The sequence below is a fragment of the Flagellimonas iocasae genome, from assembly GCF_042682725.1.
Taxonomy (GTDB): Bacteria; Bacteroidota; Bacteroidia; order Flavobacteriales; family Flavobacteriaceae; genus Flagellimonas; species Flagellimonas iocasae.
On record NZ_JBHUHU010000001.1, the window covers coordinates 461,372 to 576,714 of the forward strand.

Here is a 115,343-nt window from a genome sequence, read left to right on the forward strand (position 1 = left end):
CAACCCCGTGCGTTGCCCGGATACCGAAATGGCGCAAAAAATGGAAGCGTATATCAAATCCATTAAAAAAGAAGGGGATACCATTGGCGGGGTCATCACGTGCGTCGTTCAAAATGTACCTATCGGTTTGGGCGAGCCGGTCTTTGACAAACTTCACGCCACTTTAGGGGCGGCCATGCTCTCCATAAACGCCGTAAAAGGTTTTGAGTACGGCAGCGGATTTGAAGGTATCAAGATGAAGGGCAGTGAGCACAACGATGCTTTTAATCCCGACGGTACCACAAAAACCAATCGAAGCGGGGGAGTGCAAGGGGGTATCAGCAACGGAATGGACATCTATTTCAGAGTGGCGTTTAAACCTGTGGCCACTATTTTGCAGTCGTACGAGACCATCAACAAAGAAGGTGAACCCGTTACCACCCAAGGTAAAGGCAGGCATGACCCATGTGTTGTTCCTAGAGCCGTGCCTATTGTGGAGGCCATGGCAGCATTGGTGTTGGCGGATTTTACCCTGTTGGCCCGCACCAACAAATTCTAGAGCGGCGTTAGGAGGTTTCCCTTCAATAAAGTATCTTACCCACCATAATCTTACGTTATGAAGAAATTGGAATTGCACTGGCAAATCCTTATTGGGATGGCAGTGGGAGTTTTGTTCGCTTTGGTTATGGTCCAATTTGAATGGGGGCCAAAAATTGTTTCGGATTGGGTGAAGCCCTTTGGAAATATTTTCATCAACTCGCTAAAATTGATTGCCGTTCCTTTGATTTTGGCCTCATTGATAAAAGGGGTGTCGGACCTAAAAGACATCTCCAAATTGTCAAAAATGGGGGGTCGCACTATCGGCATCTACATTATAACCACCGTAATTGCAGTATCTATTGGGTTGCTTGTGGTGAATATGGTTAAGCCAGGAGGTTCCATTACGGAGGACACCAGAAATGAACTGGTCGAAAACTACAAAGGGGATGCTGATAACATAAAAACCGCAGCCGATAAGCAAAAGGAGGCCGGACCCCTACAGGCATTGGAGGATTTGGTTCCCAGTAATATCTTTAAGGCAGCCAGCGACAACGGAAATATGCTTCAGGTAATTTTCTTTGCCATCTTTTTTGGAATAGGGCTGATTTTAATACCTGAGAAGACCGCAGAACCTGTGAAAAAGTTTTTCGACGGCTTCAACGAGGTTATCCTCAAACTTATAGATATTATAATGTTGGCGGCGCCTTACGGCGTATTTGCCTTGTTGGCCGCCTTGGTAGTTGAATCCCCAAGTTTGGATTTGTTCCAAGCCTTGGCATGGTATGCATTCTGTGTACTACTTGGATTGGCACTAATGCTGTGTGTCTATCTTTTGATTGCTTGGATTTTTACCAAAACCACTCCTTCCTTCTTTATAAAAGGGATATCACCAGCCCAGCTTTTGGCGTTTTCCACCAGTTCCAGTGCAGCCACTTTGCCTGTTACCATGGAACGAGTAGAGGAGCATTTGGGCGTTGAGGAAGAAGTGACCAGTTTTGTGCTACCTATTGGTGCAACCATTAATATGGACGGGACCAGTTTATATCAAGCTGTAGCCGCTGTTTTTATAGCGCAGGCATTTGGTATGGATTTAAGCCTATCGGCACAATTGGGTATTATTGTGACCGCAACCTTGGCTTCCATTGGCAGTGCTGCCGTTCCTGGTGCGGGAATGGTGATGTTGGTCATTGTTTTGGCGCAAGCTGGGATTCCCGAAGCGGGACTCGCCTTGATTTTTGCGGTGGATAGACCCTTGGATATGTGCAGGACCGTGGTAAATGTCACAGGAGATGCAACGGTATCCATGGTTGTTGCAAAATCGGTGGGAAAGTTGGGTGAGCCAAAAGTAAAGGAGTGGGATGACAATTATAAAGCCAATTAATAACCCACTCCCTTTCATATCTTATTTTTTATAGCGAAATGTATCGCCCTCTAGGATATTTTACCTGAAAGGAAAAATCTTCCTTTTTGGATTCTTGGGGTGCCAAATCCAAATTCCAGGTCAACAATCCTTTTTGATTGTCATAATTGGCATTATTGATGATTACATCATCCACCTTAATTTCCTTGTCTTGTGACATGGGAATCCTATCCATAAGCTTCAGGTTGATGGCTACGTTCTTATTGTTTTTCACCTCCAGATTGTAGGTGCGGTCCAGAATCCGGTTGCTTCCGGTGAACGACTTGCTCTTAAAATTGCGGTCTTGTTGACGCGAAACGGTAATGTTATTGTCAATCCCTAGCGAAAGTACCATCTCTTTTTTGGTGGTATAGGGATCCAACACGGTTTTTCCGGCATAGGTACCTTCAAAATAGATATTGGCCTCACCTGGCAACAACTGATGGCGCTCCCAATCTTTGAAGCTAGCTGTAAGAAACACATTTTCATTGATAACAGGTGCTGCAAAATATTCATAAGTAGCAGGCATTTTAAACGTGTTGATTTCAATAGCAGTAATGTCCCCATCTGATTTGACGGAATAGGCTTTTTTGATTTCAAACGCAGTTTTAGTAGCCCCTTCTTTAATGTGGCTTTTCTTTGTGGTGATCAAGACAACCCCATCATTTCCTCGATTCCCATACATGGCGCTTGCATTGGTACCTTTAAGGATTTCTATATCCTGAATTTCATTTTCATCCAAATCCCCTTCGGAGAAGTCGGCTAAAGGAACTCCATCCACAATGTAGAGCGGGGCAGGGGGTTGGTATTGCACTCTTGAACTTGCGGAAGTGCCAGAAAAACCACGTATGGAAACACCTGCAGCCTTACCCTGCAGTGCTCGTGAAATATCGCGACCATACCCAGTAACAACAACCTCTTGCAATTGCATTACATCCTCTTCCATATCCACATTTATAATGGAAGAATAGATGGGCATTTCTTGCGGAACCATCCCAATAAAAGAGAAAGTCAGTTCTTGGCCATAGGGTATATCTAAGGAGTAGTTGCCATCAAAATCAGTTGTGGTTCCTTGGGATGTGCCCTTTACCAATACGTTGACACCTGGCAGTGGTTCTCCAGATTTATCGGTGATGGTGCCTACCACTTTTTTAACGTTTGGATTAAAAAAGTAGCCCTTTTTTTTGGCCACAGGGGAATAGCGTCTTTGATATGAACTTACAAAGTTCAAGTATTTAGCATCAAGATGTGGCTTGGCGATGTTGAAATTGGGACTTTCGGTGGAGAGCACCATTTTTACATTGTTCCAATCTTGACCTGTTTTTTGATACACATTAGCTTTGTAGGCCAAGCTAAGGGGAGCGTTCAATCCCGTGGATTTAATGTCGTAATTCGGCACCCAGCCTGCATCTTCCACGAAATAGGTAAGGGTAAGGTTCAAGTCGGTGGCAATAGGAGCATTGAATTTGATGGCTATCTCACCCTGTTCTTTCTCAGGAGCACCATTGGCTTCCGCTAGTTGCTCTTGTAATGCATTGATTTCAAGATTGGTTTCATTGATACTGAGATTGGACTGGAAGATTTCATTTTTGATGGCTGTGATACGCTCCCTATAATACTGGCTCACTTGTTTTAAACGCTCCAAATCCAAGGTTTGGCTGTCACTATTGACCAATCTGTTGGCGGTGATTACCTTTTCTTCCTCTTCCAACCCCAAAATGGTGTTTTTGAGCAAAGAAATTCTTTGTTCCAGTTCCTTAACGTCATCTTCCCATTCCTTCACCTTGGGATTGCTCTCCGATTTTTCCAAATAATTGATGTTATAGGCGATGGAAAGAATGGAAACGGCATTAAGTCCGGAAATCTGAATGCTGCTCTCATCAATTTTAGGAGAAAGTCCGGTAAAAATAAGCTCGTTAGCCCCTTCGTTCAAATGACATTCGGCGGTTCGTGTGATTTGCGCTCCACTAAGGTAAACGGTCACTTCCTTTATTTTGGAAGGTTGTTTTTGTTCGTTGGAAAATAGTAAAAAGGGGATGGACAGAAAGAATAGTACGATTGTTTTCATAACGGTCGGATTTAAAAGTTATTCCAAACCTAGTAATGACGCTATTCAATTAAAATAAGGAATGCGCAACGGGCGAATTCGGATTAGCGAAAGCACCGTTTCATTGAGTCAGTCCAAAAATTGGACTTTAAAAGGTGAATAATAGCGGTTAGGGTACAAGCACAATCTGAAAGCCATCTGCTCCCGTTCCTGTTGATGTTTTATTCGCGTCAAGAAGCACCTGTCCGTTTGAACGGACAATACCAAACTGCTCTTGACCATCGATTTCTAAAAATTGCTCGCCTTCAACGGTTAAAATGGAGTAGGAGTAACTTCCCGTAGGGAAACCATCGTAAATCACATCGGCTTCGTTGTTGTTTTCAACAGTCAGAGTGCCGTTTTCCGCACTGAAAGTCCACACAATAACACCAGATTCATAATCATTATCAATGCCCGCAAATCCGCCACCGATGTGCTGCACGTTCCAGGTTCCGGTGAGCGCATCTTTCTTGGTTGTATCATCACCATTATCACAATTGGATAGAACAATACCAAATATGAATATTATCAAGAGGTGCTTCATGTGATGTTTTTTTGGATAAGATGTAGTATTTTCTTGTGCGTTGCGTAATTGCGTCATCCCAAGAATTTGGCCTTTAACTCAGGCGTGGGAATCATACAGGATTCTTGTTTGCCGAACCATTTATAGCGATTTCGGGCCACAAAGTCATAGATGGCATTTCGAAATGAAGTGGGAATCCAACTGAACACTGCGGTCAATTTCCAGAGTCCGCCGAGGTCTTGGGCAATCTCCAAAGCCGCATCCGATTTGGTGTAGTAGGCCACGCCCGGTTCAATCAAAATAATGGAGTCTACTTGGGCGATATCAATTCGACGTTCCGTAACTAGTCGCTGGCCAACCTCACTTTGTAGGGCCGCATAGCGGAACAGGTCTTTTTTATCCCGCTTTATTACAAACTGGACGGAGCTGTTGCATAAGTTGCACACACCATCAAACAAAATGATTTTCTTGCCTTCTTCCATACCGCAAAGATACGATGCTTTTGCATCAAAGATGAAGGGAAAGGAGAGGAGGATTTTTAATTAAATGAATCCTTCCTCCCTTTCGTTTTTTTCAGGATTTTGGCTCGTCCACCAAAAATTGGTTCACATCCAACCAATGGATAAAGGCATTGAACCATTTATTACTGGTACGGTTGGGATTTCCAAGACCGAAACCATGCCCTCCATTTTGATAAAGGTGAAACTCAACAGGAATGCCCGCTTTGTACCAAGAATCAATTACTCCAAATTGACCTCGGAAAAGAAAATCATCCGTAGCAATTACGTTAAACATGGGTGGTGCATCTTTAGGAACTTCTACAGGGCCCATACCTCCATATATGGGACCGATAAAGGCCAACTTCATGGTCTTGGAGTTAAGAGTGGAATGCATAGTAAGGCCTGCGCCGGCCGAAAAGCCTATCATCCCGATTCTGTCCGTATCCACGCCCCATTCGTCGGCGCGGTCCACAATCATGGCGTAGGCGGCCTCAGCGTCCTCCAATTGATTGGATAGGTTTTGCTGTGGAGGTGGTGGAGCCTTCTCTTTGGTTTCTGAGTTTTCAGAGGGTTGCGGTGGTGCAGGACGTGGTCTGTTCATCCATGCGGTAAATTCTTCCAATGACTCAGGGGTAGGGTGCAATCTGTATTTAAGTACAAAAGCCGCAATGCCCTGCTTTGCCAGTGCCTCAGCAACTTCCCAACCCTCATTGCCCATGGAAAGCCATCTAAATCCGCCTCCGGGCGCCACAATTACAGCAGCTCCATTGGCTTTGCCTGGTTCTGGTAAAAAAGGGGTCAGTGTGGCCGTTGTGATATTGCGTGCCATCGGGTCGCCCCATTGACGGAACCAAGACTCGGAAGCTGGTTGATCCTCCACGCCGCCGGTATTTAAAAGAATTGCTTTTGGCTCATCGGGAGCATCAAGCGGATAAATGGTCCCATCCTGGGCCATGAGCTGTACAGTGGCCAGGAGCATAAAGGCCCCAAGGGTCCATTTAATCCAATGTGTTTTTGGAATGTCCATAATAGTTTGTTGATAGTTAAAGCATTAAATATACATATTGTTAGATGTATTTTAAACACGTGAACACCCTTATTTGTTGGAAACTAAAGATTTATATAAAAAGTGAAGGCCACATCACTCCAAGTCTCTTAACTCTATTATAGCTACAGGCGATATGCTTATTTTTAGAAAAGTAAGTCCTAATATGAATCTCTTTTTATTATTTGGTAGTGTCATTTTTTAAAAAACCAAATCAATCATGATTATAAGAGACAAGCTTGCCTTCACTGCTGATAAAAATCAAGGCTTCTTCATCATCGTTCTCCAGTTCTATTTGATAGCCAGTACTTTCGGCTCTCTCCACAAACTCAATTTCATCTATGAGGTAGCCGTTGAATTGCTCGTTCAAAACATTCCAAACTGGAAGTGGCAAATCTTTTTCCGTGATTTCGTGCTCTGTGGCAACCCATGTGCCATCATCTGAAAAAATCGCAGCGTATTCTGAATGGTCCATTTCAAATTCAGCCTCCCATTCGTGTTCAGATTCCTTTCCCCAGCTTACGTGTTCTATTCCTGGGAATTTTTGGGAGAATCCATTTTTGGCCTCTAAGGGCGCATTGGTATATTGAAAATAGGCATAGCCTGCCACACCAACAATTATAGCGGAAGCCAGTACGATCGTAATCTTTTTATTGCTCATTTTTAAGTTTTTTCTTTTGATTTAAATCAGTCCAGCCAAAATAAGCGCTGGAGCGAATATAAAAAGTGACACTAATTTCAACCATTTTGGGCTCAAAACCTAGTGGAGAATAATGTTTAGCTTTCCACTATATTTTTAAGGGTGTTCAACGCTTTTGGCCATGTTCCATTAAAATAGTCAATGTAATCCTCCGCGGTATCCATTTCAACGGTAACGGTGGTGATGCCATTGGTTTCCTGAAACGCGTAGTTTTCCAAACTTCCTGCCCAGAAGTCCACTTGTTCCCCTGTGGTGATTTCAGTTTCACCATCCAGCATTCCAATATGTTTTATGGATACGAATTTAGAAGGAGTATTTTCCACAATTTCGGAAATCATTCCGCCATGCTTTCCGTTTTCATCTGTTCCCACGAAATACATCTTTTCACCCTTGTTCCAATTACCTTTATAGGTGGAAGTGGGGTTGAATTCGGCCGTCCATTGTTCATATGTGCTGATGTCATTTAGTCCAAGCATGGCTTCGTACACTTTTTGGGCTGGAGCTTTTATCTGTGCGCTAAAGGTTACTTTTTTCATGGGTAAAGAATTCAATTTTAGTCATTATATTTTTTTCGGCAAGCGCACTCATTATGCTCATTTAGGTATTTTATGGTTTCTATGCACAGCTCTTTGAGAACGGGGATATTGATGTCAACCAGTTTGTTTACATAAATACAGGCCTTTCCCATTTTATATTTCCCTAGGTTGGACAGCAATGATTTACTCTTTTCCGTATCCGAATAAATGTAGAGCGAAAAAGCTGCCTTTCGTGGGGAGAAACCAAGAACAGGGGCATCACCTTCATGTCCGCTTGCATATTTGTAGTGGTATCTTCCGAAGCCAATGATGGTAGGCCCCCACATTTTGGGTTCTTCGCCAGTAATGTCCTGTAGTATTTTTAGGAGCTCAAAGCTGTCTTTTTTCTTTTGCTCAGAATTGGCAAATGCGTCAATAAATGCGTGAACATCGACCTTGGTTTCTGTTGTTTTTGCCATATTGTTTCTTTTAAGCGGCTCTCTAAATTCAACTATTTCCAGTCTAAAAGCAAGTGAGGATAAGCTATAATCTTGCGGTAGCATATAAACGTATCATCACCAAACTAATTTTCGTTTAATTCGGTTTCGATGATTTGAATCATCCTTTCTATATTGATTTTGAACATTTGCTCATCCAATACATTCTCTTTTTTCCAAGAGACAATATTGGCCAACAAATCTTCCATTTCACGGTTGCCGAAGAACCAAACATAATCGGATTCGTATGATCCTTTTGGAAATTCTTCATACCTACCGGAAGTGGCCAAACCATTTAAACCACTCAGTTTACCATCCGTTGCTGGCCAAAAGCGCTCATTTAACAGCCGTCTTATATACCCATCTTCTTGACTGGCGTCCAATACCATGGATTCAAAAGACGAAATGTACGATTTCAATTCGGCGTTTTTTATATAGTCTATTTTGTTGGAAGAAATCAAGGAGTTGATATACCCATCTTTTGCTTCGAATGAAAATCCGCTCAGGGCATTGAAAATAAGTGAATCCAATTTTGAAACGGAAGTATTCGAAACATCCGTCCCAAAGAGGTTTAACAAGTAAACACCGTCCTTGAGCTCATTTTTGTGACGGTCGTGTATGACGGTAAGGCTTAAAAGATTCACCTTCAGTTCATTTTTTAAATTTTGAAGAATTTCAATTTCGGCCCTATTGATTTTACGTTGTTCATTCCAATTGTTGATTTGAAGCGCAATCAGAATTCCGATGACCACCAACACAATCTCACCCACTGCATATTTGAGGTACTTTGCTGTTCTTCCTTCGGAAAGCAGGTTTTGGCGGATTTTTCTAAAGAATTTCAGCATGGCGTCATGGGTTGGGTATCAAAAAATAAGTCAAATGTCAATAACCATAGCTGTTATGCAGCTATTTTTTAATTTCGGTATTCAGTAATTCCAGAATCTCTTCGTTCAGCGCCAAACACACGCGTAACCGTTCGTTCATTATTTCCAAGAAAACCGCTTGGTTTTCAACCATATTTTCAAACTCAATCTTTTTTAAGAGAAGATTATTGTCAACATCAAACCCCGAAGAAGGAAAACCCAATGTTTCAATGGTGGGATCATCTGTTACTTGGTCAGCCTTTAACCAACTGCCGTTTTCAATGATATAACTGATGGTATGGTTCTGGAATTCCTTATGGGCTTCTTGTCTTAAATCCAAATCCTGCAATCGTGGCGTCCATGAGGTTAGCCGATTCCGTAACTGACTATTTTGTATGATGCCCAAATTCCCGGAATTGATCAAGTCGCTTAGAAAACCATTTTTTGGATAGTAATACACCGAAGAGGCCACATCACTTAAAATAGGGTCAATGTCAAAATCTTCCGAAAAGCGATTTCCGGTGTGGTTCAATACCATTTTGGAAGAGCTTATATTTTTAATGTTGCTTTCCAAAACAGCTTGCAATTCCTGTAGGTTGAATTCAAAATCTTGCTTTAAATTGGTCAAGATCTCTTGTTCTTGCCGCAATTTTTTTGAGTTCTCGTTCCAATTATTGATTTGAAGCGCAATCAGAATTCCGATGACCACCAGTACAATCTCGCCCATGGCATATTTTAGGTACTTTCCTGTTTTTCCTTCCGAAAGTAGATTTTGTCGGATTTTTCTAAAGAATTTGATCATGGACTAGCGATTTGTTATAATGAAGCACAACATTTATCTACTATTCAAAGCTCTCGTTAATTATTGGTTATAATTTTTATTTTTCAATTCTTGCTCGATGTCATGGATTACTTTCCTGCCGCTTTTGATGATGCTCTGACCCCATTCCCGTCGTAAGTAATTTACGCCAAATTGCGCATTGCCATAATAGCGATACAATCCTAGGGTAGTGGGAGCATTAAAATCACCGATCCAAGTGGTGTCAATGGTGTTGATATCAAACCAGGGTTTGTTATAATCTTTGACCAACAGCATGTGTGGAATTAAATCTTGGCTTGAAAAAAAGGTTTGTGAGCTGAGATTGAGACCTGCTATTTGTTGTTGAGTGGCTTCGATAAGTGCATAATAATCCGTTATATCATTGATTAGTTTCTTATTTTTTAAGATGTAAATGCCGCTGGTATTGCGCATTTCATCATACGTTTTTCTGTTTATTTTCAAATTGGTCCACCCCGTCCTAAATAAGGTGTCAACAGCAATAATGTCCCCTACGGTTTTTGCGCTATAAAATAGCTTTAGGGCCCTATTGGAACTGGATTCGTAGGAGGCAAACAAAGAATCGGTTTGGCTTAAATTGGTAATATCTAAATGGATATCATCCTTTAGTTTTGAAAGAAAGGATAATTCCTTCTCATGGTCCTTTCTTTTTTCGTTCAACTCATTAAGCTGAATGGCTAAAAAAATGCCAATGACCACCAGTACAATCTCGCCAACGGCATATTTCAGGTATTTACCCGTTTTTCCTTCGGAAAGTAAACTTTGGCGGATTTTTCTAAAGAATTTTAGCATGGGTCAGTGGTTGGTCATCATAGCGTAAAGCAATTCCCTAATTTCATCTATTTCTGGCTGAAAAACAAGTGTATACATGAAACATGGTGGGGGAGCTGGGCTATGGATTTGAAACGTTTATTCCTCTAAATGTAAAAACCGTACAGCATTGTCGTAAAATATTTTCCTTTTATCCGCATCGGTCAGGAAGTCGTAACTGTTCAATTGGTGTATGCTTTTTTCAATGGCGTGCGGCCACACCATTTGGTCAGAACCAAACATGACCCTGTCAATCAAACCGTATTTTTTAGCGTTCCTTAAAAATTGTTCCGCAAAATCCTTAGGTTGCTCGTCCACCCAAAGTATAACCCCTAAATCCGTATACAGTTGCGAATATTGAAGCATTAATCGCAATGCATGTTCATAAAAGACCTCGCCAGCATGCATCATGTAAATCCGCAATTTCGGGAATTTCGCAAGTACATCTTCTAGGGTATACGGGTCCCCAAAACGTATTCTAAAATTTGGGCAACAACGGTAGGTAATATTTATGGGTCCACCGCCCGTATGGATCGCCACAGGAATATCATACCGTTCGCAAATTTTTAAAAAAGGCTCAAATTCAGGGTCGGAGAGTGTATAGCCATCATAAACGGCTCCTATTTCTCCAAAAACCTTCAATTTTCCAGATTCAATGAGCTCCTTAAACGCAATGGTATCTGTTGGTGGGGAATTGGTATAATAGCCGGGAATTATCATCCCATCATTTTCCCATGTATTTGGCCCACCAATGGTGCTTACCACCGCTTTTTTAATATTGTGCTTCTGGAGGGCTTCCCGTAATTCTTTTTTATAGGTGTTGTAGTCTTTCGGAGATAAGGTTCCATCTGGGGCAGGTGCTGTATAATAGGTTTGCTCGGTATAATCATGCAAGTGCATGTCTATAATGGGCAGATTGTCCTCTTGGGCCTGACTTAAAAAGGAGGCAACAAACAGGGCGTATACTATGCTTTTCATTTTTTCGGGTTTTCGGGTTGGCGTGCTATGGAATGCAGATGCCCACTAATTTCAAGTATTTCTGGCTGAAAAACAAGTAGTTGGCAATATACAATAGTTCATTAGTGAGTAGGTCAACACGCCTGCCTGCCGCAGGCAGGAATTGTACTAATGGACACGAATTGTTGAAATGCAGTCATTTTGAACCGACTGGAAGGAGCATGAGAAATCTCCTTTTTTCGCAATGGTTTTGGTTGATAAATCCCAAGATACAATCTTGCGGGGGTGGGTGGGGGTACAGACTGACACTAATTTCACGAATAAGCACGAATTATTTAGACTCTGTCATTTCGAACCGACTGGAAGGAGCGTGAGAAATCTGGATTTCTCAATCGGCGCTGCCCGCCTCATGTCGAAATGACCTTCTTCATTCTTTTTTAAAATACCTATTTCTGGGGTAAAGGCAAGTGGGGGCAGAAGATGGAATCTTGGGAGAGCGAGGGTATGTTATTTAAAAAATTTTAAAACTGAATCTTTACTTTCATTGAATTGAGGTAAAAACTTTTTTTTCTTTTTGTCATATGAGAATACATAATCAAATGGGAATTTTTTAGATTTATCCAGATTGCTATAATTTCCTTTAAATTGAATAAAAAATTGCTCAACAAATAAATCCTCATTTTTAAAATCTACCAATTTTAGATTGGTTAATTCCCTATTAGCAGGAATTGTAAAATCAGGGGTTAAGAATGGTCGTTCAAAAATTTCCTTATTTCCATCTGACCATAGAACGAAAATTTTGAATTTAGCTTCAAAATTTGCGGCACTAGCGTCTTGGACATATAAACCATAATAAAGGCCATCATCACCAATTTTCAAGGCATTTGATTTGATGTGAAAATATGGTTCGTTTTCAAATATTCTATTATTTGTTATTTGTGATATACTCTTTTGGTTGGATACGTATTCTTGTAAACTGTCTATTTTTATTCCTTGATTTGCAAATGCAATAGACATTGAATTAAAAATTTTGCCAGTTTCTTCCTTAACCTTTCTTTGAATTATTTCAGATCTTTCATCCTGTTCTTTCTTTAGCTCCATATTTTTTAAATCAAGCCAATTAGCATTATTAACTGACTGAAGTATATATATTATAAGAATGAAAAAATTTACTAGGATAACTATCCTGCCTCTGGAGTTTATTTTTTTCCACCATTTCTTTTTGAATCTTTTGTCTGTTAAAGGCCCTCTTGCCGTTAAAAATGTAGTAATCAAAAAAAGAAGAGTAAGAGTTATTGTAAAATAAATATCCTCGATTAATAAATTTTTTAGCATATTTAGAAGTATCGCAATAGAACGTTCTGATTTATTGCTGATGAGATGATTCTTTATTCATCCCTCAGTTCACCTTAAAATCAAATTTCACCCATTCCCTTCTCAAAACCAATAGGTTACACTCAAAAGTTTTCAAGATTTATCAACCACGAATTTTAAAATGTATATTTGCTTCGTCAACACATTTTATAAATCTCGCAATGCGAAAATCTCGAAATCGGTTTAAACAAAAGAAACTGGGAAGGCATACGGGTGCAAGTCCCGAGACCTATCTAAGCATTGCTTGGAATGTGTTGACGGTGACCTTCCCTCTTTGTTTAATTTTTAATCCTCTTATTTATGTCAACACAAGATGGTCAAAAAAACTGCCCCCATTGTCAACAGGGTAGTACCGATGCCGCACCCAGCGCGCCCAAAATTTCCCGAGAACTTACCCCCGCCCAAGTACAACTCTTGGAGTATGTCCATTATTTAGATGCCCCCGATCTGGTAAAATCCCTAAAACTGCTCCGCGACATTACCATTTACCATTCCCATGAACCTTTGGATGAGGAAGAAAAAGATGCCCTCTTTACCGTAAAGGGGCTTTGGGAGTGTATTGAGAAGATTACGGAGTGATCTTAGGGGTTTCGGGTTACGGGTTTCGAGTTGTGGATTTTTGATTTGGTCTGTCATTTCGAACCGAAAGAAGAGAGCGTGAGAAATCTAGATTTCTCAATCGTCGTTTTTCTCCTCATGTCGAAATGACTTTAGAAGCCATCGAAAATCACTGCGCGGTCTGCACCTCACTAAATTGGATTACCGGTTGTATGTTGGTGTAGTTGGGAACATCGGCCCGTAGTTTGTCCCCAATGGGTCCCATGGCATTTTGGAAGGCTTCCATGCTTTCAAAATAAAAATAGCCTACGGCTACATACGGGGAGGGGCTGTCTGGTGCGCCGCCCGAGAGGCCTTTGTCGATCATCATGGCTTTTAGATCGTCGCCCATAAGGTTGGCCGCCATGGCCATGTGGTTGTTGATGTAATAGTCCATGTCAAACGTAACGTCTTCGCCGTTGGGGTAGAAGATGGTCATTTTGATCATGCCTTTTTCAATCTTGGGATACTCGGCAGTTTCGTTTTTGGCAAAGGCAAATACGATGATCAGGGCTAGGGCAAGGAGTGTGCTTTTTGTTGTCATGAGTGTTTGTTTCGTGTGATGATTTTATAAAATTGTGCGAGTGAATATAGTCAAAATACGATTAGGTTTTAGGGGATTGAGTTTTGTAAGATGTTAATTTTCAGGAGACAGGAGACAGGAGACAGGAGACAGGAGACAGGAGACAGGATGCAGAGGTCAGAGGTCAGAGGTCAGAAGTCAGAAGTCAGAGGGCAGAAGTCAGAAGTCTGATATCCGATATCTGAAATCTGATTTAAAGAAAGGGTTTTACGAATATGGCCGCGAGTACATCCATAAAACCAGTGCCAACAGACGATAGCCAGAAATAATCGGCGAAGAAGAAAATGCCCAAAGTCAGGATGGGTGAAATTAAATCGACCCACACCGCTTTTTTGAGTTTTACGAGATCAAAAAGAAACAGCACAACTGCCGGAAAAATTAGTACTCCCTTGTTGAACAACTGGCTTTCCTGAAGGTCAAAATCAAAGGACACCCTAAAAATAGCAGCGCTGGTGAGCATTACCATACAGCCCAACATCAATCGCTTGTGCAAAAAGGCTTTTTTTCGATAGGCATAGGCAAAACCAAATAGCGTATAGGCGAAAGCCAGCCGAAATACATTGTGTTCTGCTGCATCCACTGTGGTGGCGCCCACATACGTCTTGTAAACGACAGGAAAGAAACCCGTTGGAATCATTGCAGCCATGATGACAATTCCAAGGATGCCCAAGGTCATGTGCGTTTTGTGGCTTCGGTATCGGATTAAAAACACTTGCACAGTGTACAACACCACCCAAAGGGTGAACGAAATTCCATGAATCACAAGATGAAGGGGTAGCGGTTCGGGGTTGTCAAAATATTTGGAGAGATAGAAAGATGGCGCAAACCCCCAAAACACGATAAGGATAAACCAAATGGCCGAAAAGATAAAATATCGATTTTCTGACGAGGCTTTCATAACACAAAATAATTGGAACTGGAACTGCTGCGGGGGGAGAGCTCCTAAGGTCGTGTATTTTAGTGAATTACCAACATTAATTTTATGTTCGGTAGGGTATCTTGTGTTTTGGAAAAAGATTATCTATTTCATACCGTATTTTGGAAGGTGGTTAAGCACCCTACTTATCAATTTTAAACCCTTTAAATGAATGCGTGGGCAGTTGTACGGAGTAGCTATATTTTTCCGGGGCAAAGACACGTCCCCAGAATTTAACTTCAGGAATGATTTCCATCTTCAACTTTTCTCCTGTGGAGATATTGGTGATTGATTTCACCTTTTCCGTCATTACTACCTGTATTTCAACCGGCTTGTCATTAAAGGATTCCACCACAAACGTATCATTGTCATACAAAAAGAGGGATACTTTGGACGGCCCATTGATGGTTACGTCAAACGACCTATTGACCAACCCTCGGATTTGATTTAAAACCTCATCTGGATAATTGTAGAGGTCTGCGTAATTTTCAGGAATGGTCAAAACATACAAGGTGGCATCGGCATATTTCCCTTGATGCAAGAGGGGCCAGCCCAAACCATCGTCCAAACCGGAAATCATTTCCCAAGAGTCATTGGTGAAATATTCAATTTGAGGAATGGTGATTGGTGTTTTACCTTCCACCATATTCCTGCCAACTAGGTAATCTGTGATTATGGCCTTGCGGTCTGTGTATTCTAAATCCACAATTTTTCGAATACCTCGGTTTTGCAATGCTTTCAATAAGCCTGAGGTGATAACGACATCCTTTCCGCTCACCAGGCGTTGCTCAATCTTTTTCACAATGTCTTCATCCTTTGAAGCTTGTTCAGTTAGGATGATTATTTCATCCTCAGCAGGAAATTCGGAGACCAAATCCATCGGAATGCCAATCATCCCCAGATAATTTTGCAGAAAGTCCTCTCCGTTGGAATGGAAGGGTTTGTAACTTTTAATACCATACGGAGTTCCCAGTTTTCCTGCAATCTTATCAATGGTCTCCAAGGAATGAAATGCTGTTTTCGCCATGGTTTCATTGGCTTTGAGCGGTAAAAAGCCATTATAGTCAAAACTGACCTGTTCATCTTTCCATTCGGGAATCCAGCTATCCCGTAACGGAATCAGCAATTGCCGGTAATCAAAAAGGGTCATTTCGGGGGCTTTGGCTAAGATGGTCAACCATAGTTGTTCTGCGTAGCGATCATAAAAGCGCATGCCACCAGTGTCTACCCAACCACCGCCATTCTTGCCCGGTTTTAGATTGTTGAAATATCGAAAAATGAGATACCCCAAATAGGGTTGAAGGTGTTGATTGCTTCGCACGGCATCCCGGGTTTCTGTTCCGGTATAAAGGCCATCAAAGAGTTTGGGTTCGGTTTCCAGATTAAATCCGAGTTCGTGAAAGTGGTCATACCAATTGGGATATTTAATGACAATCTTCACATTGGGATTTACCGCTTTTGCCGGGCCCAGTATGACGTTTTTGGCCGCGTCGGTCATCAGTTCCAGTCGGTATTCATCCCAGCTTCTGTCGCCTTTCGCCTCAACACACAAATTGCACTTGCAACTGGTGAAGAAGAAATCATCCAAAATGACTTCGTCAAAATGGGCGGCAGAGTGCTCAATGATTTCTTGGGCCTTCTTCCGATGCTCCGGATTGGTATAGCAGAACGTTTCAAATTGATTGCTTTCATCAATGGTGTAGGTTATGCCCCCAACAACTTCAATACCTTGCTTCTCAAAAAATTTGGTGGCCTTCTTCAGAATTTTGCTATCCACAATGAGTAAATCGCGATGGGTTTCCAGATAAATCTTATCCACTTTCAATTGGGAGGAAATCACCTGCCAAGTAGAGTCCAACCAATGCTGGTCGTCCATTTTTTGGACTTCATAGGCCCGGGTATAGACCGAGGTTTTAAAATTTTGATAGTTTCCTTGTGAATAGAGGGTAAAGCTCACTGATGAAATCAGCAAGAACAATACATGTGTAATCGTTTTCATGTTTGCAGAATGAAAAGGTTTGTTTTTAGTTAACTTTTGAGTAGAAACCATTTTGGTTGAAGGGTGTCTACATCATGGACTAATTTCGTGTAAATTTCCCTAACAATCAATGGGTTGTGTGTTAGGATTACCTTGAATTATCAACAATGGATTCATTTTGGGTGAAATGATACTGCCGTCACTGTGCAATTTCAAAAAGCAAAAAGGCCGCATTTGCGACCTTTTCCATACTTCTTATTTTGTGAATCAGTTATACCTCCCAACCTTTACGGTAGGTTCGGGTAACAAACTGGTTGGCGTCCTCAAAATTGGTGACTTTCATGTTTTCGCCATCCCACAATAGTTTTTTGCGTCCGTAGAATTCCATGTTTCCGTCAGCATTGGGTTTTTGAAGCATGTAACTTCGGATAGCCAAGTTGCCCATCAAAACGGTTTCTGTCATCGGCCCGGCATAATCAAAAGAGGAGGTAAGCTCCAAGTGTTCCGGGCTTCCAAATCCTGCTTTGCAGGCATCGACCCATTTGCGCTGGTGTCCGTACTCTGGCTCTGGCATTTCTTCAATCTCAGGTCCAAATTCGGTGGTGCCATCGTTCAAGTATAATTTAGGGGTCAATGGGGAGCTATCGTTGATGTTAGTGGAAATCACACCGTTTTCACCATGAATCAGCACGCCGTTATAACTTCCAGGACCGCCTATATCGCTATCCGCAGGGATGATTTCTGGATGTGAAGGACGAATACCTCCATCGCTCCAAGTCATGGTCAAAGGCGCGCCTGTTTTTTCGGTAGCCTCATAATTTAAGGTGATGAATGAGGTAGCTGGGCAACCTTCCGGATGGTAATCAGGATTCCACATTTGTGAAAATACGGTCCCCACACTGCATTCGGCAGCCGTTGGGTATTTCAGCTTAAGGGTTCTGTAAGGAATATCGATGAGGTGACAGCCTACATCACCCAAAGCACCTGTTCCATAATCCCACCAGCCTCTCCAATTAAAGGGATGAAGGTTTGGGATATAAGGGCGTTCAGGGGCTGGCCCCAACCATAAATCCCAATACAGCTCTTCCGGTTTCAAGTCTGGGTTAGGTTCTGGCATAGCATATCCTTGAGGCCAAACTGGGCGATTGGTCCAAATTTCAACTTTGGTGATTCTTCCCAGTGCTCCAGAATCCACCCATTTTTGAACCATATCCAAAAGTGGGTTGGAACCCCCTTGATTACCCATTTGTGTTACGACTTGTTTGTCGCGGGCCATTTGGGTCAGAATTCGGGTCTCGCGGATATTATGGGTCAAGGGTTTTTGCACATATACATGCTTGCCACGCTCCATGGCATAGGCCGCAGCTGGTCCGTGCACGTGATCTGGAGTACTGATGGTCACCGCATCGATACCTTTTACTTTATCGAGCATTTCACGATAGTCGTTGAACAATTTGGCTTTTGGAAATTTTTCTACAGTGCTTTTTGCAGACCCAGAGAAATCAGTATCACAAAGGGCTACAACCCGTTCCCGGCCATTGACTGAGGCATTACTGATATCACTGGCGCCTTTTCCACCGGAACCAATTGCAGCCAAATGCAGGCGGTCACTGGGTGCCAAATAGCCCGGTCCGCCTAAAACGTGACGTGGGACGATGAAAATGCCAGAGGCAATAGCTGTATTTTTTATAAATTTTCTTCTGCTGGAGAGGTTGGATTTTTGATTCATGTTCGTAGTGCGTGTCTTAATTTAGAATGGTGCCTACAAGATAGCGGAAATAAGCCTGAAAATTGATTAGTTTTTCGCTAGAGGACAAAGAATCTATGCCGAAGGAGATAAAAAGATGTGGCCAACTTATCAATCAAACATCATTTTGATGATTTTTGGCAACTCTTAGGAATCTGTGCGTTTATTTTACGAAGGTCAGCGATATAAGAACGATTTTTACGTAGAAGTCTATTTTTTCGCCTCCACCAATTCCAACTGATCCACGCTTACATTGGTGGTAAACATCCCATAATTTACAACGGCTTTGCCTTTTTCGAGGGTGTCGATGCTGCCTACGGCCTTTCCGTCCATCAACCGGACGCGGTCTCCAATTTTAAAGACGGGCCTTGGTTTGTTTTTTTCTTTTTGGATGGCCTTTTTCTTTTCCACCTTTTTTTCCTCCCGAACCTTTACGATTTTTTGTTCTAGCTCTTGGGCCACCTGCTTTTGCTGTTGTTGTTTTTCCTTGGCTTTTTTGGCAGTGGTCTTCTTGCGTTTGCTGTTTTCGGTTTCCACAATGCGAAGCAACTCGGAAATCAATGGCCGTTTTTTGTTGTCCAAGAAGTACTTTTCCGAAGCGGTATTCACTTTGTTGCCCAATTGAATCATCCGTTGGTTGTGATCGTACAGTTCTTGGTAGCTCTCCAATTTAGATTTGATTTTGGAATTGAGTTGTTCCAGTTTATCAGCTTCTTCACGGGCCTTGCTTTCCTCTTCCTTCAATTTAGAGCCGGTCTGCACCATTTTATTCCGCTCCTTTTGGAGCTTGGCGATGGTTTCATCAAATCGGACCTTTCCGCGCTCTATCTTTTTCTTGGCCTTATTGATTAATGAGTAGGGGATGCCGTTCTTTTGGGCTACCTCAAACGTAAAGGAGCTTCCCGCTTCACCCAATACCAATTGAAAGGTCGGTTCCAAGGTCTGGGAGTTAAAACGCATGTTGGCATTGGTGACATGCGGCAGTTCGTTGGCCAACGCCTTTAGGTTGGCATAGTGGGTAGTGATGACGCCATAGGCTTCACGTTCGTAGAATACTTCCAAAAATGCTTCAGCCAAAGCACCTCCCAATTCGGGGTCACTGCCGGTTCCAAATTCATCAATCAGGAATAAGGTTTTGTCATTGCACCGTTTTAAAAAGTAGTTCATGTTCTTAAGCCGGTAACTGTATGTACTTAGATGATTTTCAATGGATTGATTATCTCCAATGTCTGTCAGAATTTTATCAAAAAGACAAACTTTGCTACGTTCATGAACAGGAATCAACATGCCGCTTTGCAGCATCACCTGCAAGAGCCCGATGGTCTTTAAAGTGATACTTTTTCCACCTGCATTGGGTCCGGAAATGACAATGATTCGGTTTTCCCGATGTAGTTGAATGGTTTGCGGCCAGGTTTTTTGGTTCTTTCGCTTATTGGTCAAATAGAGCAGTGGGTGGTAGGCATCCCGTAAGAACAATTCACGTTCCTCACTGATTTCAGGCAACAAAGCATCCATATCCGAAGCGTACTTGGCCTTGGCCGCGGTGATATCGATATCAGTGAGATAAGCCTGATATTCCTTGAGCAACGGTGTAAAAGGTCGGATGGTGTCGGTAAGCTGATTGAGAATTCTCTGAATTTCTTCCTTTTCATCGAACTCCAAATTGTTGAGTTCTCTGGTGTAACCCACGGTGGTATCGGGAATGATATAGACAATACTTCCGGTCTTGGAACTGCCCATCACCGTGCCTTTTACTTTTCGGCGATGCATGGCTTTCACAGCCAAAACCCTTCGGTTTTCCACCACGGACTCCCGAATATCGTCCAAAAAATCCGAGGATTGGTATCGGGTCAAAGCGGAGGCAAAACTTTGGTTGATTTTTCCACGAACCTCGTTGATTTGAGAGCGAATATGCTTTAAATCTGCAGAAGCAGAGTCCTTGATCTCTCCAAACTTATCAATCACGTGGTCAATGGCCTCTGGAATCTCGGCATTGGTTTCAATCGCATCTGCTTTTGCATGGAGCAGTGGATAGTATTCCTTGAATTTCCTCAAAAACTTTTGATGGATGCCAACCGTTTTGCAAATACCACCAATTTTTCTAAAGCCTGAAATTTCCAGCGTACTGTTCTCAATCTTCAGAAGGGACAATTCGCTCTTAATAGCATCAAACCCATGATTGGGTAAGCGATTATCATTGGAGAAGGAGGCCAAATATTCTGATGTCTGCCCCAAGACCTCTAACAAAGCCTCTTTTTCGGCGATAGGAGCAATGGTCAATGCCATTTCCTTGCCCATTTCTGTATTGCATCGGCTTGAAACCTGTTGCAACACCGTGGGAAACTCCAAATCTTGAAGTGTTTTGGGGTGAATCTTTTGCATTGATATCTACTATGGCCGCAAAGATATAATAATGACTCGGGAAGAAAAGCTGCTTTTTGTTACGAGTTATAATTCAAAAACACATTCAATTCCTAAATTTGAAGCCAAACTTGATTTTATTTGAACTATGGGAAGTAGCCATACATTCATATACGTGATTGCCGGAATTATTCTGCTCCACTTTGTGGTGGGAATCGGCTATTTAATTTACAAATTAACCAAAAAGAAGTAAGCAAAGTATGGATGTTTCCATTGAACCGAGCTGGAAAGCGCATTTAAAATCTGAATTCGATAAACCGTATTTTCAACAACTCACCCAGTTCGTGAAGCAAGAGTATCAAAACCATACCTGCTACCCCAAGGGCAAGGATATTTTTGCGGCGTTTGACCACTGTCCATTTCAGGAAACAAAAGTGGTCATCATTGGGCAAGACCCGTACCATGGGCCCAACCAGGCCAATGGCTTGTGCTTTTCGGTAAAGGATGGTATTCCGCACCCACCGTCATTGGTCAATATTTTTAAGGAAATCAAGGTTGATATGGAAAAACCGTACCCTCAAAGTGGTAATTTGGAACGATGGGCGGACCAAGGTGTTTTGCTGCTCAACGCCACCCTTACAGTTAGAGCGCATAATGCGGGGAGCCATCAGAACAAAGGATGGGAACAGTTCACTGACGCTGTTATCAAGACCGTTTCCAATGAATTGGAAGGGGTTATTTTTTTACTTTGGGGTGGTTTTGCAAAGAAGAAATCCAACTTGATTGACAAAACCAAACATCATATTCTTACCTCTGGGCATCCTTCCCCCTTAAGTGCCAATAGAGGGCTTTGGTTTGGCAACCAACATTTTAGCAAAACCAACAGTTTGTTGTCCAAAATGGGAAGGACGTCTATAGATTGGTGATGTTCAGCTAAATACATTTTGTAATTATTGAGAATTTAGTATGTTTAACCTCTTAGGCTGAAACCTACGATTTGGAGCGACTGAAATCAATTTTATTGGTAGACGACGACGATACGACCAATTTGGTGAACAGCTTTTTCATTAGACAACTGGATAGTACTTTAAAAGTGCATATGGTCCGCAATGGCAGGGAAGCCATTGAATTTTTACAGAGTGCTTCCCGCAAAGAAGATATGCCATGCCTAATGATGTTGGATTTAAACATGTCCATCATGAGTGGCTGGGAGTTCTTGGATGTCTATTCGGAAAAGTTTTACGACCAATTAAAGGAGGATGTTGTTATTGTAATGCTTACGGGAATGGACTTGGATGATAATACCATGGCCATGTCCCATCCCAGCGTTGTAGATATGATACAGAAACCCCTTTCGGATATCAAGTTTAGGGCATTGGTGACCAAACACTTTTTCAGTGACTAGGGTATAAGAATTGACCTGTCTCTTTAATTTCTTCAATTAAATTTAAGCTGAAAAGTTTCTGTTGAACACCATTCAGTGTTTCTTCGGATAATTGTCGCTGTCCCCATGTAGTTTTGGATAGCCATTCTTGAATGTCATCCAGTTTTTGGTTGTATCGATTGGACAAGGTGCGGTCAATGCTAGGGATTTGTTTAAATTCCTCTGTGTAGGTGTTGATGACTTCCAAAACATGTTTCAATACCCCTGAATTGGACTCCAAAAACGCATCCGTGGCCGCGACCACAAAGCAGGGCCATGGGGTAGGGCAGTCACCCAACCATTTAAAGGTGCCGTTATCCACTAGAGGCTTGGTGGTGAAATGTTCCCACATGAAATAGGCCCCTGAACCTCCATTTAAGCTTTTGATGGCTCCATCCAGATTGTTGATGATTTCAAACTCTAGATTTTCGGGGTTCCATCCTTGATTTTGGGCATTTACATAAGCCATTAAATGACTTCCACTTCCAAGGCGGCTAATCGCCACTTTATCATCTTTCAAATCTTGAATGGACTCCCTAGGACTGTTGACATCCACATGAATGCCCCAAAGCAGGGGAGAAGAGATGAATTCCTGGACAATTTTACTTGGGTTTCCTTGCGAAATGCTTTTAATGATACCTTCGGTGAGGATAATGGCCAAGTCGGCTTCCTGGTTTTCCAATAGTTGACACATTTTCCCGGTCCCTTCAGGGACATCGGTCCATTCCAATTGAATACCACGATCCTCAAAAGCCCCATCTTCCATGGCAAGATGCCAAGGGAGGTTAAAATGTTCAGGTACCCCAATAATTTTTACGGTCTTCACTGGAAATGATTTAAAAGTTGCACAAAAATATGGATTCCACTCGGTATCTTTTTTAAAACTTAAAAGAGACGCTAGTATCCCAAATCAAAATCGCTTGCCGTTATCTTTCCCAAGGTAAACTGGATAAGCTCTTCAATTGCTTTTTTTCCATTATTGGAAAACTCACCTGTAGCCCTGTTGGCTAAAATGGCATTTAGCGAAACAGCCCTGTGTCCATGTAGTTTGGCCAATCCATAGATGCCTGCGGTTTCCATTTCAAGGTTGGTGATTCGCTGATTTTGATAGGTAAAAGCTGCAAGGCGTTCATTGAAGTCAGGTATTCTGGGGGCGGCCCGAAGACTTCTTCCTTGCGGTCCATAAAATCCTGAATTTGTGACTGTTATTCCAAATCGTATACGATTTGACTCGAATTTTAGCCCTAATCTTTCATCACAATCTGCAGCGTACGCGGTAATATTATGGCTTTGCCAGCCCAAGTAACCGTTAAGCTCAGCCTCCAACTCTTGATTTCTGGCCTGTCCACTATCATAAAACTGCAATAATCCATCAAATCCAATCCCCGACGAACTTAACACAAATGAATCAATTGGAATGTTGGCCTGGATACTTCCCGATGTACCAATCCGTATAAAACTGAGCTGTCTTTTTTCTGTTTTGACCCTTCTCGAAGAAAAATCAATGTTGGCCAACGCGTCCAGTTCGTTCAAAACAATGTCAATATTGTCCGTTCCTATGCCTGTGGAAATGACTGTAATCCGTTTTCCGGATAGTATGCCAGTATGGGTGGTGAATTCCCGTTTACTTTTCTTGACTTCAATGGAATCAAAATAATTGGAAACTTGGGATACGCGACCAGGATCACCTACAGTGAGAATGGTATCTGCAATATCTTCTGGAAGAAGGTTGAGATGGTAGATGCTGCCATCAGGGTTCAGAATCAATTCTGAGCGACCTAAAGACATCGGTACTTAGAGTTTTAAGATACGGTTTGTATCAGTATTATACAGGAAGTTATACTTTAAAGAACCACCTAGATATAATTGATTGTCACGTATTTGAGAGTAGTAGTTGTTCTTGTTTTCTAAAACTTCCATACCCTTTTTTGTCAGTTTGACAGGGTTGAAAGAGCTGAACAATGGTTTCAAAGAAGTGATGATACGCTCGTACTGGGAATCACCAAAACCGTAAAAACCTTGATTGGTCAATAAGTTGCCCAAAAGCTCCTTTCTTGATTTTGGTTTTTCTGTGGCCGCTACATCCAATACATGATTTTCCAACTCGTTTAAACCATTTTTAATGGTTGGGAAACGTCTTAGGTGTGTTTTCAGGGCATCAGATAGGTACTCAAACTGAAAATCATCATTGTTGATCAGGTTCTCCAATCGAATGGGGTTGTCGCTGCAGTACAATTGCCAAACGTAGTCGGCGTATTCAATATCGTCCTGTGTGAGAAGTGTTCTATTTTCGTATAGATCTATGAGTTTTTCATCACTCAATTCGCTAATACCGTAGAATTTATCGCTGTCATCTTCTTTCCCGCTGCATACCAAAGAGATTTCGGCATGCCTTCTATGGGTTTTGAGCCAACTTAGTACAGCTAGCATATTAATTTGACAGAAAAGGTCGTATTCAAACCAAAGAACAATGTGGTCTTGCTGTTTGTGATTACATAGCGAGCGGTACTCTTTCAATGTTTTTTCAACAAACCAAGACTTTGAGACCTTGTAGTTCTTGCTCAAAAATTCAAATCGTGTTTTCCAGAAAGATTCACTACCAACCGTACATAAAGTTTTGCCTTCGCAAAGCATCTCCCTCCATGTAATAATATCCCCCTGTAGTTGTAACGATTGTAATTTAGACGTGAAACTGTCCCCGTTGGTTATGTGCAACAGTGATTTCATTTTCAGTTCAGTTTTCGTTGGTTAGGAAGAATAAAAGTAAGACACTCGATCAAGAACACAAAAAAATTTTCTTAAAACATTGGTTTTCAATGTTCAAATTTAACAGGATTAAATCGTCAAATCCCTATCCGCCAACTCTTTTTACCGAGAATCCATGATCTTTTAAGAACTCCATTATTTTATCCCGATAGTCCCCTTGAATAATGATGGATTCGTTCTTGAAGCTGCCGCCTACGCCTAAAAACGTCTTAAGGTCTTTGGCCAATTTTTTAAAATCGGAGTCCGCACCATTGTACCCTTCCAAGATAGTGATGGGTTTGCCTTTCCGTTTTTCGTATTTGCAGATAATGGGGTCGTCCTGGAGCCAATAATCCGGCTTTTTACTTTCCTTTTCTGTATTTTCCTCAGGAACATGGTCTGGGAACAGGTTCTTGAGTTGGTCCTTAAGGTCCATATCTTATTTTTTTATCAATCCTAGTTCTATCAATCGCTCATGAAGGTATTCGCCGGCAGTGATGTCCTCAAAAGCCTTGGGATGCTCATCGTCCACGCAATCTTCTAAACAGTTCAGCGGCATTTCGCTGATGGGGTGCATAAAAAACGGAATGGAATATCGCGAAGTGCCCCAAAGTTCCCTTGGTGGGTTCACCACCTGATGTATCGTGGATTTCAATTTATTGTTGGTCAGGCGTGAAAGCATATCCCCAACATTGATCATCAATTCGTCAGGTTGGGCAATGGCGTCCACCCATTCTCCTTCGTGATTTTGAACCTGCAATCCTTTGCCGTGGGCGCCCATCAGCAATGTAATCAGGTTAATGTCGCCGTGCGCCGCCGCCCTCACCGCATTTTTGGGCTCAGTGGTGATGGGAGGGTAGTGAATAGGTCGTAGAATGGAGTTCCCATTTTTAATGTATTCATCAAAATAGGTTTCTTCCAATCCTAAGTGCAGTGCTAGGGCCCGAAGCACATATTGTGCTGTCTTTTCCAGCATTTTATAGGTCTCCTTTCCTACGACATTGAACTCAGGGAGTTCTTTTACAGTGACGTTATCCGGATATTCTTCCTCCAATTTTGGGTTGTCTTCCACATATTGGCCAAAATGCCAGAACTCCTTCAAATCACCTTCCTTTTTGCCTTTGGCATGCTCTTTTCCGAAGGAAGTATAGCCCCGTTGTCCACCAATACCTTCAATCTCATAGCTGTCCTTGACTTCTTGCGGGAGTTGGAAGAACTTTTTTATTTCCGAATACAGGTCTTCCACCAGCTTATCCGATAAGAAATGACCACTTAGGGCCACGAATCCTATATCTTCAAAGGCGGCACCGATTTCTTTGACAAACTTCTCTTTTCTGGCGGGGTCCCCAGAGACAAAATCTGCTAGATTCACACTTGGAATTGCACTCATGCCATCAATTTTTGATTACGGTCAAAAGTAATGAATAATGCCGAACGTACAGAAATTTGAAGGTGGATGGATGGCTTTTTTACTACATTTATCCCGTTGAATTTTCAAGATATGCGATATCACATTGGGGATTTGGACCACCAAAAATTACGGGACCTCTACACAGGAATGCTTAAGCCTAGAATGATTGAGGAAAAGATGCTGATTTTACTCAGACAGGGTAAAATTTCCAAATGGTTCAGCGGAATAGGACAGGAAGCCATCTCTGTTGGCGTTACTCAGGCGTTGAAAGCGGATGAGTATATACTTCCCATGCATCGGAATTTAGGGGTGTTCACTTCCCGAAATATTCCGTTGTATCGACTCTTTGCTCAATGGCAGGGAAAGCAAAGTGGTTTTACCCAAGGGCGCGACCGAAGCTTTCATTTTGGCACCCAGGAATATAAAATTGTGGGGATGATTTCCCATTTAGGTCCTCAATTAGGAGTGGCGGATGGTATTGCCTTGGCCGATTTATTGGGAAGAAAGAAACGTGTCACAGCGGTCTTCACTGGTGAAGGTGCTACTAGCGAAGGTGATTTCCACGAAGCCCTGAACATTGCTTCAGTATGGAATCTTCCCGTTTTATTCTGTATTGAAAACAACGGCTATGGTTTGTCCACCCCGACGAACGAACAATATAATTGCGAGCATTTGGCGGATAGGGCCAAGGGCTATGGTATGGAATCCCGAATCATTGATGGGAACAACATTTTGGAGGTGTTTACTAAAGTGGACGAACTCTGCAAGGCCATGCGAAAGCGACCTCGTCCCATGTTGTTGGAATTCAAGACCTTTCGGATGAGGGGCCATGAGGAAGCCAGTGGCACCAAATATGTTCCGGATAAATTGATGAGCAAATGGGCCAAAAAAGACCCTATTTCCAATTTCGAGACGTTTCTTTTGGAAGAAAACATCATATCCCAAGAAGAGATCGACAAGCTTAAAGAAGAAATTTCGGAGGAAATCAATGAAAATTTAAAGATGGCCTTTGATGAATCTCCAGTCTCATTTAATGAAGCCAAAGAGTTAAATGATGTTTACCAAGAATTTGATTATCAACATTTTGAACCTAAAGAAGATGTAGAGAATATTCGTTTTGTAGATGCCATTTCACAAGGTCTGGAGCAATCCATGTATCGCCATAACGAATTGATTGTCATGGGTCAGGATATCGCGGATTACGGAGGGGTCTTTAAAATTACGGAAGGCTTTACTTCCAAGTTTGGGAAGAGCAGGGTACGTAACACACCCATTTGTGAATCGGGGATTGTTTCCGCTGCCATGGGATTGTCCATCAACGGAATGAAATCAGTGGTTGAAATGCAATTTGCGGATTTTGTCAGTTCTGGATTCAATCCTATTGTAAATTATCTGGCCAAGGTCCATTACCGGTGGAATGAAAAAGCCGATGTGGTCATACGGATGCCTTGCGGTGGCGGAGTAGGGGCTGGCCCTTTCCATTCCCAGACCAATGAAGCATGGTTTACCAAAACCCCGGGGCTCAAAGTGGTATATCCCGCTTTTCCTGCGGATGCAAAAGGATTGTTGAATACGGCCATAAATGACCCCAATCCAGTCTTGTTCTTTGAACACAAAGGACTTTACCGAAGTATTTATGGTGATGTTCCTAAAGATTATTACACTTTGCCTTTTGGTAAAGCCAATTTGCTGCGAACCGGAAACGCCATTACAGTGGTTAGTTATGGAGCGGCTGTGCATTGGGCTATCGAAGTGCTGGAAAAACATCCAAATATTCAAGCAGATCTCGTAGATTTACGAACATTACAACCTCTCGATATAGATACTGTCTACACCTCGGTAAAAAAGACAGGGAAGCTACTGATTTTACAAGAAGATACATTGTTTGGCGGAATTGCCAGTGACATTTCCGCAATGGTCATGGAAGAATGTTTTCAATATTTGGATGCTCCCATAAAAAGGGTGGGAAGTTTGGAAACCCCTGTACCGTTCGCTAAGGAGTTGGAAGAAAACTACCTGCCCAAACAGCGCTTCGAATCTGCGTTGGTTGAGCTGATTCAATATTAATCTGGACTCTATCGATGTGAAGGTAAGAGAAATGGCGATTTTTTAATAATTTAACAACTGTTAACATAACCCAAATCGTATATTATTTTAAACAAAAACTAAGAACTTATCATGAAACAATCACTCTTATTGATTACTGTGGTGGGACTTTTACTCTCATCATGTTCAGTTTCCAAAAGCGCTAGGGGTCAACGAGACCTTTTTAGTGGAACGTGGTCCTTGGACAACATTTCGTATGAAAACAATTCGGGTAATTTTAAATCCGTCATCTTCAATGATGCTGAAGATATTTGCTTTGAAGGCAGCGAATGGTTTTTTCGGGACAACAACAGTACCGGAAGATATACCATAGCGCAAAGCACCCTTTGTAATGGGGGCGACCGTTTCTTTAGATGGTCAGTGGTAGAACCTTCCCAAAATTACAGCAGTCAGCTGCAGTTTAAATTCATTGATGAAAACCGAAAGGACATTTCCGGTGGCTATGGCTATCGTTTGAACATTGTTAGCTTGACCGAGCAGGCTATGACCCTAAAATCCAATGTATCAGTAGACGGACAACCTGTAACTATTGTTTATGAATTCTCAAAAAAATAATCAGATGAAAAATATACTATTAAAAAGTACAACAGCTTTCTTGGCATTGACACTTATTTTTAGCTGCGACGCCGTAAAAAATGCCAACAACACCCAAAAAGGTGCCGCCATCGGTGCCGGTGGTGGAGCCGTTATCGGTGGAGTCATTGGTAATAATGTTGGTAAAGGTAACACGGCCCTTGGCGCTATCATTGGTGCAGTTGTGGGTGGTGCTGCCGGTGGATATATCGGTAACCGAATGGACCGTCAAGCCGAACGTATTGAAGAAGAAATTCCTGGTGCCGAAGTAAAACGTGTTGGTGAGGGAATCAATGTAACCTTCAACGAAGATGCTGGGGTTTATTTTGATACCAATAAATCTGATATCAAAGGAACTTCTGCCAATACTTTGGATAGGTTGGCTGGAATCTTTAAGGAATATCCAAAATCCAATATTTTGGTGGAAGGCCACACCGACAGTGCAGGTAGCGATGAATACAACTGGAAGCTTTCACAACAACGTGCGGAGTCAGTTACCAATTATTTGATTTCCAAAGGAATTTCAAGCAGCAGGTTCACCACAAAATGGTATGGGGAGACCCAACCTCGTGAAAGTAATGATACTGCAGAAGGTAAAGCAGCTAACCGTCGTGTGGAATTGGCCATTGTTGCCAGCGATGAATTGAAACAAGAAGCCTACGAAGAAACGAAAGGTTAATAACCAATTCGCAAAAGAACCAAGGAGCCCGATGTTTTTTGCATCGGGCTTTTTTTAGCGTAAAGGTTCTGTTAATTAACAAAAATTTGAAATTGGCTTTACTGCCCGCATGTAAGATTATCACTACCTTAAAGGTGAATTTAGGACATCCCAAAAATTAAATTGTCAATATGACCCATGTCGTTGAAAATAGCACCTATGAAGTTCAAGAACTGCTGGTTCGTTTGGAGCGGAACAACAAGGTCATTCAGCGACTTTCCAAAAAATTATGTTCCTATACCTGCGAACCCAACAATCCTTCCTGTTTTGAGAAATTCTATGAATTAAAGAACAAGTTCAAGGTTTTTGCAAAGTATCAAAAGCAGATTGTAGAGGCGTTAAAGGCCAGAGAATTTGAATCCCCGGAGTTGGACAGGGATATAGAACTTCATTTGGAGCGGTATAAGCAGTTGGAAAAGGATATAGCAGGTTATCTTCTGGACACCCAAAAACATCATTGAACCACCATCGCTTTTCTTTCCTATAACAGATTTGATTTTTATTGGAAAAGTTACGCTACAATCTGTTTTGTACTTTTTTAAACATACGTAATATTGCAAGGCAAACCCTAATGTCTTGCCATGGGAAAATCCTCAAACTCAGCACTGGTATATCTTGCCTTTTTTGCCATTTATGTCTTTTGGGGTTCCACATATCTCCTGAACAAGATAGCCGTAACCGAGCTACCACCCTTTATGTTGGCGGCATGTCGATTCATTACAGCAGGACTCCTCATCTTCATTTTGGCCAAGATTTTAGGGATTTCCCTGACCATCACCAAAAAGCAATTCATTAATTCCGTAATGGCCGGAATCTTTTTTCTAAGTTTTGGAAACGGGGTGGTCGTTTGGGCGCTTCGCTATGTGGATAGTGGTTTTGCAGCTTTGGAAATATCCGCTCAGCCGTTAATCATCCTTGTGATGATGCGAATCCTTCAAGGTAAAAAAATTAAGCCGATGTCTGTTGTTGGAGTGGTGTTGGGGGTAATTGGAATTTATCTTCTTGTAAGTCAAAAGCAGGTCATTGCCAAAGAAGACTCGATTACGGGAATGATCATGATTTTCTTTTGTTTGCTGAGTTGGGCCTATGGAAGTCTTTTTGTGGCGAAGGCCGATTTACCTCACAATTACTTTGTAAATACCGGATACCAAATGTTCACAGCTGGAATCATTCTGGTTCTGATGAGCCTAAGTTTTGGGGAAGATTGGACCTCTCCATTGGACTGGAGTGTGGAAGTGCAATGGTCCATGGTCCTTTTGGTTATTTTCGGAAGTATTTTGGCATTCACCTCATTCAACTATCTCTTAAAAGCGGTCTCTCCGGAAAAAGTGGCGACCTCAACCTATGTAAATCCCATTGTGGCGCTTTTGCTGGGCTGGTACTTTTTGGATGAGCAGATTACGCTACAATCCATCGTGGCTGCAGTGGTATTGCTCACAGGCGTATATTTCATCAACACCAAAAAGACCTTGGCTATTTTTGAGCGGTTTAAGCGATAATTTGTAAAAAGTCTGTCTTTCTAATTCAGGATATCAAATCGGTGGGTGTATTTAATGGTAAACGTCTGATTATCCAGTGCATCGATTAAATCATCATCTTTCACCACATTGAACACCACAAACAGTCCCGTATTTGCGTTCTGCAACCATCCGAAGCGTGCATTTACCGAGGTGATGTTGGAAACATTGTTCCGCTGAATCAAGCTTTGCACAAAAATTCGAGGTGTGAAAGAATAGGAAAGCCGAAGTCCTCCCACAAGAGCGGTCAGATTTCCAGTATCCAATTGAATATCGCTATGACTCATGGTCAATGAGCTGTTAAACCTATCCCCAATGCGATATTTGGCCGTACCGCTATTAGTTATCTGATGTCCATTGAAATAACCACCAATAATGGTTCGGGTATCAAAAGAAAGGGCGGTATTGGGATTGGTGGTGATGACCAACTGCAACTCTTCATTGTTGTAATACCCTACCGGCACTGTTACATCAGAAATGGTGAAATCTTCAAACACCTGCTCTGCAGTAAAGTTGATACCCGTATGGATTTCTAGACCACTTTTAAAGACCCAATGGTTATCCACATGCAAAAAACTGGTGATCAATTGATCATCAAAATTCCAGTAGCCTCGATAAGATACGTGTGGCCGTATTTCCAACAACTTGCCAGCATCTTTGAATCGATGTGTTTTGAAGACCAAAAACTCTGGCTTTCGAAACGCTGTTCGTTGTAAAAAGCCCACTTCGGGATTAAACCCTTCGCCAACTTCGGTGTAGCCCGCATTTAAACGCCAACCGTTCCAGTCGTAATTTCCCAAAATTTTAAAGGCATGGTCGTTGTCTTCGATTCCAGGGGTGACACTTTTGGCCACAAACCCGGTGATTTCTGCCTTGTTTCCAATACCCCATTTGCCATCCATGGCATAAACGCGGTTGTAGTCGTCATCCATTTCACCCAATCCTTCCCTGCTGATAAAAATTCCACCCAAAGAGGAACGTGTGCCACCAAAATTGTGGTTGACCCGTCCTACGGTGAAATTGTTTTTTTCAATGGAAGCTTCCGCCACATCATCCGTGAACATGCTTAAAAAGCCTACATTGGTCTGTCCCACTTTTCCGGATAAACGGGCTCCCCCGATAATGGGAACAAGACTTCCATCCTCACCAATCCCGATACGTCTACTAAAGAACAAATCCACTTCACCAGGGCTTCCCACGCCGAACTGACCAGCATTTTCCAAGAAAAATGCCCTTTTCTCAGGGAAAAAGAGGTTGAAGCGGTCCAGATTTACCTGCTGGTCATCCACTTCTACTTGGGCAAAGTCCGTATTATACGTAAGGTCGAGGGTGAGGCTGGGGGTGATACTGTATTTGACATCCGCTCCGGCATCAAAATTGGTCTCGGTCTCGTCCATGGCCTTGTCGTTCACATATTGACCAAGCACATAAGGGATAAGTTTTAAGTTCCCTGGATTTCTGAGATTCATTCCGGTTAAACTTCCGGCCAATGACAGTCGCTTCATATCAAAACCCAATGGGAGTGAGGTCCAATAAGCCGTTTCTGTGTTTTTGCTGATGTTCCTTTGAAAATTCAACCCCCAGGTTTTGTTCTCTCCAGGTGCATAGCGAAGGGAACGGAACGGAATGGCAAACTCGGCACTCCAACCGTAATCACCCAATTGCGAGCGTACCTTCCAAGTAGCATCCCAATTGATATTGGTGCCACCGATAACACCACCCTGCTGTCTGTTGGCGTTGTTGTTGCCCTTACCCTCATTGTCAATTTGGGCATCATATTCCATTCCTTGGGCATTGGTGCCAAACAAGAAGCCATTCTGGCGATCGTGGTAGGTATCGATAATAAACAGAAAGCTGTCCTCATCATTCAAATCGGCATCGCGCCGCGAATCGGAAACCACAATACCACTGGCATCAGAATCATAACACACCACCGAAACATAAAAGGTAGTGCTACTGTAAGCGATTCGGACCTCCGTTTTTTCAGAAACGGGCTGTCCATAATTGGGCCGTATTTGGATTAAATCGGAAATGGCAGGAATCATTTGCCATACTGGATCATTGATGATTTCGCCATCAACAACCGGGTCTTCTGCCAACGAAGTAGCGAAGTATTCTGGGCTATTGGTTTGCTGGGATTGCAGTTCGCCAAAGGTTACTATGGCGACAATGAAAAACAGTTTTCCAAAGAAATTTTTCATACGTTGAGGTCTGGTCGGTCGTTAAATATACTCTTAAAATCGGAAATGTTGGATAGATTCAGTATTTTGTAATAAGCTTTTGATTTTGAAATACATGAAGAAGATTTTAAGTTGCATAATTGCAGGTTTTGCACTGGTTTTGATGGGGTGCGCTTCAGGGGCAAAAGTGAGTTCATCCCCTGCGGAAATTGAGGCGATGGACAATTTGGTTTCCAGCAGATCATTTGAAATTACCGCCCAATGGGCCAGACCTATGCCCAGTCAGGCACTCAACAGTATCTCCAACGCAGGAATGCTTCCCAATGGTAGCAATGCCAGCCGTGTTGATATTAATGGAAATGGAAGTTATTTACGAGTAATAGGGGATGTGGTAAAAGCCGATTTGCCCTTTTTTGGGGAGCGACAAATGTCTGGCGGTTATGACCAGCAACGGACAGGCATACAGTTTGACGGTGTTCCGGAAGACCTTCAAATCGAAGCCAATTCCAAAACCAAAGGCTATACCATGCGGTTCTCCATAAATAATGGTACCGAGACGTTTCAAGTGGTGGCCCAGTTGTTTCCATCCCGCTCCAGCACCTTCAGTATCGTAAGTTCCCATAGGGCGCAAATTCGGTATGAGGGCAGGCTATCCGAATACGTGGAGGAGGAAGAGTAGTTTTTTTTGTGAAACATGGAATTACGATTATCCTTTTCCATGATTTTGTTTTAGTTTTATGGAATAGAAACCATATCAAAAGCATTCCATAATGAAGATGGCCCAATTGCCCCTAAAAACTGCGTTCGTAGTTCTATTCTCTTTTCTGATTATTTCCTGTAAAGGTAAAAAGGAAGAATCCAAGGAAAATCAAGATGAAACCACACAAAATGATACCCTGGCAAAATCTAGCTTGCCTTTGGATCGCCTAAACATCCCTGAAGGATTCAAGATTGAAACCTATGCCGAAGGTGTTGAGGGAGCGCGATCTATGGCCATGGGCGCCGATGGAACGCTGTTTGTAGGTACCCGTAATGAAAACAAGGTTTACGCACTTAAGGACACCGACGGGGATTTTAAAGTGGATGAAATATACACCATCGATGAAGATTTGGAACAGCCCAACGGGGTGGCGTTTAAGGATGGCTCTCTTTACGTGGCCGCCGTAAGCAGATTGTATAGGTATGACAATATTGAACAATCATTGTCCAATCCCCCTGAACCCACCTTGATTTATGACGACTATCCAACGGAGTTTCACCATGGGTGGAAATATATCGCTTTTGGACCTGATGATAAATTATACATTCCCGTAGGGGCTCCTTGTAATATTTGCGACAGAACGGATGAAGACGAGCGTTTTGGCACCATCACCCGAATGGATGCAGATGGTTCCAATCGGGAGATTGTGGCCCATGGTGTAAGGAATACAGTTGGGTTTACATGGCATCCTGATACCAACGAACTTTGGTTTACCGACAACAACCGTGATATGATGGGAGATGACCTCCCTCCGGGAGAGTTGAACCGTTTGGCCGAGGCCGGACAACATTTTGGATACCCATTCTGTCATGCCGGCACTATTGCCGATCCCGAATTTGGGAGCCAGCACCCTTGTTCCGATTTTGTGCCTCCGGTACAACAATTGGGCCCTCACGTAGCCGCATTGGGGGTGAAGTTTGATACAGGTTCCATGTTCCCCGATGAATATAAAGGACATGCCTTTCTTGCCGAGCACGGGTCTTGGAACCGTTCCAAAAAAATAGGATACCGCATCACCTTGGTGAAATTGAACGGCAACGAAGCCGTGAGCTACGAACCTTTTATTGATGGTTGGTTAAACGACGAAACCCAAGAAGCCTTCGGACGTCCCGTGGATTTATTGTTCATGAAGGACGGTTCCCTTTTAATTTCCGATGATGAAGGGAACGCCATTTACAGGGTCACCTACGAAAATTAAGTAGAGCTTTATAAATGGTTTAGGTATTTGGGAGGTGTCAAGTCTTCCATTTTCCAAGTACTTCGTTGGTTATCCGCATTGGAGACCTCCAAAAAAATATGGGTAGAGGCAAATTTACCTTGGGACACAATCCGTTCCACGGTATAGGTCCATTCGCCATATGGAAACACAAACTCGGTTTTGTCCTTTTTATCGGTTTGCCGAATCAAACCGTTGATCAAGACCAAATTTGGAGGTTCCAAAAAAGTTTTGGGCTTATGCCAACACTGATATCGAATCTGCCCATTACAAAGTTGATCCACACGTACCGTATAATTGGCATTGTGGCATAGAATAAGGATGTGCTGTAGGTCTGGTTCGTTTTGGGGAATGGCTATGGCGGTCGTCGGTTTTGATTGATTTGGGATTACTTGAACGGATTTTATGGCCTTGTATTGTCTAAACCCTATTTCTCTTTTCCCAATGCGCTCCGTGCAAAAAGCCCAAGAGGTAGAGAATGAAGCCCACAATCACCAAGCAAATTATTTGTAAGAGGTTTACAGTTTCTAGTGTAGTCATTTTCTTGTTTTTAAGCAATCTAGATTGACCTTGCCGCAAATTGTATTGTAAATTGACGAATGATTCATTTCAATTGATGGATGATATGTTTCAATTGACGTGTGAAATATTTGTCCTACAAAAATCTATTGTAGTCCATCCCTGATAATTCTGAGGTGTTTCTTCAAAAACACTCATTTTTTTCACCCCTTTTCCTTATTTTCATGGCAAATGCACAAGGATGTTCCCAAATCCCTGCATTTTATCACAATAACTAACTCTAAAAACCAATCTCATGAAAAAAATCATTCTCCTTTGGTGTGTTGGCCTGGGGATGGTCTTTTATGGCTTCGGACAGCGAAAAGCATCCGGACCTACCATCAACAAAACCCTTTACGAATCCATGAAATACCGCAATATTGGGCCTACCCGTGGAGGTAGGGTTACAACCATTGAAGGTATCCCAGACGACATTTTCACCTATTATATGGGTGCTACTGGAGGCGGGGTGTGGAAGACCACCGATGGCGGCCAAACCTGGAACAATATTTCCGATGACTACTTCAATACCACAGGTATTGGGGACATTACTGTCGCGCCATCAGACCATAATGTGGTGTATGTGGGTACGGGCGAGTCCTGCATCCGTGGGGTAAAGACCTCGCATGGCGACGGCATGTACAAATCCACCGACGCCGGAAAAACATGGAAACATATCGGTTTGGAGCCCACCCGACACATCGGAGAGGTGTTTGTGCACCCCAAAGACCCAAATAAAGTGTATGTGGCCGCGCAAGGCAACCCTTGGGGCACCGATGAAAACCGTGGACTCTACCTGTCCAATGATGGGGGTGAGAGCTGGGAGAAAATTTTATATGTAAACGACCATTCCGGGATTGTGGACATGACCGTAAGTGCCGAGGACCCCAATTTTATGATGGTCACTTCGTGGGACTTCCAACGGAAACCTTGGGTAGTACAGAGTGGCGGACCCGGAAGCAAGGTCTTCAAGACCACCAATGGAGGTAAAACTTGGAAAGAGATTACCAAAGGCCTACCCGAACTCAAAGGAAAAATGGGCATCGATATTTCCCCTGCCAATCCCAATGTGGTGTACATGGCCATTGAGGCTTTTGAACGCGAAGGTGGGGTCTACCGTTCCGATGATGCCGGGGAAACGTTTAGACAAACCACCAATGATGCCACCACCTATGCCCGTGCTTGGTACTACATGCACATTATTGCCGACCCCAATGACGAGGACGAATGTTGGGTGATGAACAGCTGGGCCATGAAATCCATTGACGGCGGCAAAACCTTTGTGGGGAACCAAGGCAGCCATGTGGACCATCACGATATGTGGATCAATCCCAACAACAGCAACATCATGGCCAACGCCAACGATGGGGGAGCTTCCATCACCTACAACGGTGGTGAAACCTGGTCCGATATTTACAACCAGCCTACGGGACAGTTCTATCGCGCTTTGACGGACAACGGCTATCCGTATCGGGTCTACTCGGGGCAGCAAGACAACAGCACCATCGTTATCGACAGCCGGGTGATGGACAATGGTATTGGTCGCATGCACTGGGACATTGTCCGTGCTGGGGAATCGTCCACCGTGGCGGTAGACCCCAACAATCCGCGCTATGTGTACTCCACCTATTTTGCCAGCAATTTTATGGAGTGGGACAGCAAAATCGATAATACCCGCATGGTGCGACCCTATCCGGAGCGCATCAGTGGGGAGCAGCCCAAAAATCTAAAGCTTCGGGCCAACTGGAACGGTCCGGTGATGGTTTCACCCCATAACCCCAACACCATTTACTACGGTTCCCAATATGTGATGAAATCCACCGATCGTGGGGTCACTTGGGAAACTATGAGTGAAGACCTCACCCGAAACAACAAGGACCACCAAGGCAAGGGCGGGTATCCCATCAGCAATGAACAGATTACGGCGGAAAGCTACAACAACCTCTTCAATATTGAGGAATCGCCCATCCGCGAAGGGGTCATTTGGGTAGGTTCTGACTGTGGTTTGGTGCATGTGACACAAGACGGCGGACAGACCTGGACTAACGTTACCCCCAAAGGCATGCAAGAAGGCATCATCAACGTGGTGGAACCTTCGCCCCACGATGCCGGCACCGCCTATTTTGCCATGGCGGGTTATAAAATGAACAACTTTACCCCCGAGGTCTACAAGACCACCGATTATGGTGCTTCGTGGACCAAGATTGTGAACGGATTGCCCGGCGATACCTTCGCCCGTACCATTCGCGAGGACCCGGATAGAAAGGATTTATTGTACGTGGGCACGGAGACAGGGCCTTTTGTGTCTTTCAACGGGGGGCAACTGTGGCTGCCATTACAGAATAATCTACCCGAAGTGCCCATAACCGACATGCGGGTACAGCGCAAGGATTTGGTGGTTACCACCCAAGGGCGTGCCATTTGGATATTGGACGATTTGACCCCGTTGCACCAAATTTCGGATGCGGTGGCCAAGGCCGATTACTACCTGTACCAACCCCGCGATACCGATGCCGAGTTGTCCATTGCCTATTCCACGCGCGATGTACCCGGGGAGAACCCGCCCCAAGGATTGCAGGTGCACTACGTGCTCAACAAAGAAGTGCCTGCCGATACCCCAATGGCCTTGGAGATTTTGGACAGCAGTGGCGACGTGATCCACTCCGAATACAGCGACCGCCCCAGGACGGGCTGCGATACCCTCGTAAAACCCCAATTGAAAAAGAAAATGGGCGCACACCGCTATAGCTGGAACATGAAAGTGGGGCAGTTTGACTGCTTTACCGAGTTCTACACCACCAACCGCGACCTTACCGCCTACGATGCCACCCCCGGCAACTACAAGGTACGGTTGACCATTGGCGATTTTACCCAGACCCAGAACTTTGCCATTACCATTGATCCCCGTATACAAATGAGCGCGGACAATGTGGAGGCCGCCTATGCGGAGCGCGATGCCCTGAACAAATCTCTCTACAAGGCCGCCACCGAAATGAGCCAAGGCGTGCGCGACCTGCGAAAGATACAGCAGCAACTGCACTTTGTACTGGGCGAGACCAGCTCCGCCGAACTGCAGGAACAAGGTAGTGCCTTGAACCAAAAAATAGATAACTGGATAGCGGAAATTTTACAAAAAGAGATGCGTACCTACCAGAGCAACTATATGTTTGAGGCGCGGCTCTTGATCAAGTTCAAGGATTTCTTGGACGAGATCGGCAAGGGCAACCTGCCCGTGACGCAGGGCGTACGCGACGTGACCCGAGACTACCTACAAAAGTGGAGCACGGTAAAAGCGGACCTACAGAAAATAAAGACCCAAGACGTGGCCGCGGTAAACGCCCTGATCAAGAGCGCCGGCCTACCGGAATTGTATTTACCGTAGGTAACGAATAATATAAGAATAGAAAGAAGGGAAGGCCGAAAGGTCTTCCTTTTTTTATTACCCGTAGGGTAAAACCCCATAACTATTTAATTTTTAATGACTTTGCAGTTTTCCGTAATGGATTACTTGTTAAAATAGATATATTTGGGTGTAAACCGGTTAAATACATATTATGGGTGAATTTAGTCATGATCCGTCTGAATATATTCGTGGAATACAACAAATTCTAATTTCAGATAAGAAGAAGATTGGTTTTTTATTTGGTGCTGGAAGCTCTCTGGCTAAAAAGAACGAAAAATCTCTTACTGTTCCAGCAATAGGTCAATTAACCCAAGCTATTGTTGCGGAAATAGGGGGCGAGGATGCAAAGTATGAAAAAGCTTTTAAGGAAATTGAAGAAGAACTAGGTTCAGGTAATTTTAATATAGAAACTATTTTGTCTAATCTTGAACAAAAGTTTTTATTTATTGGTAAGGCAACTTTGAATTCCTTGAACAAACAGGAATTCGAAGAATTAATATGCAAAATTAAGAAAGGAGTTCGGGATAAAGTAAGTGTGCATCTTAAGGATGGGAAAATAGTTGATAAGGATACAGTTGTTGAATTGGTTCAGACTGATTTTGCAAACTGGATTGGGCAAGCAGAAAGAAAGTTTCCAATTGAAATATTTACAACAAACTATGACTTTCTATTTGAACTTGGGTTAGAGCACAAAGAAATTGCATATTATGATGGGTTTTGTGGTAGTTTAAGAGCTTTTTTCAACCCTGAATCCGTAGAGGATTTTACTTTTTTAACCAACCAAACAAAATTATGGAAAATACATGGCTCATTAGGATGGCATTTTGATAAGGATACTGAAAAAATTTTAAGGGTAAATCCAGATGACAAGGATATTTTGATATACCCTTCTACTTTAAAATATAAAGATTCTAAAAAACAGCCATATGAGAGTCTTTTAGATAGACTTTCTAATTTTTTAAAACAAGATGATTCTATATTAATAACTTGTGGTTATTCATGGGGTGATGAACATATTAATTCAAGAATTATTTCTGCTTTAAAAACAAATACTACTTCACATGTAATAGGTCTTTTTCATGATAAGAGCAATCCAATAGATGAGGGTTCACCACTAGCAAAAATTGCAAAGGACAACCCGAAAATATCTATATATGGGTCTCGTTGTGCCATTATTGGATGCAAGTTTGGGGAATGGGTATTGAAATCAGAACCTTCCATTGATGACACAGTAAATTTGAACTTGTATTTTGATGAGGATGCTCATTTTGATTCTAAAGAAAAAATTGCCGAAGAAAAAACAGGAAAAGAGATTTGGACAGGGAAAGGAGCTTTTATATTATCAGATTTTGGTATGCTCGTTAAGTTTTTGAATTCCATGGTTAATGAAAACGAAATAAAAAAGCTTGGAGAAAATGTCAAAAAATAGAATCACGGAAATAGGTGAAATTGATAGTATAAGTGGCAATAATATTTCTGTCAAGCTTTTTGATAACATTAAATCAAATATGCCTATAATTGATGGTATAGTTTACCGTGTTGGTCAGGTAGGTTCGTTTGTTAGAATACCGTTAGGGTATGCTAATTTATTTGGAATTGTTACACAAATAGGTTCAGCCGCAATTCCTGAAAGTTTACGGGATGCTGTAGCCAAGGATTATGATTACCTGAAAAATACTAGGTGGATAAATATTGTACTGGCTGGGGAGCAAGTCGGCAGAAAATTTGAAAGAGGTGTGACTCAATATCCCACGACTGGAGATAGTGTTCATTTAGTTACAATTAATGATTTAGATATAATTTATGGGGGATATGAGGATTCAAATTCCATAAAGGTTGGTAATATTAGTGTTTCCGAAACTTTAGATGCTAAAATAGACTTAGATAAATTAATTTCAAGACATTGTGCAATCGTTGGTTCTACGGGAAGTGGTAAATCCAATTCAGTTTCAGTACTGCTTCAAGCTATTGCAAATAGAAAATTTCCAAGTTCACGTATTTTGGTTATTGATCCTCATGGAGAATACAACGATGCACTGTCTAAATATTCAAAAGTGATTGAAGTTAACTCTAATGAGGATGAAAATAAATTACAAATTCCTTTTTGGGCTTTACCATTTAATGAATTGATGAAGGTTTTTTCAGGAAATTTATCAGACCAAAATAAAGAATATATTAGGGAAAAATTAGTAGAGGCTAAGATAAAAAGTGTTAAGGAAAATGGTATTGATGTAAGAAAAGAGTCAATTACGGCAGATTCACCAATTCCTTTTAGTATTAAAAATCTTTGGTTTAACCTAATAGACTTTGAAAAACAAACATTTAACGATGCTGGAAGGACGGTTTTAAGTAATTTGGTGGTTGTTGGAAATGCAGATGATCTAACCTCTAATGAGTATACTCCTGCAGGCATAGGGAATTCGCCTCCTTTTCTAAACAACAAAGCGAAAGGCTTATTAAGTTTTTTGGATAGTGTGAGGAATAAATTAAATGACAGCAGTTATAGTTTTCTGTTTTCTCCAGGAAAATTAACTCCTAATTTAAAAGGAAAAATTGAAGAAGATTTAGACGATATGTTTTATAAGTGGTTAGGAGATGAAGCTCCAATCACCATTTTAGATTTATCAGGCATACCAAGTGAAGTAATGTCTTCAATATCGGGTACTCTATTAAAGATAATTTATGATGGATTATTTTGGGGAGTCAATACAAAAGTTGGAGGTAAAAACCAGCCTTTGATGATTGTATTGGAAGAAGCACACAGCTATCTAAAAGCAGGAGAACATTCAATTTCATCTCGAACAGTACAAATGATTGCAAAAGAAGGTAGGAAATATGGAGTTGGTTTGTTGTTGGTAACACAAAGACCATCGGAATTAGATGAAACTGTGTTAAGTCAATGTGGAACAATGGTGGCATTACGCATGAATAACTCAAAAGATAGAAGTCATATTCGTTCCGCAGTTCAGGATGAATTACAAAGCATGGTTGATTTGCTGCCCAGTTTAAGAACTGGAGAAGCATTGGTTTCGGGTGAAGCTGTTAAAATACCTTCAAGAGTTAAGTTCTTCAAGATTTCTAATGCTCCGAAAAGTTCTGATCCAAAGCCTTCAGAAAGATGGTTAAAGAAAATTGAAAATCCAAAAGACGAATACAAAATTTTATTGAAATCTTGGCGAAATAAAAATTATAAAGAATGAGTGAACCGGAAATGACCCCAGTAGTTTCATCTAATGTCGAAAGTATCGGATATGATGAGCAGAGTCAACAAGTATATGTTAGATTTCTAAATGGAGGAGTTTATATTTATAAGGGTGTGCCTGAACAAGAATATCAAAATCTGTTATTGGCACCTTCAGTTGGCTCTTATCTACATAGAAATTTCAAAAATGTGTATCCCTACGAAAGAATTGAATAATAATGCTAAACCTAAACCAAAAATTAAGGAGAGTTGAAATAAAGAATTTTGAAATCCGAAATGAAATTGTCTTCAATTTTTTCAATAATCTTCCGGTTTCTGAAAGAGACGAAAAACTTTTCAAAGCCCTGTATATTGGTGTTTTAGCTTTAATGGAAGACCGCCTTTCTGCTTTTCTTTCGAAAACTAGCAATGAATTGGGCACTGAGCTGGAAAGTTTGAAGATGATCTTCGAAATGAAAAAGGAGCTTTTTTATAAAACTACTATAAAGGGTTCTTTGGCTGAAGATGACATTGCTGAATTTTTAAATGAATATTTTAAAGAGAAAAAATTAAAAGATGTTGCCTTTTTGACGGGTAATGAAGCAGGAAATCTGCCAAGGAACAAGACGGGAGATATCATTTGTAGAATCAATGGCGACTCAGATTTAAAAATAGCCATTGAATGTAAGTTCGATAAAAGCGTAAAACTTGGCGATATTGAAAGTAAGGACGTTTTTACCCGAAAATATGATACAGCTTGGAGCCAACTTATCGAATCTGATGCAAACAGAGCTTCAAAAGTCAGCATTATTGTTTTCGATATATCATTGGTAGACAATAGTATTCTCAGAATTTTTGAAAATGTGGGCTATATCAATTCCATAGGTTTTATAGCCATCATTGATTCCCAAAAAGGCGATTATTCAAATCTCGCAATTGCTTATATGCTTGCCAGAGATATTGCAGTCAATGCGAAAAGTGTTGATTTGGATAAAGATGTATTGGCAATGATTGTAAATCGCATCATTAAGGATATCAATGAGATTACCAATATCAAACGATTGGTTGAGGGGAACATTGAGAATAACAAGGCGATACTAAAACAACTGGAAAAAAGTATTTTGCTGATGGAGTTTAATCAAGATTACCTTTCCAAATTCTTAAATGATGGTACGTTGACCAAAAAAGATTTGCTTGATTTTTATATGGGAGAAGATGTAAAGGACAAATATAAAGTGATTGAAAAAGAAATCAACGAATTTTAATCCTACAACCCCCCAAGCACCTTTAAACTCAACCCTGTATGCTTTTTAATGTCAGCATCAGACATGCCGCTTGCCTTTAAAGATTTAGCAACCTCTTTAAGTCCCTCTTTTTTACCCCTCTTCCGTTCCGTTTCCAACTTAAAAGCTTCCAATTCCTGCTTTTCGGGCCCCACAATTTCAAACAGGCCACTTTTGCGTAGTTCGTCCATGACACCTTCGTTCTCAAAACTGGTGTAGTCGGTCTCGGTGATCACCAAATGGTCCAGTACATCAATCCGTAAAAATTTCCCGGCTTTCAGCATATGGTCGGTAAAGAGAATATCGGCATCCGTCACTTTAACGGAGCCGCTGGGGTGGTTGTGCACCAAGATCAGCTTGCTGGCCAGTTTGTAGATGGCCATTCTAAAGACATCGGGCGGGTCTGCATTTACCCGGTTGTGCGCTCCAAGTCCAAGGAGTTCCACAAACAAGATCTTGTTGGCATTGTTGAGCCCCACCACCCAAAAATGCTCTTGGTTGCGGCCAATCTTGTTTTCGCGCAGCAGGATCTGCTGCATAATGGTATAAATGTCCCTGGCGTTGAGCACTTTTATCTTTTGTTCTTGGGTAAGCCGTACGTTCATAGGTAGGTGATTTGGGTCTGGGAAAGGTAAACCATGCCCGTGAAAAATCCAAAAACCACCTTATTTTGAGCGCAATAGCGGAGTGGGCGTCGCAGTATGGTGCCATTTCACTATTTTAGGGACGTAGAACCAACCTCATTCATGGGCATACAACGTAAATTGACCGCCATAATGTTTACCGATGTGCAGGGATACACCGCCATCATGCACGAGGACGAACAGCGGGCCCTTACCCTTCGGAGCAGGCACAGAAAGCTTTTCAACGAACTTACCGAAAAACACCGAGGCACCGTGGTGCAATATTTTGGTGATGGTACCCTCACGGTTTTTGATAGTGCTTTGGATGCGGTGGAGTGTGCATTGGAGTTGCAAAAGGCGTTCCGCCAAGCTCCGGTGATTCCCGTACGCATTGGCATCCACATGGGCGATATTGTGCTTTCCGAAGATGACATTATGGGCGATGCGGTGAACGTGGCCTCTAGGATAGAATCCGTGGGCGTGCCGGGCAGTGTTTTCTTTTCAGACCATGTGAACGACCAGTTGCGGAGCCATAAAAAATTCGAGACCCGATTCTTGGACGTGTTCCATTTCAAAAACGTTAAGGAACCCGTTCCTGTCTATGCACTGGTGGATGACCAGTTGGTGGTCCCAGACCGAAAAGCTTACGTAAAGACCAAATCACATTCCAATGGTAAGGGCATTGGAAACCGATTTTCCAATAATCGGAAGATGCTGCAATGGGGTGGTTTGGTGTTGCTACTCTGCATCTTGGCCGGACTTTATTTTACATTGGCCAAAAAAGAGTTGCCCATCGCGGATGATGCGCTTCTCCGTAGCATTGCCGTTCTGCCCGTTCAGAACCTTACCGGGATTTCAGAAAACGATGTACTGTGCGAAACCATTACCGACGATCTCATTGGGCAATTGTCCGATGGGGTCGGGATGATAAAGGTGGTGCCCAAATCCTTGATCAAGGATTATCTGGATCAGGGCGAACCGATGCAAAAAATGGCCGCTGCTTTGAATGTGGGCTATATTTTGGAGGGCGCTTTGCACCATTCGGACAGTCTCTACAATTTGGACCTTCGCTTGGCGGATGCCCTCGAACGCATGTACCTCTGGTCGGAACGCTATGATCATGTTTCTGGGGAAAATATAGCAACCACGTTGCAGTCTCAAGCTAGTGGTGCCATTGCCTCTGAATTGAATGCCCATTACCGCAACCAGGAAAAAAACAATGCCCAAAACCTGGCCATGGACAACAAGAATGTAAATGAGTTGTTGGCCCGTGCCGATGCCCTCACCGATAAAATGGACAAGAAATCCATGTACCAAGCCATGCCGTTGTATCAAAAAGTGATCCAGTTGGAGCCCAACAGGGCCGAAGGCTATATGGGGTTGGCCCGCATTTACACCATTGGCAGAATGATCTGGGGCTTTTTTAAGCAAGAGGAATCCAGAACTAGGGCCGCAGATTACCTGGGAAAATCCATAGCGCTGAAACCAACCTTGGAGGCTTCGCAATATCTGTTGGTCAGCAAGTTTTTCTTTGAGCACGATTTTGAGTATTCGGAGGAACATTTGTCACTAGTGGCCATATTGCCACCCTTTCCCGATGGGGCTTTCTACTCGGTTTATAACAATATGTTGGGCCGTTTTGACGAAAGCATCCATTATGCGGAAAACTACATTGACCGTTTCCCGGATGCGGGTAATGGATTTGCACAGATGATACGCGCCTATTTTCTTGTTGGTGATTGGGCCAAAGCGGACAGTTTGATGAATCGTTGCGATAGTAGGTTCAAGCATGATCTGTTCTATACACGCGATGTGGCCATGGTGCACCTGAACATGGGCAATTTGGATTCTTTCCGAGAAATGAACGATATCCTGAAAACCAATTTTCTGGACAATGCCGCTGTCCATCTCTATTATGATGCCATTGAAATGCACCTCGATGGGACAGACCCCAACAAAATCAAGGAAAAGCTGGGCCTTTTAGAAGATCAATACAACATGGGCATGTCAGGGTCCCCTGCATGGTTTTTGGCGATGTACCATTTCTATATTAAGGATGATGAAACCGGTTTTCAGTGGTTACAAAAATCGTTCGACCGTAAAGATGTGGAAATGCTCTGGCTAAAGACTGAATACATCTTACAGCGTTTCAAAAAAGCCCAAGATCCAAGGTATATGGCGCTTTTCAATCAGATGCATTGGCCTGAATAAGCCAACCCAACACGCTTCACCTTTTACCCAAGACCCCTTTACCCTTTAACCAAAACCTTTTCAACCCCGCAAGGAAAATCGTCCATTTAGTGGCGAGGTTCGTCCATTTTATCCCGTTGTAGATCGCTTCAACTTTGTACCATAAAATTTAAGTATAACATTTTTAAGTACAACACCATGAAAAATTTATTCAGCACATTCGTAATTTTTACAACAGGAATTATGGGCGCTTTTGCCCAATTACCAGAACCGGGTTTTACCATAGATGAGCATACCGCCATTGTGATCACAGACCCACAAAACGACTTTCTCAGCCCCGATGGCGTTGCTTGGGGAGCTGTAGGCCAGAGCGTACAGGAGAACAACACCATTGAGAACCTGGAAACCATCTTTAAACTGGGCGAGGAACACAACATCCCTGTTTTTGTATCCCCACACTACTACTACGAGCACGACCACGTTTGGAAGTTTGAGGGAACCTTGGAGAAACTCATGCACAACATTACCATGTTTGATCGTGGCGACCAATTGAACGTTGAGGGGTTTGAGGGTTCTGGCGCCGACTGGTTGCCCCGCTACAAAAAGTACATCAACAAAGATAGGGTAGTGGTGACCAGTCCACACAAGGTCTTTGGTTCAGAAAGTAACGACTTGGCCCTACAACTGCGCAAGCAAAAAATTGACAAGGTCATCTTGGCAGGGATGTCCGGTAACCTTTGTGCCGAATCTCACATGAGGGAACTCGTGGAGAACGGTTTTGAGGTTGCCGTGGTAGGCGATGCTACTGCTTCGGCCAAACTTCCCGGATTGGATGGCGACCAAGCTGCCCAGACCAACTACAAAATGATTTCCAGCAAAGTGTTTACCACCCAAGAATTGGTAAGCGAGCTAAAAATGCACAAGAAATAAAAAGACAGTGTTTAACGAGAAGTGTGATGGTGCGGTTGAAGGACAAGGGGTCAAACGAAAGTTTGGCCCTTTGTTTTTTATGGGATGATGTACTTCGGGAAAAATGTCCAAGAGGATGTGAAGTTTGTCCATTTTATCCCAGCCGCTCGCACTGCAACTTTGTACCATCATTAATTCATAACAAAAAAGACAAGACTATGACACGTTTACAAGCATTAGATCCAAAGGAAGCCACCGGGCAATCAAAGGAATTGTTCAACGGCATCCAGAGCAAATTGGGAATGGTTCCCAACATGATGCGCACCATGGGGAATTCCCCAGCCGTATTGCAAGGGTACCTAAACCTAAGCGACGCACTGGGCAAAGGTTCCTTGGGTGGTCGATTGGGCGAACTGATCGCCTTGGCCGTAGCCGAAGCCAACAGCTGCAATTACTGTTTGTCCGCCCATTCCTTTATCGGAGAGAAATTGGTGCTGATTGATACCGACACCCTTCACATGGCCCGCGAAGGGAGAAATAAAGATTCAAAAGTGGCCGCAGCGCTGTTTTTTGCCCAAACCTTGGTGGAAAAACGCGGAAGGGTAAGTTCAGATGATGTTGAGACCGTAAAAGCCGCTGGTTATTCTGATGGCGAAGTGGGGGAAATCGTGGCTCATGTAGCCTTGAACGTATTCACCAATTATTTCAACAACACTGCCAACACCGATATCGATTTTCCGGTGGTGGAAGCAGAAACTGTGTAATCCATAATCACATTTATATAATCCAAAATCATGAAAACAATGAAACAAGTAGTTCTTTTGGCAATGGCCCTAGTTTGGGGAATTGCCGCGCAAGCCCAAGTTGACCCCGTGAACAAAGATGGCGTAGCCATTGGCGGGTATGATGTAGTATCCTATTTCTCTGGCGAAGCAAAACAGGGCAACAAAACCTATGCCGCCAAGCACGATGGGGTGACCTATTACTTTGCCAGCAAGGCCAACAAAGCCACTTTTACCCAATCACCCAGTACCTATGTACCCCAATTTGGCGGATATTGCGCTTGGGGTGTTGGTGAAAAACAGGCCAAGTTTCCCATCAACCCAGAAACATTTGATGTGATTGACGGTAAACTCTATCTGTTTTTCAACGGCGATTTTAACGGGGAGCCTTTTAACAGTTTCCCAGATTGGAGTGCCCGTACTTCCGAGTTGAAGAAAGCGGCGCACGACAGTTGGCCAAAGGTTAAGAACAGTAAATAATTCACTTAGGGCAGGTTGACGTTTCAGCTTGCCCTTTTTTCATTTTAAAAACACATACAATGGCAATAGAAAAAAAGTTTCCGTTACCTCCCTTTACTGAGGAAACCGCTAGAGAAAAAGTACAGTTGGCCGAGGATGCCTGGAACAGCCAAGATCCTGAAAAAGTGTCAAAGGCCTATACGGTGGACACCGAATGGCGCAACCGCTCCCAATTTGTGAATGGGCGCGAAGAAGTGGTCGCTTTTTTGAGTGACAAATGGAAAAAAGAAAAAAATTACAAGTTGAAGAAAGAACTTTGGGCTTTCACCGACAATAGAATAGCAGTTCGTTTTGAATACGAATACCAAAATGCCGAAGGAGCGTGGTTTCGCGCGTATGGAAACGAGAATTGGGAGTTCAACGAACATGGGCTAATGCAGAAACGCTACGCCAGTATCAACGACCTGCCGATCACCGAAACCGAACGACGCTTGTAAACAACCTTCACCATGGACATTTTCAACACCAACACACTCATCAACGAACAAACCGGGAACCTTGCCTTTAAACTCTCCAATTTTGAGGACGATTGCCAGTTTTGTTCGTTACAACGACTCAATTACTATTCCTTGATTTGGATAAAAAAGGGGAATGGCACTGCCAAAATCGATTTTGCAGAGTTTGATTTTACAGCGGATACCCTATTTGCCCTAACGCCTTATCAACCTTTTAGCCTTATCGAGAAGGAAAAAATAGAGGGTGTGGTGTTGAATTTCCATCCTGATTTTTTCTGTATCCATAAACACCAAGAACAGGTGGCCTGCAACGGAGTGCTGTTCAACAACATTTACAGTCCGCCTTATTTTTGTGTGGACGATACCATCCGAAGCAATTTTGAAATGGTGCTGGAGCAGATGCGCACCGAAGTGCAAAAAGCGGAGATGGCACAGTACGATTTATTGCTTTCCTATCTGAAAATATTCTTGATTACGGCATCACGGGCCAAGGCCAAGCAACAACCGGAATCCTTAAAAGACACTCCAGATGAAAAGGAACCGTTCATCATTCAGAATTTAAAGGACCTCATCGAAATGCATTTTAAAAGCAAACATTCGGCAGGGGAGTATGCCGATTTGTTGAACATCAGCCCAAAGGCGTTGGCCAAGATCACCAAGAACCATTTCAACAAAACCATGACCAACCTCATCTCGGAGCGCATCATTATTGAAGCCAAGCGGGAACTTTACCTCACCAACAAATCCGTAAAGGAAATCGCTTTTGACTTGGGATATGATGATGAGCACTACTTCAGTCGTTTTTTCAAAAACAATGCGGATATATCACCCAAGGTCTACCGAGACACCGTTGGTTTTGCAAGGGCAGCCATGGCCTAATCGTGAAGCATAAAAAAAAGGAGGCCATGGGCCTCCCTTGTTTTTTGTGTAAATCAAAAACTACTGTGCGATGCTGTTCAGTTTTTGAATGTGTGCATCAAAGTTTTTAAGCGTGCCGGTGAGGACTCCAATCTGTTCTTGGGCCTCTTGCCATTCTTTCTGCTCGATGGCCTCGCGCACGCCTGGAAGCGTTTTTACCCCATAGCCCGTGTAAAATCCGGGGGCGTAGATCTGGTGTTTGAACCAATCCCTTCGGGGCAATCCTTTTTCTGAGGTCAAGGCTTGCTCCATGTGCATCAACGCTTGGTTGAGTTCCGCTTTTTTGGAGGCAGAGAGTTGATTCTTGTCAACTTTGGAAAAGGTATCAATATCATTTTTCAAGTCCGCCAGTACATTTTGAATCGGTGAAAAATCCAAATAAGGAATTTCAGCTTCCTTCTCGGCAGCTTTTACAGGTTTCTTCGGGTCGTTGGCCAATCCATACTGATTTTTGGCCACTTTGGCATTGTGTTTTTCCACCTCGGAACGCATGGTTTCCAAAGTTTTCATCACTTCACCCAAATAGCCATCAACGGTGCTGTACCACTGTTGCAATTCAAACGGAAGCACTTCGGCATTCGCCAAACGAAGCACAATACGGCCTGCGGTGTTTGCCAAAGTTGTTCCGTATTCAAAACCAGGGTCTTTAAAACGGGTATAATGGGAATAGGTATCGTATATGGTGTGGTATTCCCCACCGGAACCTTCACCGCCAAATCCAAGATTCAGGGCAGCAATCCCACTATGCTGGATAAAAGGCGTATAATCGGAACCGGAACCCAGCGCGGACAGTGCAAATTTATCAGAGCCACCATGCACCACATTTCTAGCGGCCTGTCGTTCCGCAATGGAAACCTTGGTTTGTGGGTCAGTTACCTTGTTGGCCACTTCAGACACCATCGCTTGAAGGGTGTGGGAACCTCCGGCACCCAAAAACCCACGACTGTTTCCATCGGTGTTGATGTAGGCCACTGTTTTTTGTTGCAATTCGGCTCTGTGGTCTTCCACCCATTCCGTGGAACCGATGAGTCCGGTTTCTTCGGCATCCCATGCACAGTACACCAAGGTACGTTTTGGTTTTTTACCCGCTTTGGCCAGTTTTCCAACCACACGGGCTTCTTCCATCAGGGCCACGAGTCCACTAATGGGGTCGCTGGCGCCGTGTACCCAAGCATCGTGATGATTTCCACGAACCACCCACTGATCGGGAAGCTCCGCACCCTTTAGAGTGGCGATTACGTTATGGGCCGGTTTCAATTGCCAATCGAACTCCAATTTCAAATGCACTTTAGCAGGACCGGGGCCAATATGATAGGTAATGGGCAATCCACCGCGCCACGAAGCTGGGGCCACGGGACCTTCCAATGCTTCAAGTAGCGGTTGTGCATCCTCATACGAAATCGGCAACACGGGAATTTTGGTAATGGTAGGAGCATCTTCGCGCTTTAAACGTTTGGCATCTTTGGTGGCGGCGTAGCCCGGCGTCAATACATCCCCAGGGTAGAGGGGCATGTCCATCACGGAACCACGCTGCACTCCAGTTTTATTTTTAAAAGCACCTTTTGGGTATACATCGCCTTGCGCATAACCATCATCCTCAGGGTCAGAATAAATGATACAACCAATGGCCCCTTTTTCCGCGGCCAATTTTGGCTTGATACCGCGCCATGAACCATAGTATTTCGCTATCACGATTTTACCCTTCACATCGATGCCTAATTTTTCCAGTTCCTCATAATCGCTGGGGATGCCATAGTTCACATAGACCAATTCTGCTTCTACATCACCATCGGTGGAATACGCATTGTAACTGGGCAATAGATTTTCTTGACTGGTATATGGGTCACCTTCCACAGGAACAGCCTCCAATTTGGCTTTATAAGTGGTAGGGCCAGTCAATTCCAGTACCCGAACTTTAGGGTAAGGAAAAAGCACATGATAAGTTTCCACCTTGGTGTTATACCCCCAAGATTTGAATTGCTTTTCCATCCATTTCACATTCTTTTCACCATATTCGGTGCCCACCCAATGGGGTTCACCGGCCAGGAGTAGCATCCATTGGTCCAGATTTTCGGTGGATAGTTGTTTTTCGAATTCAGATTCGAGTTGAAGTTGTTTTACGGAAGCATCTTTGCTGAACCCGATAATGTTTTCTTGGGCCCATGTGGTAGCCATTGCCACCATGAAGAGTAGGGGGAGTACGGTTTTTTTCATTTTTGTTTGAATTAGCACTTAAATGTAAGGGATTCATTGAGTTTTTTAAAGCAATTCGTAAATAACCATGTTTAGTTTTCAAAGAATAGGTGAATTTCATGATTATATTTTTTTCAAAATACTTGCGCAGTTAAATGGCTGCACATATATTTGCAGTCAAATAGCTGCATAATGGAATTGAGAAGAGATGTATTTCAAGCAATTGCGGACCCTACTCGACGGGCCATCATAGCCTTGGTGGCAGCCAATGCTATGACTCCTGGGGCCATAGCCGGGAATTTTGATTCGTCACGACAGACCATATCAAAACACATTCAAATTTTGACGGAATGTGAACTGTTGCGTCAAGAACAACAGGGCAGGGAAATCTATTATCATTTCATTCCGACCAACCTCAAAATGATTGCCGATTTTATTGAGCCGTTCCGGGAGTTGTGGGATGATCGGTTCAATAAACTGGAAGCAGTTATGAAAAATCAAGAAAACCTATAATTGATATGGAACGAAAGACCCAAGTGCATGCAGAGGATGGCAAGCAGGAAATTTTTATTACCCGAGAGTTTGAACTGCCTTTGGATTTGCTGTTCAAAGCCTACGTGCAACCGGAAATTGTGGAACAATGGATGGGAACTAAAGTCCTTAAGTTGGAAAACCATAAACACGGGAGCTATCAATTTGAGACCACCGACCCCAAGGGCAACAAGCATCGTTTCAATGGCACCATCCATGAATTTGAGCCCGAATTGAAAATCACCCGCACCTTTGAAATGGAAAATTCGGGTTTTCCGGTACAACTGGAGTTTTTGGAGTTTGAATCCATTTCCGAAGGAAAAAGCCGATTACGAATGCAAATGGTTTTCAAATCTGTAGGGGATAGGGACCGCATGCTGCAATTGCCATTTAGACAGGGCATCAACATGGCCCATGACCGATTACAGAAGGTAACACAAAATTTAAATTCGTAAAACAAGCACATCATGACAGAACAAAATCAGTCTAGAACGAAGGCGGGTAAAATTACCTATTGGATAGCCACAGTATGGCTGGCCTTAGGAATGACTTCCACAGGAATTGTTCAATTGATGCGCATGGAGGAAGAGGTGCAGATGATGGACCATTTAGGATATCCCATTTATTTTCTAACCATCATTGGTGTCTGGAAACTTTTGGGAGCGATCACTATTTTAATTCCTAAATTTCTTTTACTAAAGGAGTGGGCCTATGCGGGTTTTGTCTTTGCCATGACAGGGGCCATCATTTCCCATATAGCCATTAGTGATGGCTTGATGGACCTTTTTGGACCAACGTTGCTTTTGGTATTAACCGGTATTTCCTGGTATTTTAGACCAACAAATAGAAGACTCATCCCAATCAATACAAAATGAACACAAACCCCGAAGTTGACGAATATTTAGCCGAAGGCTGTGGCCGATGTGATTTGGTGGGCACACCAGAGTGTAAGGTGCAAAGCTGGCAAGATGAAATTAAGGCATTACGCAGGATAATTTTGGAATGTGGGCTTACCGAGGAACGAAAATGGGGTTCTCCCTGCTATACACACAACAGTAAGAACGTGTTAATGATAGCGGCTTTTAAGGATAACTGTTCCCTTAGCTTTTTAAAAGGAGTACTGTTGAAAGATGATCAGGGCATTTTGGAAAAGCCGGGAGAAAATTCCCAATCGGTTCGATTTGTTCGGTTTACGGATGTGAAACAGGTCACAGACCTTTGGGATGTTTTGAAGCAGTATGTTTTCGAAGCCATTGAGGTTGAAAAAGCCGGATTGGAGGTGAAAAAGAAAGACATCTCCGACTATGAGGTGCCCGAAGAATTTCAGGATAGGCTGGACGCTGACCCTGAACTAAAAGCTGCTTTTGAAAGTCTCACCCCGGGGCGGCAAAAAGGATATTTACTCTATTTTTCAGCAGCTAAACAGTCCAAAACCCGGGAAGCCCGAATTGAAAAGTACATCCCGAAAATATTGCAGGGCATTGGGTTTCATGATCGGTAGGCTTTCATTCTATTTTTTTACTTTTAGTCCCTTATCTGCATCGTTATGGAAAACAAGAAGCCTACTACCGTTGAGGAATACATCGAGCAACTTCCTGAGCCAGCGCAATCAATACACAAAAAAGTCCGCTCGATTTTAAAAAGTGTTGTTCCCAGCGCAACGGAAGGGTTAAAATGGGGGCAACCCGTTTTTGAATCAGAAACCATACTTTTTGCGTATGCTGCGCACAAATCGCATTTAACTTTTGTTCCTACTGGGCCAGCATTAAAACCTTTTGAAAAAGAGCTGGAAGCATACACTACCAAAAAGGATTCCGTTCAATTTCCCTACAATAAACCACTACCAGAATCCTTGATTCAAAAAATCGCTGAATTCAGAAAAGAAGATGTTGAAGAAAGGGGAGCTAAATGGAAATATTAAAAAAGAGTTTACCTAATATGTGTTTTAGAAGTCTGACTTTATTGGCATGTTTGTTATTCAGTTGCTACACCTTTGCCCAAGAACTTCATAGTGAACAGAACAATCCCATTTTTGAGGGATGGTACGCCGACCCGGAAGGTGTCGTTTTTGGAGATACGTATTGGGTGTACCCCACATTTTCGGATGATTATGATATGCAACTGCATTTTGATGCTTTTTCATCCAAGGACCTGGTGAACTGGGAAAAGCACGAACGCATTTTGGATACTACCCAAATAAAGTGGCTTCGGCAAGCACTGTGGGCCCCTTCCATCATTAAAAAGGACAGCAAATACTATCTCTTTTTTGGTGCGAATGATATCCAAAGGCCAGGTCGCAATTCGTATGACCCGAATAACGATATCAACCATTATGGTGGAATAGGGGTCGCCGTGGCCGATAGTCCGGGTGGACCCTTTCAGGATTATTTGGGCAAGCCACTCATTTCTGATTTTTATAATGATGCCCAACCCATTGACCAATTCGCTTTTAAGGATACAGATGGCACCTATTATTTTTTCTATGGAGGTTGGAGTCATTGTAATTTGGGTAGACTTCATTCTGATTTTACGGGATTCGTACCGTGGGAAGATGGCAATCTTTTCAAGGAAATTACCCCAGAAGGATATGTGGAAGGGCCGTTTATGTTTCTGCGTAATGACATCTATTATTTTATGTGGTCTGAAGGGAACTGGACCGACGGAAGCTATAAAGTAGCCTACTCCATGTCCGATAAACCCACGGGACCCTACAAACGCATCGGTACGGTTTTGGAATCCCAGGAGGGCGACATAGCCACAGGGGCAGGGCATCACTCGGTAATCAATAAACCGGGAACGGATGAATGGATCATGGTCTATCACCGAAGGCCCATCCCCAATATGGACCGTGACCATCGGGTCACCTGTATGGACAAGATGGAATTCAATGCGGATGGCACTATAAAACCTGTAAAAATGACTTTTGAAGGGGTGGGAACCCACTAAAAGTTGCTACATATAGTTCTATTACCCTTCGACTTGTAGTGAACATTTTAAAAACAGTTTCTTTTCAAAATGGTAACACTTTGAAAAGCAATTGTCCATGCATTCGTTGAACTATTTTATAGCCCATATATTTGCAATGTTTTGATTCTAAAAATTATAAAACAACATTATGAGTAAAGTAAAAGAGAATGACACGGTAAAGGTCCATTATACCGGTAAACTGACCAATGGGCAAATTTTTGACAGCTCATTGCAACGGGAGCCTTTGGAAGTGGCCCTAGGTCAAGGTCAGCTTATCCCAGGATTTGAAAAAGGACTTATTGATATGGCCGTAAATGAAAAGAAAACCATTACCATAGACAAGAAAGACGCTTATGGCGAGGTGAATGAATCGCTTTTTCAAAAAATATCCAAAACCCAATTGCCTGAAGATTTGAAACCTGAAGTGGGTATGGGCTTGGTGGGTTCCAATGCTGAAGGACAGCAACAGCAATTCCGCGTGGCCAAAATCGAAGAAAACGATATTATCTTGGATGCCAACCATCCTTTGGCGGGCCAAGATTTGGTGTTTGACCTAGAGGTAGTTGAGATACTATAATATCTTATTGAAAGAAATTAAGAACCTGTCTTGAAAAAGGCGGGTTTTTTTGTGGTGAATACATTTGGCAGCAATAATCCTCATAAAAGTATTTGTAAGGAAAATTATTATTAAAACGACACTTCCTAAGCAATTTTACATAACGTCAAATTATGGCTTTATTAATTGAACCATAATTTACATTATGTAAAATAGAACAAATCTAATCTAAGGAAATACTTGTCTTCCCCGTCCTAATTTCACTTCATGATAAATACCGGAACTGTAGCCCTTCGCCATAATTGTTCGGCCGGACTGCTTTGAAACGAAAATACTTTCTTTTGACTCTTTGGAACACACAACAACTGTGTATTGGTCCGTGACACATAGCTCACCAAACCATCTAGTGCATTGGCACCTTCAGTAAACACATAAGAAACTGATTTCTGAAGCGGATTCAATTCTTGCTCGCTTGGCTGAACTTTTCCTTTAATATTAAATACACGCACAGGTTTGTCACTATCGCGTTTTAAATCTTTTATAATTTCAAGACCGTTTTCTCGAAGTCCATTGGTAAAAACCCCTAAATTAAGGTCCTTGAACGTGTGAAATTTATCATCTTTTCCCGTAATCAATACATGGGTTTCGGTTTCATTGATGACAAAATCGGTGATACTATCGCCTAAAAAACCAGGTCTGCGCTTGCCCAAAACCAAAATATCCGGTCTTTGAAGGGCCAAATAGTCTCTTACCCGGTTTTTAACATTACCATATTCCAATCTATAGGAAATGGTCATCCGTTCTTCCCTTTCAATAGTGCCTATCAATTTTTGCATTTGGGAACGGGTATCCCTGTCATCCTTGTAAATGGTTCGGATGGCCGATAATTGACTTTCGCGCTGCACAACATCTGCGGCAGGCTTCACATGAAAGACCTCCACTGCTCCGTCAAGTGTTTTGGCCAATTGTACAGCATTGGTCAGTACTTGCTCCGAACTTTTGGTCAAATCCAATAAAACAGAAATTCGATATTTGGCGGAAGTGGTTTTAGGTTCCATGGCGTCAACGTTTTGGCGTGTCTCTTAAAGATAGCATCAAACTTGGGCGTGCAGCCAGAGTTTAACTTTTGATTAATAAATATATGTTTGGTCTTCAATAGGATGCCCCTAAAATTGTGGATTTAGCAAAAAAGAGTCGCTTAAAATAGATGCTTAAATCGTTTTACCCAGCGAATCGGAAGTTTGTAAGGTGCATAACGCAAGGGAACATCCACCCAATTGGCCCGTTTTACCATGGATTTTTTGTGTGAAAACAGGTCGAAGGAATGCTTCCCGTGGTACCCCCCTATCCCCGATGCACCTACACCTCCAAATGGAAGTCGTTTGTTGCTGATATGTACCACGGTATCATTTATGGTGCCACCTCCAAAGGAATATTGGGATAATAATTTATTTTGGAATTTTTTACGTGTTGAAAAAAGATAAAACGCCAACGGTTTTCCATAGTTTGAAATATACTGATGCAGCTCCTCCTCTTTTTCATAGGCAATGATGGGTAAAATGGGGCCGAAAATCTCCCCCTTCATTAAAGCACTGTTCAATTTTGGCTCATCCACCAAAGTTGGTTCCACATAATTGTCCTGATCTACGCAAGTACCGCCAAAAAGAAGAGTTTCCCCTTCAAGCATCTCTTTAAGTTCCTGATAGTGTTTCTTTGTGGTGATTCGCGCAAAATCCGGTGATTTCTGAATATCCGTACCATAAAATTCAGTGATATACCGTTTAAGCTCTTCCGCTAATTTTCCCTTTACGGAGAAATGGACCAAAATATAATCCGGAGCCAAACAGGTCTGCCCTGCATTAATGAATTTTCCCCAAACAATACGTTTAGCAGCCAATTTCAGGGCTGCTGTTTCATCCACCACACAAGGATTTTTGCCGCCAAGCTCCAAGGTAACGGGAGTCAAGTGTTCTGCAGCGCTTTTGTACACTATTTGTCCCACCCGTGTACTTCCGGTAAAGAAGATGTATTCCCATTTTTCAGCCAAAAGTGCTTGGGAAACCTCCACTCCACCTTCCACCACGGTTACATATTCCGGGGGAAATACCTTTTGGATGATTTCAGCAATAATTCTCGAGGTATTCGGGCTTAGTTCCGAAGGTTTAAGCACCACCGTGTTTCCAGCTGCCAATGCCCCAACCATGGGCGCCAAAGTCAGCATGAAGGGATAATTCCAAGGCGATATGATCAAAACTTTTCCGTAAGGTTCAGACTGAATCCAATCTTTTGACGGAAAGTTTGTCCAAGAAGACTCTACCGGTTCCGGTTGACTCCATCGCCCAACATTTTTGATGGTATGGTTCAATTCTGCTAGCACCAACTGGGTTTCCGTGGCCAATGATTCAAACTTTGGCTTTTTAAAATCAGCGTACAGCGCATCACAAATGGCGTCTTCTCGGGACGTGATTTCTTGTTTCAATCGCTTTAGGTATTCCTTTCTAAAAGCGACATCCTTGGTCTTTTGGGTTGAAAAAAACGCATTTTGGGCAGTAACAATATCCTTTACCATGGTCAAGTTCCAATCATTTCCATAAATATAGTCAAACCCAAATTAGATTACAGCGGAAACCGGAAAACAAAAAAGCACCGACTTTCGCCGATGCTTTTTCATTATGTTTTATTTTGAAAACTTATAGGCTGATTTCCTCAGAAGCTCCATTAGGATAAATAATTGTGGCTTGGTCATCGCATTCGCCATCTCCAAAATCCACCACAATGTCAAGTCCATTTTTGGTGACGATCATACTACCTGAAGTGATATTTTCGCAGCTAAGGCTACCTTCCAGTTCATCAATGATTTCCACTGCGTAGGTGTTTCCATCCGCTTCAATGGTCCAGTTACCGGCAAGACTAAAGGTGCTGCTCTGAAGGTCTTCACCAAAGGTAAAACCAAAGGTTTTGGTCCCAGATTCAGAAATAACACTCTCATCCTCAAACTCAACACTCATATCACTGGTTACCGTAAATGAGAAAGAATTGCTGTCCATATTGCCGTTCATCACAAAGCTTCGGGTTCCGTTTATTTTAATCGTGCCCACATAAAAGTCAACATAGGTAGCCGTAAAAGAGGCTGACTGCTCCCCTACTTCGTAGGTTACGGTGACAGTACCATTAACGTTATCAGTTCCGTTCAACACACAATTGTTGAAGGTGGCCACAAATCCGGTTTCAGAATATTCCGCGGTGTAGCAATCGTTGGTTTTGGCTGAAGAACCTGCTTTGGCAGCTGTATCATCAGCAAAAAGTTCTGCAAGTGCATTATCGGCAATGCTGGAGATATCATCAGTCTCCATAATGGTCTGAAGATCTGTCTGGGTCAGTTCTTGCTCGGCGTTTGGTTTGCCATCCTCACTACAAGATTGGGCCAAAAACAAAGAAACACTCGTTAGGGCAATTGTATAGATTTTTTTTGTAAGTCCGTTCATGTTACTTTAGTGATTTGTTATGCTCCACTAACGAAAAGCAATCTTCTTTAGTGTTTTACCGCCCTTTTTATCGATAAAATGCCGCCCTGTTTAAAATAATAAGCTCTTAAATGTGTTATTTTACAGTAAGAAAACAGCAACTTAAGCATTGCACTATGAAAAAATTTAAAGCGATTTCCTCTTTTCTAGTATTGATTTTTCTATTGGTTTCCTGTGGAAGTGATGATGGTGGCGGTGAAATTGCGACTGACCTTCAGGTTATAGGGATTTGGGATTTGGCTGAAGTGAACATTAGCTCATCCCAAGATGTAGATATGGATGGCACCTCCTCTACCAACTTGATGGACGAAGTGGAATGCATTTCAGGGACCATTTTGATTGATGGTGACGGCGTATGGACTTTTGAGCAGACAGGAATCTCCATAACGGCCATTACAGGAGGGCAGTATTTTGCCCAATGTTCTGGAAATGATGTTACCGGAACTGGTGCTTGGTCCGTCAATGGGAGTCAAATCACATTTCAAGGTAGTACCCTGTTAGGTACACTTTCTTTTAGTGGGGACCGACTAACCAATAACGTAGGTGACGATTTGCCCGGTGTTAGAAGTTATGTTTACATCCGAAGAGAATAAGATTTATCTTTAGTCTGATTTTTCCGCGAGAATAATCCACATTTGCTTATCCGTTTCGCGTTCCCAGTCTCCATGGTCTTCTATTTCAGAAATAATGGTAAAGCCTGCTTGTTTTAATTCTTCTCGCACATATTCCGGACCCAAAGAATGGGATGACACTTGCTGTTCCCTGGATTTCCCACGGACCCAATCCTTGAGCTTTTCCATAATCATGAGTTGACCTCCTGGTTTCAGGGCTCTTTTTACATGTTGAAGGATTTCTTCATGAGCGTCCATCTCGTGGTACGTATCAAAAATGAAAACGGCATCCAAATCTCCTTCTGGCAGCTTCGGATTATCGGTTTCTCCAAGAATGGTGATGATGTTGCCCAGATTTCTGTCGTGGGCATTGGCACGAAGCTTTTGCAGTCGGTCTTCACGAATATCAACCGCAAAAACCCTTCCGCTTTCCGAAACTTTTCGCGCCAAATGTATACTCAAATAGCCTTCATGACAACCGATATCGGCCACCTTGTCCCCTGATCCAACTGCGGTCATGGAGAGTACAGCGTTAGTTTTCATCCATTGGTCCCGTTCCTCCCAATCCGATTCGGTGTATTGTGCTTGGAGCCCAAACACAGAACCCATGAATAGAATTAGAAAGGAACGGACGGATGTCATATTGATTTAGTTTTCTATCAGTCCTTGACTTTCAATCCAAGGTGCTCCCGCAGCCTTCAATTCAGACTCCAACCCAGGTAGCGTGCTGTTGACCAAGGTTGATAATTCCTTTTTGATTTCCTGTAGCTGCCCGTCAGCCCTATCCAAGGCCGCTTTTTGGTTTCCAGTGGGGCCATAGGTGTTTATCAGCGCAACGGTACCAATCAAGACGCCATCTACAGGAGAAGGAACGTTCTTTTCGCCCACTTCATTCTTGGCTGGATTTCCTTGCATTTTAATGGTAAGGGCTGCCAATTTTGTTTTTGCATCAAAGATTTTGTCCGAAAGTGCTTTGCTTGGCCGTTCCGCCTCATCCAAGGCCCTTTTCATGGCGTCCACTTTCTTTACACTTTTTTGCAACACAGTGGTTGTAGCCGTAAGGTCTTGTTGGAAATCTTGGAACTTCTCCCGGAACGCATTGATTTCAGTGACCGGTTTCGCTGGAAGAGCGCCTTTACCCAGTGGTTTTACCTCAAAGTTTTGGGCGCTTGAAAGCTGTTTGAGCTCGCCATTGATTCTCTGGTACAATTCTACCGAATAGGTACCCGGAGTTGCTCGGTATGGAGCAGGCAAAAACTCTTCGTCTCCCCCTCCTCCTGTTGGTTCGTCCAATGGAATACCAGTACGCTCCGCATAGGACAAATCCCAAGCCACACGATTGAATCCTTTTTTATTGGTTCCATCAACCGTATTGACCACATTTCCGTCGCTGTCTTTTACCAAAAGTAGTAAAGTTGGTTTTTCCTGAAGGGTCTCATCTTCCAATGCATCCCAGCCCGGGAAAGGAATATTTGCCTTTTGTTTGGTCAATTCCTTTTCCTTTTCGGTACGGATTTCTTTGAGTGATTTTAGTTTTTCAGGCAAATAGTAGGTAAAAGTAGCTCCATACGGTGGATTTTTGGCAGCGTACTCTGAATGCCCTTGTCCATAAACAGCTTCCCTTTCCATATACCAATAGGCAGGTTGCACGGCAAATAATTTTGGCTCTTTGGTAGATGGGTCAAACTCCCGAAGCGGGGAAATATCATCCAAAATATAAATTCCACGGCCAAAAGAGCCTCCTACTAAATCGTCCTCTCTTCGCTGTATGGTAACATCCCTGAAAGAAATGGTGGGTACTCCCCCATCCAATTTTGTCCATGTGTTTCCTCCATTGGTGGTGAAATAAATGCCATATTCCGTGGCAGCGAACAGCATATCTTTCTTTTTGTGGTCTTGCACGATGCGCCATGTGATCAATCGCTTGGGCAAATTGCCGTTGATAAAGGTCCACGTGGTTCCTTTATCCGTACTCTTGAGTAGATACGGTTTAAAATCTCCTTCTTTGTGGTTGTCCAAGACCAAGTACACGGTATTTGCATCGTAAAGATCTGCCCTAACATCGTTAACAAATGCTCTGCTGGGCACCCCCTTAATCGTTCCCAACATGATTTTTCGCCACGTGGCACCTCCATCCTCTGTAACTTGAACGATACCATCATCAGTTCCGGCATAGAGTAATCCTTCTTGGACTGGGGATTCGGCCAAAGAGGTAATGGTATTGTAATTGGACATGGCATTCACATCCCAAGGATTGTCCCAACTTTGTTGGCCTCCCATGATAGGTTGGTCGAAACGTTCTTCATGACGGGTTAAATCTGATGAAATAGGAGTCCAATCATCTCCGCGATTTTCAGATTTCCAAACCCTGTATGAAGCATAGTAAATTCGTGATGGTTTATGTGGGCTTACCAAAATGGGTGCATCCCAATTGAAGCGCTCATTCGGCTCGCCTGCTCTTGGTTGTGGTTGAACAAAAACAGATTCGCCTGTTGTTTGGTCAATACGCCACAACCACCCTTCTTGAAATTCACCATAGGTGATGTCAGGATTTCCAGGCTCCGTTGCGGATTGGTGCCCATCAGCCCCCAGGGTAATCCACCAATCTGAATTTAAGATACCAGCTTGATTTTTGGTTTGGGAAGGTCCTCCATGCGAACCGTTGTCCTGTGTGCCACCATAAATTTTATAGAAAGGGGTTGAATCATCAACCGCTATTTTGTAGTATTGGGTCACGGGAAGGTTGTCAAAAAACCGCCATGTTTCGGTATGGTCATAGGACTCATAAAGGCCACCATCGGTTCCGAAAATCACATAATCCGGGTCCGACTTCTTAAAGGCCATGGCATGACTATCCACATGCTTTTTATCTTCATTCATTTCTGTAAATGTTTTTCCATTGTCATTGGAAATGAATACAATGTAGCTCATAAGGTAAAGTGTTCCTTCATGGTGCGGAGAGGCGTATAATTCCTGATAATAATGTGGTCCAGTTCCGCCGGAAACGGCATCGGACTGTTTGGTCCAAGACGCACCACCATTTTCAGTTATGTAAAGCCCACCCTTTTTTCGGTCCAATTCAATAGCGGCATAAACCGTATTGGAATCAAATGGGGAAATGGCCAGTCCAATCTTGCCTAAATTTGATGTCGGGATTCCGTTGGTCAATTCTGTCCAGGTATCACCACCATCAGTGCTCTTATGAATTCCAGACCCGGGTCCCCCACCCATATAGGAAGCTACCGTTCTATGTCGGTCCCAAGTAGCGGCGTAAAGTATGTCTGGGTTCATGGGATCAATAACAATATCAGTGGCCCCCGTCCATTCACTGTTTCCAAGGGTTCTGTTCCAGGTTTTTCCGCCATCGGTGGTTTTGTAAAGTCCACGCTCGCCACCTTTGCTCCAAAGAGGTCCTTGTGCAGCCACCCAAACAACATTCGAATTTTCAGGATGGACCACAATCTTGGAAATGTGTTCGGAGGTTTTTAGCCCTGTGTTTTCCCACGTTTTTCCTTCATCATGGCTTACGTAGACTCCATCACCAAAGCCAACGTGCCTACCTCCTACGTTCTCACCGGTCCCTACCCAAATTGTGCTTGGATTGTTCGGATCGATGGTAACGCATCCGATGGAATAACTGGATTCTTTATCGAAAATAGGCGTCCAAGTGACACCTGCATTGGTGGTTTTCCATACCCCACCAGAACCTACAGCCACATACCAAATACTTTCGTTGGTGGGATGAATGGCAATATCCGCAATACGGCCAGAGGTCAAAGCTGGACCAATGCTCCTGAATTCCAAACCGGAGTACGGCGATGGTTCAGGGTCTTGGGCAATTGATGAAAGTGAAAAAACAATGGAAAGAAGAAGTGCAGAACAGAATTTGTAACAGTGTCCCATATATAACAGTTTAAGTTGAATTAGCACTGTAATATAACCAAAACCCGAATGTTTTGGCCTATAGAAAGGCGAAAAGATGCGAATACCCTTAATTTAGAATTCAGACCCTATCTTTTAGTCGATAAACAAATTTAAGCCCACTCCAATCCTCATCAATGGCAGCTACTTTGGTGTCCACTAATCCGATAGAAAGTAAATGCTCGCGTACAGGTTCCCTTTTCAAATCTGTTTGGATTTGTGATGTTCCTTTTGGCCAGCTTACCCAAAGGATACCGTTCATTTTAAGGGCCATTTTATATGTTGACGTGACACTAGTCAATTCATCCACCGTTTTGCAGAAGATATGGATAAAGTCTGCTGACTCTGGTTTCTCTTTGTTCAGAATTTGTAATTCTGGGGGTAAATCCGAAAACAAATCCCAATAATGCTTTGGAAGATTGTGCAACAAGATGGAGAAACCTTCTTTTAGGCCCAATTTTTTTGCTAAGGGTGTTCCAGAATAACCTGCCATTGAAATAGCTTTTATGGTTTTTCGATTTTTTGGTCCATTTCTTCCAGAATCTTCTTGAACCCTAAGGCAACCCCATTTGTCCAGCCAAAACCGTCCTGCGTAGGGTACTCTCCTCCTCCGGACAGTAACGAAAGGTCCTCTACGTTGTATTTTTCCATCATTTTGCCGGTATTGGCATAAACCCGCTCATTAAGGTCTAACCATCTTCGGATGATCTCCTTGGCTTCTTGATCATAACCATAGTTCAGCAATCCTTTTACCGCAAGCCATTGTAATGGAGCCCAACCATTCGGAGCATCCCATTGTTGACCGGAATGCTCCAAGGTGGTCATAAGTCCTCCTTCCTGGAGAAAGGAATCCATGATGACATTTTTTACTTTTTCTGCTTGACCTCTGTCAGCAATGTGAAAGAATAAAGGAGTTACTCCGGCAAGCGTCAAGGAAGGGGTGATAACACCTTTTTCAAAATTATAGTCGTGGTAAAAACCGGTTTCCTCATCCCAGAAATATTGCTGAATTGCCAATTTTCTCAGTTGGGCTCTTTTATCAAATTCAGCCATAGCCCTCTGGTCATTCTTAAGCTTGGCCGCTTTGGAGAGGTTACGCTCCATGAAGTACAGCAGGCAATTAAGGTCTATGGGCAGTATGGAATTGGTTTGTGTTGAGGCCAATCCGCCTTCTTCTCCAAACCATCTTGAGCTAAAGTCCCAACCCGATTCTGCAGCGGATCTTAAATTTTTATAGAGCCGTTGCTTTAATGAATCGGATTCCAACCCGCTGGCTAGTTTGTAATCTTCCTTATAGGCCTCTGGTCTTGGGGTATTTCCTTTGTCCCAGTAGCGATTCAAATAAACATTTCCTGTCATGTCCACCACATGTTGTGCTGGTTTTCCCGGCAACGACTCTTTTTCGCCTTGCATCCAAAATTCATATTCCCGGGAGAGCTCCGGCAGATAATACAAAAGATAATTTTCATCCTTTCTTGACAAGGCATCCACCATCAATGCGTAATATGGAGGTTGTGACCGGGTTCGATAATAATCGCGTGTACCATTCGGTATAAAACCAATGGAATCTATTAAGAATGTGAACGTGTCCACCATACTTTTGGCAATGGAATCCTGTCCATCGGCCAGAAGTCCCTCCATAGTAAAATAGCTGTCCCAGTAATAAATTTCCTGAAAGCGCCCACCCGGAACTACATAATTATGAGGTATGGCTATTCGAGATGAGTATGGGATGACTGAATCCGGGGAGCGGGTAAGTTTATTCCACATCAAGGAAATGTGGTCATACATGCTTTGTGAGGTGTCCGACTCAAACACCAAGGTTTTCATGGATTTATCCTCGAAATTCTGCTGGACAAATGCCTTCAGATTAAAACCTAAACTGTCCTTTTGATTTAGATACTCCTTTTCCAGTTGGGCAACATCTTTTTTAGGCACCAAATCCACAAAAGTTTTGGAATCCTGAAAAATGGAGGACAGCTGCACATCCTTGAAAAGTTGGGTTTCGTAAAAACTGATTTCTTGAGTGGGTTGCACCTCTTCTTTGCATGCAAGAGCCCAAAAAATCAAAACCATTCCTAAAAACCATTTCTTCATGTTGTTGAAAATTTGACTTAAATATATGATAATAAGCGAAATGGTTTGTCATTAAATCGTATACGATTTGTAATTTAGTAGTATGAGCCAGAGCACCATCTTGAGGGACAAAGTGAAAGACCATTTATTGAGTCAAATAGAAAATGGGGAGCTAAAAGTGGGAAGAACCATTAATCTTGCGGCATTGTCACGCACTATTGGGATTAGTGTCACCCCAATTCGTGAAGCGTTGAGCCAATTGGAACAAGCGCGTGTTATCAATGCGGTTCCCAACCGCGGTTTTGTTGTCACAAATTTGTCACGAACGGAGGCCGGAAACCTTTACGAGACCATCGCACAATTGGAAGTAATGGCTTTGGAGAGTTCGACTTTTGAAACAAATGATGTTGCTGCCTTGCGAGCTCAAGAAAAGGTGTTACAGGATGAAAAAAGTCTCAACGCCCGATTTGATTTCCACAACCTTTTGGTGAGAAATTGCCCCAACACAGTGCTATTGCAGACTTTGGAAAACTTAAAAGTACGATTACGATTTTATGAGCAGCGTCTGGCTGCTGACGCAACGTTTTTCGATTCGGCCAACCGTCAAAATGAATCCATAATCCAGGCTATTGAACAGGATAATATTCCAACGGCGGCCCTGATTTTGAAAATGAACTGGATGACGGTTTTGGACCACGTTCAACGAAAAATAGGTTAAAATAATGGGCAACCCACTGATTATCAAAAATAAATCAAGGTAGAATTCGTTTCATTTAAAAAGATTTTCCCATGCAATTCTTAAACAAGGAAATTGAATCAAAGATTAAAAGGAAAAAATCACCTTCCTTAATGAAAAAGCAAATCTCCTGCGGTATCTTTCAGGATTTGGACACTGTTGATTTTGATTCCAAAAAACCTGAATCGAAAAGTGCCTCCTTGGACTAATCCTCAAATAGGGATTTATCCAAACTAGGAATCAACCGAAGCGCATTTTTGTAATATACTTTCTTTAATACCTCGTCAGGAAGGTCCAATCCATACATGGCCCAAAATGCATGGTATTTTTTGTAGTAGGGAAAATACTCATCAGCTGTTTCCAATACTCTAAAATAGGTGGGAAACTCACTGGGTTGCCAACTATCCTTTCCAAAGACAATACGGTCTTGATATTTAATGAAAAAATCTCGTGCCTGTCTCGGTTGTCGCCCTAATTCAGCAATTACCGCCCCGATGCCCACATTCATATTGGGAATCTCATCCATCAATTCCCCTAGCCTATCCAAATTATTGGCATACCAGCCCATATGTGCATTGATAAACTGTGTTTTTGGGTGTTTTTTGAACATGCGATGCTGCTCGTCAATGATTTGCTGCCAAGGCGCAGGGTCGGTAGCGGAACGCTTTCTCCTCGGGTGTGTCTTTAGTTCCAACCATCGCTCGTTGTCTTTGTCCATGGGGTCCCAAAATGATTTCGGGTCAGCGGAGTGAATCAGCACAGGGATGCCCAACTCGCCACATTTGGCCCAAATAGGGTCCAATCTTGGGTCATCCACAGGAATTCGTTTTCCATTGATATCACTATCTCGCAATCCCAAACCCTTAAACACTTTTAGCCCTTTAGCGCCATTTTTTACATCTTCCTCTAACTGGGCTGCCGCTTCCTTTCCCCAATTAGGGCGGCCGACACCGCTATAATCCACGTTGGCAAAGACGGCAAATCTGTTTGGGTAATGATCATTGATATTCTTTATTTTGGCTTTGAGGTCATCTCCAGAACCACCACTTAGGTTCACCATGATGCCCTCATTGATATTGTCCATATCTTTTATTAGCCCAGATAAATCTTGTGTGGCCATTCTATACTGATGGCTATGTACGTCAATAAAGGTGAACTTTGCTTTTTCTACAGGATGTTCAGGAACCACCAATGTTGACGGCGGATTATACTCTTCAAACCCCATTTCTTGCCCGTGAATGAGAGTTGCACCGAAAATTAAAGCTAAAGTAAAAGTATAGATTTTCATGTATAATTTATTTAATATCAATATATTGGTTGTAGTCATTTAGGGTGTCGATATCAACTTCATTCCCTTCGGGAAATAGGGTGATGGTTTCTTCTTTGTATTTTTCAATAATGTGTTTTGCGCCAAAATCCTCATGTAATTTGGAAAGCTCTGGAAATAGGGATGGATGGAAAATTGCCGGTACTCCCAACTTCCTTCCATAATCCGTTGCAGCTATTTTACAGGCTTCATTCTCATAACTTCCTCGGATTTTCTTCAAGTAGGAAATGTCTAAAAATGGTTGGTCGGCCAACATGATTAAAAGTCCCGAGAGTTGGTTTTCCTTCTTTTGAATCCCTTCAATACCAATTGAAATGGAACTCCCCATTCCTTTTTTCCAGTCTGAATTAACAATAATTTCCACATTATTCGGGATAGTTTGGGCTATTTCTTTGGAATAGGCACCTAAAATCACAAAAACGGAAGTAGTCAACTTTTTGGCCTGTTCAATAGCATGTCCTAACAGCGTAGTGTCTTTCCAGGGTAATAGTTGCTTAGGTCCGCCCTCCATTCTTGTGGAAGCGCCGGCAGCTAATATCAGAACAGCAATGTTTGTCATGTGCTAACTGTGGATTTTCCCCATTTTATCCTTGAGCAATTGCGGCTCTTTGTTGTTGACCACCGATAGAATTTCCGATAGAATGGAAATGGCAATCTCCTGAGGGGTTTCCGCCCCAATATCGATTCCGGCTGGGCCATGAATTTGTTCCAAAAAATCTTCAGAGATATCAGGAAAGCGTTCCAAAAGTTCATCAAAAAGCTTTTCCCGTCGTTTGAAAGGTCCCAACAGTCCAATATAGGCGCCCTTCTCCTCTTTCAACGCCATTACAAATTGTAGGTCTTTCACAAAACTATGTGTCATGATGACCACCGCGGTTTGGTTGTCCAACGTATATGCAAACATTTCAGGTTCAACCAAGATAAGTTTGTGGATTCCTGGAAAATCCTTTTTGGTCTTCTCTTCGCGTGGATTCGCCACTACGCTTACCTCCCACCCGGTCAAAGCAGCATATTTACAAAGCTGAACCGCATCATGTTCCGCGCCAATGATCACCAACTGAAAGCAGGGATACATTTCTTGTTCAAAAATGGAAAGCTCTTTGCTGGATTCCACCTGTTGGGAAACGGGAAACACAGACTCGTCAAATTGAAAAACCGAATGGTATGCCGAATTATCGCTTTGCTCTTTTTGAAAGAAGGAACGAATATGAAATGGCTTCCTTTGTTCAATGGTTTTCCAAAATTCCGTCAAAAAAGAATGGTCCGGTTGAAAGGGTTCCAACAATATATAGAGAATACCTTCGCAGCCTAATCGGTAACGACCATCATACACCATTACCCTTGACACACCTGTTGTAAAAACCGACTGTGCTTGACGAAGCACTTCTTTTTCCACACAACCACCACTTACGGCACCAATCATATCGCCGTTCTCAAAAATGAGCATACGAACACCGGGTCTACGGTAGGAAGAACCATCCAAAGCAACCACTGTGGCCAGTACGGATTTTTCCTGTCTTGCCTCAAAATGTTGGATTATGGTTTTTAGCTCGTGTGTCATACTACACCATTGTTTCTTGTTGGGATAAAGGGAACAAGACTGCCTTTGGATACTTCTTCCTTTGGAAGTAGCTGCACAAAACCATCAGCTTTGGCCAAGGCGAGCAAATCCCCAGAACCTGTTGACGATATGGTTTTCGCCAGCAGGTTACCCGCTTTCAATTTGAGTTCTACCCCAACAAACAGCGTTAAATCGGTATCGTTGCTATAGGAGTCATCTAAAAATACAGCAAATTGCGATGTGTCCGTTCCCAAAGTTTTGTTAAGCCATGGTTTGAAATACAAATGATAATTGACAAAGGTTGATACAGGATTTCCAGGGAATGAGAATACGGTGGTGTTGTGTTTGGGATGTTTCCCGAACCAAAATGGTTTCCCAGGGCGTTGCAATACCTTGTGAAAGACTTTTTCCACTCCCAAACTATCAAAAGCTTCGGGCAGGAAGTCATATTTTCCTTTGGAAACGCCTCCGCTTAGTAAGAGTACATCATATTCTTGAATGAGAAGCTCCAATCGTTGTTTTATGGCTGAGGGTTCATCCACCAAATGATGAATATCCCCTTGTATGTTTTCATTTTCCAAAAGGGAAACCAAGGAATGGGAGTTGGACTTCCGAATTTGAAATGGTAATGGGGTTTTGTCCACATCCACCAATTCATTTCCAGTGGATATAACAGCGACTTTGGGCAATTTTTTTACCGAAACTATGGCTTTGCCGACCGTTGCCAACACCCCAATTTCAGCGGCGGTGATTTTAATTCCTGGTTCAAGCAAAACCTCGCCTTTTGAAACATCACTGGCTTGATAGTGGATATTTTGCCCCTTTTTGACGCTTTCATTTATAGTGAATGCCTCCCCATTTGATGAAGTATGCTCATACATGATCACCGTATCCGCATTTTGGGGCACAATGGCACCTGTCATCACCTCAATGCAAGAGGTTTCATCATCCAAAATTAATTGAGGGCTACCCGCTTGGGCCACTCCAGCGATGCTGAAACTTTGATTTTGACCATTGATGTCATCAAACCGAATTGCGATTCCATCTTTTGTGGACCTATCAAACGGTGGGAAATCCCGGTCTGCCATAATTGTTTCCGCCAATATTCTGCCATGGGATTTTGTAAGTTCCACGGATTCGTTTCCAAAGTCTTGCGAATGGTTCAGAACATTTTGTAAAGCATCTTTAAATGAAATCATGAAAACAGGGCAATTTCAAATCCATTTTTCAACAACACGCGGATTCCCACAAACAATACTAAGATACCGGTCAGCATTCGAATCCGTTTGGCGGATAATTTACCAATACTAAGGCGTACTCCCAACTGCCCTCCCAAGAGCACCGCGAATAGAAGCCCTATTATTTCGGGCCAAAATATTTCAAAGGAGTTGCTTGTGAACAACCCACCAAGCCCGGAAATGGAATTGACCAAGATGAAAAAGCTGGCCAAAGATGCAATGACGATGGGTTTGTCCCATTTCATGTGATTGAGAACCGGCGCCAAGAAGATTCCTCCTCCGATACCGACGAGTCCGGATAAAAATCCGATGCCGGCCCCTAACAAATAGGACATGTAGGGAGGATATTTTTTCACATCGAAATTGGAATTAAGAGCCATGGTCTGATAAATAAGTGCAATCGCAGAAACAATAAGGGCCAACGCCAACAGAATAAAAAACACCTGCTCTTTCAACCGGAACGAAGCCCCCAAAAATGCCATTGGAATACTGGTAATGACAAAGGGCAAGAATTTTTTAAGGGGTAAATGCCCACTTTTATAGTACAAGTAACAGCTTCCGGAAACCACGGTTAAATTGCAAAGTAATGCTGTTGTCCGTATGGTGAAAAAGCTGGTAATGACCAAGGTCAAAATAGCCAAATAACTGGACCCGCCACCAAAACCGACAGCAGAGTACAGGGTGGCAATGACAAAAAAGGACAGGGTTAATAATATAAAATCGGTTGCGTCTAAGGACATAAGGCTGTAATTTGGTTCATTCCCCCCAAAACGTTGAAAAACTCAATGTTAGGATACTGAATCTGAAGTTGTTTTACAGCTACTTCACTGCGTTTTCCAGACTGACAAAGGACATACACCTTGTCTGCAGCATTGATATGCTTTGAGGCGAGTTCCAAACGATCTAAGGGAACATTGATGGCTTCTTTCAAATTTCTATCATTGAACTCTGCTTCGGTTCTAACATCCAGTAAAGTGATATCTGTTTTAGAATCCAATACCAATTGAAAATCTGCCGCAGAGATGGCTGGAACCACTTCGCAATCCAAAGGTTCGTAAAAATCTTGCAGCCTCGTCAATTTAAGGTTTTCAGGGTTCAGTTTGAAACCGATTTTTGTGGAACTTTGACTGAGTCCATCAAACAAAAGCAATTTTCCAGAGAGCACCTCTCCTATTCCGGTGAGTATCTTAATGGCTTCCAGTGCCTGAAAAGTTCCAATAATGCCGGGAATAACTCCCAGGACTCCATTTTCGCTGCAATTGGGTACTTCTTCTACGCTGGGCATATTGGGATACAAACAACGATAGGTAGGTCCATTTTGATAATTGAAAACGCTCACATGGCCTTCAAAACTGTGCAATGCGCCATAAACGAAGGGTTTTTTCAGTAAAACACAAGCATCGTTGATTAAATATCGTGTTGGGAAATTGTCTGTAGCATCAATCACAAGGTCATATTCATTAATGATCTCCAGAGCATTGTCCTTGGTCAAAAAAGTATCGTACAGTTTAAAATGGGTATTGGAATTCTGGGCCGTTAATTTTTCATGAACCACCTCTAACTTTTGTCGACCTAAATCCTGTTCAGTGTAAAGTACTTGTCGTTGCAGATTATGCAGTTCAATCACATCTTGGTCCATCAAGCCTAAAGTACCTACGCCCATAGCATTCAGATATTGTAGTGCAGGAAGTCCCAATCCACCCAACCCCACTACCAAAATCTTGCCTTCGGATAGCCTTTGCTGTCCTTCAGGGCCAAAATCCTTTAGTTGGGTCTGTCGGGAGTACCTACTCATGACTCAATGTGAGTTTGGATTTCACATATTCATAATCCTCAATATTATTGGCATTGTAGAGCAATTCGTCCTGTTTGGGAAATACCAATTTCGTATCTGAATTAATCAAAAATTTGCGGGGACATGAACTTTCAGCGGTTTTTAGATAAGTTATTGCCCCTCTTAACCCTTTTGGCTCCCAGATGGTGATTAAGGGTTCGGGAAGTTCGGTCTCTTTGGTGGCAAACGAGGTCGCCCATTGGTCTGGGTTTCTACTTTCCACTAGTTGTTTCAAGGTTTCTTGGTCAATCAACGGAAGGTCGCAGGCCAAAACTAGCCACGCAACATCCGGAAATGCTTTGTGTGCCGTTAAAATACCATTGAATGGCCCCCGGTATTCATTTTGGTCAATAATCGCTTTGAATCCATCAGGAATTGCAGCGCTTTGTTCATCACGGATACTGAGATAAACATCATCGCAGAGCTTTTTCAAAAGGTTGTATAAATATTCTTGCTGTGGAACACCATGATAGGTCAACAGCCCTTTATCCGAACCCATTCGGGTACTTTTCCCTCCTGCAAGGACCAATCCGTAAAGTTGGGGTGTTTTGCTGGACATATTACTTGGTTTAATCTGGATTATTAACCTCCAATTGAGGTCATGGAATTCTCAAATACCGTTTTCGAATGTTTTTCCTGAGCCTCAAAGCCCGTTTTTGCACGGTTGCCAATGGCATCAAGAATAGTTTCCTTGATTTTCTCCGTGTTGGTTTCACCGCGCACTAAATCCCGAAGATTGGCTTTGGGTTTACCATATAGACAAGTGATTACATCCCCGGTTGCGGTTACCCGAAGGCGATTGCAACTACCGCAAAACGTTCGACTAAACGAAGGGATGATTCCAAAAGTGCCGGCATGTCCTTCAATTTTGTAATTGATGGAGGTTGATTCCTTTGGAGATTCCAGTTTCTGGTAATTGGGATACGCTTCTGCTATGTGCTCCAAAATGGCTTTATAATTCCATTTGATGGTATTGAAATTTTTAGAGCCGCCATTGAATGGCATTTCCTCCAAAAAGCGAACAGAAACATTGTGGTGCTTCATCACATCCAAAATAGGAATGATGTCTTGCTCATTCTGTCCATCCAAAACAATGAAATTGATTCGGACGTTAAATCCTTCCGTGATTAAACGGATTAGATTATTGTGGACGGTATCAAATTGTTTTCTGCGGGTAATGCGTTCAAACGTTTCCCGGTTGATGGAATCCAAACTCACATTGATGTTGGTGATGCCCAATTCTTTGAGCTCGTCAATATGGGGATCTATCAATGTGGCATTTGTGGTCACTGAAATATCGTTGAGGCCTTTCAATGTGGAAAGATGGCGCAACAATTTCATCAAATCTTTGCGAACAAAAGGTTCCCCTCCGGTAATCCGTATTTTGTCAATCCCTTGGGAAACCAATATTTCACTGACTCGCTTTAGTTCCGAAATAGAGAGCAATCTATCGTTTTTCACAAAGTCGATGCCTTCCGAAGGCATGCAATAATTGCAACGCAGATTACATCGGTCGGTGACCGCCAGTCGTAAATAATTGATTTTTCTTCCGTGATTGTCTATCAGCATATAAGAATCAATTCTTTTAATAATCTAATTTAACCATTTTGCACAGATTATCCCCCACTTACTGGGGGTATAAGCGCAATTTCGTCATAGGAATTGATGATTTGGTCATCTTCGGCGTAGTTATTGTTCACCGCTACTGCCAAAGAGGATAGTTTATTGAGTTCTGGGTAGGTATTACCCAAAAAGGTTCTCAGTTCCTTGACTGTTTTTGGTATTTTCTTTCCTGTTATGCTAGATGTGGGAACGGACAACGTGGGTGCACCCACGATGTCCTTTGTAATTCCAAACAAGAGTATTGTCATATAATCAACCTATAATTTCTTTTTCTGGTACTTTTAATAGTTCTGGTGTTTTGGTGAATGGTTGCTTATAAAGTCGGTTGCCCGTAGCGGCTTTCATGGCATTGGCCACGGCACCTCCGGCAGGAGGCAGTGTAGGTTCGCCCAATCCCGTGGGTGAAAGTCCGTTTTCTATGAAATAGGTTTCCACTTGGGGGGCTTCTTTCATTCGAATCAAGCGGTACCGATCAAAATTAGTGGCAATTGGCTTTCCGTTTTCGAAAGCAAGTTCACCATACATCGAGTGACCAACGCCATCAATGACCCCGCCTTCCACTAAATTTGTGGCCGCGAGTGGATTTACCACAATACCGCAGTCCACAACACAAGTGATTTTCTTGACCACTGGCTCTCCATTTTCAATTTCAACATCGGCTACTTCAGCCACATGGGTGTTATGGCAGTAATAGTTCACAAAACCTTGGTAAACATGGCTGGGTTTGGTTCCCCATCCAGATTTTTCCACCGCTGTTTTGATGACCTCTTTCATTCGTTCTGGAGAATATTGGATGCGTTCATCCTCTTCCGGTTTTACATTATCCAACAAATCCAAACGTAGTTGAATTTTATCTACTTCCATCAATTCCGCCAGTTCGTCAAAGAAGCTTTGCTCTGCGGAGGCCAAGAAATTGGTATATGGTGCTCTCCAAGCTCCCGTGGTGATATTGCTGGAATATGCAGCAGTGTCCACTTGATAGTTTGCGATAGCTCCCGCTGGGAAAAAATTGGGAACCAATCCGTACATGTTGGAATTGACCGCGGCTTCTTTTAAATGATAAGCCGTTACTTTTCCATCTTTCACTCCAGCTTTTATGCGATATTTAATGGACATTCTGTAAATGCCGTCTTCCATATCGTCCTCTCGGGAATAGACCAATTTCACGGGTTTTTTGGCTTTATCTGAAATTTCAGCGGCTTCAATGGCAAAGTTTCCATAGAGACGTCTTCCAAAACCCCCTCCAATTCGGGTCATTTCCAAATGGATTTCTTCTGCATCACGACCTAAAAGCCCTGATACAAAGCCAGCTGTTCCTTCCGGAGTTTGAATGGGACCAACCAAGTGCACCTTTTCATCGGTAACATTGGCAAAAAAGTTCATGGGTTCCATACAGCTATGGGGCAAAAAAGGTGATTCATAGGTGCGTTCCAAAATTTGGTCAGCCTCAGCAAATGCCTTCTTCACATCGCCATCAGAACGTTGGGTCGTGAATTTATTGCCATCCAAAAGATTGTTCAAAATTTTATCGTGTTCTTCTGTACTTTCAGGTTTTGTGACTTCTTCCCACTCTGCTTTTATGGCTTTTTTGGCCTTCATGGCCTCCCAAGTTGAATTGGCCAGAACCACTACCTTATCGCTATCGCTGATGATACTTGTGATTCTTGGGTTGGTCTCAGCGAAGGCCCTAAGTTTGTCCCCAATGGTGAAAATATCCACCACGCCAGACATTGCCCTTGCTTCGGAATCGTCATAGGAAATCAGCTTTTGTCCAAAAGCAGGCGGACGCAAAACGGAAGCGTATACCATACCCTCGGCTTTGTAGTCCATTCCATAAAGTGGTTTTCCGGTAACAATTTTATTGATATCCACATTCGAGGTGGGTTTGCCCATAATTTTGTACTCACTGGGCTTTTTTAACGGCACATTTTCCGGAACTTCCAATTGGGCCGCTTCTTTTACCACGTCACCATATCCCAGGGTTTCTCCGGCGGCATTGGTAATGACACCTTCGCTCACAGTACATTCAGATGGGTCAACGCCCCAACGGGCTGCTGCTGCGCTTACCAACATTTGCTTGGCGGCCGCTCCTGTTTGGCGGAGGGCATCCCAACCAAATCTGATGGATTGACTACCTCCGGCCACCTGACGGGTATAATTATTGGTGTCCAAAATACCTTGCTCTACGTAAACATCCTTCCAAGCCACATCCAGCTCTTCAGCTATAATCATGGGCATGGAAGTCTTTACGTTCTGACCCACTTCGGGGTTGGGTGAAAAAATGGTGACCGCGCCGTTGTCGGCGATTTTAATGAAGGCATTAAAGTCGTTATAATCCAAGCTGGCCAAATCAATGGCAGGTTCTTGGATGACTTTAGGTTTGCACGCCTGGAAAAGGTTAAAGCCAATCAGCAAACCGCCTCCAGCAAGGGAAGAGTTACGCAGAAATGACCTTCTACTAAGTGAATTATTTAGAGTGTTTGTTGACATTTTTGTGTTTTTTGAAATGAAAAGCTTTTTACTCCATATTATCCGCAGCAATTTTTACTGCTTTACGGATTCTGGTATAGGTCCCGCATCGACAGATGTTGCCGTGCATGGCATTCTCAATATCCTCTTCTGAGGGACTGGGATTGCTCGCCAAGAAAGCGGAAGCGGTCATAATCTGACCGGCTTGGCAATACCCACATTGGGGAACATCCACTTCTTTCCAAGCTTCTTGTACAGGATGGGTACCATCTTCCGAGAGTCCTTCAATGGTTGTAATTGATTTTCCTTCCACTTGTGAAATTGTTAGGGAACAGCTTCTCATGGCAGTGCCATCAACATGGATGGTACAGGCACCACATTGTCCTATTCCACATCCATACTTTGTGCCCACAAGATCTAAGTGATCTCGTAGCACCCATAATACCGGGGTGTCCTCGACAACATCCACGGTTTTGGATGCGCCATTGACAGTGATTTGATACGTTGGCATAGTTTTTTGAATTGATTGTTTGTTGTTATTGTTGGATTTGAAGTTACCAAAAAATGGATGGAATGCCCTTTTTTTAACAAGAGCCCTTTCTTTTTAACTTTTCTTTAAATCTATTATGCTTTTCCAAGATAATTTTCAGGCTAATTGTGCGTTGTGCATGTTGAACCTTAACTTTTTTGAAAATGAAAAATGTATTTCGCTATTGCTTTCTCCTATCTATAACTTTTCTAATTTTTTCATGTGGTAATGCTGATGATGATGTCAATTTTGATATCAACAATGAAGAATTGGGACAAGGAAAGGACCCTGATGATTGCCTAGGTTTTGACGATAATGAATTGTTACTTTCCATACAAGATCAGTTTACCACCCTGCCTGGTAAAGTCTCCATTCTCTTTAAAGTGTCTGATGTGCAGGGAAATCCAATTTCAGGACTAAATGCGAATCAATTTACCATATATGAACAGGGACGAAATGACGATTGCTTCAATGTGATATCTTCTTCGGAATCCCAAGCCCGAATTTCACCGAATTCGCAGGTTTTCAATAACAATACGGTATTGGTGCTGGATTTGAGTAACAGTGTTCTTCAAAGTAGTTTGGCCGAATTGAAATCGGCGTCAACCAGTTTTGTCAACAATGTGATTCCAACCCCAGAAACCGAATCTTTCAAAATGTCTATTTACTGGTTTGATGGTGAGGATGAACTACACCTTTTGAATCAACCCTCATCTTCTGCTGCTGAGTTGACCGCTGCTATTGATGGCATCACAGCGGATATCAGCAATGACCCTTCCACAGATTTGTACGGAGCCGTCATCAAATCCACGGATATTGCGGAGGACTTACTTAGGGACAGCCAGCAAGAATCTGTCATTGGAGCCGCATCCATTGTGATTTTCACCGATGGTACGGACCAAGCTTCCCGCTATACCGAGGAAAATGCCCTGCGCGCTGTTGAAAATGCCAGTAGAAACATATCCTACTTTACCATTGGTTTGGGAGCCGAGATTGATACTGACATTCTTACGGAAATCGGAAAGACTGCAAGTGTTTTTGCAGGAAATAAGGAAGAGTTGGAAACTACCTTCAATCAAATTTCACAACGGGTTTCCGAACAGGCCAACAGTTTTTATCTTTTCGAATATTGTACCCCAAAGCGAGATGGTAGTGGAGACAACAATCTTGTCATTCAATTGACCAATGGAAGCCTTCAAGGTGCTGTGCAGACAAAATTCAATGCCAAAGGCTTTACCGGCGGATGTGAGTAGCAGTATTTTTGGGGGATGATACAAGGTGCATTTGCAAGAATGTGTATCTTGGGCGCCATCTAAACATCAAACTATGATCTTTAAAGTAAGACTGCTGCAACTTTTTCTTTTTGCATGCATTTTGGGAGGCACGTTAAAGTCGTATTCCCAACACATTAACCCATTGGAAGGTCGATGGGACTTAGAAATGGAGTTCAATGGCCGAACCCTTCCATCTTGGTTGGAAATACGGCACTCCGGGGGTTCCACCCTTATTGGCCGATTTGTATACGCCTTTGGAAGTGCTCGTCCCATTGCCGAAGTGGAAACCTATGGCGAAAACAAGTTTACCTTCAGTATTCCCAATCAATGGGAGCCCAAGGGAAGTGATATGATTTTCCACGGAGCATTAACCGATGGTAAACTCAAAGGAACCATGATCTATACGGATGGCTCCATTGCGGAATGGACCGGAGTAAAAGCACCCGACTTGGCCTATACCGAAAACCCAAAATGGGACAAGCCCATTAATGTTTTTAATGGAAAGGACGTAACGGGTTGGCATGTTGATGGAGAAAAGAACCAATGGGTGGTAAAAGATGGTATTTTGAGCAGCCCAGAATCTGGTTCCAACTTAATTACGGATGAAAAGTTTCAGGATTTTAAATTGCATACAGAGTTCAGATATCCTAAAGGAAGCAATAGTGGTATTTATTTAAGAGGTCGCTACGAGGTGCAAATTGTGGACAGTGAAGGCTTGGAACCATTGGACATTTATTTGGGCGGTATCTACGGATTTTTGGAACCCAACGAAAATGCATCCAAACCTGCGGGTGAGTGGCAAACCTATGATATTACCTTGATTGGACGTCGGGTTACGGTTGTACTCAATGGAAAGACAGTTATCAACGACGCTACTATTCCTGGTATTACGGGTGGTGCCTTGGATAGTAAAGAAGGTGAACCTGGCCCATTCATGATTCAAGGAGACCATGGACCAATAGAATACAAAAGCTTTGTTGTGACTCCCTTGAAAAAATAAAAAGCAATCAAAACATAAAAAAAAAGCCCGACGTATTGTTGGGCTTTTTTGTTTAGTCTACATTCAATCGTGTCAACTTGATGTTCCGCCATTTTACGCGAATTCCACCACCATCATGAATCTGAAGGGCGATGGCGCCTTTCCCCTCACCTATTTTTTCATCCTCCAGATGCACCATCTGTATGCCATTCAGCCAAGAGGTAATGTTAGAGCCTTCAGCACGAATCTTTAGGGTGTTCCATTCCCCCATTTTAAGGTTTTTGTCCTTTTCTGGGGCGGGTTTTATCAACCAACCACGTCCGTAGGATTCATAAATACCTCCGGTATCCTTTCCTGGAGGCGCAACTTCCACTTGCCATCCGCTTACTTTGGTGCCTTCAAAAGTGGAACGGATAAAGACCCCGCTGTTGCCATCGGCTTCTTGCTTGAATTCCAATGTCAATTCAAAATCATCATAAAAATCAACGGTGGACAAGTAGCCATATTCTGCCTTAGGGCCGCTTTCGCAAATCAGCTCGCCATTTTCAACGAACCATTTCTCTTCGCCATGGTTGACCCATCCGTCTAGATTTTCACCGTTGAACAAGTTAATAGTTGTTTCCTGTGCCCAAGTGCATTGTAAGGCAATCAGGAGCAAAGTTGTAAAAGTTAGTTTTCTCATAATTGTTTAAATCTGGGCAAGAAATTACTGGAAATCTTTGTGAAAGTAGCCAAAACGTAGGGTTTTTAGACCGATAGTTGTTTATAGTATATAGACGACAACTATGAACATCCTAATGACCCAAGGAAAAGTTTAACTTAAAATGACATGTGATGGATGTAGTAAAAGAAATTATCGACAATAGTGCCATAGGTCCATTTTCCAATGGATTTAAAAGTGTAGTGCTTTCCTTATTCGCTTCAATTGTTTGTGCATTGCTCGTAATGTTAACCATTTTGATTCTTAATGGCTCAAGCATTACGTTCCATTACGGATACTAACGAAAGATTAGCGCGTTGCCAAACTTCTGCTCTCCGAGAGGTTTGGATAAATCCAATAAGAAACCATTGATGACCGCGTGGGTTATTTTCCCTTCCTTTTCCAGAAAAAAGGTAGGATTCACCCCTGGTTGCAGGTTGAAGTTATTCAATTTAAAAGTCAAACTGGTTTTATGAACCGGTTGATTCACAGAAAATCCGGTTTCTGGAAGCATCGTCTTTGCAAAAGCAATGCCCTGTAGCAATAGGTCTTTTGTGCTTTGATTATTACCCATGTTAGCCGCCTTTGGAGGCACAATTGTATATCCCGAGGCATCAAATGTTTCATACCCATAAAATGTGGAAAGGTCACCTTGATCATCAACCACACTTTTGTAATAAAAATCGTTGTGCCCTTTTAGATCGACCTCATTTCTTAGGATTCCCAAATCCAAAATATAATCGTTTCCTAAAAGTTCATAGGTGACATTTTCAATTTTCAGGTCGAAAAGTTTACGGTCGTTATGCGGGATTTTCTCGTAATCTTCCACTGGAATATTTTTATAGCTGCCATTGGCAATGGTATACAACGCTGAAAGAATGGAGACATAGTTGAGTTTCCGAATTTCCTGCTTTTCTGGGTCATTGGTATATCCTCCAGACTCAATTAGAATAAGGCTGGTTCCCCATTTGGCTATATTGTCACCAAAAGCGCGGGGTTCAAAATCGTCACTGTATCGTCCCACTTGGCCTGGTGCATAGTTTTGGATGATTTTGTTCATGTACACTATCACCTTCATGGCATTCGCCCGAACGTCATTGATGTCCTTTTCATAGTTAAAAGCAGTGGCCAAATAGGAAATGGTGGCCGGTTTATCCGTCAATTCCGCATTATAATAGGTGCTTTGGTCGTGAAGGTTGAACCCAAAATCAGCATCCAAACTATCCCGGATACGCTTTAAAGCCCGCCCTTCGGGTGATTGTAACCGCAATGCATCACGGTTGATATCGATGCCTAATGCATTTCTGCGTTGAAACACTTCTGCTCCATCTGGGTTTACCATGGGTAAAAAGTGCAATTTCAATTTGGAAAGGATTTCGCTCTTCTCTTCCTCAAAATCGGAAGAATCCAAAAAATGGAGAATATCAAAAATGGCCTGGGTGGCAGTGGGCTCGTTCCCGTGCATCTGTGACCATAAAAACACATTGATGTCCCCCGTTCCAATGCTAATGAGGCTCAAATCGCGACCTTCAATAGACTCCCCTACTTTTTGCACCTCAAACTTGGGATTGGCCCTGAACTGCTGAATCAAAGGTTGAATTTCACGGTGTTTTATGCGGCGTTCCGCTAAGGATGGCTCCTTATACTTTTCATACGTTTCATAGAGTTTGGAAGTAATCGGGTCCTGACCTTGCATTGAAAATGTCAACAATGTCATTACAATAGGAAACAGTCTTTTAAGCATAGTTTTATTTTGTTGGAACAGGTTTAAAGTTAAATTTTTTCGTCGCTTTTCGAACTTTTTTCATGAAATCCATGCCGGGGTCGGTTTTTGTGGTGCGGTAGCCATCATCAACTTCGAGCCAAAGCGGGTGCCCCTCAAACTGGGTGTATTCTTGGTGGCCTATAACATATTCTATATTGTATTTGGACCCTAAATACTTTACCAAAAAGATGTTCGATTTCAATTGGTGTTTGGTCAAGGGTAGTCCTTCTCCTCCCCCTACGTTCTCAATCCCAATGGCGCAGTGGTTCAGACCAATCGTGTGCCGTGCCATCACTGTTTCGGGCATCAATCGATAAATGGTGCCGTCACGGTCTACTAAAAAATGGGAAGACACATTCAATCCGCTTACATTTTCCAAATCGGGTCGCCAGTTGGGCAAGGTAGACCTATTAAAAGCGGCAAAGGATTTTTTTAACGTTGGAATGGCCGTCCAATGCAGCACAATCATTTTGGGAACAATGGTCGTGCTGTCTTGCTCCAATCCATAGCGTTGGGCCAAATATTCTTTGGTGAGTTCAATCCGTTGCTCATCAAAAATAATAGGAATATCCACTATTTCTTTTTGAACGGTACATGAAATAAAAAGAATTCCTGAAATGACCAGTAGGCCTATTTTTTTCAAGGAAAATTGAAATGAAACCATGCCCAAATGTAACCCAAAATCGAAAATTCGGTCCATTATTATTTAATATCTTTAGAAGCATCAACAACCTTTATCCATGAACTATTTTCTTCCGCTTGTCGCAATCACATTCATTTTGATGACATCCTGTAGCAAGAATCCGTATGCATCCCGAAAGGAGTCTGGAAGTCTGGTCTTATCCATTTCAGACAACGATATCCTCTCCTATCAATATGCAACCATGCCACCACCAGAAGGGGTTGATTCCGTCTTTCATCGGAGTGGATTTATTCATCCGCTCAAAACTTTGGGAGGTCATACCATAACGGCCATACATCCGGAGGACCATTATCATCATTTTGGGGTATGGAATCCTTGGACGCGCGTGGTTTATGAGGGAGACACCATCGATTTTTGGAATATTGGGGATAAAAAAGGGACGGTACGGTTCAAAGAGTTCAAAAAAATTGGGGACAATACCTTTAGCACCCATCATGAGCATGTGGTATTGAAAAGCAAACCTGAAAAAGTGGCACTCAATGAAATCCAAACGGTCACCGTTAACGAATTGGATGACAAAGCCTATATTTTGGATATTAACATTGAGTATCAGACCACGGACAGTGATTTTAAGCTCATTGAATACCGATATGGAGGTTTTTCTATCCGCGCCACAAAAGAATGGACAGATGCCAATAGTGAGATTTTGACATCAGAAGGCATATCCCGTGAAAATGTGGATGGGTCCTTGGCCCAATGGTGTTTGGTACAAGGTGACTTAGGAAATGAACATGGCGGTTTTTTATTGATGTCCAACCCCAACAACTACAACCATCCGGAACCATTGCGGATTTGGCCAAAGGAAATGCACGATGGCTATATTTTTGTGAATGTTTGCCCCATCAAAACCAAAGACTGGGTGATGAAAGCCAACAATACCTATCACTTGCAATACCGTATCGTGGTTTTTGATGGCGAAATGGATGCGCTTCAAGCAAAAGGTTTATGGGATTCTTATAATCAACAAGAACATGAAAACTAATATCAGTTTAGTCGCAGGCATATTGTCCTGCTTTTTTCTGAATGCCCAAAGTGAGTATCAGTTGGGGGCCAATTCCCAAGTACAGGAGAATGTTCCTAAAGGAACGGTGGTTAAAAAAGTTTGGGAGAGTACAGTTTTTCAGAATACTATTCGAGATTATTACGTTTATGTTCCAGCTCAGTATGATGGCACCACAGAAGCTGCCCTAATGGTTTTCCAAGATGGACATGCCTATGTGAATTTGGAGGGAGATTACCGGGTCCCCACGGTTTTTGATAACCTGATTGCACAGCAAAAAATGCCGATTACCATTGGATTGTTCATCAACCCCGGTCATGATAAAGATGCACCGGAGGCTGAGAGTCCGTGGCGGGTGACGAATAGAAGCGTGGAATATGACGAAGTATCCGGCACATATGGTGATTTTTTACTTCAAGAAATGATTCCAGAACTCAAAAAGAGCTACAACATTTCCGATGACCCCAAAATGAACGCTGTTTGTGGTCTTTCTTCGGGTGGGATTTGTGCATTTACCGTTGCTTGGTTTCATACAGACCGCTTTCAAAAAGTCATGAGTCATATTGGAAGTTTTACCGATATCCGGGGAGGACATAATTATCCACCTATGATTCGCAAAAATGAGCCCAAAGACATTAAAGTTTTTCTGCAAGATGGCTCTGGTGACCTCAACAATCAATATGGAAATTGGTGGTTGGCCAATCTTCAGATGGAATCTGCCTTAAAGTTTAAAGGGTATAATTACAAGTTTGTGTCGGGTACCGGCGGTCACGATGGGGTTCATGCGGGCTCCATATTACCAGAATCTTTGGAGTGGCTATGGAGTGATGTAGCACCTAACCATCAGTAAAATTGAATCATTCAAGAGGAAGCGCATAGCAAATCATAAGTTTTTTGCGGCCCCATTCACGAGCTTTTTTTACATCCTTGCCCATATAGATGTCAATTCGGTTTCGCCAGCGATAGTGCATTTTATCCTTCACATAAAAGGTATCGGGAAATGTGTCAATTTTCACCATGGTGTTGTGCTTCAATCCCATTTTGATGAGGTCCCGGGAAACGGCAATACATTTCATGCCCGGTTTTAAGGTATCACCCCAAGCAGCGACAGAGGGATTAATACTATCCGTTTGCCAAAAGACAGAATTATAGGCAGAAGCCGTGACCTCATGCCCTATCCATTCATGGGTGGGTTTTTTAACCGGTTTTTGTCTGGCACAGGAAACCACCACAATTATGCAAAAGAGTAATTTCTTCAATAGGCGTTAGGAATGGTTGATTCCTAAAGATACATATTTCTTGGATTTACTCGGGCAACGGAACGTAGGTGTCATCGTTTTCCATCATAGGAAAGGTTTTGTTCCGCCACGCTTCTTTGGCGGCTTCAATTTTAGCCTTGCTGGAAGACACAAAATTCCAATAGATATGCCGTTCCTCCGGAAAAGGCTCCCCACCAAACAGTAATAAGTGGGTATTTGGCTGTAAAGTGATGTTGCAAGTGTCTTCTACTTTGGAAACCAAAATATTCCCTTTTTCCACCACTTCTCCGCAGGCTTCAATACTACCTTCCACAATACAAATCCCGATTTCACCTTTCAGTTTTCCATTCACATTTAAGGAATAGCTTTCCTCGTTTTTCACTTCCACCATAAATAATTCGGAATGTACGGGAACGGGTGATTCTTTTCCATATCCTTTTCCGGCTACCAACGTAAATTCAGCGGTCCCATCCATCCACTTTGGTAAATCAGCACCATCAATATGATGAAATTGGGGCTCCATTTCTTCCAATTCCTTTGGGAGAGCCACCCAAATCTGATAGCCATGTGCCGTGAAAATCGTTCCATCCCGCATATCTTCCGGAGTTCGTTCGGTATGGGTGACGCCTTTTCCAGCGGTCATCCAGTTCACGGAACCCGGCTTAATACGTTGTTCGGTACCCAAACTATCTTCATGCATAATCTCCCCTTCCAACATAAAGGTCAAGGTGGAGAGTCCCAAATGTGGATGCTGGTTTACATCCATATATCGTGCGGGTCCCAATTCGGTGGGTCCCATGTGGTCAATAAAAATGAAGGGGCCTATCATTCGTTTTTTCCGAAATGGGATAAGTCGACCCACCAAAAAATCGCCAATATCCCTGCTGCGTTCTTCTATGATTAATCCAATGTTGGACATGTCTTTTATGTTTATATTTAAAAGCAGAAAGTTACGACAAATCCAAAACCATGAAACTACTTAAGCGCATTTTACTGCTCCTATTGATTGTAATTGGAGTGGTTGTTTATTTGAATTATCCCAAATTGAACATAATCTCTGGATATGCGGCCAAGAATGTGGCCTCCGGAGTCTATGTGGCCGGCCGTTCCGAAGCATCAATGAACCTGAATGACAACAATGTTCCCTTGGTGGAATTGGCAACCACTGAGGTAAATGAGGCTGAAAAATCAGCTTCTTCCACGGTGTACGGTCTTATGAAACGCACCGCTGTTTATCGAGACGGATTAGGTTCCGTTCTCATTAATGATGAATACGACCCCAGCAAACTTACCATTCGACCTCAACGGAATTTTGCCAAAGACACCATTCCTTATCCATTTGGGCAAGCTGCCCCGTTGGATTCTATTTTGCCCGAAGTTGATATGGACCAAATCAATCAAGCTTTGGCAGTGGCTTTTGCCAATCCCGAAATTCAAAAAACACGGACCTTTCTAATTCTATACAAAGGTCATTTGATTGCTGAAAAATATATTGATGGATTTGATAAAGACACTCCTATTTTGGGGTGGTCCATGACCAAAAGTGTTTTGGCAACTTGCTTCGGGATTTTGGAACATCAAGGAAAATTGGAAATGGATTGGCCAGCTCCTATTGCTGAATGGAAGGATGATGACCGCAAAGACATCACCCTAAACCATTTGCTGCGTATGCAAAGCGGATTGAAATGGGACGAAGACTACACGGGAATATCAGACGTTACTAAAATGCTGTTTTTGGATAGCGACATGACCCAAATGCAGAAAGAGAAAGAAGCTATTGCGAAACCCACCGAGATTTGGAACTATTCCTCGGGATCCACCAATTTACTTTCAGGGATTCTCCGGCAGCAGTTTCGAAGCCATCAAGAATATTTGGATTTCCCGTATGATGCCTTGATTGACAAAATTGGAATGTATTCCATGGTGTTGGAGGCTGATATTGCTGGAAATTATGTGGGTTCTTCCTATTCATGGGCCAGCACCCGCGACTGGGCCCGTTTTGGACAATTGTATTTGGATAGAGGCATCTGGAACGGGGAGCAAATCTTTGATTCAGAGTGGGTGGATTACATCACTACCCCTACTCTACACTCTGATGGCACTTACGGTGCACACTTTTGGTTGAATGCTGAGGGAAAATATCCCAATGTTCCCAAAGACTTGTTTTCCTGCAATGGTTATCAAGGACAATATGTGTTCGTGATTCCATCCAAGGATTTGGTGGTGGTGCGCACTGGACTTGCCGAGGAACCCGAATTTGATGTAAATCGAGTTTTGAAAGCTGTAGTTGATGCGATTCACTAAAGCAGGTAATTCAATCTATGGCTGTTTTTCGGTGAAAATTAGGCTATAAAGCTGATTTTCATTGCATTGAAACACTCGATGAACTCTTCGAAAAATGGGATGACTTACAAAAACGCTTCCCAACGCCACAACAATAGGGTATTTCACAACAATAATTTCATTTGTGGAGGGTCTGGTGCTACTTTTACAATGTAATTAAAAACGAAAGTAATTTTTTCATTTTCATATAGTGTTCTCGTAAAAGAGTCTTGACCTAACGGCAAGGCTCTTTTTGGTTTATAGCCTTTCCTATCTCAGTCCGACACTAATTTCACAAATCGAACGAATACTAGTTGACTTCCAGCATTGTTTATTGTCCAATGAAAATTGTCCATTGGATTACGGAATCCATTTATTCTTCCCAAAGTTGGGTTTTCGTTTTTCCAGAAAGGCATTTCTACCTTCAATGGCCTCATCCGTCATATAGGCCAATCGTGTGGCCTCTCCTGCAAAAACCTGTTGTCCCACCATGCCATCATCTGTAAGATTCATGGCAAACTTGAGCATTTTTATGGACGTTGGTGATTTGGCCAACACTTCTTGCGCCCACTGATAGGCGGTATCTTCCAATTCATCATGGGGAATTACGGCATTTACCATACCCATTTCAAAAGCTTCTTGTGCGGAATAGTTTCGGCCTAAAAAGAAAATCTCACGCGCTTTTTTCTGTCCCACCATTTTGGCCAAGTAAGCAGAACCATAGCCCCCATCAAAACTCGTGACATCGGCATCGGTTTGTTTAAAAATGGCATGTTCCTTACTGGCCAAGGTCATATCGCAGACCACATGAAGGCTATGTCCACCACCAACGGCCCACCCTGGAACCACAGCGATGACGACTTTAGGCATAAAACGGATAAGTCGCTGTACTTCCAAAATGTTCAAACGATGGTAGCCGTCATCTCCCACATATCCTTTATGCCCCCTAGCCTTTTGGTCACCTCCACTGCAAAAAGCCCATTTGCCATCCTTGCTCGATGGTCCTTCTGCAGAAAGCAAGACCACGCCAATGGAGGTGTCCTCTTGTGCATCGTAAAACGCTTTGTATAATTCACTGGTGGTTTTTGGTCGAAACGCATTACGTACATCGGGTCGGTTAAAGGCGATACGGGCAACGCCGTCACATTTTTTATAGGTAATATCCTCAAATTCCATGGCGGTCTGCCAGTTGGGTGATTTCATGTTATAATTATTTGATGTAACCACAAAATAACGGTTTTTCATTGAAGACAGCCTTACATTTGGAGGCAACCAATTCAAAAAACTGCATCATACGGTAAACCATTAGCGCATGAGAACTATTCTAATTCTATTCTGTGTCATTCTACTAACGGGCTGTTCCAATGATGATGAAGTCAATGAAGTGAATATACGTCTGTCCAATGTAAGTGACTTCAACTTTGAAAACATTGTCATAAATACATCCACGGGAATGGTGAACTTTGAGGATATTATTTCAGGAGAACAAACCGATTACAAGACCTTTGAGAAAGCGTATCGGTATGCCTTTGTTGAATTGGAAATTGATGGTGAAACGTACACGTTGCAGCCCTTTGATTATGTTGGTGAAGAGCCGTTGAAAAATGGAAATTACACCTATCAAATTGATGCCGATGTAACCCAAGAACAATATGGAAGCTTAAGTTTGACTTTGGTCGAGGACTGATTTTTAAATTGTAAGTAAAAAATCAACTAAAACTCGGTATCTTACTTATTCATAAAAGTAGGAAACCTGATGAAAGCATTTTTTACTCTTCTCACCCTTTGTGTTTCGTTCACAGCCTTTTCCCAAAACACAACTATTACTGGGGTAGTTTTTGAGGACTCTAACGGCAACGGAATCAAAGATTCCATGGAAAAGGGAATCGAAGGTGTGGTGGTTTCGGACCAATTGAATACTATCACAACGAATGGTGATGGCGTTTATGAGCTTATATCAACCTCAGAACTCCCTTATGTTTTTGTTTCCCAGCCAACTGGATTTTCGGGGACATTATATCAGCCAAAAGCTAGCAAAGTCATTTTTCCGCTTTCAAGAACAAAAGACCAGAAGAATTTTCGATTTATTCATGCATCGGACACCCATGTAGATTCCCTCAATCTACCACGTATGGCACGTTTTCGGGAATTGGTGGATTCTATTGGAGTGGATTTTGTGATTGTTACCGGCGATTTGATTCGGGATGCCCTTCGCGTAAATGAGGAGACCGCCAGCAATTATTACAAAATGTTTCTTCAGGAAATTGGAAAACTAAAAGTTCCAGTGTACAGTGTGGTTGGGAACCATGAATTGTTTGGAATTGAGCGAGATAAATCTTTGGTAAGTTCTGAGCATCCGTTGTATGCCAAAAAGATGTATCGTCACTTCTTGGGGCCAGATTACTATTCCTTCAACTATGGAGGCATTCATTTTGTGGCGATTGATGGAGTTGATTATCAAAACCTTTATTATTATGGTGGTGTGGATTCGCTTCAGTTGAAATGGTTGGAGAATGATTTAAAATCCCTACCAAAGGAAACTCCCGTTGTAACCTTCAATCACATTCCCTTTGTTTCTCCAGGATTTTCTTTTCAAGATTATGACAATCATATTTTCTATGGCCCACAATTGCTGGAACAGGATGGGAAATTGGAACACCGCCACATTGTCTATAATTTTGAGGAAGTCAAAAAACGCATTGGAAGCCACCCCTACCCTTTGGCGCTTTCAGGGCATTATCATTCCGCACAGGAAGGAAAAATTATGGGAACGGACACAAAATTTGTGCAGACCTCTGCCATAACCCGCCCTGATGAATATGAATACAATGGTTTTAAAATGAAATCGGGTTTTACGGTGTATGAAGTTAAGGATGGACAGATATTTTCCAGCAAATTTATACCATTGAACCTACCGGACTGACCGCTTGTTTCAGTTATTTGAGCGTTTATAATCAATATGTTGAATACTTTTTCATTGGCATTTAGGTTGTAACAGCCAAACATTTTTTCGCTACAATGCGTATTTTGCGCAATCGATTGCGTATATTCGAACTAACAAACTAAATCTATTGCCAAATAGGTTCTTATCAGTCACATAAAAATGAAAAAACTATTTCTCGGGCTTTTTCTATTGCCTCTATTGTCCTACGCACAGTTAACTGTCAGCACTGCCAAGGATAACAAACATCCATTCCCTATTGTAAGTAAAAATGCTATGGCTACCCTTGTTTATGATGGCGCAGATGAAAAATTGATTGAAATCGCGGCCCTACTTCTGGCCAATGATATTGAAAAAGTAACCGGAAAAAGACCAAGCACAACAACATCTAACACTTCTTTGGACAAAAACCTTGTTGTTATTGGCTCGATTGGGCATAGTTCCTTTATTGACGGATTGATTGCATCCAAAAAAATTGATGTCAGTTCCATTGAAGGTCAATGGGAGCGATTCCTGATGCAAACGGTTAAAAATCCATTTCCCGGTGTATCCCAAGCCTTGGTTATTGCCGGAAGTGACAAGCGCGGTGCCGCCTTTGGCGTTTTTTCGCTTTCTAAAGAAATTGGGGTGTCTCCGTGGCATTTTTGGGCAGATGTTCCCGCAAAACAGCGGGATGCCATTTATGTGGAAAAAGGAAAGTATGTTTCCACTGCCCCTTCTGTGAAATATCGGGGTATTTTCTTGAACGATGAAGCTCCTGCCCTACGCGGATGGGCTGAGGAAACTTTTGGAGGCTTCAACCATAAATTCTATGAAAAGGTGTTCGAGCTTTTACTACGTAACAAAGCCAACTATTTGTGGCCAGCCATGTGGCAGCCTAGTGCTTTTGCAGACGATGACCCAGAAAATGCCCGTCTTGCAGATGAATATGGCATCGTTATTTCCACAAGTCACCATGAACCCCTGATGCGCGCCCATGATGAGTGGGACCGTTTTAAGGGAGGCGCTTGGAACTACGAAACCAATAAGGAAAAGCTTCAGGAATTTTGGCGCGGTGGAATCGAACGAATGGGAGATTATGAAAGTGTGGTGACCATGGGTATGCGTGGCGATGGCGATGAAGCCATGTCCGAAGAGACCGCCGTGGACCTCCTCAAAACGATCATTGAAGATCAACGGAAAATCATAGCCGATGTCACTGGCAAGCCTGCGCAAGAAACTCCACAGGTTTGGGCGATATACAAAGAGGTACAGGATTACTATGATAAAGGGTTACGGGTAGATGATGATATTTTGGTGCTGTATTGCGATGATAACTGGGGCAATGTGCGCATTCTTCCCAAAAAAGAAGATTTAAACCACTCGGGGGGCTACGGTATGTACTATCATTTTGATTTTGTGGGGGGACCCGTATCCTACAGATGGCTCAATGTCACCCAGTTGGAACGCACCTGGGAGCAGATGAATTTATCGTATGAATGGGGTGTTCAGGATTTATGGATTGTGAATGTGGGTGATTTAAAACCCATGGAGCTTCCTATCAGTTTTTTCTTGGATTTCGCTTGGAATACGGATGCCATCAGGGCAAAAGACCTTCCCAACTATTATGTGGATTGGGCCAAACAGCAATTTGGAGAAGAACATGCTGCTGAAATAGCTGAGATTTTATCACTCTATACCAAATACAACGCACGAAGAACCCCAGAAATGTTGAAACCTGACACCTACAGTCTTTTCAATTATCGGGAAGCGGAAACGATTGTGGACGACTATAAAAATTTGGTTGAGAAAAGTCAAGCCATTTACGATAAGCTTCCAGAGCAGTATAAATCTGCATTCTACCAATTGGTGCTTTCTCCGGTGGAATTGTGTAGCAATTTAAATGAAATGTATGTCGCTGCCGGAAAGAATGCTTTGTACGGCCAGCAAGGAAGGGCATCCACAAACAGCTATGGTGATAAAACAAAAGAGTTGTTCTTTAAAGATGAAGCCCTTACTAAGGAATTTCACGAAGAGTTGGAAGATGGAAAATGGAACCACATCATGGCACAGACCCATATTGGCTATACGAGTTGGAACAACCCGCAGTTCAATAAAATGCCGACGGTGTCCTATTTGCAAAATAGCCCAAGAGCCTCTCTTGGATATGTTGTGGAGCAAGGAAGCATAAGCCGATGGAACACTACTGGATTGTTCAGCCAGAGTTTTTCCACCTTCGACCCAATCAATGACCAACACTATTATTTGGAGGTTTTTAATCAAGGTGAAGAAGCACTGAACTATACGTTCACACCCAAGGATGACTGGGTAAAATTGTCAAAATCATCTGGTACAGTTCAGTTTGAGGAAAAGGTAATCGTTAGTATTGATTGGGATAAAGCGCCTCAAGAAAATACGACCAGTGAAATTAAAATTTCAGGATCAGGAAGAGAATTTACGGTCAAAGTCCCCTTCCGAAGAGATATTCCGGAAGCCATTGGTTTTGTAGAGAATAATGGTGTGATTTCTATCGATGCAGCCCATTTTTCTGAAAAGAAGGACACCAAGAATATCCATTGGACTATTGTGCCCAATTTGGGAAGGACTGATTCTTCGATTATGGTAGAACCGGCCAATGCAGAGCGTCAATCACCAAAGAACGCACCTTCGGTATCCTATGAGTTCACTGTTTTTGATGAAGCCAAGTTGGCTGTGGAGACGTACCTCTCCCCTACGCTGAATTACAAGAAAAATGAAGGGCTCAAATATGCCATTGCCATTGACGATGAAGAACCCCAAATTGTCAACATGCATGAGGGCGAAACCCAACCCGATTGGGAATATCCGGATTGGTGGAATAATTCGGTCACAGACCACATCAAAAAGAAACGTACCGAACACGAATCCATAAAACCTGGAAAACACACCTTGAAAATCTGGATGATAGACCCTGGCGTAGTATTCCAAAAATTCGTACTTGATTTAGGCGGATTGCGTCCCAGTTATCTAGGACCACCAGAAAGCAAAATCGTAGACAACAATAAGTAGGTAAAATTTCATAACTTGGTTATCTACCAACAAATAGCCAGTTATGAGACCATTTCAGCCGTTGCTTCTTTTCGCGTTTTTGATTGCTATCTCAAGTTGCAAGCAATCCCAAAACTTTGATGTTCTCATCAAGAACGGCACCATTGTGGACGGTTCGGGCGGGTTATCCTATGTTGGCGACATCGGAATCAATGCGGATACCATTGCCGCTATCGGGACACTGGAGAACGCCACAGGAAGTAAAGAAATTGATGCATCGGATTTGATTGTGGCGCCGGGATTCATCAATATGCTCAGCTGGGCTGTGGAGTCCCTTATTGAGGATGGTCGCTCTATGGGCGACATCAAACAGGGTGTCACTTTGGAAGTTTTTGGAGAAGGTTGGTCCATGGGGCCCCTTAATGAAACTATGAAGAAAGAGGAAAAGGAAAGCCAGGGAGACATCAAATTTGATATTGAATGGACCACGCTCAATGACTATTTAGAATACTTGACAACCAAAGGTATCTCACCCAATGTCGCTTCCTTTGTGGGTGCCACTACCCTTCGGGTACATGAGGTAGGTTATGAGAACAGGGCTCCAACCGCTGAAGAATTGGATGCCATGAAATTAATGGTACAACAGGCCATGGAAGATGGTGCGCTCGGCGTGGGTTCATCCTTGATTTACGCCCCAGCTTTTTATTCCAGCACGGAAGAACTTATTGAACTTTGCAAGGTTGCCGCTGAATATGATGGCATGTACATCAGCCATATCCGAAGTGAAGGTTCTCAATTATTAGAAAGTCTGGACGAGCTGATTAAAATCGCACATGATGCGGGGATTCGGGCTGAGATTTACCACCTCAAGCAAAGTGGCAAGGACAATTGGGATAAGTTTGATGCCGTGGTTCAAAAAGTGGATTCTGCCAGAGCTGCAGGATTGAGCATCACCGCCGACATGTACAATTACGTGGCCGGTGCCACGGGTTTGGATGCCTCCATGCCCCCATGGGTCCAAGAAGGGGGGTATGAAAAATGGGCAGAACGTTTGCAAGACCCGGCAATCCGAAAGAAAGTTATGGAAGAGATGCGAACTCCAACAGACGAATGGGAAAGCTTGATGCAGGCCGCAGGCGACCCCAGCAAAATCCTTTTGGCAGGTTTTAGGAACGACTCTTTAAAATATCTTACAGGAAAGACACTGAAAGAGGTGGCAGAAATGCGAGGACTATCCCCGGAGGAAACGGCTATGGATTTGGTCATTCAAGATGGTAGTCGTGTGGGAACCATTTATTTTTTAATGTCCGAGGAAAATGTAAAAAAGCAGATTGCTTTGCCTTGGATGAGCTTTGGTTCCGATGCAGGTTCGTTGGCCACTGAAGGTGTTTTTCTAAAATCAAGTACGCATCCGAGGGCCTATGGCAATGTAGCTCGATTACTCGGTAAATATGTCCGGGACGAAAAAGTCATTCCCATGGAAGAAGCCATTTACAAGTTGACCACTTTGCCCGCCACCAATTTAAAAATCAAGAAACGTGGAGCCCTTACCGAAGGTTATTTTGCAGATTTGGTGCTATTCGACCCAAACACCATTCAGGATAATGCCACTTTTGAGGAGCCACACCAATATGCCACGGGGATGCGGCACGTTTTTGTAAATGGCACACAGGTGTTGGAAAACGGAGAGCATACCGGAGCGTTTCCAGGCCAGGTAGTCCATGGGCCAGGGTATAAAAACGATTAATCACATCTAGGTATGAAGAAAACGATTCTAATCTTACTATTTCTCTTTCCAATGGTCTTTTGGAGTCAGTCAGAAAACAAGCAATTTGTTCTTTTTGATGTGGAATTCACTTATACCAAGGCAGATGCGGACAATTCCACGCCGAGTAAATCACATTACTACGTCACTGGAGATAAATTGAATCCTAATATTCCTAACGATTGGACCAGTCCAATTGATTACAGAAACGGTACGGTACATATTCGATTGGAAGTTTTAGAAAAGCCAGAAGGAAAGGAACCTACTAAATGGACGCTTTGTTATATCCCCAACAAAGGGCAAGGAAATGGGTATGGCTGCACGTCCACGGAATTATTTTTGGACGAGGGAATCTATGAGAAAGATGTTCCCATGACCGAGTTTTGGGAAAATGAGTCCATCATTTGGTCCGAAGGTATCAAACAGATGGATTTGGTCATCAAAGATGACAGTGGCGGCCAAGGTCATGCCCACAAACGCCCTGACCATGAAAAATTCTTTCCAACCAAAGTCCGGATTACCATGATTCAAGTGGCCAATGGAACTACGTATGACCCATCTCTACTCCCAAACCAACCTTCCGGGAAATGATGAAGGAGACAGTGGATATTTTAGCGAGGTAAATCCAGCAAAGTGGTAAAAAATATATCTTTATCCCTATTTTTAAGGCGTTCAAAATAAAACGCAAGACGAAACCCGATAGCATGAAAAAGAACACGTATACCATTGCGGTGGTACAGCTCAATCTTAATGATACTCCAGAAAATAATCTAAAAAAATGCACACAATGGGTGCGCGAAGCTGCCAAAAAAGGAGCTGAGGTCATCTCATTGCCCGAATTATACAGTAGCCACTATTTCTGTCAAAGTGAGGATACTGACAATTTTGCCCTGGCAGAGCCGCTTTACAGTACTTCTTTTGAAGCATTTAGTGCGCTGGCCAAGGAATTGGGAGTGGTAATCATTGTGCCGTTCTTTGAAAAGCGAATGGCCGGAGTTTATCACAATAGTGCCTATATTATCGATACAGATGGTTCTGAGGCCGGACTGTATCGCAAAATGCACATTCCAGATGATCCCCATTATTATGAAAAGTTTTATTTCACCCCGGGAGATTTAGGCTTTAAGACCATTCCTACCCAGAAAGGAAATATTGGAACCCTGATTTGTTGGGACCAGTGGTATCCAGAAGCAGCGCGGTTGACCGCTTTGCAAGGGGCTGAGGTACTCTTTTACCCTACCGCGATTGGCTGGCATCCCAAGGAGAAAGAAGAATTTGGAGCGAACCAACAAGGCGCTTGGATGAACGTGATGCGAGGTCATGCCGTAGCGAACGGTGTTTATGTTGCCGCTGCGAACCGAATCGGTTTGGAAAAATATTTGCCAGATACGGACGGCATCCAATTTTGGGGCTCCTCTTTTATTTGCGGACCTCAGGGTGAAATTCTAGCGCAAGCCTCTCAGGATAAAGAAGAAATTTTAATGGCTGAAGTAGATTTGGCCCTACAGGAAAATGTGCGTCAAAATTGGCCATTTTTGCGAGACCGCAGAATTGACATGTACGGCGGAATCACCAAACGAGCCATTGATTAACATGGGTGCTTCATGGCGATTTCCCGCAGAATGGGAAAAACAACAGGGTATTTTATTGTGTTTCCCGCACAACGGAAACGATTGGCCCGGCAAGTATGCTGCCATCCAATGGGCGTTCGTGGAATACATTAAAAAAATAGCTACTCATGAGGAAGTGGTCTTGGTGGTTGCTTCTGAAGATTTGAAAGAAAAAGTCATTGGCATGCTGGAAACGGCCCATGTGAACCTAAAACAAGTTTCCTTCATTATCCACAAAACCAATCGCAGTTGGATGCGTGATTCTGGACCCATCATTGTCACGGATGGAAAGCAGCGCAAAGCATTGAACTTCAATTTTAATGGATGGGCCAAGTATAAAAATCATCAATTGGATCAGCATGTGCCTCAAAAAGTGTCGGATTTTCTAAAAATTCCATTGGAACAAGTTCGCTACAAAGGAAAACCAGTGATTTTGGAAGGTGGCGCTATCGATGTCAATGGAAAAGGGACTTTAATCACTTCCGAGGAATGCCTTCTGGACCCAAAAATCCAGGTACGTAATCCCGGTTTTACCAAGACGGATTATGAGGCCATTTTTGAACAATATCTGGGCGTCACAAATACTATTTGGCTGGGTGACGGCGTCCAAGGCGATGACACTCATGGGCACATCGATGATTTGGCCCGCTTTGTCAATGCCGATACCATTGTCACCGTAGTGGAATCCGATAAAAAAGACGAAAACTACAAGGCGCTTCAAGAAAACCTTCGCAGACTGGAAAACGCGGTTTTGGAAAATGGCAAGAAACCCAATATTGTGACATTGCCTATGCCCCATCGCATTGATTTTGATGGAATTTCACTTCCTGCGAGTTATGCCAATTTTTTGATTACCAATAAAATGGTATTGGTGCCAACGTTCAATGATTCAAGAGACCGCGAAGCGTTGAACATTCTGGCCAGCCTGTTTCCAAAACATGAAGTGATTGGTATCAGTTGTATTGATTTTATATGGGGATTTGGAACCTTGCACTGTCTGAGCCAACAAATTCCAGTATAACATGAAAAAGCAAGGAGCCTCTGTTGTCATCAATCATCAAATTATTGAAGGAAAACAGGATGAATACGAAACTTGGCTCAATGAAATAGGACCTTTGTGCCGGAACTACGAAGGGCATATGGATTGGCAGATTATTCGCCCCATTCCGAATGTAACCTTTACCTATACGGTTATTCTTCGCTTTGATACCATTGAAAATCTTAAAAATTGGATGCATTCCGAGGACCGGAAAAACCTGATAGCCAAAGTTCGCCCCCTCTTGGCCAAGGACGATGATTACTATATCAACAGCGGATTGGATTTTTTGTTTTCCCCAAAGAATGAATCTTCCAAGGCTCCCGTAAAATGGAAGCAATTTTTGGTTACCTGGTCCGCCATTTTTCCTTTGGTGCTGTTCACCCCGTTGGCGGTTCTGCCCCTTTTGGGCCTATTTCATATTTCCGGGAACCGATATGTGGACACCTTTTTTATTACAGGGACCATTGTTTTTTTGATGGTTTATATCATCATGCCACGGTACACCAAATGGATTAAAAAGTGGCTGTATAGCTAATTTAATTGCTGCAAATTGCTGTATTGACGGACCCCTTTTGCATTTACCTAAAATTTACCCGACCTTAGATAGCTGTGTTACACCTCTTAAAAAATGAGGTATCAATGCACGACCAGTCCTTTTCCAGATGAACTAAAATTAATTGGATGAAAATCAGCGAAATTGATACAATTGAATTGCAATACCTTCAGTTTGAAGATTACTTGGAGATAAAAGATGTAATGGTGTCGGCCTATGCCTCAATGCCCGAAGCGTTTTGGAAAGAACACCACATCAAAGCATTACTCAATAAATTTCAAGAAGGGCAAGTGGTTATCAAAGTCAATGGCCAGATAGCGGGTTGTGCCCTCTCTATCATCATTGATTATGACAACTTCGATGATAATCACACCTACCGACAAATTACAGCGGACTACACGTTTGATTCCCATGACCCGGAAGGCGATATGTTGTATGGCGTGGATATTTTCATAAAACCAGAGTTTAGGGGGTTGCGATTGGGAAGAAGACTATATGATTACAGAAAGGAGCTTTGTGAAAAATTGAATTTGAAAGGAATCGCTTTTGGGGGACGGATTCCGAACTACCATAAATATTCCCACGAAATCAGTCCAAAAGAATACATTGAAAAAGTTCGCAGAAAGGAAATCCATGACCCAGTTTTGAATTTTCAAATATCCAACGATTTTCATCCTGCCAGAATTTTGAAAGGGTATTTGGAAGGCGACGAAGCATCAAAGGAGTTTGCGGTGCTTTTGGAGTGGGACAACATCTACTATGAAAAACCGGTCAAAAAAGCGGCTACCAAGAAAAAGGTGGTTCGATTGGGGCTTATTCAATGGCAAATGCGGCCTTATGAGGATATTGATTCATTGCTTCAACAGGCCGAATATTTTATTGATGCGGTTTCGGGATATCGCTCAGATTTTGCCCTTTTCCCAGAGTTTTTCAATGCGCCATTAATGGCCAAGAACAACCATTTGAGTGAAGCGGAAGCCATTCGGGAATTGGCAAAACATACCGAAGAAATTGTACAGAAATTCTCCAATTTTTCCATCTCCTACAACATCAACATAATTGCTGGCAGCATGCCGGAAATTAAGGACGGAAAACTATACAATGTTGGTTATTTGTGCAAAAGGAATGGTACTGTTGAGCGCTATGAAAAATTACACGTCACCCCAGATGAGGCAAAAGTATGGGGATTGCAAGGCGGAAATGAACTGAAGGTTTTTGACACCGATTGTGGCAAAATAGGTATCCTGATATGTTATGATTCTGAATTCCCAGAGTTAAGCAGGTTATTGGCGGACGAGGGAATGGATATTCTATTTATTCCATTTTTAACCGATACTCAAAATGGCTATTCCAGGGTTCGGAATTGCGCCCAAGCAAGGGCCATCGAGAATGAATGTTATGTAGCCATTGCCGGAAGTGTTGGAAATCTACCCAATGTACACAACATGGACATTCAGTTTGCCCAATCCATGGTTTTTACGCCCTGTGATTTTTCATTTCCCACCAATGGAATCAAGGCGGAGGCCACTCCTAACACGGAGATGATACTTATTGCGGATTTAGACATTGATTTATTGCGGGAGCTGCATCAATTTGGTGCCGTACGGAATTTAAAGGACAGAAGAAAAGATATTTTTGATTTGAGAAAGCGGTAGCATCCTTCATTGATTTTGAACGGAATTTCACCGAACTTCGGCACTGTCGGCGAATCCATTTCAGGTTTTATGAATGATAGCAATAATTAATCCCCCTTCAATTACAATAGACATGATGACAAATTATTTTAAAATTTTAGCAGTAGCAGTGCTCTTTATCAGTTGTGAAAACAGCGACAAGGCAAAAGAAAATGCGGTTGAAGTTGACCAAACCACGATAGGCAATCATATTGAGCGCTTGGCATCGGATGAATTTCTGGGAAGAAAGCCATTCACCGAAGGTGAGGTGATTACCGTAAACTATCTAAAAGATGAATTTGAAAAATTAGGGCTGCTACCCGGGAATGGGGATAGTTTTTTTCAAGATGTTCCCATGGTGGAAATCACAGGAACTCCATCCGAAAGCATGAAGATTTCTGGCAAAAATGGAAGTTTTGCTTTGGAGCGCTTAAAGGATTTTGTGGCCACCACCAATAAACCCGACACTTTAGTAAGTCTTGAAAATTCGGAACTTGTTTTTGCAGGGTATGGAATTGTTGCTCCCGAATATGATTGGAATGATTATAAGGGAATAGACTGGAAAGGTAAAACAGCTGTGGTTCTCATCAATGACCCTGGTTTTCAATCTGGTGATTCAACCTTGTTTAAGGGGAATGAAATGACTTATTATGGTCGTTGGACCTACAAATATGAGGAAGCCGCTAGACAAGGTGCCGACGGACTTATTATTATTCACGATACCGAACCGGCCGCTTATGGGTGGAATGTGGTTGAAGCTGGCTGGAGTGGTGCCCGTTTGACCATAGAAAGTGATTTACCTCTTTTAAATGTGGAATCATGGATTAGTGGGGAAAGTGCTGACAAAATGTTCGAGGTTTCCTCCATGAAGGCACAAGATTATAAAACCTTGGCCCGAAACAAAGACTTTGAACCCATTCCGTTGGACTTAAATGTGTCTGTGAGTATTTCCAATGCCATTAAAAGGGACGTCTCAAAAAATGTGGTGGCATTGTTGCCGGGCACAGAGCGAAAGGATGAATATATCATTTACTCGGCACACTGGGATCATTTCGGAGTGGGCAAACCCATTGATGGCGATTCAATTTATAATGGAGCCGTTGACAATGCCTCTGGCACAGCCTCTTTATTGGCCATTGCCGAAGCCTTCAAGAAAAGTGGCCCTACAAAACGTTCAATCGTCTTTATTGAAGTAACGGGAGAAGAACAAGGGCTTCTGGGTTCTGCCTATTATTCAGAAAATCCCATTTACGACCCCAAAAAAACAGTAGCCAATATTAATATTGATGCGCTGGACAGTCCAGGAAAAATGAAAGATTTGACCATTACCGGTTATGGGCATTCTGAAATGGACGAATATGCCAAAGAAGCTGCCGAAAAACAAGGGAGGTACGTTATTCCAGACCCGGAAGCGGAAAAAGGATACTTCTTTAGGTCCGACCATTTTAATTTTGCCAAAATCGGGATTCCTGCCTTGTATGCGGGTGGAGCTTATGAAGGATTTGACATGAGCATTGATGACATTGAAAAATACAATGATGATTACCGAATGCACAGATACCACCAACCTTCGGATGAGTATAATCCTGAAACCACGGAATTAAGCGGGATACAGTTGGATGTGCAGTTGCTTTTTAATGTAGGATTGAAATTGGCCAACGAGGATTATTTCCCAAAATGGTATGAGGGCAGCGAGTTTAAAGCTGCACGAGAATAAAGTTCAACTATTTCTGAAAACTCAAACGGTTAAGGATACTGCCTAACGCTTATTTTTAGCCTCTATCCATTTGGCCATATATTTGGTACTGGCCTGAGTATGGTGTTGCAACATGCGCCCGATAAAATTTTGAGAGCGATGGACGGCCAATTCCTGTTGGGTTGAATCAATTTTTTGATTTAGGACTTTTCTTAAAGTTTCCTTTTCAAACAGCGAGTTGATGAGTGCTATCCCGTTTTCCTGTGCGGTGTGCCATTTTTCTGAGTTTTGATACAGTTCCACGGCGTCATTGGCAACAGCATCCCAATCATTGCAAACGCAACCATTCCAAGGCAAATCATCATGCATTCCTTCTGCACCTATCGAAGTTGTTATGCTTGGCGTTCCAGAGCGCATGGCATCCAATAATTTTCCTTTGATTCCTGCCCCAAACCGCAACGGAGCCAACATTACACGTTCATTTTTAAGGACAGATTCAATATTTTCCGCCCATCCCATGATTTGAAAACCTTCATTGGGATGGTGCATTTCTTCAATCTGTTGAGGCAAATAGGCACCGTATACTAAAAGATTGGCTTCTGGGAGTTGTTTTCGAATTTTGGGCCAAATCTCTTTTTTCAACAGTTGAATGGAATCCACATTTGGGGCATGCTTGCCATTTCCGATGCAAACAAAATCTTTGCGCTCCTCAAACTTGGGCCATTTGGCAGTAATGGAATCATCTAGGCTATCAAATAACAACGGCAGATGCAGCAGCAGGTTATTGGGAACACTAAGTTCTTTCTCAAGGATTTCCATTTCATAGGAAGAAACCAGTAGCGTAATATCGGAACGATAGATACTGGCCACCTCTCGCAAGGTCATGGGATGACTTTTCCAAAGTTCAAGTGAAAAGGGAAGGTTCTTTTTATGGGCCTCTTCCCTAGCCTTTCGCAGCGCATGAAGGTCTTCGGTATTTAAAATCCGAAGGGCATCTGGAGCAAACTCCGCTACACGCCATCCAAATTGTTCTTCCACCATAAAACGGTCAAAGACCACCACATCGGGTTTCAGCGTTTCAATAAAGTCGTCAAAACTGGAATCATTCAATGCAATGGAAACGCATTCTATGCCCAATGCATCCAAATCCAAACTGTACTCGGTTTTCACCGCAGTGGAACCAAATGTGATGTGATATCCAAAACATTGAAAGGCTTCCAACAATTGCTGCATTCGGTGTCCTGCTGCCGTGGTACTGGGCTCAGGCCAAACATAACCGATGAAGAAGGCCTTTTTCATGGCTAAAGCATTGCTGCAAATTTCTTGGAGATGCTGGAGCGTAGTTTGCGCTCATAATCCTCCTCCAACCACTCTTTGTAGTTTTTGGTGTTGTTCATAATGCAATACGAATATTGACGGACTCGATAGGCAATCTCATCCTTGAGTTCCTTGGCCAGAATCCGGGCATCGAACACATCTTCACTGTTTTCTACGCAAATTTGGGCATGCTGCTCAATACTGCGTTCTAAGACCTCCTTGGATTTTCTTCCTTCAGCAAACACCTTTTTGTATTCCTCTTTGATATCGAAGGTGATGTCTTCTGACTTACTAAATTTGGCTCGGAGTTCATCAGGCATTTCGTAGACAAAATCACGCTCAATTTCCTCATCATTTTTGATGTTTTCCAAGTAGAAATCAGGAAAATGGAAGATTTCTTGCCAATCAACCGGAACATCCCACGGTCCAAAACGGGCAATATTGTTCCCCATGTCCACCACATTGAACTCGTCCTTATCCGGCAAAATCCGTGAACCACGGCCAATCATCTGAAAATATAAAGTGAGGGAGCGTGTAGCTCGGTTCAAAATGATGGATTGTACGGTGGGTTCATCAAAACCGGTGGTAAGAATACTCACCGAAGTAAGAATGGCATCTGGGGTTTCCGCGAACCAATCCAGAATTTCGCGCCGCTCCGTTGCCGTATTTTTATTGTCCAAATGGCGAATGTTGTAGCCAGCCTTTTTGAAGGTTTCGTACACATATAACGAGGTGTTGATACCGTTATTGAAAATTAAGGTTTTGGTACCCTTCGCGATTTCCTCATAGGCCGTCAACAATTTACCGAGCATGCTATGGTTCCCGTAGAATTCATCCGAAGATTTTACGGTATAGTCCCCATGAATGCCGAGTTTCAACGTTTTAAGGCTCACATCGTAATTGTAGAGCTTGGCCTTGGCCAAAAATCCTTTATCAATGAGCGATTTTATGGATTCCCCAATGATCAAATGCTTGTAATTGTCCTTCATGGGGAGTTTTATGTTGGAACTCAACGGTGTGGCCGTTACCCCAAGAATGGTGGCCTTATCAAAATATTTGAACAGCTTTCGGAAGGAGTTGTAGTGGGCTTCATCAATAATCACAAGACCAATATTATTGATGGTCACCTTCTCTTCTTGAAGCCTATTGTTCAAGGTTTCCACCATGGCCACAAAGCACATGTAATCATCTTGATCGTACAGTTCCTTTACTTCACTGTTGATGACCTTATTGGCCACCCCAAACCCATGAAGCATTTGAGAGGTCTGTTTGCTCAGCTCTATTCTGTGAGTGAGCACCATGACCTTTTTACCCGTATTTTGGATGTATTTTCGGGTAATTTCAGAGAAAACCACAGTTTTTCCCCCACCCGTAGGAAGCTGGTACAACAAATTTGTACCCTCGGGCATTTCCTCTAAATGCTTAAAGATTTTACGCAAATCTTCCTGCTGGTAATCGTATAAAGTTTTTTTGTTGACTCCTTTTTTTACTTCCAAGGGAAAAATGGCTTTTTATGTTCCGAACTAACAAACCCTACAAAATTAGGAGTTTTTTGCAGTACCGTCGAACACTTGGGTCGCATTTCTATTAAGATACTATCAACAATCGTAAAAAAGCTGGATTTTGCAGTTTATCCCAGTTTTGCGCATAACATTTTGATAACAATAACATTTGAGGCTTGGAAAATAGGCTTTTATAATGTATAATGTAAGCTTATAACACGTACAAACCATAAAGTAAGAATGAGGCAGTTAAAAATCATCAAGCAGGTCACCAACCGAGAATCCAAATCCCTTGACAAATACCTACAGGACATCAGTAAAATTGATTTGATTACTGCTCAGGAAGAAGTGGAATTGGCACAACGGATTAGAGCTGGGGACCAATTGGCACTGGAAAAATTGACCAATGCCAACTTGAGATTTGTGGTCTCCGTGGCAAAACAATATCAAAACCAAGGGCTAAAACTCCCTGATTTGATCAATGAAGGGAATGTAGGTCTCGTAAAGGCAGCAAAACGATTTGATGAGACCCGCGGGTTTAAATTCATCTCCTATGCCGTTTGGTGGATTCGTCAATCCATTCTACAGGCGTTGGCCGAACAATCCCGTGTAGTGCGTTTACCGTTGAATAAAATCGGTTCCATCAATAAAATCAAAAAGACTTTTTCCTATTTGGAGCAGGCGCATGAGCGCCCACCATCCGCGGAAGAAATTGCGAAGGAACTGGACATGACAGTTTCTGAAGTAAAACAGTCCCTTAAGAATACAGGGAGACATGTTTCCATGGATGCACCCTTGAAGGAAGGAGAAACTTCCAATCTATATGATGTTCTCAATGCTGGGGATTCGCCCAAACCGGACAAAGGCTTGATGCATCAATCTTTAAACACAGAAATCAATAGGGCGTTGGATACCCTCTCCCCTCGTGAAGCGGACGTAGTCCGACTCTATTATGGCATTGGCGATCAACCGTCCATGACCTTGGAAGAAATAGGAAGTACTTTTGATCTCACCCGGGAACGTGTGCGTCAGATACGGGAAAAAGCCATCCGCAAGTTGCGACACACATCAAAGAGTAAAATTTTAAAATCATATTTGGGGTAAAGCCCAAAAAATAGAAATAAAAAAGGGGATGTTTTTGACATCCCCTTTTTCATGATATTCACTTAAACTATCAAGGTCTGCTTAACTGAGTAATATCAAAATCAGTAAGCATTTCGTTCAAATTGTGAATAAAATTCAAATAAGCGGAATTTTCTTGATTATGATTTTTCATGGTAAAGCGTTTGGGGTGCTGTTTATAAATAATCGAGTTCGGCCAGTTGGTTAATGCTCAAGATTTCGTTGAGTTCTTGTAAAAAGGCCAAATATTCTTCTCCGTAGGTATCGTATAACATGGTAATCGCGTGGTTTAAATGTTTGGGTCTTTGTTATAACGTGAATCTATTCCAAAGATTATGGTGAAACAATAAATTGTGGTGAAAACTTAGATTCTGGTTGTGAAACTAAATTCATCTTATTTTTCCATTTCCATAAGGTCCAACTCCACTTCAAAATCCAATTCAGCATCTGTTCTGTTGGGCCTAATATTAAACTCATCATAGATGAAACACAGGTTCATGGGGAGTCTTCTTTTTTCCCTATCCGCCATTATTCCCAATTTTTCCTGCAATGCACATTTGATCTCAAAAGCCTTATTACTGATTTTGGCCTCATCCGAGGTTTCCAATTCTTCCAAAAACGGAATCTCTTTTTTGTCACCTACCTCCAACATTTCATCCAATAACATGAGCCTACATTCCAAATCTGTGGTGTGCTGAAACAGTTGGTAAAAGATACTTTGCAGATATTTGGGGAGCTCATTGTTTACCATGGCAGTTGATTTTATTTCATAGTCCGAAGCATTTCCATTTCAAAATCCACCTGCTCCTCTACTTTTGGGAATTCTTCCACAAATTGATCGTAAAGAAAGGTGTGGTGCTTCTGGTCGTTATCGGTCCTACATAAGGTTATGATTTCTTGGGTGATTTCCAGTAGCCCTTCCGTTTTCATCATTCTAAGGCACGACTGTACTTTCTGGCAAGACAAATCCAACTCTTTATAATTTTCATTTTGCAGATGAATTTTGGCACTGCCCACAAATTCAAAAATGTTTTGTTTGAAAAGTTTGATTAATTCTTCCAATAGCTCCATTTGCCCCATGCAATCTTCCAAAACTGGTTTTAGATTGATGTTGTTGGAAGAAAAACTGGATTCCAAACTCTTTTCAAAGGTGTTGCTTTTGATACTCATTGGTTCAGGCACTTTGTCTTGGTCATTCATGCTTTGGGCAACTTGCTTCAAAGCCGATACAATTTCTTTTTGTTCTTGGGACAACCGGGTCTTCTCCAAGGAATCTATGAGGGTAAGCAGGTTGTGATCGTGAAGGTCAATTCGGCTTCTTTCCGAACCTTGGATGCCTATCCGTTCATAAATCACTTCCAACTGTTTCATTTCAGGTATCCCAAAAACCTTGTTTTCCAATCCATTCTTGAATACTTCAAAAGATTTTTTGAGTTCTCCTGCCTCAACAGTACCCAATTCCTCATACGAAAAGCTGCTTAATCCTATTTCCAACTTTTCCAAATATGTGAGTAGTTCCCGTGTTCCCAATTTTTATGCTTTAGTTAATTCGTACTCCTAAAAATCAGGAATAGGCTGAGGGATACCAATTTATTGTTCTGTAGGCAGTGGTTTTTGTTGTCAAATTGCTTTATTTGTAGGTGTAAATAACCAACCATGAAATATTTCCTCATTCTTAGTAGTATCGCCCTCTTTGCGGCATGCGCGGAAAAGCAACCCAACAAACCAGAAACCTTGGAAGAAAAAGCCCAGCGAATCCATGATTCGGTCATTACGATTGACACCCATGACGACATCAATGTGAGCAATTTCACGGATAGCATCAACTATACCCAAAACCTGGACACCCAGGTAAATCTTCCCAAAATGAAAGAAGGTGGTTTGGATGTGGCATGGTTCATTGTCTATACCGGTCAAGATACATTGACTACGGAAGGGTATGCTGCCGCTTCTGAAAATGCCATTTCCAAGTTTGAGGCCATCCATAAACTTTGCGAGGAAATTGCCCCATCCCAGATTGAATTGGCATTGACCTCTGATGATGTTCGAAGAATTGTGGCTTCCGGTAAAAAAGTGGCCATGATCGGAGTGGAAAATGCCTATCCAATAGGTGAAGATTTATCCAAAATTGAGGAGTATCAAAAACGTGGAGCCCGCTACATGTCGTTGGCTCACAATGGGCACAGCCAGTTTTCCGATTCCAATACAGGTGAAAGAGATAGTGTTTGGCTACACAATGGCTTAAGCGATTTAGGTAAACAAGCCATCGCCGAAATGAACCGAGTGGGTATTATGATAGATATTTCGCATCCTTCCAAAGAAGCGATGCTACAAATGGTTGAATTGTCCAAAGCTCCCATTATTGCTTCGCATTCCTCTGCTAGGGCATTATGTGGGCATAGCAGAAACTTGGATGACGAGCAATTGTTGTTGCTTAAAGAAAACGGCGGAGTGGTTCAGACCGTTGCCTTCAGTTCGTACTTGAACACCGAAAAGGACGAAGCGCGTTCAGCCTATATGAAAAATATTTATGAAGAAGCCGCAGATTCATTGGGTATCAATTGGTATGAACGCTCCCAATTCGGGTCTTTGACCAAGGAGCAACAAGATGAGTTCATGGAAAACTACCCCAAAGTCACCCAGTTGGGCGATGAAATAGCTGCAACAAAAACCAATGCTCCACCCGCGGTCAATGTGTCCGATTTTGTAGATCATATTGATTATATGGTGAAACTCATAGGCATAGACCATGTGGGTATCAGTTCCGATTTTGATGGCGGTGGTGGTATTGAGGGTTGGTCCGATGCTTCGGAAACCTTCAATGTGACCTTGGAACTTGTAAAACGCGGCTATACCGAAGAAGAAATCGCCAAATTGTGGGGTGGCAACCTATTGCGGGTCCTTGATGAAGTGCAGGCGTATGCCGTTTCTCTCAACTAGGATTTAGTCTCTTCCTCTTTTTCTTTTTTGGCCAATCGGTCCTTGACGAATTCTATTTTGGTCTTCCCGTGAGGTTTTGGGTTGCCCTTATCGTCTAGGTTCACCATAATAATGTTGTCCACGGTAACAATGCTCTCGTGGGTCATTTTGTTCCGCACTTCGCAGTTCAACGAAATGGAGGTGACTCCAAATTTAATGACATCGATACCAATTTCGATCACATCCCCTTCTCTGGCGGTGCTCATAAAGTTAATCTCGGACATATATTTGGTGACCACTTTTTTGTTTTCTAGCTGTATAATGCTATAAAGTGCAGCTTCTTCGTCAATCCAGGCGAGGACTTTGCCTCCAAACAGCGTTCCATTGGCGTTCAAATCCCCTGGCTTTACCCATTTTCTTGTATGAAATCGCATTTTTGAAACTTTTAAAATTCAGGTACAAAGTTAGTCCAATCGCTTTAAGTTGTTCTTAATTAACGATTTGTTTTATGTTATTTATGAATTTGAAATTTTCTTCTCTTGAGAAGTGTATAGATAACAATTTTTGACCTTAGGATTTTTCAATCCATAAATTATTTGAACAAATCTTTCTGCGGGCTCAATGTAGATTTTGGAATGGTCAAATCAGTGCCCAATTCCGGATTCAGGCGTTCAATTAAATGGGCAGAAAGTAAGGGAGATTCCAACTCAAGGTTCTGGTGCACAAAGAAATGGATATTTTTCAATCCCATTCTTTTCCAATTGACCAATCGTTTCACCCAATCTTCCAAACGAGGATAATCGGACTCATGGTTGGCCCCAACATAGCGAATAAACGCTTCATTGTTGGTCAAACGCATGTGCATAAGGTCGCGTCTACCAGCCGTATCCACCAAGACATTGGCAATATTGTTCTCCTCCAAAAGGTGATAGAGTTCTTGGGAAACCTTTTCGTCCGTGAACCAATCTGTATGTCGAAATTCCATCGCCAACGGAAACTCTTTTGGCCAATATTCTACAAAGCGAACTACCCTATCCCAGTTTTTAGGACCAAAGTTATTGTGCATCTGCAAAAAGATGGTGCCTAACTTTTCCTGAAGCAGCGAAGTAACTTCCAAATAACGGTCCACTACAGGATATACCTGCTCATTAAGGCGACGCAAGTGACTCACCTCATTGGTCATTTTTGGAAAAAATTTGAATCCTTCTGGAGTCTTGTCGTACCATTTTTCATAGGTATCTGGCGGAAAGATGCGGTAAAAAGTAGCGTTCAACTCAATAGAATTGAATTGGGAGGAATAGTAGGTCAACTCATCTTTGGTGCCCCGAGGATAAAAGTTTTTTAAATCCTGTCTGTTCCATTTGGCACAGCCCACAAAAACATTGGTTTCTCCGTCCTGTGGGTATTTAGTTAACACCACAGGGGTATCTGGATGGTCTTGCGGAATGGTAAAATCTATTAGCTCTGGATGGTCTACTTTTCCGAATTTCATGAATAGGAATTTAGAAGCTTAAAAGTATTAAAAAGAGATCAAAGCCTTTGACTCTGGAATCTTTTGGAAATTATTACTTTGACAAATATGAAGGTGAACACTTATTTCTAAGGTAATGGACAAGGATTATGGGCATTTCTCTTGCAATTTGTTGGAAAAGTTGAAAATGGGTTTCGAATTCGGGAAAATGTGTGAATTTAGACCATGCTAAAGAATAACCGACTACAACCCCTCCTGGAATTAAATTTTGCAATGCTGTTTGTTAGTACGTCCGGGGCGCTGGGGCGTTATATTGATATGCCTGTTCCTATAATTATTTGCTCTAGGGCAATAATAGCCGCTGTTATTATTTTTCTTTTTTGCAGGTACAACGGATTTGAGCTTAAAATTCACAATAGGGATAGAAAAATAATAGCGCTAAGTGGATTGCTGCTGGGACTACATTGGCTCACCTATTTTTATGCATTAAAATTATCCAACGTTGCCATTGGAATGATCTCATTATTTACCTATCCAGTGATTACAACATTTTTGGAACCGTTGCTGTTAAAAACAAAATTACGATGGATACATTTAGTGTTAGGGGTCATTGTGATCGTTGGCATTTTGTTTCTTGTTCCAGATTTCAGTTTTCAAAATGATTATTTAATTGCAATCATCTTCGGAATAGTATCAGCCTTGTTCTATTCATTGCGGAACATACTTACAAAATCAAAAATGAAGGAATACGACTCTTCAGTCTTAATGCTGTATCAATTGATTATCACCTCTATATTTCTGGCTCCAAGTTATTTTCTATTCGACACGAACAATTTTTCGGACCAGATTTCTTGGATAATACTACTGGCATTATTAACAACGGCAATTGGTCATACGTGGTTCGTCCATAGCTTTAAAAACTTTACCGTAACATCAGCAAGTATCATCAGTAGCTTGCAACCCGTATATGGTATTATCATTGGAGTTATTTTTTTAAAGGAGTATCCAAATGTAAGTACCATTATTGGAGGGTCACTTATTTTGTGCTCTGTACTTATTGAAAGCATAGTTTCGTATAAAGAATCCGTTGTTGAAAGATAGAACAAGGAGATACCAAAAAAGGTATTTTGGCAACTGCTCTAAAAACAACCGCACGAAACAAAAAATAAAGTAACCCCATATACTCGGCTTACAACCCTAAATAAAGTGTATCGTTTCTCAAAGTATGTAAACTCCAATCAAATCCATATTGTTTCCACAAACAGAATCCCCAGTTTTTTTGAGGATTATCTGCAATCGAGTTTTACAGAGTTTACTTAACTTACCATCACTTCCCCCCGTAATGTATTAAAACATAGCATATGGTTATTTTCCTAATCGTGGTGGCGGTCCTCTTCTTGTATCTTGTTTATAAAAATGTAAAAGCTGGACTTGACAAAGACTGGCTGATATGGACCTTGGCCACTATTGGTATTTTGGTTGGGGTACTTTATCTATCCAACTATATTGACTGTAGAATGAACAACAGTGGATATTGCGGCATGATTCCTACCATGATTTGGATTTACGCAGCACCTGTAACGTTGTGTCTGATGCAGTTAGTGTACTTAAAAAGGAGTCGAGTTTAATATAGGGAGGTTTACAGCTCCCTAATTTTGATGTCCCTAAACCAAACCTCAAAATACCAATCCTGCAAGGCTATTTTTCCACTAGTGGCTTTTCCAAATTCGGGGTAATTCTTGAAGTTGGTGCCCTTTATTTTTTCTTGCCAATCCGATGCGGTAAAATCTTGGGCGGCGGTAAGTACGCCGTTTAAATAAAACTCCACTTTTCCATCCACTTGTTTAATGCGGGTATGGTTCCACTCCCCTTCTTTGGTGATGACTTCATTTTGCTGTGGGGAAAATCCATATAAACAACCTGATTTTTTAACGGGAACATCATAATCCATATGGCTGGGGTCCAAAATTTGGTATTCCGGTCCGGTTTGGTATGCTGTGGCTACTTCAGGTTTTTCCTGAACATTGATGAACACACCGCTATTTCCACGTTCACCAATTTTCCAATCCAATACCAGTTCGTAATTTTTATAAACCTTTTCCGCAAGCAAATCCTCATTGTTCTGGTTTTCAATTTGTGGATTTCGATGTAACGCGCCATTTTTTACTTCCCAGACCGATGGAGCACCAGAATTATATACATGCCAACCGTTTAAGGTTTTGCCATCAAACAACAATTCCCAACCTTGCTCTTTCTCAATATCATATAATATATTGTGACTTTCGGCGGCAGTTGCCACTTTTTTAGTGTTCCAAACCGGGGTTGACTCTTCCTTATTTTGATTTTTACAGGAAACGATGGAAAGGACAAGACAAAACAGTCCTATGAATTTTACGTGCATGATGTTTGTTCAATTAGTGGTTCTAAAAATAGGCAAATAAACCATTTTAGAAGGTTGGATTTTGGAATCAGCCTGTTTATAACATCGTTAAAAACTATTGCAGTCTTTAAAAGTGTACGGTTTTTGATTATGTAATTTTAATAAAACTTACAGCCATGGATTCACGATCCAAGAGTCTTTTAGAGATTCGTCCGGATATTCCACAGTCACATTTTAACAGCGAAATGGGTTTTGATGAGCGTTTTCAGAACCAAACCCTGCGTCCCGTAATTAAGCTACAGAACTTTTTGTTGGTCGAAGTTTTCAGGAACTACGTCAACAAGCACAAGGGCTATTTTTATGGGCTCACGCTGGAAAAACGCTTGGATTATATTGAGAGGGCCATCCAAAAAGACATCAAATTCCGGAACTCATTGAAAGGAATTGTCATTGGCCAGTTTACTGTGGAGGAATATCAGGATTACATCCAAAATTCCTCTGCTCTGAACAAGCGTATGATGAATATGGTCATCGAGCGGTTAAAGGACCAGGTGCAATTGCTGGATAAGGAAGAAGTCCTTTTATAGAACTGATTCCCCATTCAGGTTGGTGGTCAAGATATCACTCATAAGGTCAAAATACGGCCGAATGGCGCGGTAGGATTTGTCCACTTCTTCTAGGAAGGATTCCGAAAGGACCTCTTTGTCCGAAAATTTACGGATAAAAACAAACTGCTTTTTCTGAATCAAATCAATATCAGGGTGCTCCCTATCAAATCCTTTTGGTGCGGTTTTAACAGCATCACCCGATAAATCGCCCCAAATCTTTTTAAACGAAGGCTCCCCTATCACATCACGAAATTCCGAAGCGTCCATTTCAAGCTCCTTACGAATCCGGAAAAGGTCCTCCTTATTTGGGTTCCAAAAACCGGTGGCCAATAAAGAACCGCCCGGTGTAAGATGAATGTAGTACCCACCTCGCAAGTGCGCTCCGAGTCGAGAAAATGAACCTGCCAAATGGGTTTTGTAAGGTGTTTTATCCTTGGAGAAACGAACATCCCTATAAATCCGGAACATTTTCATTTTTTCAATTTCGTCGTGGTGACTCATGTTATTCTTTACACTTTCAAAAAATGATTTTACCGCCTTCTCGTGCGCTTTGAAAGTGGGCTTATGCTGTTCAAACCAATCTTTGTTATTATTTTTGGAGAGTTCTTTTAAGAAGTCAAACGCATCTTTGGAAATCGTGGAATTGCTCACAGGCTATTTTGATAAAATGTTATTTTTTAACTAAAGTTAGCCTTTTATCGGGGTGCATGGTAAGGATTTGTCTAATTTTAAGACAATAAAAGTAATATGGACAAGGAAAAGATAATTTCTGAGTTGAATAGGCATAAGAAGCTGCCTTATCTTGACTTCAGATTGAAACAGGAAACGGAGGATTTTACCGACACCCTTTTTTATACACTTTTTGATGCCAACACTCCGGTAGCCGTAAACTTGGAGATGCTGGAGAAGAAATTCAACGCCCTGTTGGATATGGCTTGTTGGGAACTGGAAAGGCCCAGCAGCGAACTGTGGGACAATTACGTGACCACCTTACCGGAAATTTTGGAAAAACTCAATTTGGATGCAGAGGCAATTCTAAATTGCGACCCAGCCTCATTGTCAATCCAAGAGATTTATATGGCCTATCCAGGATTTTATGCCATCGCCATATATCGATTGGCACATGAACTTTATGTTCAAAGTGTTCCATTGATTCCGCGTCTGATGACTGAGTATGCCCACAGACAGACTGGTGTGGACATCAATCCCGGAGCCACCATTGGAAAATCATTTTTTATAGATCACGCCACTGGTGTGGTCATTGGTGAAACTGCAGTCATACATGATAATGTAAAATTATATCAGGGAGTTACCTTGGGAGCGCTTTATGTAACCAAAAACCTCCAGAAGACGAAAAGGCATCCTACTATTATGTCCAACGTCACCATTTATGCCAACGCCACCATTTTGGGAGGTCAAACTGTGATTGGGGAAAATTCCATCATTGGAGGAAATGCATGGCTTACCTCTTCAGTTCCGGCAAACTCAACCGTTTATCACACCCCAGAAATTAAAATTAAGACAGCACCCAATGTCTAAAAGCATTCTAGACCTCATTGGAAACACCCCTATGGTGGAATCCAAAGTTTTAAATACCAATCCCAACGTAAAACTTTTCTTCAAACTCGAAGGAAACAATCCAGGAGGCAGTGTTAAAGACCGCCCGGCCTTCAATATGATCAAAAGTGGCTTGGAGCGTGGCGATTTTACCAAAGAATCCAAATTGATAGAGGCCACTAGTGGCAACACTGGAATTGCACTGGCC

Annotated in this window: 113 protein-coding genes and 1 pseudogene (2 of these 114 running past the window's edge); 56 read left to right on the plus strand and 58 right to left on the minus strand. The window is 42.5% G+C overall.

Going from position 1 to position 115,343, the window contains the following annotated elements:
- Both aroC and ACFSJE_RS02020 read left to right on the plus strand, forming a co-directional pair.
- Positions 1–538, plus strand: partial view of a chorismate synthase gene (gene aroC, locus ACFSJE_RS02015; protein ID WP_379829307.1) — the 3' portion only. The gene continues 527 nt to the left of window position 1, outside the view; 538 of the gene's 1,065 nt are visible here — the last part of the coding sequence; the start codon falls outside the window, past its left edge; its stop codon occupies positions 536–538.
- A gap of 57 nt (positions 539–595) precedes the next feature.
- Positions 596–1,900 (plus strand): dicarboxylate/amino acid:cation symporter, encoded by a 1,305-nt coding sequence (locus tag ACFSJE_RS02020; protein WP_379829308.1) that lies wholly within the window; start codon positions 596–598, stop codon positions 1,898–1,900.
- A 28-nt stretch (positions 1,901–1,928) separates the two neighbouring features.
- Here the strand turns inward: ACFSJE_RS02020 and ACFSJE_RS02025 are convergent, their stop codons facing one another.
- The 12 genes from ACFSJE_RS02025 to ACFSJE_RS02080 all read right to left on the minus strand — a co-directional run bounded on the left by ACFSJE_RS02025 (position 1,929) and on the right by ACFSJE_RS02080 (position 12,587).
- A complete protein-coding gene (locus tag ACFSJE_RS02025; RefSeq protein WP_379829309.1) occupies positions 1,929–3,986 on the minus strand; it encodes a DUF4139 domain-containing protein in 2,058 nt (685 codons plus the stop codon).
- A 148-nt stretch (positions 3,987–4,134) separates the two neighbouring features.
- On the minus strand, positions 4,135–4,548 hold the full coding sequence (locus tag ACFSJE_RS02030) for a hypothetical protein (protein WP_379829310.1): 414 nt from the start codon (positions 4,546–4,548) through the stop codon (positions 4,135–4,137).
- 53 nt (positions 4,549–4,601) lie between these two features.
- The gene (locus ACFSJE_RS02035; RefSeq protein ID WP_379829311.1) at positions 4,602–5,009 is read right to left on the minus strand and encodes a thiol-disulfide oxidoreductase DCC family protein; all 408 of its coding nucleotides are present in this window, start codon (positions 5,007–5,009) and stop codon (positions 4,602–4,604) included.
- A 91-nt stretch (positions 5,010–5,100) separates the two neighbouring features.
- Positions 5,101–6,054 (minus strand): alpha/beta hydrolase, encoded by a 954-nt coding sequence (locus ACFSJE_RS02040; protein ID WP_379829312.1) that lies wholly within the window; start codon positions 6,052–6,054, stop codon positions 5,101–5,103.
- A gap of 232 nt (positions 6,055–6,286) precedes the next feature.
- The gene (locus tag ACFSJE_RS02045; protein ID WP_379829313.1) at positions 6,287–6,733 is read right to left on the minus strand and encodes a PepSY-like domain-containing protein; all 447 of its coding nucleotides are present in this window, start codon (positions 6,731–6,733) and stop codon (positions 6,287–6,289) included.
- 116 nt (positions 6,734–6,849) lie between these two features.
- A complete protein-coding gene (locus ACFSJE_RS02050; protein ID WP_379829314.1) occupies positions 6,850–7,308 on the minus strand; it encodes an SRPBCC family protein in 459 nt (152 codons plus the stop codon).
- 17 nt (positions 7,309–7,325) lie between these two features.
- The gene (locus ACFSJE_RS02055) at positions 7,326–7,766 is read right to left on the minus strand and encodes a DUF1801 domain-containing protein (protein ID WP_379829315.1); all 441 of its coding nucleotides are present in this window, start codon (positions 7,764–7,766) and stop codon (positions 7,326–7,328) included.
- Positions 7,767–7,870: 104 nt separating this feature from the next.
- The gene (locus ACFSJE_RS02060; RefSeq protein WP_379829316.1) at positions 7,871–8,629 is read right to left on the minus strand and encodes a DUF6090 family protein; all 759 of its coding nucleotides are present in this window, start codon (positions 8,627–8,629) and stop codon (positions 7,871–7,873) included.
- A 61-nt stretch (positions 8,630–8,690) separates the two neighbouring features.
- A complete protein-coding gene (locus tag ACFSJE_RS02065; RefSeq protein WP_379829317.1) occupies positions 8,691–9,449 on the minus strand; it encodes a DUF6090 family protein in 759 nt (252 codons plus the stop codon).
- A gap of 60 nt (positions 9,450–9,509) precedes the next feature.
- On the minus strand, positions 9,510–10,277 hold the full coding sequence (locus ACFSJE_RS02070; RefSeq protein ID WP_379829318.1) for a DUF6090 family protein: 768 nt from the start codon (positions 10,275–10,277) through the stop codon (positions 9,510–9,512).
- 117 nt (positions 10,278–10,394) lie between these two features.
- Positions 10,395–11,273: an amidohydrolase family protein gene (locus ACFSJE_RS02075; RefSeq protein WP_379829319.1), complete on the minus strand. Its 879-nt coding sequence runs from the start codon at positions 11,271–11,273 to the stop codon at positions 10,395–10,397.
- A gap of 486 nt (positions 11,274–11,759) precedes the next feature.
- Positions 11,760–12,587: a hypothetical protein gene (locus tag ACFSJE_RS02080; protein ID WP_379829320.1), complete on the minus strand. Its 828-nt coding sequence runs from the start codon at positions 12,585–12,587 to the stop codon at positions 11,760–11,762.
- 339 nt (positions 12,588–12,926) lie between these two features.
- Between ACFSJE_RS02080 and ACFSJE_RS02085 the strand changes: the two genes are divergently transcribed.
- Positions 12,927–13,205, plus strand: coding sequence for a hypothetical protein (locus ACFSJE_RS02085; RefSeq protein WP_379829321.1), 279 nt, complete (start codon positions 12,927–12,929; stop codon positions 13,203–13,205).
- Between the two features lie 148 nt (positions 13,206–13,353).
- Here ACFSJE_RS02085 and ACFSJE_RS02090 read toward each other — a convergent pair whose 3' ends face one another.
- The 5 genes from ACFSJE_RS02090 to ACFSJE_RS02110 all read right to left on the minus strand — a co-directional run bounded on the left by ACFSJE_RS02090 (position 13,354) and on the right by ACFSJE_RS02110 (position 20,829).
- A complete protein-coding gene (locus ACFSJE_RS02090; RefSeq protein WP_379829322.1) occupies positions 13,354–13,767 on the minus strand; it encodes an EthD family reductase in 414 nt (137 codons plus the stop codon).
- Positions 13,768–13,999: 232 nt separating this feature from the next.
- Entirely contained in the window at positions 14,000–14,704 is a 705-nt protein-coding gene (locus ACFSJE_RS02095) for a hypothetical protein (RefSeq protein WP_379829323.1), read from the minus strand.
- Between the two features lie 160 nt (positions 14,705–14,864).
- Positions 14,865–16,721 (minus strand): hypothetical protein, encoded by a 1,857-nt coding sequence (locus ACFSJE_RS02100; protein ID WP_379829324.1) that lies wholly within the window; start codon positions 16,719–16,721, stop codon positions 14,865–14,867.
- A gap of 250 nt (positions 16,722–16,971) precedes the next feature.
- Positions 16,972–18,429 carry a Gfo/Idh/MocA family protein gene (locus tag ACFSJE_RS02105; RefSeq protein ID WP_379829325.1) on the minus strand — a complete coding sequence of 486 codons (1,458 nt, stop codon included), beginning with the start codon at positions 18,427–18,429 and terminating at the stop codon, positions 16,972–16,974.
- A gap of 228 nt (positions 18,430–18,657) precedes the next feature.
- Positions 18,658–20,829 carry an endonuclease MutS2 gene (locus tag ACFSJE_RS02110; RefSeq protein ID WP_379829326.1) on the minus strand — a complete coding sequence of 724 codons (2,172 nt, stop codon included), beginning with the start codon at positions 20,827–20,829 and terminating at the stop codon, positions 18,658–18,660.
- Positions 20,830–21,068: 239 nt separating this feature from the next.
- On the opposite strand from ACFSJE_RS02110, the gene ACFSJE_RS02115 reads away from it, so the two are divergent.
- Positions 21,069–21,734 (plus strand): uracil-DNA glycosylase, encoded by a 666-nt coding sequence (locus ACFSJE_RS02115; RefSeq protein WP_379829327.1) that lies wholly within the window; start codon positions 21,069–21,071, stop codon positions 21,732–21,734.
- A gap of 71 nt (positions 21,735–21,805) precedes the next feature.
- Positions 21,806–22,213, plus strand: a complete 408-nt coding sequence (locus ACFSJE_RS02120; protein ID WP_379829328.1) for a response regulator — start codon at positions 21,806–21,808, stop codon at positions 22,211–22,213.
- On the opposite strand, the gene ACFSJE_RS02125 is transcribed toward ACFSJE_RS02120, so the two are convergent.
- From ACFSJE_RS02125 to ACFSJE_RS02145, 5 genes are all read right to left on the minus strand, one after another.
- Positions 22,203–23,057, minus strand: coding sequence for a substrate-binding domain-containing protein (locus ACFSJE_RS02125; protein ID WP_379829329.1), 855 nt, complete (start codon positions 23,055–23,057; stop codon positions 22,203–22,205). The genes ACFSJE_RS02120 and ACFSJE_RS02125 overlap by 11 nt on opposite strands.
- 71 nt (positions 23,058–23,128) lie before the next feature.
- The gene (locus tag ACFSJE_RS02130; RefSeq protein ID WP_379829330.1) at positions 23,129–24,019 is read right to left on the minus strand and encodes a nucleoside phosphorylase; all 891 of its coding nucleotides are present in this window, start codon (positions 24,017–24,019) and stop codon (positions 23,129–23,131) included.
- A 6-nt stretch (positions 24,020–24,025) separates the two neighbouring features.
- Complete coding sequence (locus ACFSJE_RS02135) at positions 24,026–24,958, minus strand: DUF1835 domain-containing protein (protein WP_379829331.1); 933 nt, start codon at positions 24,956–24,958, stop codon at positions 24,026–24,028.
- A 124-nt stretch (positions 24,959–25,082) separates the two neighbouring features.
- Positions 25,083–25,412 carry a translation initiation factor gene (locus ACFSJE_RS02140; protein ID WP_379829332.1) on the minus strand — a complete coding sequence of 110 codons (330 nt, stop codon included), beginning with the start codon at positions 25,410–25,412 and terminating at the stop codon, positions 25,083–25,085.
- Positions 25,413–25,415: 3 nt separating this feature from the next.
- Positions 25,416–26,366, minus strand: coding sequence for an isopenicillin N synthase family dioxygenase (locus tag ACFSJE_RS02145; RefSeq protein ID WP_379829333.1), 951 nt, complete (start codon positions 26,364–26,366; stop codon positions 25,416–25,418).
- Between the two features lie 198 nt (positions 26,367–26,564).
- Here ACFSJE_RS02145 and ACFSJE_RS02150 point away from each other — a divergent pair.
- From ACFSJE_RS02150 to ACFSJE_RS02175, 6 genes and pseudogenes are all read left to right on the plus strand, one after another.
- Positions 26,565–28,004: pseudogene (locus tag ACFSJE_RS02150) on the plus strand (alpha-ketoacid dehydrogenase subunit alpha/beta); the annotation flags it as partial.
- Positions 28,005–28,073: 69 nt separating this feature from the next.
- Positions 28,074–28,454: a transketolase C-terminal domain-containing protein gene (locus tag ACFSJE_RS02155; RefSeq protein WP_379830033.1), complete on the plus strand. Its 381-nt coding sequence runs from the start codon at positions 28,074–28,076 to the stop codon at positions 28,452–28,454.
- Between the two features lie 111 nt (positions 28,455–28,565).
- Entirely contained in the window at positions 28,566–29,048 is a 483-nt protein-coding gene (locus ACFSJE_RS02160; protein ID WP_379829334.1) for a lipocalin-like domain-containing protein, read from the plus strand.
- 4 nt (positions 29,049–29,052) lie between these two features.
- Positions 29,053–29,745, plus strand: coding sequence for a YiaD family glycine zipper/OmpA-like lipoprotein (locus ACFSJE_RS02165; protein WP_379829335.1), 693 nt, complete (start codon positions 29,053–29,055; stop codon positions 29,743–29,745).
- 170 nt (positions 29,746–29,915) lie between these two features.
- Positions 29,916–30,245, plus strand: coding sequence for a hypothetical protein (locus ACFSJE_RS02170; protein ID WP_379829336.1), 330 nt, complete (start codon positions 29,916–29,918; stop codon positions 30,243–30,245).
- Positions 30,246–30,365: 120 nt separating this feature from the next.
- Positions 30,366–31,283: an EamA family transporter gene (locus tag ACFSJE_RS02175; protein ID WP_379829337.1), complete on the plus strand. Its 918-nt coding sequence runs from the start codon at positions 30,366–30,368 to the stop codon at positions 31,281–31,283.
- 20 nt (positions 31,284–31,303) lie between these two features.
- On the opposite strand, the gene ACFSJE_RS02180 is transcribed toward ACFSJE_RS02175, so the two are convergent.
- A complete protein-coding gene (locus tag ACFSJE_RS02180) occupies positions 31,304–33,502 on the minus strand; it encodes a carbohydrate binding family 9 domain-containing protein (protein WP_379829338.1) in 2,199 nt (732 codons plus the stop codon).
- Positions 33,503–33,596: 94 nt separating this feature from the next.
- Here ACFSJE_RS02180 and ACFSJE_RS02185 point away from each other — a divergent pair, with 94 nt between their 5' ends.
- Positions 33,597–34,160 (plus strand): DUF4251 domain-containing protein, encoded by a 564-nt coding sequence (locus ACFSJE_RS02185; protein WP_379829339.1) that lies wholly within the window; start codon positions 33,597–33,599, stop codon positions 34,158–34,160.
- 91 nt (positions 34,161–34,251) lie between these two features.
- Positions 34,252–35,439: a PQQ-dependent sugar dehydrogenase gene (locus tag ACFSJE_RS02190; RefSeq protein WP_379829340.1), complete on the plus strand. Its 1,188-nt coding sequence runs from the start codon at positions 34,252–34,254 to the stop codon at positions 35,437–35,439.
- Positions 35,440–35,447: 8 nt separating this feature from the next.
- Here ACFSJE_RS02190 and ACFSJE_RS02195 read toward each other — a convergent pair whose 3' ends face one another.
- Positions 35,448–35,948, minus strand: a complete 501-nt coding sequence (locus ACFSJE_RS02195) for a hypothetical protein (protein ID WP_379829341.1) — start codon at positions 35,946–35,948, stop codon at positions 35,448–35,450.
- 323 nt (positions 35,949–36,271) lie between these two features.
- Between ACFSJE_RS02195 and ACFSJE_RS02200 the strand changes: the two genes are divergently transcribed.
- From ACFSJE_RS02200 to ACFSJE_RS02220, 5 genes are all read left to right on the plus strand, one after another.
- The gene (locus ACFSJE_RS02200) at positions 36,272–39,397 is read left to right on the plus strand and encodes a WD40/YVTN/BNR-like repeat-containing protein (protein ID WP_379829342.1); all 3,126 of its coding nucleotides are present in this window, start codon (positions 36,272–36,274) and stop codon (positions 39,395–39,397) included.
- Positions 39,398–39,569: 172 nt separating this feature from the next.
- On the plus strand, positions 39,570–40,847 hold the full coding sequence (locus tag ACFSJE_RS02205; RefSeq protein WP_379829343.1) for an SIR2 family protein: 1,278 nt from the start codon (positions 39,570–39,572) through the stop codon (positions 40,845–40,847).
- Complete coding sequence (locus ACFSJE_RS02210; protein ID WP_379829344.1) at positions 40,834–42,618, plus strand: ATP-binding protein; 1,785 nt, start codon at positions 40,834–40,836, stop codon at positions 42,616–42,618. Before ACFSJE_RS02205 ends, ACFSJE_RS02210 begins: the two co-directional genes overlap by 14 nt.
- Positions 42,615–42,836 carry a KTSC domain-containing protein gene (locus tag ACFSJE_RS02215; protein WP_379829345.1) on the plus strand — a complete coding sequence of 74 codons (222 nt, stop codon included), beginning with the start codon at positions 42,615–42,617 and terminating at the stop codon, positions 42,834–42,836. Before ACFSJE_RS02210 ends, ACFSJE_RS02215 begins: the two co-directional genes overlap by 4 nt.
- A gap of 236 nt (positions 42,837–43,072) precedes the next feature.
- Positions 43,073–43,864: a hypothetical protein gene (locus ACFSJE_RS02220; protein WP_379829346.1), complete on the plus strand. Its 792-nt coding sequence runs from the start codon at positions 43,073–43,075 to the stop codon at positions 43,862–43,864.
- A gap of 2 nt (positions 43,865–43,866) precedes the next feature.
- Here the strand turns inward: ACFSJE_RS02220 and ACFSJE_RS02225 are convergent, their stop codons facing one another.
- Positions 43,867–44,487: a JAB domain-containing protein gene (locus ACFSJE_RS02225; protein WP_379829347.1), complete on the minus strand. Its 621-nt coding sequence runs from the start codon at positions 44,485–44,487 to the stop codon at positions 43,867–43,869.
- A gap of 141 nt (positions 44,488–44,628) precedes the next feature.
- On the opposite strand from ACFSJE_RS02225, the gene ACFSJE_RS02230 reads away from it, so the two are divergent.
- From ACFSJE_RS02230 to ACFSJE_RS02255, 6 genes are all read left to right on the plus strand, one after another.
- Positions 44,629–46,716, plus strand: coding sequence for an adenylate/guanylate cyclase domain-containing protein (locus ACFSJE_RS02230; protein WP_379829348.1), 2,088 nt, complete (start codon positions 44,629–44,631; stop codon positions 46,714–46,716).
- Between the two features lie 177 nt (positions 46,717–46,893).
- The gene (locus ACFSJE_RS02235) at positions 46,894–47,625 is read left to right on the plus strand and encodes a cysteine hydrolase family protein (RefSeq protein WP_379829349.1); all 732 of its coding nucleotides are present in this window, start codon (positions 46,894–46,896) and stop codon (positions 47,623–47,625) included.
- A gap of 197 nt (positions 47,626–47,822) precedes the next feature.
- Entirely contained in the window at positions 47,823–48,368 is a 546-nt protein-coding gene (locus ACFSJE_RS02240; protein ID WP_379829350.1) for a carboxymuconolactone decarboxylase family protein, read from the plus strand.
- Positions 48,369–48,407: 39 nt separating this feature from the next.
- Positions 48,408–48,866, plus strand: coding sequence for a YHS domain-containing (seleno)protein (locus tag ACFSJE_RS02245; protein WP_379829351.1), 459 nt, complete (start codon positions 48,408–48,410; stop codon positions 48,864–48,866).
- Between the two features lie 59 nt (positions 48,867–48,925).
- Positions 48,926–49,342, plus strand: coding sequence for a DUF1348 family protein (locus tag ACFSJE_RS02250; RefSeq protein ID WP_379829352.1), 417 nt, complete (start codon positions 48,926–48,928; stop codon positions 49,340–49,342).
- Between the two features lie 12 nt (positions 49,343–49,354).
- Positions 49,355–50,239 (plus strand): helix-turn-helix domain-containing protein, encoded by an 885-nt coding sequence (locus tag ACFSJE_RS02255; RefSeq protein WP_379829353.1) that lies wholly within the window; start codon positions 49,355–49,357, stop codon positions 50,237–50,239.
- A 60-nt stretch (positions 50,240–50,299) separates the two neighbouring features.
- On the opposite strand, the gene ACFSJE_RS02260 is transcribed toward ACFSJE_RS02255, so the two are convergent.
- Positions 50,300–52,492, minus strand: a complete 2,193-nt coding sequence (locus ACFSJE_RS02260) for a transferrin receptor-like dimerization domain-containing protein (RefSeq protein ID WP_379829354.1) — start codon at positions 52,490–52,492, stop codon at positions 50,300–50,302.
- 171 nt (positions 52,493–52,663) lie between these two features.
- Here ACFSJE_RS02260 and ACFSJE_RS02265 point away from each other — a divergent pair, with 171 nt between their 5' ends.
- The 7 genes from ACFSJE_RS02265 (at position 52,664) to ACFSJE_RS02295 (ending at position 56,546) form a co-directional block, all read left to right on the plus strand.
- Positions 52,664–52,984 (plus strand): ArsR/SmtB family transcription factor, encoded by a 321-nt coding sequence (locus ACFSJE_RS02265; RefSeq protein WP_379829355.1) that lies wholly within the window; start codon positions 52,664–52,666, stop codon positions 52,982–52,984.
- 5 nt (positions 52,985–52,989) lie between these two features.
- Positions 52,990–53,457: an SRPBCC family protein gene (locus ACFSJE_RS02270; protein WP_379829356.1), complete on the plus strand. Its 468-nt coding sequence runs from the start codon at positions 52,990–52,992 to the stop codon at positions 53,455–53,457.
- A gap of 12 nt (positions 53,458–53,469) precedes the next feature.
- Positions 53,470–53,877, plus strand: coding sequence for a DoxX family protein (locus ACFSJE_RS02275; protein WP_379829357.1), 408 nt, complete (start codon positions 53,470–53,472; stop codon positions 53,875–53,877).
- Positions 53,874–54,503 carry a YdeI/OmpD-associated family protein gene (locus ACFSJE_RS02280; protein ID WP_379829358.1) on the plus strand — a complete coding sequence of 210 codons (630 nt, stop codon included), beginning with the start codon at positions 53,874–53,876 and terminating at the stop codon, positions 54,501–54,503. The genes ACFSJE_RS02275 and ACFSJE_RS02280 overlap by 4 nt, the downstream gene beginning before the upstream one ends.
- A 45-nt stretch (positions 54,504–54,548) precedes the next feature.
- Positions 54,549–54,923, plus strand: a complete 375-nt coding sequence (locus ACFSJE_RS02285; protein WP_379829359.1) for an iron chaperone — start codon at positions 54,549–54,551, stop codon at positions 54,921–54,923.
- 17 nt (positions 54,924–54,940) lie between these two features.
- Positions 54,941–55,948: a glycoside hydrolase family 43 protein gene (locus ACFSJE_RS02290; protein ID WP_379829360.1), complete on the plus strand. Its 1,008-nt coding sequence runs from the start codon at positions 54,941–54,943 to the stop codon at positions 55,946–55,948.
- Positions 55,949–56,117: 169 nt separating this feature from the next.
- A complete protein-coding gene (locus tag ACFSJE_RS02295; RefSeq protein ID WP_379829361.1) occupies positions 56,118–56,546 on the plus strand; it encodes an FKBP-type peptidyl-prolyl cis-trans isomerase in 429 nt (142 codons plus the stop codon).
- Between the two features lie 239 nt (positions 56,547–56,785).
- Here the strand turns inward: ACFSJE_RS02295 and ACFSJE_RS02300 are convergent, their stop codons facing one another.
- From ACFSJE_RS02300 to ACFSJE_RS02310, 3 genes are all read right to left on the minus strand, one after another.
- On the minus strand, positions 56,786–57,583 hold the full coding sequence (locus tag ACFSJE_RS02300) for a universal stress protein (RefSeq protein ID WP_379829362.1): 798 nt from the start codon (positions 57,581–57,583) through the stop codon (positions 56,786–56,788).
- A gap of 140 nt (positions 57,584–57,723) precedes the next feature.
- Positions 57,724–59,094, minus strand: coding sequence for an aldehyde dehydrogenase (locus tag ACFSJE_RS02305; RefSeq protein WP_379829363.1), 1,371 nt, complete (start codon positions 59,092–59,094; stop codon positions 57,724–57,726).
- Positions 59,095–59,215: 121 nt separating this feature from the next.
- Positions 59,216–60,010: a hypothetical protein gene (locus tag ACFSJE_RS02310; protein ID WP_379829364.1), complete on the minus strand. Its 795-nt coding sequence runs from the start codon at positions 60,008–60,010 to the stop codon at positions 59,216–59,218.
- Between the two features lie 155 nt (positions 60,011–60,165).
- On the opposite strand from ACFSJE_RS02310, the gene ACFSJE_RS02315 reads away from it, so the two are divergent.
- On the plus strand, positions 60,166–60,642 hold the full coding sequence (locus tag ACFSJE_RS02315; protein WP_379829365.1) for a hypothetical protein: 477 nt from the start codon (positions 60,166–60,168) through the stop codon (positions 60,640–60,642).
- Positions 60,643–60,651: 9 nt separating this feature from the next.
- Here the strand turns inward: ACFSJE_RS02315 and ACFSJE_RS02320 are convergent, their stop codons facing one another.
- The 4 genes from ACFSJE_RS02320 to treF form a co-directional block, all read right to left on the minus strand.
- Positions 60,652–61,302, minus strand: coding sequence for a class I SAM-dependent methyltransferase (locus tag ACFSJE_RS02320; protein WP_379829366.1), 651 nt, complete (start codon positions 61,300–61,302; stop codon positions 60,652–60,654).
- A 6-nt stretch (positions 61,303–61,308) separates the two neighbouring features.
- On the minus strand, positions 61,309–64,563 hold the full coding sequence (locus tag ACFSJE_RS02325) for a VPS10 domain-containing protein (protein ID WP_379829367.1): 3,255 nt from the start codon (positions 64,561–64,563) through the stop codon (positions 61,309–61,311).
- Between the two features lie 100 nt (positions 64,564–64,663).
- Entirely contained in the window at positions 64,664–65,074 is a 411-nt protein-coding gene (locus ACFSJE_RS02330; protein WP_379829368.1) for a DUF3052 domain-containing protein, read from the minus strand.
- Between the two features lie 11 nt (positions 65,075–65,085).
- Positions 65,086–66,678 (minus strand): alpha,alpha-trehalase TreF, encoded by a 1,593-nt coding sequence (gene treF, locus ACFSJE_RS02335; RefSeq protein ID WP_379829369.1) that lies wholly within the window; start codon positions 66,676–66,678, stop codon positions 65,086–65,088.
- Positions 66,679–66,760: 82 nt separating this feature from the next.
- Here treF and ACFSJE_RS02340 point away from each other — a divergent pair, with 82 nt between their 5' ends.
- On the plus strand, positions 66,761–67,375 hold the full coding sequence (locus ACFSJE_RS02340) for a GntR family transcriptional regulator (protein ID WP_379829370.1): 615 nt from the start codon (positions 66,761–66,763) through the stop codon (positions 67,373–67,375).
- Between the two features lie 223 nt (positions 67,376–67,598).
- Here ACFSJE_RS02340 and ACFSJE_RS02345 read toward each other — a convergent pair whose 3' ends face one another.
- Genes ACFSJE_RS02345 through ACFSJE_RS02395 form a run of 11 tightly spaced genes read right to left on the minus strand, consistent with a single transcriptional unit; the run spans position 67,599 to position 77,968 of the window.
- Complete coding sequence (locus ACFSJE_RS02345; RefSeq protein ID WP_379829371.1) at positions 67,599–68,681, minus strand: amidohydrolase family protein; 1,083 nt, start codon at positions 68,679–68,681, stop codon at positions 67,599–67,601.
- A gap of 7 nt (positions 68,682–68,688) precedes the next feature.
- Positions 68,689–69,279, minus strand: a complete 591-nt coding sequence (locus ACFSJE_RS02350; protein ID WP_379829372.1) for a nucleotidyltransferase family protein — start codon at positions 69,277–69,279, stop codon at positions 68,689–68,691.
- A gap of 3 nt (positions 69,280–69,282) precedes the next feature.
- A complete protein-coding gene (locus tag ACFSJE_RS02355; protein WP_379829373.1) occupies positions 69,283–70,281 on the minus strand; it encodes an XdhC family protein in 999 nt (332 codons plus the stop codon).
- Positions 70,278–71,480 (minus strand): molybdopterin molybdotransferase MoeA, encoded by a 1,203-nt coding sequence (locus tag ACFSJE_RS02360; RefSeq protein ID WP_379829374.1) that lies wholly within the window; start codon positions 71,478–71,480, stop codon positions 70,278–70,280. Before ACFSJE_RS02360 ends, ACFSJE_RS02355 begins: the two co-directional genes overlap by 4 nt.
- Positions 71,477–72,259, minus strand: a complete 783-nt coding sequence (locus tag ACFSJE_RS02365) for a sulfite exporter TauE/SafE family protein (protein ID WP_379829375.1) — start codon at positions 72,257–72,259, stop codon at positions 71,477–71,479. Before ACFSJE_RS02365 ends, ACFSJE_RS02360 begins: the two co-directional genes overlap by 4 nt.
- Positions 72,250–73,314: a ThiF family adenylyltransferase gene (locus ACFSJE_RS02370; protein WP_379829376.1), complete on the minus strand. Its 1,065-nt coding sequence runs from the start codon at positions 73,312–73,314 to the stop codon at positions 72,250–72,252. The genes ACFSJE_RS02365 and ACFSJE_RS02370 overlap by 10 nt, the downstream gene beginning before the upstream one ends.
- The gene (locus ACFSJE_RS02375; RefSeq protein WP_379829377.1) at positions 73,307–73,912 is read right to left on the minus strand and encodes an NTP transferase domain-containing protein; all 606 of its coding nucleotides are present in this window, start codon (positions 73,910–73,912) and stop codon (positions 73,307–73,309) included. Before ACFSJE_RS02375 ends, ACFSJE_RS02370 begins: the two co-directional genes overlap by 8 nt.
- 23 nt (positions 73,913–73,935) lie before the next feature.
- Complete coding sequence (gene moaA / locus ACFSJE_RS02380) at positions 73,936–74,922, minus strand: GTP 3',8-cyclase MoaA (RefSeq protein WP_379829378.1); 987 nt, start codon at positions 74,920–74,922, stop codon at positions 73,936–73,938.
- A 47-nt stretch (positions 74,923–74,969) separates the two neighbouring features.
- Positions 74,970–75,224 carry a MoaD/ThiS family protein gene (locus tag ACFSJE_RS02385; protein WP_379829379.1) on the minus strand — a complete coding sequence of 85 codons (255 nt, stop codon included), beginning with the start codon at positions 75,222–75,224 and terminating at the stop codon, positions 74,970–74,972.
- 4 nt (positions 75,225–75,228) lie between these two features.
- Positions 75,229–77,466 carry a xanthine dehydrogenase family protein molybdopterin-binding subunit gene (locus ACFSJE_RS02390; RefSeq protein WP_379829380.1) on the minus strand — a complete coding sequence of 746 codons (2,238 nt, stop codon included), beginning with the start codon at positions 77,464–77,466 and terminating at the stop codon, positions 75,229–75,231.
- 28 nt (positions 77,467–77,494) lie between these two features.
- Positions 77,495–77,968: a (2Fe-2S)-binding protein gene (locus tag ACFSJE_RS02395; RefSeq protein WP_465254615.1), complete on the minus strand. Its 474-nt coding sequence runs from the start codon at positions 77,966–77,968 to the stop codon at positions 77,495–77,497.
- Between the two features lie 170 nt (positions 77,969–78,138).
- On the opposite strand from ACFSJE_RS02395, the gene ACFSJE_RS02400 reads away from it, so the two are divergent.
- Both ACFSJE_RS02400 and ACFSJE_RS02405 read left to right on the plus strand, forming a co-directional pair.
- Entirely contained in the window at positions 78,139–79,227 is a 1,089-nt protein-coding gene (locus ACFSJE_RS02400; protein ID WP_379829381.1) for a vWA domain-containing protein, read from the plus strand.
- Positions 79,228–79,300: 73 nt separating this feature from the next.
- Complete coding sequence (locus tag ACFSJE_RS02405) at positions 79,301–80,248, plus strand: 3-keto-disaccharide hydrolase (RefSeq protein ID WP_379829382.1); 948 nt, start codon at positions 79,301–79,303, stop codon at positions 80,246–80,248.
- A 52-nt stretch (positions 80,249–80,300) separates the two neighbouring features.
- Here the strand turns inward: ACFSJE_RS02405 and ACFSJE_RS02410 are convergent, their stop codons facing one another.
- Entirely contained in the window at positions 80,301–80,909 is a 609-nt protein-coding gene (locus tag ACFSJE_RS02410) for a 3-keto-disaccharide hydrolase (RefSeq protein ID WP_379829383.1), read from the minus strand.
- Positions 80,910–81,061: 152 nt separating this feature from the next.
- Here ACFSJE_RS02410 and ACFSJE_RS02415 point away from each other — a divergent pair, with 152 nt between their 5' ends.
- Positions 81,062–81,229 carry a hypothetical protein gene (locus tag ACFSJE_RS02415; RefSeq protein ID WP_379829384.1) on the plus strand — a complete coding sequence of 56 codons (168 nt, stop codon included), beginning with the start codon at positions 81,062–81,064 and terminating at the stop codon, positions 81,227–81,229.
- Here ACFSJE_RS02415 and ACFSJE_RS02420 read toward each other — a convergent pair.
- Positions 81,226–82,671 carry a M14 family zinc carboxypeptidase gene (locus ACFSJE_RS02420; RefSeq protein WP_379829385.1) on the minus strand — a complete coding sequence of 482 codons (1,446 nt, stop codon included), beginning with the start codon at positions 82,669–82,671 and terminating at the stop codon, positions 81,226–81,228. The two genes, ACFSJE_RS02415 and ACFSJE_RS02420, sit on opposite strands and share 4 nt — an antisense overlap.
- Before the next feature lie 4 nt (positions 82,672–82,675).
- A complete protein-coding gene (locus ACFSJE_RS02425; RefSeq protein WP_379829386.1) occupies positions 82,676–83,392 on the minus strand; it encodes a peptidoglycan recognition protein family protein in 717 nt (238 codons plus the stop codon).
- Positions 83,393–83,432: 40 nt separating this feature from the next.
- Here ACFSJE_RS02425 and ACFSJE_RS02430 point away from each other — a divergent pair, with 40 nt between their 5' ends.
- Together ACFSJE_RS02430 and ACFSJE_RS02435 are read left to right on the plus strand one after the other, a co-directional pair.
- Positions 83,433–84,377 (plus strand): DUF6807 domain-containing protein, encoded by a 945-nt coding sequence (locus tag ACFSJE_RS02430; protein ID WP_379829387.1) that lies wholly within the window; start codon positions 83,433–83,435, stop codon positions 84,375–84,377.
- Positions 84,367–85,245 (plus strand): alpha/beta hydrolase, encoded by an 879-nt coding sequence (locus tag ACFSJE_RS02435; RefSeq protein ID WP_379829388.1) that lies wholly within the window; start codon positions 84,367–84,369, stop codon positions 85,243–85,245. The genes ACFSJE_RS02430 and ACFSJE_RS02435 overlap by 11 nt, the downstream gene beginning before the upstream one ends.
- A gap of 7 nt (positions 85,246–85,252) precedes the next feature.
- On the opposite strand, the gene ACFSJE_RS02440 is transcribed toward ACFSJE_RS02435, so the two are convergent.
- Both ACFSJE_RS02440 and ACFSJE_RS02445 read right to left on the minus strand, forming a co-directional pair.
- Entirely contained in the window at positions 85,253–85,654 is a 402-nt protein-coding gene (locus tag ACFSJE_RS02440; protein WP_379829389.1) for a 3D domain-containing protein, read from the minus strand.
- Positions 85,655–85,700: 46 nt separating this feature from the next.
- On the minus strand, positions 85,701–86,573 hold the full coding sequence (locus ACFSJE_RS02445) for a pirin family protein (RefSeq protein ID WP_379829390.1): 873 nt from the start codon (positions 86,571–86,573) through the stop codon (positions 85,701–85,703).
- 50 nt (positions 86,574–86,623) lie between these two features.
- On the opposite strand from ACFSJE_RS02445, the gene ACFSJE_RS02450 reads away from it, so the two are divergent.
- Positions 86,624–87,958, plus strand: coding sequence for a serine hydrolase domain-containing protein (locus ACFSJE_RS02450; protein WP_379829391.1), 1,335 nt, complete (start codon positions 86,624–86,626; stop codon positions 87,956–87,958).
- 378 nt (positions 87,959–88,336) lie between these two features.
- On the opposite strand, the gene ACFSJE_RS02455 is transcribed toward ACFSJE_RS02450, so the two are convergent.
- Positions 88,337–89,221: a 1,4-dihydroxy-2-naphthoyl-CoA synthase gene (locus tag ACFSJE_RS02455; protein ID WP_379829392.1), complete on the minus strand. Its 885-nt coding sequence runs from the start codon at positions 89,219–89,221 to the stop codon at positions 88,337–88,339.
- Positions 89,222–89,288: 67 nt separating this feature from the next.
- Here ACFSJE_RS02455 and ACFSJE_RS02460 point away from each other — a divergent pair, with 67 nt between their 5' ends.
- From ACFSJE_RS02460 to ACFSJE_RS02505, 10 genes are all read left to right on the plus strand, one after another.
- Entirely contained in the window at positions 89,289–89,663 is a 375-nt protein-coding gene (locus ACFSJE_RS02460) for a hypothetical protein (protein ID WP_379829393.1), read from the plus strand.
- 69 nt (positions 89,664–89,732) lie between these two features.
- On the plus strand, positions 89,733–90,899 hold the full coding sequence (locus ACFSJE_RS02465) for a metallophosphoesterase (RefSeq protein ID WP_379829394.1): 1,167 nt from the start codon (positions 89,733–89,735) through the stop codon (positions 90,897–90,899).
- A 180-nt stretch (positions 90,900–91,079) separates the two neighbouring features.
- The gene (locus tag ACFSJE_RS02470; RefSeq protein WP_379829395.1) at positions 91,080–93,944 is read left to right on the plus strand and encodes a glycosyl hydrolase 115 family protein; all 2,865 of its coding nucleotides are present in this window, start codon (positions 91,080–91,082) and stop codon (positions 93,942–93,944) included.
- A 43-nt stretch (positions 93,945–93,987) separates the two neighbouring features.
- Positions 93,988–95,670, plus strand: a complete 1,683-nt coding sequence (locus tag ACFSJE_RS02475) for an N-acyl-D-amino-acid deacylase family protein (RefSeq protein WP_379829396.1) — start codon at positions 93,988–93,990, stop codon at positions 95,668–95,670.
- 12 nt (positions 95,671–95,682) lie between these two features.
- Positions 95,683–96,279 (plus strand): hypothetical protein, encoded by a 597-nt coding sequence (locus tag ACFSJE_RS02480; RefSeq protein WP_379829397.1) that lies wholly within the window; start codon positions 95,683–95,685, stop codon positions 96,277–96,279.
- A 113-nt stretch (positions 96,280–96,392) separates the two neighbouring features.
- Entirely contained in the window at positions 96,393–97,280 is an 888-nt protein-coding gene (locus tag ACFSJE_RS02485; protein ID WP_379829398.1) for a carbon-nitrogen hydrolase, read from the plus strand.
- Position 97,281: 1 nt separating this feature from the next.
- Positions 97,282–98,319: an agmatine deiminase family protein gene (locus tag ACFSJE_RS02490; RefSeq protein ID WP_379829399.1), complete on the plus strand. Its 1,038-nt coding sequence runs from the start codon at positions 97,282–97,284 to the stop codon at positions 98,317–98,319.
- Position 98,320: 1 nt separating this feature from the next.
- Positions 98,321–98,872 (plus strand): putative antibiotic biosynthesis monooxygenase, encoded by a 552-nt coding sequence (locus ACFSJE_RS02495; RefSeq protein ID WP_379829400.1) that lies wholly within the window; start codon positions 98,321–98,323, stop codon positions 98,870–98,872.
- Between the two features lie 146 nt (positions 98,873–99,018).
- The gene (locus tag ACFSJE_RS02500; RefSeq protein WP_379829401.1) at positions 99,019–100,545 is read left to right on the plus strand and encodes a carbon-nitrogen hydrolase family protein; all 1,527 of its coding nucleotides are present in this window, start codon (positions 99,019–99,021) and stop codon (positions 100,543–100,545) included.
- Positions 100,546–100,657: 112 nt separating this feature from the next.
- On the plus strand, positions 100,658–102,280 hold the full coding sequence (locus ACFSJE_RS02505; protein WP_379829402.1) for a M28 family metallopeptidase: 1,623 nt from the start codon (positions 100,658–100,660) through the stop codon (positions 102,278–102,280).
- A 42-nt stretch (positions 102,281–102,322) separates the two neighbouring features.
- On the opposite strand, the gene ACFSJE_RS02510 is transcribed toward ACFSJE_RS02505, so the two are convergent.
- Together ACFSJE_RS02510 and ACFSJE_RS02515 are read right to left on the minus strand one after the other, a co-directional pair.
- On the minus strand, positions 102,323–103,558 hold the full coding sequence (locus tag ACFSJE_RS02510; RefSeq protein ID WP_379829403.1) for a glycosyltransferase: 1,236 nt from the start codon (positions 103,556–103,558) through the stop codon (positions 102,323–102,325).
- 2 nt (positions 103,559–103,560) lie between these two features.
- Positions 103,561–105,072: a DEAD/DEAH box helicase gene (locus tag ACFSJE_RS02515; protein WP_379829404.1), complete on the minus strand. Its 1,512-nt coding sequence runs from the start codon at positions 105,070–105,072 to the stop codon at positions 103,561–103,563.
- A 246-nt stretch (positions 105,073–105,318) separates the two neighbouring features.
- Between ACFSJE_RS02515 and ACFSJE_RS02520 the strand changes: the two genes are divergently transcribed.
- Positions 105,319–106,182: a sigma-70 family RNA polymerase sigma factor gene (locus ACFSJE_RS02520; RefSeq protein ID WP_036384789.1), complete on the plus strand. Its 864-nt coding sequence runs from the start codon at positions 105,319–105,321 to the stop codon at positions 106,180–106,182.
- Between the two features lie 412 nt (positions 106,183–106,594).
- Here ACFSJE_RS02520 and ACFSJE_RS02525 read toward each other — a convergent pair whose 3' ends face one another.
- Both ACFSJE_RS02525 and ACFSJE_RS02530 read right to left on the minus strand, forming a co-directional pair.
- Positions 106,595–106,951, minus strand: a complete 357-nt coding sequence (locus ACFSJE_RS02525; RefSeq protein ID WP_379829405.1) for a hypothetical protein — start codon at positions 106,949–106,951, stop codon at positions 106,595–106,597.
- A gap of 11 nt (positions 106,952–106,962) precedes the next feature.
- Positions 106,963–107,730, minus strand: coding sequence for a hypothetical protein (locus ACFSJE_RS02530; RefSeq protein WP_379829406.1), 768 nt, complete (start codon positions 107,728–107,730; stop codon positions 106,963–106,965).
- Positions 107,731–107,856: 126 nt separating this feature from the next.
- Between ACFSJE_RS02530 and ACFSJE_RS02535 the strand changes: the two genes are divergently transcribed.
- Positions 107,857–109,140: a membrane dipeptidase gene (locus ACFSJE_RS02535; RefSeq protein ID WP_379829407.1), complete on the plus strand. Its 1,284-nt coding sequence runs from the start codon at positions 107,857–107,859 to the stop codon at positions 109,138–109,140.
- On the opposite strand, the gene ACFSJE_RS02540 is transcribed toward ACFSJE_RS02535, so the two are convergent.
- Positions 109,137–109,553 carry an acyl-CoA thioesterase gene (locus tag ACFSJE_RS02540; RefSeq protein WP_379829408.1) on the minus strand — a complete coding sequence of 139 codons (417 nt, stop codon included), beginning with the start codon at positions 109,551–109,553 and terminating at the stop codon, positions 109,137–109,139. The genes ACFSJE_RS02535 and ACFSJE_RS02540 overlap by 4 nt on opposite strands.
- Before the next feature lie 158 nt (positions 109,554–109,711).
- Entirely contained in the window at positions 109,712–110,611 is a 900-nt protein-coding gene (locus ACFSJE_RS02545; RefSeq protein ID WP_379829409.1) for a DUF72 domain-containing protein, read from the minus strand.
- A 252-nt stretch (positions 110,612–110,863) separates the two neighbouring features.
- Between ACFSJE_RS02545 and ACFSJE_RS02550 the strand changes: the two genes are divergently transcribed.
- The gene (locus ACFSJE_RS02550; RefSeq protein WP_379829410.1) at positions 110,864–111,691 is read left to right on the plus strand and encodes a DMT family transporter; all 828 of its coding nucleotides are present in this window, start codon (positions 110,864–110,866) and stop codon (positions 111,689–111,691) included.
- A gap of 260 nt (positions 111,692–111,951) precedes the next feature.
- On the plus strand, positions 111,952–112,218 hold the full coding sequence (locus ACFSJE_RS02555) for a hypothetical protein (RefSeq protein ID WP_379829411.1): 267 nt from the start codon (positions 111,952–111,954) through the stop codon (positions 112,216–112,218).
- 11 nt (positions 112,219–112,229) lie between these two features.
- On the opposite strand, the gene ACFSJE_RS02560 is transcribed toward ACFSJE_RS02555, so the two are convergent.
- Positions 112,230–112,991 carry a 3-keto-disaccharide hydrolase gene (locus ACFSJE_RS02560; protein ID WP_379829412.1) on the minus strand — a complete coding sequence of 254 codons (762 nt, stop codon included), beginning with the start codon at positions 112,989–112,991 and terminating at the stop codon, positions 112,230–112,232.
- A 155-nt stretch (positions 112,992–113,146) separates the two neighbouring features.
- Here ACFSJE_RS02560 and ACFSJE_RS02565 point away from each other — a divergent pair, with 155 nt between their 5' ends.
- Entirely contained in the window at positions 113,147–113,557 is a 411-nt protein-coding gene (locus ACFSJE_RS02565; RefSeq protein ID WP_379829413.1) for a glyoxalase, read from the plus strand.
- On the opposite strand, the gene ACFSJE_RS02570 is transcribed toward ACFSJE_RS02565, so the two are convergent.
- A complete protein-coding gene (locus ACFSJE_RS02570; protein ID WP_379829414.1) occupies positions 113,552–114,229 on the minus strand; it encodes a DUF2461 domain-containing protein in 678 nt (225 codons plus the stop codon). The genes ACFSJE_RS02565 and ACFSJE_RS02570 overlap by 6 nt on opposite strands.
- Before the next feature lie 96 nt (positions 114,230–114,325).
- Here ACFSJE_RS02570 and epsC point away from each other — a divergent pair, with 96 nt between their 5' ends.
- Positions 114,326–115,117: a serine O-acetyltransferase EpsC gene (epsC, locus tag ACFSJE_RS02575; protein ID WP_379829415.1), complete on the plus strand. Its 792-nt coding sequence runs from the start codon at positions 114,326–114,328 to the stop codon at positions 115,115–115,117.
- Positions 115,110–115,343 carry the start of a cysteine synthase CysM gene (cysM, locus tag ACFSJE_RS02580; protein ID WP_379829416.1) on the plus strand. Its footprint extends 651 nt past the window's final position, so only the first 234 of its 885 coding nucleotides appear in the window; the start codon lies at positions 115,110–115,112; its stop codon lies off the right edge, out of view. The genes epsC and cysM overlap by 8 nt, the downstream gene beginning before the upstream one ends.

Excerpts from the sequence above, each read along its gene's own strand:
- ACFSJE_RS02345 (WP_379829371.1), bottom strand. The coding sequence starts at position 68,681 with ATGAAAATCTATACTTTTACTTTAGCTTTAATTTTCGGTGCAACTCTC.
- ACFSJE_RS02360 (WP_379829374.1), bottom strand. The coding sequence starts at position 71,480 with ATGATTTCATTTAAAGATGCTTTACAAAATGTTCTGAACCATTCGCAA.
- ACFSJE_RS02165 (WP_379829335.1), top strand. The coding sequence starts at position 29,053 with ATGAAAAATATACTATTAAAAAGTACAACAGCTTTCTTGGCATTGACA.
- ACFSJE_RS02320 (WP_379829366.1), bottom strand. The coding sequence starts at position 61,302 with ATGACATCCGTCCGTTCCTTTCTAATTCTATTCATGGGTTCTGTGTTT.
- ACFSJE_RS02355 (WP_379829373.1), bottom strand. The coding sequence starts at position 70,281 with ATGACACACGAGCTAAAAACCATAATCCAACATTTTGAGGCAAGACAG.
- ACFSJE_RS02475 (WP_379829396.1), top strand. The coding sequence starts at position 93,988 with ATGAGACCATTTCAGCCGTTGCTTCTTTTCGCGTTTTTGATTGCTATC.
- ACFSJE_RS02100 (WP_379829324.1), bottom strand. The coding sequence starts at position 16,721 with ATGAAAACGATTACACATGTATTGTTCTTGCTGATTTCATCAGTGAGC.
- ACFSJE_RS02385 (WP_379829379.1), bottom strand. The coding sequence starts at position 75,224 with ATGACAATACTCTTGTTTGGAATTACAAAGGACATCGTGGGTGCACCC.
- ACFSJE_RS02225 (WP_379829347.1), bottom strand. The coding sequence starts at position 44,487 with ATGAACGTACGGCTTACCCAAGAACAAAAGATAAAAGTGCTCAACGCC.
- ACFSJE_RS02275 (WP_379829357.1), top strand. The coding sequence starts at position 53,470 with ATGACAGAACAAAATCAGTCTAGAACGAAGGCGGGTAAAATTACCTAT.
- ACFSJE_RS02090 (WP_379829322.1), bottom strand. The coding sequence starts at position 13,767 with ATGACAACAAAAAGCACACTCCTTGCCCTAGCCCTGATCATCGTATTT.
- ACFSJE_RS02565 (WP_379829413.1), top strand. The coding sequence starts at position 113,147 with ATGGATTCACGATCCAAGAGTCTTTTAGAGATTCGTCCGGATATTCCA.
- ACFSJE_RS02280 (WP_379829358.1), top strand. The coding sequence starts at position 53,874 with ATGAACACAAACCCCGAAGTTGACGAATATTTAGCCGAAGGCTGTGGC.
- ACFSJE_RS02485 (WP_379829398.1), top strand. The coding sequence starts at position 96,393 with ATGAAAAAGAACACGTATACCATTGCGGTGGTACAGCTCAATCTTAAT.
- ACFSJE_RS02070 (WP_379829318.1), bottom strand. The coding sequence starts at position 10,277 with ATGCTAAAATTCTTTAGAAAAATCCGCCAAAGTTTACTTTCCGAAGGA.
- ACFSJE_RS02085 (WP_379829321.1), top strand. The coding sequence starts at position 12,927 with ATGTCAACACAAGATGGTCAAAAAAACTGCCCCCATTGTCAACAGGGT.
- ACFSJE_RS02040 (WP_379829312.1), bottom strand. The coding sequence starts at position 6,054 with ATGGACATTCCAAAAACACATTGGATTAAATGGACCCTTGGGGCCTTT.
- ACFSJE_RS02555 (WP_379829411.1), top strand. The coding sequence starts at position 111,952 with ATGGTTATTTTCCTAATCGTGGTGGCGGTCCTCTTCTTGTATCTTGTT.
- ACFSJE_RS02145 (WP_379829333.1), bottom strand. The coding sequence starts at position 26,366 with ATGAGTGCAATTCCAAGTGTGAATCTAGCAGATTTTGTCTCTGGGGAC.
- ACFSJE_RS02075 (WP_379829319.1), bottom strand. The coding sequence starts at position 11,273 with ATGAAAAGCATAGTATACGCCCTGTTTGTTGCCTCCTTTTTAAGTCAG.
- ACFSJE_RS02435 (WP_379829388.1), top strand. The coding sequence starts at position 84,367 with ATGAAAACTAATATCAGTTTAGTCGCAGGCATATTGTCCTGCTTTTTT.
- ACFSJE_RS02370 (WP_379829376.1), bottom strand. The coding sequence starts at position 73,314 with ATGAGTAGGTACTCCCGACAGACCCAACTAAAGGATTTTGGCCCTGAA.
- ACFSJE_RS02295 (WP_379829361.1), top strand. The coding sequence starts at position 56,118 with ATGAGTAAAGTAAAAGAGAATGACACGGTAAAGGTCCATTATACCGGT.
- ACFSJE_RS02500 (WP_379829401.1), top strand. The coding sequence starts at position 99,019 with ATGAAAATCAGCGAAATTGATACAATTGAATTGCAATACCTTCAGTTT.
- ACFSJE_RS02480 (WP_379829397.1), top strand. The coding sequence starts at position 95,683 with ATGAAGAAAACGATTCTAATCTTACTATTTCTCTTTCCAATGGTCTTT.
- ACFSJE_RS02290 (WP_379829360.1), top strand. The coding sequence starts at position 54,941 with ATGTGTTTTAGAAGTCTGACTTTATTGGCATGTTTGTTATTCAGTTGC.
- ACFSJE_RS02215 (WP_379829345.1), top strand. The coding sequence starts at position 42,615 with ATGAGTGAACCGGAAATGACCCCAGTAGTTTCATCTAATGTCGAAAGT.
- ACFSJE_RS02405 (WP_379829382.1), top strand. The coding sequence starts at position 79,301 with ATGATCTTTAAAGTAAGACTGCTGCAACTTTTTCTTTTTGCATGCATT.
- ACFSJE_RS02375 (WP_379829377.1), bottom strand. The coding sequence starts at position 73,912 with ATGTCCAGCAAAACACCCCAACTTTACGGATTGGTCCTTGCAGGAGGG.
- ACFSJE_RS02495 (WP_379829400.1), top strand. The coding sequence starts at position 98,321 with ATGAAAAAGCAAGGAGCCTCTGTTGTCATCAATCATCAAATTATTGAA.
- ACFSJE_RS02025 (WP_379829309.1), bottom strand. The coding sequence starts at position 3,986 with ATGAAAACAATCGTACTATTCTTTCTGTCCATCCCCTTTTTACTATTT.
- ACFSJE_RS02545 (WP_379829409.1), bottom strand. The coding sequence starts at position 110,611 with ATGAAATTCGGAAAAGTAGACCATCCAGAGCTAATAGATTTTACCATT.
- ACFSJE_RS02350 (WP_379829372.1), bottom strand. The coding sequence starts at position 69,279 with ATGACAAACATTGCTGTTCTGATATTAGCTGCCGGCGCTTCCACAAGA.
- ACFSJE_RS02235 (WP_379829349.1), top strand. The coding sequence starts at position 46,894 with ATGAAAAATTTATTCAGCACATTCGTAATTTTTACAACAGGAATTATG.
- ACFSJE_RS02300 (WP_379829362.1), bottom strand. The coding sequence starts at position 57,583 with ATGGAACCTAAAACCACTTCCGCCAAATATCGAATTTCTGTTTTATTG.
- ACFSJE_RS02135 (WP_379829331.1), bottom strand. The coding sequence starts at position 24,958 with ATGAAATCACTGTTGCACATAACCAACGGGGACAGTTTCACGTCTAAA.
- ACFSJE_RS02490 (WP_379829399.1), top strand. The coding sequence starts at position 97,282 with ATGGGTGCTTCATGGCGATTTCCCGCAGAATGGGAAAAACAACAGGGT.
- ACFSJE_RS02180 (WP_379829338.1), bottom strand. The coding sequence starts at position 33,502 with ATGAAAAATTTCTTTGGAAAACTGTTTTTCATTGTCGCCATAGTAACC.
- epsC (WP_379829415.1), top strand. The coding sequence starts at position 114,326 with ATGGACAAGGAAAAGATAATTTCTGAGTTGAATAGGCATAAGAAGCTG.
- ACFSJE_RS02430 (WP_379829387.1), top strand. The coding sequence starts at position 83,433 with ATGAACTATTTTCTTCCGCTTGTCGCAATCACATTCATTTTGATGACA.
- ACFSJE_RS02285 (WP_379829359.1), top strand. The coding sequence starts at position 54,549 with ATGGAAAACAAGAAGCCTACTACCGTTGAGGAATACATCGAGCAACTT.
- ACFSJE_RS02315 (WP_379829365.1), top strand. The coding sequence starts at position 60,166 with ATGAAAAAATTTAAAGCGATTTCCTCTTTTCTAGTATTGATTTTTCTA.
- ACFSJE_RS02240 (WP_379829350.1), top strand. The coding sequence starts at position 47,823 with ATGACACGTTTACAAGCATTAGATCCAAAGGAAGCCACCGGGCAATCA.
- ACFSJE_RS02080 (WP_379829320.1), bottom strand. The coding sequence starts at position 12,587 with ATGCTAAAAAATTTATTAATCGAGGATATTTATTTTACAATAACTCTT.
- ACFSJE_RS02205 (WP_379829343.1), top strand. The coding sequence starts at position 39,570 with ATGGGTGAATTTAGTCATGATCCGTCTGAATATATTCGTGGAATACAA.
- ACFSJE_RS02220 (WP_379829346.1), top strand. The coding sequence starts at position 43,073 with ATGAAAAAGGAGCTTTTTTATAAAACTACTATAAAGGGTTCTTTGGCT.
- ACFSJE_RS02250 (WP_379829352.1), top strand. The coding sequence starts at position 48,926 with ATGGCAATAGAAAAAAAGTTTCCGTTACCTCCCTTTACTGAGGAAACC.
- ACFSJE_RS02450 (WP_379829391.1), top strand. The coding sequence starts at position 86,624 with ATGAAACTACTTAAGCGCATTTTACTGCTCCTATTGATTGTAATTGGA.
- ACFSJE_RS02365 (WP_379829375.1), bottom strand. The coding sequence starts at position 72,259 with ATGTCCTTAGACGCAACCGATTTTATATTATTAACCCTGTCCTTTTTT.
- ACFSJE_RS02065 (WP_379829317.1), bottom strand. The coding sequence starts at position 9,449 with ATGATCAAATTCTTTAGAAAAATCCGACAAAATCTACTTTCGGAAGGA.
- ACFSJE_RS02030 (WP_379829310.1), bottom strand. The coding sequence starts at position 4,548 with ATGAAGCACCTCTTGATAATATTCATATTTGGTATTGTTCTATCCAAT.
- ACFSJE_RS02140 (WP_379829332.1), bottom strand. The coding sequence starts at position 25,412 with ATGGACCTTAAGGACCAACTCAAGAACCTGTTCCCAGACCATGTTCCT.
- ACFSJE_RS02110 (WP_379829326.1), bottom strand. The coding sequence starts at position 20,829 with ATGCAAAAGATTCACCCCAAAACACTTCAAGATTTGGAGTTTCCCACG.
- ACFSJE_RS02270 (WP_379829356.1), top strand. The coding sequence starts at position 52,990 with ATGGAACGAAAGACCCAAGTGCATGCAGAGGATGGCAAGCAGGAAATT.
- ACFSJE_RS02265 (WP_379829355.1), top strand. The coding sequence starts at position 52,664 with ATGGAATTGAGAAGAGATGTATTTCAAGCAATTGCGGACCCTACTCGA.
- ACFSJE_RS02095 (WP_379829323.1), bottom strand. The coding sequence starts at position 14,704 with ATGAAAGCCTCGTCAGAAAATCGATATTTTATCTTTTCGGCCATTTGG.
- ACFSJE_RS02325 (WP_379829367.1), bottom strand. The coding sequence starts at position 64,563 with ATGGGACACTGTTACAAATTCTGTTCTGCACTTCTTCTTTCCATTGTT.
- ACFSJE_RS02255 (WP_379829353.1), top strand. The coding sequence starts at position 49,355 with ATGGACATTTTCAACACCAACACACTCATCAACGAACAAACCGGGAAC.
- ACFSJE_RS02460 (WP_379829393.1), top strand. The coding sequence starts at position 89,289 with ATGAGAACTATTCTAATTCTATTCTGTGTCATTCTACTAACGGGCTGT.
- ACFSJE_RS02505 (WP_379829402.1), top strand. The coding sequence starts at position 100,658 with ATGATGACAAATTATTTTAAAATTTTAGCAGTAGCAGTGCTCTTTATC.
- ACFSJE_RS02535 (WP_379829407.1), top strand. The coding sequence starts at position 107,857 with ATGAAATATTTCCTCATTCTTAGTAGTATCGCCCTCTTTGCGGCATGC.
- ACFSJE_RS02060 (WP_379829316.1), bottom strand. The coding sequence starts at position 8,629 with ATGCTGAAATTCTTTAGAAAAATCCGCCAAAACCTGCTTTCCGAAGGA.
- ACFSJE_RS02245 (WP_379829351.1), top strand. The coding sequence starts at position 48,408 with ATGAAACAAGTAGTTCTTTTGGCAATGGCCCTAGTTTGGGGAATTGCC.
- ACFSJE_RS02045 (WP_379829313.1), bottom strand. The coding sequence starts at position 6,733 with ATGAGCAATAAAAAGATTACGATCGTACTGGCTTCCGCTATAATTGTT.
- ACFSJE_RS02175 (WP_379829337.1), top strand. The coding sequence starts at position 30,366 with ATGGGAAAATCCTCAAACTCAGCACTGGTATATCTTGCCTTTTTTGCC.
- ACFSJE_RS02310 (WP_379829364.1), bottom strand. The coding sequence starts at position 60,010 with ATGAACGGACTTACAAAAAAAATCTATACAATTGCCCTAACGAGTGTT.
- ACFSJE_RS02130 (WP_379829330.1), bottom strand. The coding sequence starts at position 24,019 with ATGTCTTTAGGTCGCTCAGAATTGATTCTGAACCCTGATGGCAGCATC.
- ACFSJE_RS02425 (WP_379829386.1), bottom strand. The coding sequence starts at position 83,392 with ATGGACCGAATTTTCGATTTTGGGTTACATTTGGGCATGGTTTCATTT.
- ACFSJE_RS02410 (WP_379829383.1), bottom strand. The coding sequence starts at position 80,909 with ATGAGAAAACTAACTTTTACAACTTTGCTCCTGATTGCCTTACAATGC.
- ACFSJE_RS02260 (WP_379829354.1), bottom strand. The coding sequence starts at position 52,492 with ATGAAAAAAACCGTACTCCCCCTACTCTTCATGGTGGCAATGGCTACC.
- ACFSJE_RS02105 (WP_379829325.1), bottom strand. The coding sequence starts at position 18,429 with ATGAATCAAAAATCCAACCTCTCCAGCAGAAGAAAATTTATAAAAAAT.
- ACFSJE_RS02465 (WP_379829394.1), top strand. The coding sequence starts at position 89,733 with ATGAAAGCATTTTTTACTCTTCTCACCCTTTGTGTTTCGTTCACAGCC.
- ACFSJE_RS02330 (WP_379829368.1), bottom strand. The coding sequence starts at position 65,074 with ATGGCAGGTTATTCTGGAACACCCTTAGCAAAAAAATTGGGCCTAAAA.
- ACFSJE_RS02055 (WP_379829315.1), bottom strand. The coding sequence starts at position 7,766 with ATGGCAAAAACAACAGAAACCAAGGTCGATGTTCACGCATTTATTGAC.
- ACFSJE_RS02470 (WP_379829395.1), top strand. The coding sequence starts at position 91,080 with ATGAAAAAACTATTTCTCGGGCTTTTTCTATTGCCTCTATTGTCCTAC.
- ACFSJE_RS02185 (WP_379829339.1), top strand. The coding sequence starts at position 33,597 with ATGAAGAAGATTTTAAGTTGCATAATTGCAGGTTTTGCACTGGTTTTG.
- ACFSJE_RS02115 (WP_379829327.1), top strand. The coding sequence starts at position 21,069 with ATGGATGTTTCCATTGAACCGAGCTGGAAAGCGCATTTAAAATCTGAA.
- ACFSJE_RS02050 (WP_379829314.1), bottom strand. The coding sequence starts at position 7,308 with ATGAAAAAAGTAACCTTTAGCGCACAGATAAAAGCTCCAGCCCAAAAA.
- ACFSJE_RS02455 (WP_379829392.1), bottom strand. The coding sequence starts at position 89,221 with ATGAAAAACCGTTATTTTGTGGTTACATCAAATAATTATAACATGAAA.
- ACFSJE_RS02170 (WP_379829336.1), top strand. The coding sequence starts at position 29,916 with ATGACCCATGTCGTTGAAAATAGCACCTATGAAGTTCAAGAACTGCTG.
- ACFSJE_RS02200 (WP_379829342.1), top strand. The coding sequence starts at position 36,272 with ATGAAAAAAATCATTCTCCTTTGGTGTGTTGGCCTGGGGATGGTCTTT.
- ACFSJE_RS02520 (WP_036384789.1), top strand. The coding sequence starts at position 105,319 with ATGAGGCAGTTAAAAATCATCAAGCAGGTCACCAACCGAGAATCCAAA.
- ACFSJE_RS02540 (WP_379829408.1), bottom strand. The coding sequence starts at position 109,553 with ATGCGATTTCATACAAGAAAATGGGTAAAGCCAGGGGATTTGAACGCC.
- ACFSJE_RS02210 (WP_379829344.1), top strand. The coding sequence starts at position 40,834 with ATGTCAAAAAATAGAATCACGGAAATAGGTGAAATTGATAGTATAAGT.
- ACFSJE_RS02035 (WP_379829311.1), bottom strand. The coding sequence starts at position 5,009 with ATGGAAGAAGGCAAGAAAATCATTTTGTTTGATGGTGTGTGCAACTTA.
- moaA (WP_379829378.1), bottom strand. The coding sequence starts at position 74,922 with ATGCTGATAGACAATCACGGAAGAAAAATCAATTATTTACGACTGGCG.
- ACFSJE_RS02020 (WP_379829308.1), top strand. The coding sequence starts at position 596 with ATGAAGAAATTGGAATTGCACTGGCAAATCCTTATTGGGATGGCAGTG.
- ACFSJE_RS02190 (WP_379829340.1), top strand. The coding sequence starts at position 34,252 with ATGAAGATGGCCCAATTGCCCCTAAAAACTGCGTTCGTAGTTCTATTC.
- ACFSJE_RS02400 (WP_379829381.1), top strand. The coding sequence starts at position 78,139 with ATGAAAAATGTATTTCGCTATTGCTTTCTCCTATCTATAACTTTTCTA.
- ACFSJE_RS02560 (WP_379829412.1), bottom strand. The coding sequence starts at position 112,991 with ATGCACGTAAAATTCATAGGACTGTTTTGTCTTGTCCTTTCCATCGTT.
- ACFSJE_RS02420 (WP_379829385.1), bottom strand. The coding sequence starts at position 82,671 with ATGCTTAAAAGACTGTTTCCTATTGTAATGACATTGTTGACATTTTCA.
- ACFSJE_RS02390 (WP_379829380.1), bottom strand. The coding sequence starts at position 77,466 with ATGTCAACAAACACTCTAAATAATTCACTTAGTAGAAGGTCATTTCTG.
- ACFSJE_RS02230 (WP_379829348.1), top strand. The coding sequence starts at position 44,629 with ATGGGCATACAACGTAAATTGACCGCCATAATGTTTACCGATGTGCAG.
- ACFSJE_RS02305 (WP_379829363.1), bottom strand. The coding sequence starts at position 59,094 with ATGGTAAAGGATATTGTTACTGCCCAAAATGCGTTTTTTTCAACCCAA.
- ACFSJE_RS02550 (WP_379829410.1), top strand. The coding sequence starts at position 110,864 with ATGCTGTTTGTTAGTACGTCCGGGGCGCTGGGGCGTTATATTGATATG.
- ACFSJE_RS02525 (WP_379829405.1), bottom strand. The coding sequence starts at position 106,951 with ATGGTAAACAATGAGCTCCCCAAATATCTGCAAAGTATCTTTTACCAA.
- treF (WP_379829369.1), bottom strand. The coding sequence starts at position 66,678 with ATGAAGAAATGGTTTTTAGGAATGGTTTTGATTTTTTGGGCTCTTGCA.
- ACFSJE_RS02510 (WP_379829403.1), bottom strand. The coding sequence starts at position 103,558 with ATGAAAAAGGCCTTCTTCATCGGTTATGTTTGGCCTGAGCCCAGTACC.
- ACFSJE_RS02445 (WP_379829390.1), bottom strand. The coding sequence starts at position 86,573 with ATGTCCAACATTGGATTAATCATAGAAGAACGCAGCAGGGATATTGGC.
- ACFSJE_RS02415 (WP_379829384.1), top strand. The coding sequence starts at position 81,062 with ATGGATGTAGTAAAAGAAATTATCGACAATAGTGCCATAGGTCCATTT.
- ACFSJE_RS02160 (WP_379829334.1), top strand. The coding sequence starts at position 28,566 with ATGAAACAATCACTCTTATTGATTACTGTGGTGGGACTTTTACTCTCA.
- ACFSJE_RS02340 (WP_379829370.1), top strand. The coding sequence starts at position 66,761 with ATGAGCCAGAGCACCATCTTGAGGGACAAAGTGAAAGACCATTTATTG.